Source organism: Bartonella japonica (genome assembly GCF_040545385.1).
GTDB classification, from domain to species: Bacteria; Pseudomonadota; Alphaproteobacteria; order Rhizobiales; family Rhizobiaceae; genus Bartonella; species Bartonella japonica.
In genome coordinates this window covers 57,672-173,014 of record NZ_JBEPLT010000001.1, presented here as the reverse complement: position 1 = coordinate 173,014, position 115,343 = coordinate 57,672, and the positions used below count along the sequence as shown (strand labels likewise).

Here is a 115,343-nt window from a genome sequence, read left to right as displayed (position 1 = left end):
GGCAAGGCAAGACGAAATAAATAGTCTTTTTGCACAAACGTCGTTTCTGTATGGTGGAAATGCGGATTATATAGATCAGCTTTATGCCGAATATGAAAAAGATCCTACCAGTGTAGATTCACAATGGCGCACTTTTTTTGAAAATCTTCATGATAAAAAAGAAGATATTCTCAAGAACGCTAAAGGGGCAACATGGCAACGCGATCATTGGCCATTAAAAGCAAATAGTGAGTTAGTTTCTGCTCTTGATGGAGATTGGTCTGGTCTTGAAAAGCGTATTGGTGATAAATTAAAAGAAAAGGCAGTAACCGAAGCTTCGCAAAAAGAAACAACTTCTCTTCGGGAACAGGATATTATTCAAGCTACGCGCGATTCTGTTCATGCTCTCATGATGATTCGTGCTTTTCGCGCACGTGGGCATCTTCATGCTCGTCTTGATCCTCTTGAGCTGGCAGAAAAACTTGAAGATTATAAGGAACTTTCCCCAGAAGCTTATGGTTTTACTCCTGCTGATTATGAGCGCCCCATTTTTATTGATAATGTTTTAGGGTTGGAATATGCGACTATTCCGCAAATGCTTGAAATCCTCAATCGTACCTATTGTTCAACAATTGGTATGGAATATATGCATATTTCTGATCCTGTTCAAAAAGTGTGGCTTCAAGAGCGTATCGAAGGACCAGATAAGCATATTGCATTTTCTCAGAAAGATAAGAAAGCTATCCTTAATAAGCTTATTGAGGCGGAAGGGTTTGAACAGTTTTTAGATGTAAAATATAAAGGAACAAAGCGTTTTGGTCTTGATGGTGGTGAAGCACTGATCCCTGCACTTGAACAGATTATCAAATGCAGTAGTGCTTTGGGAGTGCAGGAAATTGTTTTAGGAATGGCACACCGTGGTCGTTTAAATGTTCTTTCACAAGTTTTTGCAAAGCCACATCGGGCTATCTTTCATGAATTCAAAGGAGGATCTTATAAGCCTGATGATGTAGAGGGATCAGGTGATGTTAAATATCATTTGGGAACTACGACGGATCTTGAATTTGATGGTAAAAAAGTTCATTTATCACTTTTAGCCAATCCATCTCATCTTGAGATTGTTGATCCAGTTGTGATCGGAAAGGCACGTGCTAAACAAGATCAGCTTGTGGAAGTTATGCATAGTGATGAAATTCCATTAGCGGAGCGTTCAAAAGTTTTGCCATTGCTGATTCATGGTGATGCTGCTTTTGCAGGGCAGGGAGTTATTCAGGAAACTTTTGGACTTTCGGGACTGAAAGGTTACAGTGTTGCTGGCTCTGTTCATGTCATTATTAATAATCAGATTGGTTTTACGACAGATCCACGCTTTTCTCGTTCTTCACCTTATCCATCAGATGTGGCAAAAATGATAGATGCTCCCATTTTTCATGTGAATGGTGATGATCCTGAAGCTGTTGTTTTTGTTGCAAAAATAGCGACAGAATTTCGACAAATTTTTCATAAGCCAGTGGTTATTGATATGTTCTGTTATCGTCGTTATGGACATAATGAAGGCGATGAGCCTTCCTTTACACAACCACTTATGTATAAGGCTATCCGTAGTCACAAAACGACGCTTCAGCTTTATGGTGATCAGTTGGTAGCAGAAGGGGTGATTGCTGCAGAAGAAATTGAACAGAAAAAAAAGCTCTGGCGCGATAAACTTGAAGGTGAGTTCGAAGCAAGTGTTTCTTATAAACCTAGCAAGGCTGATTGGCTTGATGGAAACTGGACGGGGTTTAGATCTTCAAGCAATACTGGTGAGCAACATAGTAGAAAGACAGGAGTTGAGTTAAAAACTTTAAAGGAAATTGGTCGAAAACTTGTTGCAATTCCAGAAAACTTTCATGTTCATAAAACCATTCAACGTTTTTTGAACAATCGTGCTAAGATTTTTGAAACTGGTGAAGGTGTTGATTGGGCAACAGCTGAAGCGCTCGCTTTTGGTTCGCTTTGCTTAGAAGGATCTCCGGTTCGTCTTTCCGGTGAAGATGTTGAACGTGGAACTTTTTCTCAACGCCATTCTGTTCTTTACGATCAAGAAAATGAAGCACGCTATATCGCTTTAAATAATTTGCAAAAAGGACAGGCATTTTATGAAGTTGTTAATTCGATGCTTTCTGAAGAAGCCGTTCTTGGCTTCGAATATGGGTATTCCCTTGCTGAACCACGAGGATTAACGCTTTGGGAAGCGCAATTTGGTGATTTTTCTAATGGTGCGCAGGTTATTTTTGACCAATTTATTTCATCTGCAGAGCGTAAGTGGCTTCGCATGTCTGGTCTTGTATGTTTGTTGCCTCATGGTTTAGAAGGGCAAGGACCAGAACATTCTTCAGCGCGTTTGGAACGTTTCCTACAACTTTGTGCGGAAGATAATATGCAGGTTGCTAATTGTACGACCCCTGCAAATTATTTTCACATTTTACGTCGGCAAATTAAACGTGATTTCCGTAAACCATTGATTTTAATGACACCAAAATCACTTTTACGCCATAAGAAAGCAGTTTCTTTTCTCAATGAAATGGGACCAGAAACAAGTTTTCGTCGTTTGCTGCTTGATGATGCCGAATGTCTCAAAGATTCTGTTACTAAATTGCAGAGAGACAATAAAATTCGTCGTATTGTTCTTTGTACGGGTAAAGTTTATTACGACCTTTATGAAGAGCGTGAAAAAAGGGGTATTTATGATGTTTATTTGCTTCGTGTTGAACAGCTTTATCCTTTTCCTGCAAAAGCTTTGGTGGAGGTGTTGTCACGCTTTTTGCAGGCAGAAGTTGTTTGGTGTCAGGAGGAACCGAAAAATATGGGGGCTTGGTCATTTATTGAGCCTTATTTAGAATGGGTTTTGACGCATATTAATGCGCAACATTCACGTGCACGTTATGCAGGGCGTCCTGCAAGTGCATCACCAGCTTCTGGGTTGATGGTGCAACATCTTGAACAGCTTGCTGCGTTTCTTGAGGACGCGTTAGGCTCTTAATTTATGACTACTCTGATGTATGGAAAAATATTATGACTACTGAAATTCGTGTTCCTACTTTGGGCGAATCGGTTACCGAAGCGACTGTTGGAAAATGGTTTAAAAATCTTGGTGATGTTGTTGCTGTAGATGAGCCCCTGATTGAATTAGAAACCGATAAGGTAACAGTTGAGGTTCCTTCACCTGTTGCAGGAAAATTATCTGAAATCATTGCAAAAGAAGGCGATACGGTTAAAGTTAATGCGCTCTTAGGGATGGTTGAGGCTGGAGCATCAGGTGTTTCCAAATCGGTGCCGTCTTCTAATACGCTTGTGTTTGCTGCTCCATCTGAATTGAGGCAGTCTTCTTCAAGTGATACAATGCCTTCTTCACCTTCGGCTGCAAAAATGATGGCGGAAAATAATATTGAAAAAAGCGATATTTCAGGTTCTGGAAAACGTGGACAAATTCTTAAAGAAGATGTTTTAAATGTGTTGACACAGGGAACAAAAGAATCTGCTCCTGCTAGATCTATAACGCGCTCTACTTCTGTATCCAGTTCTTCTACTGTTCCTGTTCAGGAAATACATGAGGAGCGAGTTCGTATGACAAAATTGCGTCAAACAATTGCTCGTCGTCTTAAAGATGCACAAAATACAGCGGCAATGTTAACCACATTTAATGAAGTTGATATGTCTGCTGTGATGGATTTGCGCAAGCGTTATAAAGATGTTTTTGAAAAAAAACATGGTGTTAAACTTGGATTTATGGGATTTTTTACCAAAGCTGTTTGTCATGCATTAAAGGAGCTTCCTGCTGTTAATGCAGAAATTGATGGAACAGATATTATTTACAAAAACTATGTTAATGCTGGGATTGCTGTTGGAACAGATAAAGGGCTTGTTGTTCCAGTGATACGTAATGCAGATCAGATGTCTCTTGCAGAAATTGAAAAAGAGATTGGTCGTTTGGGGCGTCTTGCTCGTGATGGAAAATTAGCTGTTTCTGATATGCAAGGTGGAACTTTCACCATAACCAATGGGGGAGTTTATGGATCACTAATGTCTACGCCAATTTTGAATGCGCCACAATCTGGTATTTTGGGAATGCATGCGATTAAAGAGCGGGCAGTGGTTGTGGGGGGGCAAATTGTAATCCGTCCCATGATGTATTTGGCACTTTCTTATGATCATCGTATTGTAGATGGGCAAGAAGCTGTGACTTTCCTTGTACGCGTTAAGGAAAGTTTAGAAGATCCGGAACGCCTTGTTCTTGACTTGTAAAAGTACAATTTTCAGGATGAAAGGAAAAACGGATGTCTTATGATGTGGTGGTGATTGGTGCTGGTCCAGGTGGTTATGTTGCAGCAATAAAGGCGGCACAATTGGGGCTTAAAACAGCAATTATTGAAAAAGGAATGACACTAGGTGGGACATGTCTTAATGTTGGCTGTATTCCTTCTAAAGCATTGTTGCATGCTTCGGAAATCTTTGCTGAAACACAGCATGGTTTTGAAACACTTGGTATTTTGATTGGCAAATCTAAGCTTAATCTTGAACAGATGATGGCTCATAAGAAAGCTGTTGTAACTGCTAATACGAGTGGTATTTCTTTTTTAATGAAGAAGAATAAAATTGACACTTTTTTGGGTAAAGCCAAGATTTTAGGCGCAGGTCAAATTGAAGTTGTAGCTAGGGATGGTAATTCACAAACCGTGGAAACAAAGAATATTATTATTGCTACAGGTTCAGAAAGTGCTGGAATCCCAAGAGTGAATGTTGAAATTGATGAAAAGGTAATTGTATCTTCTACGGGAGCACTTGCTCTTGAAAAAGTACCAACGCGTATGATTGTCGTTGGTGCTGGAGTTATTGGTTCAGAACTTGGCTCTGTTTGGAGCCGTTTAGGTGCTAAAGTCACTATTATTGAATATCTAGATAAAATTTTAGGATCGATGGATGGTGAAATTTCACGGCAATTTCAAAAGTTAATGGAAAAACAGGGCATTGAATATAAGATTGGTACAAAAGTAACAGCTATTACGCGATCTGGTTCAAAAGCTCAGGTAGCTTTTGAAGCTGTTAAAGATGGTGTATCTGAAACTTTAGAGGCTGATGTTGTACTTATTGCTACTGGACGTTCTCCCTATACGGAGGGTCTTGGTTTGGAAGAGGTTGGTGTTATGTTGGATGAGCGTGGCTTTATTGCCATTGATGCGCATTGGCAGACTAATATTCCAGGAATTTATGCGATTGGTGATGTTGTTAAAGGGCCGATGTTGGCGCATAAGGCGGAAGAAGAAGGTGTCGCTGTAGCTGAAATTTTGGCTGGTCAAAAGGGGCATGTTAATTTTGATGTCATTCCCAGTGTTGTTTATACACAGCCGGAAATTGCTAGTGTAGGAAAAACAGAAGAAGAACTTAAAGCTGCCGGTATTGATTATAATGTTGGAAAATTTCCTTTCATGGCTAATGGTCGTGCAAGGGCAATGCAAAAAAGTGAGGGATTTGTTAAAATCCTTGCTGATAGAAAGACAGATCGGATTTTAGGAGGGCATATTCTTGGGTTTGGTGCTGGTGAAATGATCCATGAAATTGCCGTTTTAATGGAATTTGGTGGTTCATCAGAAGATCTAGGACGTTGTTGTCATGCGCATCCTACTTTATCAGAAGCAGTGCGCGAAGCAGCTTTAGCAACATTCGCTAAGCCACTTCATATTTAAGGTTCTGAGTCTGATGTCAAGAGGGGTGCTAGTTTGGCACTCCATGGCACTTCTTGAAGAAATATAAGCTATCTTTTTCTGCTTTATTTTTGGTATTTAAATAAAGTATTTTTGCTTTTTTTAAGTTACTGATTGTTTATTGTTATATATATAAAAATATAAAACCGCCCTTCTAGGGACGGCTTATATATATTGCTAGCTATATAGAGAATAAGTTAAAATTGTAATTTTTTCTCTTCTTGTTGTTCTCTTATATAGGTAGGTAGCCCCATATGATCGAGATATTTTAGGAAAGGATGTGGTGGTAGTTCTTCTACATTAACCATGGTTTTAACATCCCATTCGCCGCTAGCAATAAGGAGGGCTGCTGCTGCTGCTGGGACACCGGCAGTATAAGAAATTCCTTGTGCTCCAGTTTCATTAAAAGCCTGTTTGTGATCGGCTATATTGTAGATAAACACTTCTCTTGGTTTTCCATCTTTTTCGCCTTTAATAAGGTCTCCAATACAAGTTTTTCCTGTGTAATCTGGTGCTAAAGAAGCTGGATCGGGTAAGACAGCTTTTACAACTTTTAAAGGAACAACTTCTTGTCCTTCTGCTGTTTTAATGGGTTGTTCTGATAAGAGTCCAAGATTTTTTAAAACGGTAAAAACAGTGATATAACGTTCACCAAAACCCATCCAGAAGCGGATATTTTGAACATCAAGATTTTTGGATAATGAATGAATTTCATCATGTCCTGTCATGTAGGCTTTCTGTTTTCCGACAACAGGGAGATCCCATTCATGGCTGACTTCAAACATTTTATTGGAAACCCATTGTTTATTTTGCCAAGACCATACTTGCCCTGTAAATTCACGAAAGTTAATTTCTGGATCAAAATTTGTGGCAAACCAACGTCCATGGCTTCCGGCATTAATATCAATAATATCAATATCGGTAATCGTGTCAAAATAGCATTTGTGTGCTAATGCTGCATAAGCATTAACAACACCTGGATCAAAGCCAGCACCTAAAATAGCAGTTATACCAGCTTTTTCGCATTCTTGACGTCGAGGCCATTCATAATTGCCATACCAAGGAGGAGTTTCACAAATTTTTAAAGGGTCCTCATGAATTGCAGTATCAATATAAGCGCATTTGGTTTCTATGCAAGCTGAAAGAACAGACATATTAAGAAAAGCCGATCCAACATTGATGACGATTTCACATTTTGTTTTTTGGATAAGTTTCACAGTTTCTTCTACATTCATTGCATTAAGTGCATGTCCTTTAAAAACGCCCTGTTTTTTCATTGTGTTTTTTTCCTTAATGGAAGCAATGATGGCCTCACATTTTTTGAGCGTTCGTGAAGCAATATGGATTTCACCGAGAATATCGTTGTTTTGAGCACATTTATGTGCAACAACTTGTGCAACACCTCCAGCACCAATAATGAGGATGTTTTTCTTCATTGTGCGTTGATCTCCTTTTAAAGACTGTTCTAGATTATTTTTTTAATGTTTTTTATGAAAGACTACTTTTGTAGTCATTATAGCTAAATTGTCGTTGGACTGTTAGGGTGCCATCAAGCTCTTTGATAACAATGGCAGGCATTGTAACGCCGTTAAACCAGTTCTTCTTAACCATTGTATAGCCTGCAGCATCTTGAAAAGATAGTCTGTCACCAATTTTAAGAGGTTTGGAGAACTGAAATGTTCCAAAAACATCACCAGCAAGGCAAGATTTTCCACAAACCATAATTTCATGCGGCCCTTGATTTGTTTCTAATTTGGCATTTTCATGATAAATTAAAAGGTCAAGCATATGCGCTTCAATTGAACTATCAACGATAGCAAGGTTTTTTTCATTATACAATGTATCAAGAACACTGACTTCCAGTGTGGTACTTTTGGTAATTGCCGCTTCTCCTGGCTCCAGAAAAACGGTGACATCATATTTTTTTGAAAAACACTTTAAGCGTTCCGCAAAAACTTCTAAGGGATAATTTTCAGCTGTAAAATGAATTCCGCCACCGAGGCTTATCCAGTTAACTGCAGCGAAAAGTTCTGCAAATTTTTCTTCCATATCATTAAGCATTTGGTTGAAGAGATTAAAATTAGTGTTTTCGCAATTGTTATGAATCATCAAGCCATTTATGAGAGGCAAAATTTGCTTTATAGCGCTTTGATTGATTTCTCCTAAGCGGCTAAAAGGGCGAGAGGGGTTAGCAAGATCAAAATGAGATGCACTGATTCCTGGATTTAACCTTAGACCTCGTTGAATGGTTTTTGTTACATCAGCAAAACGTTGAAGTTGTTGAATGGAATTAAAGATTATTTTATCCGCATAACCACAAGCTTCATCAATTTCATGATCTGCCCAAGCGACCGAATAGGCATGGGTTTCTTTACCAAATTTTTCTCTCCCTAAACGCAATTCATAGAGAGAGGATGAGGTGGTGCCATCCATAAATTCAGACATAAAATCAAAAACACTCCATGTGGCAAAGCATTTCAAAGCAAGCAACACTTTTGCTCCGGATATTTCGCGTAAGCGAGCGATAATTTCCATATTTTTTAGGAGTTTAGATTTATCTATAAGATAGTAGGGAGTTTTTATCATCGTTTATCCATCTCTTTTGAAGGATCTTATTCTTAAGATTTACGTTTAGTATAAAGAGTAACAGAATGGTTCAAAAAAAAGAATTCGTTTTTGTCTCATGGCAGATAAGATTTTTTATAGCTGCATTTTGTTTTTGAGATTTTTGGTTTGCGTTATGTGTATTAAAAAAAATTTATATTATGTTTTAGCTCTCGTATGTGTTGGCAGTTTCTTCCTTATAACAACAAATATTATTGATTTAGGACAAAATAGCAGTGATGCTAAAGCAAAAATAGTTCCTCAAGTTTCTGTTCAAGAGGATACCGCACCTTTGATTGTTACAGGGCGTAGAGAACTGAATGGTTTTAAGGGGTATCATAATTATCGGCCTGGTTATCGTAAGTATAGAGATAATTGGTGGTATCCTGAAGCAGCTTTCGTCGCATTACCACATTTAAACACAAAGCGTGCGCCATTGAAAGTTATATCAGGTGAGAAAAAGGTGCTTTTAACCTCTTCTTTAGACGAAGAGAAGCCATGGATGATCAAGCAACATATTGAATCTTGTCGTATGCGTTACCGTTCTTACAATAAAAATGATAATAGTTATCAGCCTTTTCATGGTCCTCGTAAGCAATGTCTTTCACGCTTTTTTTAGGAATAGATACTATTAAATGTAAAAAAGATTTATTAAGCCTTGTCGAAAGCGGTATCGTTTTTAAAATAAAGAGGAAACTTCTGTGCTGTGTCATTTTTTACGCAGCATTTGTTTTTTTAAATTAAATGCTTTTAAGTTTTATTAAATCTTATTATCGTTAAGTACGAGATAAGGGGGAGACAATGTAAATTTTTATTTTGTCTCTCTGACAAAATATTTAAGGACGGTATGGAGCTTGAAAAATGACAACACGGGAGGCAATATTGATGTTGCTCGTTTTGCTTCCCTTTGGTGGAAGTGCTGTTATTGGTTTTTTTCGTTCGACAGCAAAAAATAGTGAAGCTTGGTTCGCTGGAGTTATTGCACTTTTCGCTCTTCTTTTTACAATAATGCTTTATCCAACCGTTCGCAAAAACCATGTCGTGCGTATAGATATTTCGTGGCTTACAGAGTGGGGCGTTGATTTGGTCCTGCGTATGGATGGTTTGTCGTGGCTTTTTTGTTTACTCATTACAGGAATTGGCCTGCTTGTTGTTGTCTATGCGCGTTATTATATGGATCCGTCAGATTCTGTACCGCGGTTCTTTTCTTTTTTTCTTGCCTTTATGGGATCGATGACAGGGATCGTTTTATCTGGAAATCTCGTCTTTTTGGTTGTTTTTTGGGAACTCACCAGCATTTTTTCTTTTTTATTGATTGGTTATTGGTATCGTAATGCAGGTGCGCGTGATGGTGCGCGAATGGCTTTAACAATCACAGGTTTTGGTGGTTTTATCCTTTTTATTGGGGTTTTATTGATTGGATACACTGTTGGCAGTTTTGATTTGGATAAGGTTTTACAATCTGGGAATGTAATCCGGTCAAGCCCTCTTTATCATCCTATCCTTATTTGCATTTTACTAGGAGGGTTGACGAAAAGTGCGCAGTTTCCTTTCCACTTTTGGTTGCCTGGTGCGATGGCTGCGCCAACGCCTGTATCGTCTTATTTGCATTCGGCAACAATGGTGAAAGCAGGATTATTTTTGCTGATTCGTTTATGGCCCGTTCTCTCTGGAACAGAATCTTGGTTTTGGTTGGTTGGTTTTTCAGGACTCTCAACTTTGTTGCTTGGTGCCTATTTTTCTATGTTTCAGCAAGATTTAAAAGGGCTACTTGCTTATTCAACAATTAGTCATCTTGGATTGATTACCACGCTTTTAAGTCTTGGTAGTCCACGTGCATGTGTCGCAGCGATTTTTCATATGGCCAATCATGCTACTTTTAAAGCTTCTTTATTTATGGCTGCCGGTATTATTGATCATGAGACAGGAACGCGTGATATGCGTAAGTTGACAGGACTTTATCGTTCTATGCCCATTACAGCAACGCTTGCTTTAGTAGCGAGTGCAGCGATGGCTGGTGTTCCTTTGTTGAATGGTTTTTTATCGAAAGAGATGTTTTTTGCTGAAGCAGTTGAAAAACATATGGAATCATGGCTCGATTGGATTGCACCTTATGTGGCGACGCTGGCGAGTCTCTTTAGTGTAACTTATTCTATACGGTTTATTCATGGAGTCTTTTTAGGACCAAAACCCACTAATTTATCCAAAACACCACATGAACCGCCGCATTTTATGCGTTTGCCAATGGAGTTTTTGGTGTTTATTTGCTTGGCAGTTGGTATTTTTCCTAATTTAACAATAGGACCTATTTTAGATAATGCAGTTGTCTCTGTTTTCGGTCCGATGACAATTTCTTATAGCTTGGTTGTTTGGCATGGCTTTACAACTCCATTAATGATGAGTTTGGTGGCTTTATTAGGAGGTGGATTGCTTTATACTGTCGGACATCGTTATTTTTTATCCTGCGAAGATGGCCCTCCTTTTTTTCGTCATTTGAGAGGAGCACGTATTTTTGAACGTGTTCTCGTGATTATTTCTTGGAAATGGGCACGTGCTGTGGAGTCTATCCTATCAACACGTCGTTTACAAATACAATTACATTGGATTTTTTTGCTGTGTTTTGCATTTGTTGGTCTTTTGCTTTGGTGTGATGGTTTTATTTCAGCGGGTTCTTTACCGCTTTTTCCGCTTGATATTCCTTTTCTTGCTCTTTGGGTAGTTGGCGGAGTATGCGCGCTTTTGGTTGCTTGGCAAGCAAAGTTTCATCGCTTGGCATCTCTTATGCTCTTAGGAGGAGCTGGTTTGATGACTAGCGCAACCTTTTTATGGCTTTCTGCACCCGATTTGGCAATAACACAGTTGGTTGTTGAAGTGGTAACAATCGTTTTATTATTACTTGGTTTGCGGTGGTTGCCTAAGCGTTTGTATAATCCTGCTCCAACGACGGTTCATTTTTTTGTGCGTTTGCGTCGCATTCGTGATTTCTTAATCGCTCTTATAGGAGGTGTTGGTGTAGCGTGGCTCTCCTTTGCGATGATGACACGCCCTCAAGGTGCAACGGTTTCCGATTTTTTTCTGAAAAATGCTTATAGTGGTGCTGGTGGACGCAATGTTGTGAATGTCTTATTAGTTGATTTCCGTGGTTTTGATACAATGGGAGAAATTGTTGTTTTGGGGGGTGTTTCTCTTACCGTTTTTGCTCTGTTGCGACGGTTTCGTCCTGCTCCTGAAAGTATTGAAGCACCTTTTCAGCAACGTTTTCAGAAAGCTTTTGATATGGAACAGCCTGATCGGGATGTGGGGGATACTATATTAAACTATCTCACTGTTCCTTCTGTGATTATGGGTTGGCTTTTTGCAGTTATTATCGCTTTTTCGGTTTATTTATTTATGCGCGGACATGATCTTCCAGGAGGTGGATTTGTCGGTGGTGTGACTTTAGCAATAGGCTTTATTTTGCAATATCTTGCACGTGATATTCGTTGGGTGGAAAGCCATTTAAAGGTTTTGCCTTTACGTTGGATGGGGTTTGGCTTGTTATTATCAGTTGCAACGGGAGCAGGTGCTTGGTTTGTTGGCTATCCTTTTTTAACGTCCTTTTTTCAATATATTCATTTTCCATTTGTTGGAAAGATTCCCATGGCATCTGCCTTTTTATTTGATTTGGGCGTGTTTTCTCTTGTGTTGGGAGCTACCGTTCTTATTTTAATTGCTCTTGCACATCAGTCAATTCGTAGTTACCGAATTGGCAAGAAACCTATTTTGGAAGAGAAGGAAAATTAATGGAAATTATTCTTTCTTTGGGTATCGGTATTTTTGTTGGTTCAGGAATTTGGCTTATTTTACGCCCAAGGACTTTTCAAATCATTCTTGGTTTGTCTTTGATATCCTATGGTGTCAATCTTTTTATGTTTTCAATGAGCAGACCGCGTAGCAATGCTGCACCAATCGTTGATTCTTCCAAGATAATCAGCCCTGAGAATTACGTTGATCCTCTTCCACAAGCTTTAGTTTTGACAGCAATTGTCATTGGTTTTGCAACAACAGCTTTATTTTTGGTTATTCTTTTGGTTTCACGCGGATTAACAGGTTCAGATCATGTTGATGGACGTGAGGTGCAATGATGAAAAATTATCTGCATCATCTTCTTATTTTGCCTATTCTTTTACCGTTAAGTACTGGGGCACTCCTTCTTTTTTATGATGAACGTCGCGCAAAGCTTAAATCATTTATAAGTCTTGTTTCTGCAGGACTGTTGGTTGTGGTTGCTGTTTTATTGATTATGCGTGCTCTTGAAGTTACTCCAGTTTCGGAGGTTTACCATCTTGGTAATTGGCCTTCTCCCTTTGCAATCGTTTTAGTTCTTGATCGTCTCAGTGCTATGATGCTTTTACTTTCCAGTTTGTTGATTATTGCTGCGTTGGTTTTTGCACGAGCTCATTGGTATAAGGTGGGGCCTCATTTTCAATCACTGATGCAATTTTTTATGGTTGGAGTAAACGGAGCTTTTTTAACGGGTGATTTATTCAATTTATTTGTGTTTTTTGAAGTGATGTTAACAGCTTCTTATGGGCTTGCGTTGCATGGATCTGGGCAAATACGAGTGCGTGCAGGGTTGCATTATGTTGTCGTCAATCTTGTTGCTTCGTTGTTTTTTTTAGTAGGTGCTGCGCTCGTTTATGGAGTTGTTGGCACTCTTAATATGGCTGATTTAGCTGTGAAAATAAAACATATAGCTTCGACGGATATTGTTTTATTCGAAATAGGTGCTGCTCTTTTGGGCATCACATTTTTACTCAAAGCGGGTATGTGGCCGCTTAATTTTTGGTTGATACCAACTTATAGTGCAGCAGCAGCACCCGTTGGGGCTGTTTTTGCGCTTTTAAGCAAGGTTGGTATTTATATTATTTTACGTTTGACATTGTTATGGTTTGGTCCTGAAAGTGAATATTTTAACCATTTTGGTCATACAGTTTTATTTTATGGTGGGCTTATCACCATGGCTTTTGGTTTTATTGGGATTTTGGCAAGCCAAGTTTTGGTACGTTTGGCAGTTTATAGTGTTCTTGTTTCTTCTGGTACATTATTGGCAGCAATTGGTATCGGCAATACAGCTCTGACAGCAGGTGCACTGTTTTATATTGTTTCTTCAACTTTAGCTCTTGGCGCTTTTTTTCTTTTAGTGGAGCTGGTTGAGCGTTGCCAAGATGTAGCTGCGAATGTTTTAACTGTCACAATGGAGGTATATGGTGATGATGAAGAGGAAGAAGAAGATGAAGCTGCCACTTATTTACCAGTAACTTTGGCAATTCTTGGAACTTGTTTTGCTATTTGTGCTATTTTGATTATTGGTTTACCACCATTTTCGGGTTTCGTTGCTAAATTTATGATGTTTATGGCAATCTTAAACTACCCTAATGAGGATTCGTCTGCTTTTCTACCGGTTTACCAAGATTGGCTTTTTCTCATTTTTGTTACCCTCTCTGGTTTTGCTGCTTTGATCGCTTTGACACGAACGGGAATTAGAACTTTTTGGGTCTCTCTTGAAGGAAGAGTTCCGCGTGTGCAGGTAATTGAATTTGCACCTATTGCTGTCCTCCTTGCTTTGTGCTTCCTTATAACAATTGTCGCTGGTCCTGTTAGCCATTATATGTCTGAAACAGCTAAGGTTTTGTCTAATCCTCAAAATTATATTTGGAGCGTTTTAGGTGATTTTTCTCTTGAAAAGAGGGAGCTTCATAAATGAATTATTTTTGTCCTTTTCCTATTTTCAGTGTGGCCATTGTTCTAATGTGGTTAACCTTAAACGGCTTGACTTTAGGCCAATTGCTTTTAGGGATTATAATTGCTTTGTTTAGTGGATGGATGATGCGGTTTCTTGAGCCGGAAAAGATCACTATTAAAAACTGGCGTGCAGTTTTTCATCTCATTTTTCGGGTGTTTATCGATTCGATAATTTCAAATGTTTCGGTAGCTTGCTTTATTTTAACAAAAAGGTCTCAAAAACAGCAGTCTGATTTCATTGTCGTTCCTCTTTTACTTGAGAGTCCTACTGCTTTGGCTGTTTTAGCATGCATTCTTATGGTAACTCCAGGAACTGTTTGGATTGCTTATAACAGAAAAAATAGTGAGCTTTTACTTCATGTTTTAAATTTTAAAAATGGATATAATTACCAACAGCTGATCAAACAACGCTATGAGCAACCGCTTTTGGAGATTTTCTCATGAGTATGATCATTCTTTATTGGGGGATTTTTATTTCGCAGCTTTTTTTAAGTTTAGCAATGATTCTTGCACTGTTTCGGTTGATTCGAGGTCCAAGGGCGCAGGATCGGATTGTGGGCTTGGATGCTCTTTATATAACCACTATTCTTTTGTTTCTTACATTCGATATTCGTTCAGGAACAACTATTTATTTTATTGCAGCTCTCATTATTGGGCTCTTAGGTCCTGTATCAAGTATTGCTTTGGCAAAATTTTTAATGCGGGGAGAAATTATTGAATGAAAAATGATGTATCGCTTGTGGCTGCTATGACAATCACGGTTTTTTTAATATTGGGATCTGGTCTCACATTGATTGGAATGATAGGATTGGTGCGCTTTTCCAATTTTTATAAGCGTTTGCATATGCTCTCACTTAGTACAAGCTGGGGAGCAGGCAGTATTCTCATTGCCTCGTTTCTTTATTCTACATTTGTGGACCACCATTTGGTATTTCATGAGATTTTGTTGATGATCTTTTTATTTGTAACAATACCAGTGGCTTCTATGCTAGTATCACAGGCTGCAGCCTATCGACACCATTCAGAAAATATATCAGAAAAACCGCTGACTCTTCTATCACATAAGGAGGATTAAAAACCATCCTTACCGAAATCACGCGATAAGAGCCAGCGTGGTTCTTAATATACAAAGAGTCTTTTTTATTTTGTGCTTTTTTCTTCTACACACAAGATAGGTTCTTTTCTCTCTGGGTCATTCAAAAGATCATAAAATATGGCTTCGTCTCCTTTAATCCACCAGATATATGGACCTCCTACATATTTTGCTCCAGAAGCGGCGATGACATTGGAACCAATAACACGCTTCCCTTTCCATTTGAAATCAACTAACGAAATTCCATCAGCATTGTAATAGGTTACTTCAACACGATCTTTATTTGTTCCCATATCACATTGATAGGTGACGGTTTCTGTCGTTGGTTCTGGGGTATCTGGTACCTCAATAAGTAAAGAGCCTGCAAAGGTGTTAGCTGAGCCCAAAAATAACAAACTTAAAGTCGTGAAAAATCGTACAGTAAAAGAAGTTTTTTTCATAATATTTCCTCCGTTATTTAGAATAATAACGTTGATTCATCTTTACAGATTATAGGTTTTTGACTTTCTGGATCATTAGCAAGGTCATAAAGTGTAATCTCTTTGTTGTTTTCCCACCAGATGTACTGAGCACCCGCATATTTTTTTCCCATGGTAGCGATTACATTGGCAGCAATGACACGATCACCTCTCCATCTAAAATCAACCAACGAAACATTGTCAGTATTAAGGTAAGTTGCTTCAACACGTTCTTTACCTGTTTTTGTTTCACACTGATAGGCAATAGTTTCTGTTGTTGGCTCTGGATTGTCTGGTACTTCAAGGATTAAAGAACCAGCAAGAGCATTGGTTAAATTGAAAAGTGATAATAGATTTAAAGCGGCGAAAAATCCTAAAATGTGTAGAGTTTTTTTCATAATGCTTCCCTATATTTACGCATTTGACTGATGCGATGGTGTCTACGGCAGGATTCGAACCTGCGGCCCCAGGATTCATACCACTTCGATTTTCACCGCCAGCTTTACAGACTGTTTGTGGTCTGGACTGTCTCTTCACCATAGAGCTGATGCTCTTTAGGTGCTGCCCGTTCAGTCTCTACACCTTCCTCCCATTTGAGAGAGGCTTGGCTCGGGATTGGCATATAATTACTTATAAAGCTTTCCCCGAATTTGAGCAGATCCACTTTGAGGATTTCTCCATAAAGCGCCCAATTTCTTTAGGAATCCTGTGCTCTATCCTACTGAGCTACGCAGACATCATCATTCTATTCTTTTAATAGAAGTATAAAAACGAATCAATTATATTCAATATAAATTAACGGATTTCCGCTAATTTTTGTTCCAAAAAGATAAAAACTTCATTTGGTGAAACATTTTTTGCAATAAATGATTGTCCAAGTCCGTGTGTTAAGATGAATGTTAAGCTGTTTTGAGAAACTTTTTTGTCTTGGGCAATGAGAGCCATTAGCATTTCAGTATTGGGTAATTCACCAGGGATATCTTTTAGGTGTGTGGGCAATCCCACTGTTTTAAAGTGCGTTTCAATACGGTGTATAATTGTGGGGTCGGTTAATTTCAGTTGAGCGGAAAATTGGTAGGCTAAGATCATTCCAATTGCTATAGCTTCACCGTGGATTAAGCGGTCTGAGTCATAAGCGGTTGCCGTTTCAAGCATGTGTCCGAATGTATGACCAAGATTTAATAATGCACGTTCCCCTTTTTCATGTTCATCGCGTGTTACAATTTCAGCTTTGAATTGGCATGAGCGAACAATAGCTTCTGTTCGTATAGGACCATTAGAAAAGACTTCTTGCCCGTTTTTTTCAAGCCATTCGAAAAAGTCAGGCTGATTAATGAGACCATATTTGACCATTTCTGCGTAGCCAGCGCGAAATTCGCGTAGGGGCAGTGTATCAAGAATACAAGTGTCAGCAATAACGCATCGTGGTTGATAAAAAGTACCAATAAGATTTTTACCATACTGGCTATTGATTCCAGTTTTTCCACCAACAGAAGAGTCAATTTGAGCAAGTAACGTTGTGGGCATCTGAATAAAGTTCATACCACGGCGTATGATGCTTGCAGCAAATCCTCCTAAGTCGCCAATGACACCACCACCAAAAGCAATGACGCAATCACCTCTTTCTAAGCGTGCAGCAAGAATTTTATTGATGACAGTTTGTAGAGTTGAAAATGACTTTGATTGTTCCCCTGCTTCTACAATAATTGGAACAGTTTGGATATTATTTTGTGTTAATTCTGTTTGAAATTTCTCTAAATGGAGAGATGCGACATTTTTATCTGTTATAAGTGCAACACGCGTTTGATGGGGGTCTTTTAGGTGAAGAGCGTGCTTAATCTGTGAAGCTGCCTGCGTAATTAGATCTGGACCAATGATGACATCGTAATAATGCTTGTCTAGTTCAACAGTGACCGTTTGGGTTTGCATGCTTGTTTTTCCTATCATTATTTTCTGTATACAGATAGTGTTGTACAGACCGTATGACATTTTGTGCTACGGTTTGGCAGCTTTCTTTATGATTGTTAATTGTTAAGTTTGCTTTTGCATAGATAGGATAGCGCTGTTCGATGAGTTTTTGCATGGTTTTTTTCGGGTTTGGTGTTTGAAGGAGTGGTCGTGTTGGGCGCTTTGAGACATGTTGCATGAGAATATCAAGGTTTACTTTGAGCCAGATGGATATTCCATTTTTGTGAATGGCTTTTTGTATTTCTTCGTTTATATAAGCGCCACCACCCGTGGCTAAAACAAGAGGACTTTTTTTCATGAGGTTTAGAATAACACGCTGTTCAAGAGCGCGAAATTCTGGTTCTCCATAAATTTTAAAGAGTTCAGTGATGGTCATTTGTGAAGCTTTTTCAATTTCATCGTCGGAATCATAAAAAGGTAAACGGAGCATGTTGGCGACACGTTTTCCAATCACTGTTTTTCCTGCCCCCATAAGACCAACAAGTACAAGTGCTCGCTTGTCAAGAAATGATAAAAACTGATTCTTTGTCTGTGTTATCGGAATATGTTTGGGGTGGTTATTTTTCATGGCTTATTTCGGCATTTATTTGTTTTAAAGTCAACTCCTGTTAATCTTTGTAAGGCATAATTTAACAAGGTGAAGTATTTTTAGATAGTTTTTGTTTTATGCCAACATTGACCAGATTTTTAATAATTCTTTTTGTTTTTCTTGTTGTTCTTTTCAGTATGATGATCGCTCTTGTGCTCTTTGTTGAACCAACAACTGTGGATATGTTTATTGAGGTTCCTTTGGATTCATTCAATCTTTTTCTAAAAGAGAATCAATAAAATGAAAAGTGATGCTGCGATAGAGCTTTTTCTTGAAATGATGAGTGCGGAGCGAGGCGCTTCCGACCATACGCTTGCAGCTTATCAACATGATTTGCAGTGGGCGCAAGATGAACTACTTTCGCATTCTGTTTCAATTTTCTCAGCACAAAAAGAAGATTTGATTGGTCTTTTGTCGCTCATGCATACTCTTGGTTTTGCAGCATCTTCGCAAGCGCGTCGTTTATCGACTTTGCGTCAGTTCTATCAATTCCTTTATGCAGAGGGATTAAGAACAGATGATCCTTCTGATAATATTGATTCACCTCGTTCGGGACGTCCTTTGCCTAAAATTATCAATGAGGATGTCGTGACGAAATTACTTGATTTGGCGCAATTAGAAGTGAATGAAACAGATTATGGATCAAAGGGCTATTTGCGTGCATTGCGTCTTCAGCTGTTGGTGGAAATGCTTTATGCAACAGGGTTACGTATTAGTGAATTGATAAGTCTTCCAGTGCAGGCTGTTCGGAGAAAGGAATACAGTATTTTGGTTCGCGGTAAGGGCAAAAAAGAGCGCGTGGTGCTTTTGTCAAAAAAAGCATACCAAGTTCTTTCACAGTGGTTAAGTCTACGAGATCAAGGAAAAGATGCAGCTAGTCCTTATCTTTTTCCTGCTCATTCAGAGACAGGGTATATTGCTCGACAAGTTGTTGCACGGGAGTTGAAAAGTCTTGCCGGAAGAGCGGGAATAAAAAGTAACAATTTTTCTCCGCATGTGTTACGCCATGCTTTTGCTAGTCATCTTTTGCAAAATGGTGCCGATTTGCGTGCCGTTCAACATTTGTTAGGTCACTGCGATATTTCTACTACACAGATTTATACACATGTGTTGGAAGCAGGACTTTATCGTTTAGTTAACGAGCATCATCCACTTTCTGATGAGCAGGAGACTGGCTAAGAATAAGGGGATGTTTTTGAAAAATACTTTATAAACCGAATTATAAGTGTATAAGTGACACCAAATAAGTTGGGTACAATGTATAATTATCTTGATTTTGAAAAACCAGTTGCTGATCTCGATGGAAAAATTCTTGAATTAAAACAGATTTCTCAAGAAGAAGGCAGCCTTGATATGAGTGATGAGATTGCACGTCTTGAAATGCGTTCTCAAACGGCATTGAGTGATATTTATAAAAAATTGTCGCCATGGCAAAAAACACAAGTGGCTCGCCATCCGGATCGTCCTCATTTTATGGATTATGCAGCACGTTTGCTCACTGATGTTACACCTTTAGCAGGAGATCGGAAATTTGCTGAAGATGAGGCTATTCAAGCAGGATTTGCACGCTTTAAAGGTGAAGCAGTTGCTTACATAGGTCAGGAGAAAGGCCACGATACGCAAACACGTTTGCGCTATAATTTTGGTTCTGCACGTCCAGAAGGTTATCGTAAAGCTGTACGTATTATGAAAATGGCAGATCGTTTTGGTTTGCCGTTAATTACTTTTGTTGATACAGCGGGTGCTTATCCTGGTGTGAGTGCTGAAGAACGTGGTCAAGCCGAAGCGATTGCTCAATCAACTGCGACAACTTTGCGCTTAAAAGTCCCCGTTGTTTCGGTGGTTATTGGAGAGGGCGGTTCAGGTGGAGCTATAGCGATTGCTGCAGCTAACAAAGTTTATATGTTAGAGCACGCGATTTACTCTGTTATTTCTCCAGAAGGAGCCGCTTCTATTTTATGGCGTGATCCAGCACGTGCAAAAGATGCTGCAATGAATATGCGTATTACTGCTCAAGATTTGCATCGGTTAAAGATTATTGATGGTATTATTCCCGAGCCTTTAGGAGGAGCACATCGCGGCAAAGAGATTGTCATCGATGAAACGGGTGAGGTTATCTTTGCTGCTTTAAAAGATATGGCTGGTAAAGAGGGTGAAGTTCTTAAACAAGAACGTTGGGAAAAATATCTTCAGATCGGTAGATCTTTAGCATAAATCATTTTTTGTGAGGGGATAGATTGGAGTTTTATTCGATGATATTCAATAGATTCCTAGCAATATGTGTCTTGTTTGCCATGGGAATATTAACAGCATGTGGGGGGAAATTGCCAGCCTCTATTCGCGCTAAAGTTGAGCAACCACTTCCTAAAGAGATCCACAATAGAATGGCTCTTTATGATATCGATCCATATGCGCCAATTATGATGAGGTTTTTTAAGAAAGAAAATATTGCTGAAATTTGGAAACAGTCTCGTTCAGGACGTTTTATATTAGTGGCACGCTATGATATTTGTAAATGGTCTGGTCAGCTTGGACCAAAATATAAGGAAGGGGATTTTCAGACACCGGAGGGCTTTTATACCGTTGGCGCAAACCAAATGAATCCTTATTCGAAATATTATCTTTCTTTTAATATAGGATTTCCTAACCTTTATGATCAGGAAAATGGTCGTACGGGGAGCAATCTTATGGTGCACGGTTCTTGTATTTCTGCTGGTTGTTATTCTATGAGTGATAAAAATATGGCACGAATTTACGCTTTTGCACGCGATGCTTTTAAAGGTGGACAGAGAAAATTTCAGTTGCAGTCTTTTCCTTTCCGCATGACAGAAGCGAATATGGCGCATCATAGTTCTGATCCTCATTATAAATTCTGGGTGATGCTTAAAAAAGGTTATGATCTGTTTGAGGAGGATCGTAAACCTCCAATAGTTGAAGTTTATGGGAAACGTTATGTTTTCAATCGCAATAATAATTGAGCTTCAGATTTTTTAACACCGTAAATATCGTTTTATTGTAAAATGAGCTCAATTTATTTCTTTTAGAGTGCTGTATTCTTCACGAATGCTGTGACAGTCTTTGGAGTGTAGTAAATGTGTTGTTCTTCACACAAGTTTTTTTATGATGCGTTACTTTGAAGTTGCATTTTGGTTTTCGCGATGATTTTCATGAGACCAAGTTGAAGCCAAAAGTTTTTTCATTGCAGGTTTGAAAAAAATTAAAATTTTATTCCTGGAATAACGAGGGGATTGTACAATATAGCGGCTTTGTCTGCAGTATCTATCGCTGGTTTGTTTAGAAAAGCATTGAAGAGTTTTTGTATTACTTCTTTTTCAACACCATCAGCAATGATGACAAAACGCGTTTGTGTGATTCCTTTTGGCCATGCTGCTAGTCTTTTTGGGGGATGAAAAAATGTTTGCACACTATGCAAGACAAGTGGACGACTGGGATCATCATGCAATGCGATAATTGCTTTAATACGTAGCAATTGAGAACCATAAAGGTTTTTTAAGAGATCTAAAAAAGCTTCGATAGTGGTATAATCCATAGTCTCTTCACAGTCTAACGAAAAGGCACGAATAGTCCTATGGTGAGAATGATCATGGGGAGAAGGAGGATGCCATTGTTTAAGGTGTGTATTTTCTTCTTTTTCATTCCATAATGTTTTATTTATTAAGGAACTTAAACAGTAATGATCAGAGTTGATATCGATAATTTGTGCCGTAGGATTAATTGTTTTGAGTGTGTTGAGGAATGTATTTGAAAGCATTTTTGAAGCAATCAGATCTGTTTTTGTGAGGATAATTTTGTCAGCAAATACTAATTGCTTATATATTTCAGGATAACGTTCGAGTATGGAAGTCGTATTTAACGTATCAAATGTTGCAAGAACAGAATCGATAGACAATGTTTGAATGAAGAGTGGGAGGCTTAGAAGAGCCTGTAAAATAGGAGCTGGATCAGCTATTCCTGTTGTTTCAATGATAATGCGATTGAGTTGTTTGAGATTTCCTGTTTGAACGCGATTTATTAAATCGGTCAATGTATCGATAAGATCACTACGCAAATCACAGCATAAACAGCCATTTGCAAGTTCGATAATTCCTTCAGTTGTCTTTTCAACAAGAAGGTGGTCAATGCTTATTTCACCAAATTCATTGATGATAACAGCACACTCAGCCAAAAGAGGATCACGTAGCATGCGGTTGAGCAAGGTTGTTTTGCCAGAGCCTAAAAAGCCGGTAATAAGTGTGATCGGAATACATTTTGTTTTCATATGCATCATCTATTATGGTTTACAGGCTTTGTTATAATACGATTTTCTGATTTTTGATGCGGAATGTGGAATTTTTTAAGCGGTTTTCTTTTGATTTTATGTTCCTTTGGTGCACTAATGAGCCGTACTGATAAAGGAAGTGAAAAAACCGGTGAATCAGTGATCAAAGGTGAAGAAAAAATAATATTTCCTTGATTATCGTAAGAATCTGCATGCATTTTTATGCTTTTAGGAGTGCACATTTGTTGACTCATGTCTGTTGCTTGTGCTATTTTTATACCATAGGGTTTTAGTGTTGCTAGTGTTGATTGTCGCGATCCTTGATGTGAAAATCCTGTTTCAAGTAATTGTGCAGCTTTTTCCTCTCTTTCACTTATATTATTAGCCCCTAAAATAACAGCAATAATTGTGCGTTTATTACGGGTTGCTGAAGCAACAAGATTAAAACCCGAAGCACAAATAAAGCCTGTTTTCATGCCATCTATTCCGTAAAAACGACCAATGAGCTTGTTTGAATTGGGATAGATTTTCCGCTTATCTCCAAAATCAATGGCAGGAATAGAAAAATAATGGGCATATTGAGGGAATTCACGGCGAATTTGTACTGCTAAAAGGGCAATGTCGCGTGCAGTAGAGTAATTTTGCGTGTTTGGTAATCCACTTGCATTGGCAAAATGTGTTCCAAACATGCCTAGGCGTTGAGCATTTGCATTCATTTGTTGTACAAAAGCCTTTTGTGAACCAGAGACTGCTTCACTCATGGCAATGGCCAGATCATTGGTGGATTTAACCAGAGTAATACTTAAAGCTGTATCAAGTGTAAGAACGGAACCAGCTTTATAACCTGAATTGTAAGAAGGAGCTTTTGCTGCATCTTCGCTGATGGTGATATGTTTGTTTGGTGAAATTTCTCCTCGGCTTATGGCACGAAAAATGACATACGCAGTCATTAATTTTGTTAAGGAGGCTGGGTACCAACGCTCAAAAGCTTGATTATGTTCCAAGATACGTCCGCTTTCAACATCAACAGATATAAAGGGTTGTGCAAAAGCAAAGGTGCTTGTTAAAATCAAAATGAAAGATAAAAATAAATTATAAGAGAGTCGTTGCATTAAATTTAAGTCCAATACCTTCTTATCAATGATTTAGAGTAGTTTTAATGTAGCACACTGTGCTTCTAAGTCCATGAGATAGAGGGCAGGTAGTTAGTATCTTATCAGTTTTTTCGAGGATGACATCAGTATCTCTTTTTACTTTCCCTTTTGAATTCAGCTTTGTAAAGTGTAAAAATTTCACAATATATATTATTGAAAATGATATATATTGTGAAATTCTATGTTTTTATTTGTCATGTTCTTTAGTGGAACGACGCTTATTCTCGAATAAGGACACATTGTTGTGTTGTTTATTTATATACTTTTTTTAAAAAGAAAATTTATTTTGTTTCAATCTTATTTTTAACGCAACCCGTGAATAGTATGATAGCATCAAGAAGAATTTTTGTACTTATGAAGGTGCAAATTGGCATTACATTATATTGCTATTTTATCATGTTGTAGCTGTTCTTGCATTTAAATGATTGTAAGAGAGATTTTTACTTCTTTCTCAAATATTTTTATCTACATACTATTTGTTTTTTTTAATTCTTGCAGTTTTTTAACAGCGCAGGGTGGCATAGGTGGGGGGGTAGGGTCTTGAGAGGCTAATAAAAGCAGTTCATCACAAGCTTTTTCTGTTTTTTGGATGAGTTGATCTAAGAAATCACGTTTGTTTAAACCTGCTTCTATAGGGGGAAGAATGCGAACGCGAATTGTTCCTGGATAACGACGAAAATTGTTGCGTGGCCAATATAAACCGGCATTGTGTGCGATGGGGACAACTTGAAGCTCTAATTCATTATAGAGCGCAACAATTCCTGATTTATAATCTGGTTCTTGACCTGGCTGTCGGCGTGTTCCTTCGGGAAAGATCAAAATTTGGCGTCCTTGTTTTACTTTTTCTTTTGCTTTTTGTATGATGGTTTTTAAAGCTTTAATGGGTGTTGTTCGGTTAATGGGAATAATTTGTGTTTTTGCCATGTACCAGCCAAAAAATGGAATCCATGTTAATTCACGCTTTAGGATGAGAGCGGGATCATCAAAATAGGGGACAAGGCTAAAGGTTTCCCATGCAGACTGATGTTTAGGAGCGATAATGTAGGCTCCTTTAGGAAGATTTTCTAGCCCTTCAATTTCATAATTTGTGCCTACGATGTATTTTTGTAAAAAGAGTGTGACGCGCGCCCATGTTTTAGGTACAATCCAAGCTTTTTTACGTGGCATTAAAAAATAGATAGGAGCATAAAGGATCATCTGTATGAGAGTCACTGTATAGAAAGTAAATGTAAAAAGAAGAGAACGAAGAATAAGCACTATATTTTCCATTTTATATCTGCAAAAACACTATGTATATAACGTAGTTTGACATGAGAAAACATCTCTCTTTAGAATTTTTCAGAAACCTATTTTCTGATACTCAGAAACATAAGGAAAGGGGCTGATGAAATTACAGGTTGGCCAAGACGCAATTTTTATTCCACGTATTTTATCTATTGCTGGGACTGATCCTTCCGGTGGTGCAGGGATGCAAGCCGATTTGAAGGTATTTTCAGCAATGAAAACCTATGGAATGAGTGTTATTACAGCTGTTGTTGCACAAAATACACAGGGAGTACGTGCTTTTCAGGCGCTGGATGCGTCTTTTGTTGCTGATCAAATTGATTCTGTTTTTGAGGATGTTGATGTTGATGCTGTGAAAATTGGTATGGTTGCAAATGTTCAGATTGCACAGGTTATTGCAGAGCGTTTAGCTTATCATAAACCCCGTTTTATTGTCTTTGATCCAGTTATGGTGGCAAAAAGTGGTGATGTTCTTTTAAAGCCTAATACGATCGAAATTATGCGTGACGTTCTTGTTCCACTATCAACTTTGATCACTCCAAATTTGCCTGAGGCAGCTATGCTGTTGGGATGTGAAGTGGAATGGTCGTTAGATACTATGTACCAATATGCCCCACAGCTTTTGACACTTGGAAGTAAGGCGGTTTTATTAAAAGGTGGGCATCTTAGTACTCTTTCTCACGCGAATGAAACTCATTATGATCATTCTAGTCCTGATCTTTATTGTGATTGTGAAGGTATTGTGACGCTTGAAGCTTTACGTTTTGTAACGACTAATGATCATGGTGCAGGTTGTACCATTTCAGCTGCAATTGCAGCTTTGTTACCTACACAGCCTTTGGTTTGTGCGGTTAAACAAGCAAAAGATTATTTGAGTGGTGCTTTATCTGCTTCAAGTGCTTTGCATGTGGGAAAAGGCCGAGGACCACTTCACCATTTTTATGCGCTATGGAAAAATATATGAAACGATTTATGTGAAAAATCTTCATTCTGTAATCTGTTGAATCACATTATCTTATTTTACAGTTAAACGAAAAATTCGTATTCGTAAATGTTGGGTGTTGTTTGATAGTTTTATTCTTAGTAAGAATAGGTGATAATATGTTGTTTTAGTTATATTTTTTATCATTAAATGCGTTGTTTTCCAAATTGCATTTTGATACCTAAAATTGCCAAAATTACCGAAAATCAGAAAAAAAGTGCCAAAAATATTCCTACCATTGTAGTGAAAAATAAAAAAAACGACTACAAGGTAGATCTCATCATTTATAAAATTTTCATCATGTAACTGAATTACTTAAAAGCACAGAACTTAAAATCATATCTATTTCAATGAAGAATTGGATAAGTTCGATTACTGCTGAGTGGTAAATCTCGAAAACAATCTAGATCTGGATCTAACGAAAATTAATGAAGATATTCGTTAACTTGAAAGCAAATTCAAATAATGAGTGAGCTTACAGGAAAAGCGAGAGCTCCAAAAGCAAAGATCTGTTTTGGAGAAGCACTGCAGCAAGAAACTGTGCGAGCCTTAGAATTCAAAGAATAAGATCGATAAAAACATGATATGTTTACCCAAAAATTGAGAAACAAATGCAAGATATGCGATTTGAGATCAAGGATATGTTTTGTGTGTAATAGAGATTAGAAAAATAAAAATATTAAAGACTATTGTTATAGTTTTGCAAAAAGTGATTAACGGTGACATTGAGTATTTGTCTTACCGAAAAGGCTTCTTATTTCGTGCAGACTATTTTATATCATATCAACCGTTAAATCATTACGCAAAATTAGCAATGAATGTTGCTTTCATTTTCTGCGCGTTTTTATTTGATCATTATGAGTACTGGTTGAGTCTTAAAATACAAAAGAAGCAAATTGTCGTATAAGTAGGAAAAAACAAAGATTAGAGCTAACTTGGATTGGCAAAGAAAAGCGATCAAAGTTAGAGCCGCGTATTCTTCTGGAGGATGCAGAAAAATCTTACCATGCGATCCATAAATTCAGCAAACATGATATTTTTGATAATATACTGATTCATGGTGACAATTTGCTCGCACTTAAAGCATTAGAACAGGAATATACAGGTAAAGTAAAATGTATTTATCTTGATCCGCCTTATAATACCGGCAACGCTTTTGAGCATTATGACGATGATTTAGAGCACTCTATTTGGCTTAGATTCATGCGCGATAGATTAGAGCTGTTGCATCGTTTGCTTGTCGATGATGGAAGTATTTGGATATCGATTGATGATAATGAACAAGCCTATCTAAAGGTTATGATGGATGAGATTTTTGGGCGTCACAATTTTTTGGCTGATGTCATCTGGCATTCCACAAAATCAGTAACAAATACAGCGTTAATTTCTACTTCTCATACACATAATCTTGTATATTTTAAAGATAAATCTTATTGGATAAAAAATAGAACTCAATTTCGGATACCAGAAGAAGGCAAAGGCTTTAGCAATCCAGATAATGATCCAAGAGGCCCTTGGAAAGCGGATCCTTTTCAAGTAGGTGGTTGGAGACCTAATCAACAATATGAAATTATAAATCCAAAAACAGGTAAGTTTTATATCCCAAACAAAGGATGTAGTTGGAAAAACGAATACAATAAATTTTGTGAGTTGTTGGTAGATAACCGCATCGTATTTGGAAAAAACAATGAAGCTAGGCCGCAACGGAAACGTTTTTTATCAGAAGCTCTTTCTCGTGGTAGAGTTGCTACAACACTTTGGACTGACGTAGAAACGACAACCAACGCGACTCAACATTCTAAGGCGCTTTTTGGCGATCATCCATTTACTAATCCCAAACCAGAAAGTTTTATCAGTAAAATATTAAATTTAACGACCAAGCCGAGTGATCTTGTATTGGATTCCTTTTTGGGCTCAGGAACTACGGCAGCGGTAGCGCATAAGATGGGGCGGCGTTGGATTGGTATTGAACTTGGTAATCACTGTGAAACCCATTGTATACCCCGCTTGAAACAAGTTATTGATGGTTCGGATCAAGGAGGAATTTCTAAGGTTGTAAACTGGCAAGGTGGTGGTGGTTTCCGCTATTATCGATTAGCTCCCTCTATGTTGGAAAAGGATAAATGGGGCAATTGGGTTATCAGTAAGGAATATAACGCTGTTATGCTTGTTGAAGCTCTGTGCAAGATAATGGGTTTTACCTACGCACCAAGCGAGGTGCATTATTGGGAGCATGGAAAATCGAATGAAAATGATTTTATCTATGTTACTACGCAGATGCTTGATCAGGTACAGTTGAAAGCTCTGTGCGAAGAAGTGGGGGCAACGCGTACCTTGGTCGTATGCTGCACTGATTTCCGTGCCAATATAGCAGATTATCCAAATCTCACAGTGAAAAAGATTCCACACACCATTTTAAAAAATGCGAATGGGGAAAGGATAATTATTCTCTCAATGTGCAGAAACTTCCTACAGTAACAGAAGAAAAACAAACGGACATGTGTGAAGAGAAAATATAATCATGGACAGACATATTAATAATATTGCAAACCGTCTTTCTCTTCGTATTCCACAACGTCACTCTCTCGAGATTTTAGCGCATTTAACCGAAATTATTCCGCTTAAGAAAGAGCGTGATTTGGCAAAAGATCTTTGAAGCCCCTTAGAGACTCTCTTGAGTCTTTTAAAAAAAACGTGAAAAAAATAAATTGATACAAAATTTTGTGCCAAAAAACATAAGATTTGGTGATAAACTACACAAACCACCCATAACAGCGACAGATTGCTATTGTATATAATGGAGCGGGCGATGGGATTCGAACCCACGACCCCAACCTTGGCAAGGTTGTGCTCTACCCCTGAGCTACACCCGCTCACCGATTCGAAACATAATTTTGCTTCAGATGTTGCTTGTATGGCGTAGCATTTTACGAATTGCAACAAAAAAATAACATTTCAATTAGATTTATTTTGTAAATATTTCAAAAATAAAAATAAAGATTGATTTTGGAAGTGCTCTTCAATAGATCTTTTCCTCTTTAGTTTGAATAAGAGAGTGGTGGAATAAAGTGTTGAAAAGAATAAATCTATTATGGATTGCGATTGCTGCTGTTTTTATCATGAACAGTTTTGCAAAGGCAGGTGATCGCGTTAAAGTTGCAATTACACAGATTATGATACATCCTGCTACTGATGCTGTCCGTAAAGGGGTTGTGGATACACTTGCAGAAAATGGTTATAAACAAGGTGAAAATTTCGAACTCACTTTTTTACCGGCACAGGGCAATATTTCTACAGCAACGCAAATTGCACGTAAATTTGTCGGTGATAAACCTGATGTCATCGTTGCGATCAGTACACCTTCAGCACAAACAGTGCTTGCAGCAACGAAAAATATTCCTATCGTTTTTGCTGCGATTTCTGACCCTATTGGAGCGAAAATAGTGTCTTCGCTTACCAAACCCAGTGGTAATGTGACGGGGATTTCCGATTATTTAGAGGTTGCAGAAAGTCTTAAAATTTTGCTGGAAGTAAAACCAGATCTAAAAAAAATTGGTTATCTTTATAATCCGTCGGAAGCCAATTCTGTTTCAACACTTAAGATGTTAAAAAATGTGGCAGGTAAGTCTGGAATTGAAATTGTTCCTTCAGCGGCGCTTAAACCTTCTGATGTTCAGGCAGCAACACGGGCTTTAGTTGGAAAAGTCGATATCATTTTTATTCCCGCTGATAATACGGTTTCTTCTGTTTTAGAGGGCGCAGTAAAGGTCTCACAGGAAGCAAATATGCCTGTATTTACTGTTGATTCTAATTCTATTGGACGCGGTCCTTTTATGACACAGGGCGTGAATTTCTACCATGTAGGAGTCGAAGCTGGGAAACTGGTTGTGCGTATTCTAAAGGGTGAAAAGCCTGGTGATATCGATGTGATACAGGCTGCGAATAATGACATTAGAATCGATATGAAAGCAGCTAAAAAAGCTGGTATTGTTATTCCACAGGCAGTTATCGAACGTGCGACAGAGATTATTCAATAATCTTTTGTTGATGTGAGGTTGATATAATAAAAGTACGTTAAGTTTTCATAGGGTGGTCTTAGGATGAGTATATTTGCGTTTTCTGGGGCTGTGGAGTTAGGTCTTATTTATGCATTTGTTGCTATAGGGGTTTATCTTTCATTTCGTGTCTTGGATTTTCCTGATTTAACTGTTGATGGTTCGTTTCTTCTTGGGTCATGTGTTTGTGGCGTTTTGATTCTCTTAGGTTTTAATGCATGGATCGCTATGGCATGCGCTTTTTTTGCAGGTATGGTGGCTGGTTTATTAACAGCTTTGCTCAATTTGCGTTTTGGCATTTTGAACCTTTTGGCTTCCATTTTGATAATGTCAGCACTTTATACAATTAATCTTCGTGTTATGGGCATTATGGGAGGGTCTAATATTAATTTGGCACTTTCTGATACTGCTTTAACACCCTTTTATAATTTGTTTGGCTTGTCTGATATCTTTGTGCGTCCTCTTTTCGTTGGTGCTGTATTGCTGGTTGTAGCATTTTTTATTTGGTGCTTTTTGGAAAGTGAAATAGGTCTTGCTATGAGAGCAATGGGCACTAATCCACGTATGGCTACGGCGCAAGGGATTCATAGATCAGCGTTAATTTATTTTGGTATGGGGATTTCAAATGCGTGCGTCGCACTTGGTGGTTCTCTTTATATTCAAACCGCAATTGCTACTGATATTACTGGTGGAACTGGTACGATCGTTTTTGGTTTAGCAGCGGTTATTATTGGTGAGACTCTTTTTCGTACGCGCAATATTTTGTGGATTATTGTAAGCTGTATTGTGGGTTCTGTCCTTTATCGTGTCGCTGTGCAACTTGCTTTTGAGGCAAACGGAATTGGTATCGATACGTCAACAGACCTTCAGTTGATTACTGCACTGTTAGTTGTTTCAGCTCTAGTTATACCACGCTATTGGAGGAGGCGTAAACATGATTGAATTTTCTCATGTCGGGGTTACATTTAAACCGCAAACGCCTTTAGAAAAACAAGCATTAATTGATATTAACCTCAAGATTGATCGGGGCAGTTTTGTTACGATTATTGGTTCAAATGGCGCTGGTAAATCAACGTTGCTTGGTGTTTTGGCAGGCACAATTCTTCCTACAAAAGGAAAAGTGGTGATCAATAGACAAAATGTTTCTAGGCAATCAGTAAGTGAGCGTGCAGCGAAGGTTGCTTGTGTTTTTCAAGATTCGTTAATAGGAAGCTGCGGTTCTTTAACAATTGAAGAAAATTTGGCTCTTGCTGCTCTTCGGGGAAGTCGCCGTGGTTTGCGTGCAGCTTTAAACCATAAAAAACGGCAATTTTTTCGTGATGAAATCGCACAATTAGGTATTGGTCTTGAGGCGTTTATTCATAATCCTATGGACAGTTTGTCAGGCGGACAACGTCAAGCAGTTTGTCTTGTGATGGCAACTTTAGCCCATGCGGATGTTTTATTGCTTGATGAACATACTTCAGCATTAGATCCAGGAATGGCTGATTTTGTTATGAAGTTAACCGAAAAAATCGTTGAAGAGAAGAAATTAACCACTATTATGGTAACACACTCTATGCGTCAGGCTCTTGATCATGGAGATCGTACATTGATGTTGCATGGTGGAAAAGTGATTTTGGATATGTGTCAAGAAGAACGCAAGAATTTGAATGTAGATGATTTAATAGGCATGTTTCAGAAAGTTCGTGGGGAAGCTCTTGATGATGATGAACTTTTAATGGATTAATATTTTGGCTCAGAAAAAAGCGCATGAAGTTGATCAGTTCCTAACGCGTTTTTCACGTTCTTTTCCTATTGTTCTTATTTACGGACCAGATCGTGGTCTTGTTTGTGAGCGTGCGCAGTGTTTTGCAAAGCTTACACGGGTAGCAATAGAAGATCCATTTTCAACAATTCGTTTGGATGCAGCTGAAATTGATAAAGATCCTGCTCGTTTGGGAAATGAAGCACGTACCTTATCTCTCTTTGGAGGGGATCGTTTGATATGGATCTCTAACGGTGCTAACCAGAAAGGTTTTCTTACAGCTTTGAAGCTTTTAATTGAGGAACCACCAGAAATGTGCTTTGTTCTGATTGAGGCTGGAGATTTGAAAAAAGGAACAGGGTTGCGCAATGTTGTTGAAACGGCATCAAAAGCAATGGCTTTGCCTTGTTTTGCAGATGATGCTCGTTCTCTTGATACTTTGATGGATGAGACTTTAGGTCATTTTAAGAAAACCCTTTCTTTAGATGCACGAAAATGGTTGCACGAAAATTTGGGGGCGGATCGTCTTGTGTCGCGAGGTGAGTTAGAAAAGCTTTGTCTTTACGCTTCAGATAGTCATATTACCTTTGAAGATGTAAAAGCTGTTGTGAGTCATGTGAGTGCTCTTTCTCTAGATGAAGTGGTTGATGCCCTTTTATTAGGTGATGTTTCTGGGTTTGAGGTTCACTTTAGCCGATATACAACGATGTATGGTACAGCTTTCCTTATTTTAAGTACGGCACAAAGGCATTTTCAGCAGTTACAGCTTTTGCGTTATCAAGTGGAGATTGAAGGGAAAACGCCTTTTTCAGTGATTTCTCAAGCGCGACCACCGATTTTTTTTCAACGGAAAAAAACAGTTGAACAAGCTTTAAACTATTGGAAATTGGAACATATTTCTCATGCAATGGAAAAAATTCAAACTGCTGTTTTAAATAGTCGTAAAAATCCACTTTTAGGAGAAGCTATCATTCGTCAAGTTTTACTGGGGCTTACAATTATTGCACGACGCCAAATGGCTGCTTAAAATATTAAGCTGTATCCATGAAAATTTATTTGTTTTTTCGCAACATAAAGAGGGCAGTCTTTAAAAGAAAGATTTTACAGATTTTTCATCTGATATTCGGGTAATTTGTTAGGGTAAAATTGAGAGATTTATGGTAAAAGTGTTTTGTGTTTTTATATGTTTTATAAAAGAGTTAACATATTAATTTATAACGATAATAAATCATTTTTTTGTTGAAAGATAAGGTTTCGTAGAAATTTTTTCATGATGAATGAAAAAAATTATTTGTTTGTATCTCATGAAAGAGATCGGTGTATGGATAAAATTATTTGCCAAAAAACTAAAAATGACTCTTATAAACCACTTAGATAAAGGCGTGAGTTAGCAACATTGGAAGTTAGAAATACAGAAGTGGTTCTGGATATAATGGTGGTACCGATCTGCTTCTTTATCAACATAAAGATTGTAGCATGTCATGTCTACAACCTATTTGCAGGAAAAGACTGGAAAATGATAGTACGCAATGGATTGTGTATTATACCTTTATGCTGCCGTTGTGCAAAAGGGGTGTTTTTTTGTTTATAGTTATCTTTAAAGATGAGGTTATTTTATTCTGAATTTGTTTCATCACAAGGATGTTAATTTCGTTTCTGAGCTTTCTTAGTTTGTAAAGTAAGTTTGGTTTATAGGAGGGTAATTTATGGCACAGCTTTGTGGCATAGGGAGAAAAAAATGCTTTTAGAATTGCAGTATTTTTTTGCATAAGTTGTTTGGTAGCGTTTTCAACATTCAAAAAATTTATGTTGATTGTTGCAGTGAGAGAGGGAAGGATCGTAAGATGATCCAAGTATTGTGTAAAGGAGCGATTTTCGTTTATATTTTTGAGAAATTTTATGAAATAACTTGTGAAGTTTTATGCAGAGCGGAGGTTATTGTTACCAAGAGCTTGTGAGAACACATAAGTATCTTTTGCTATGATGCGTGCTCGTAGAACAATAAATTGACATATTTTAGGGCTCTGTATTGCTTCTGTTATTCATTTTTTGAATGCACTTTCCAAGTAAAAATGATCTGTTTTTGGTTTGCAAAGGTGATTAGTGGATCACCGTGTGGCTTTATTCTTTCTTGTCTTATCGGTTTTGATTTTTTAAATGTTTGATACATAAATCTTGAAGAAAAATTGTTGTTTTGTTGCCCTTTTCAAAGGGTCTTTAAAGGTGAAAAATGCTCCATATTCGGTTTGAAAAAATAGCACTCATAGGGATTGGTCTTATTGGCTCTTCTTTAGCGCGGGTAATTAAAAAGAAGGATCTTGCTGCTCACATTTCTATTGCAACGCGTCGTCAAGAAACATTGAAAAGAGCGCGTGAATTAGAACTTGGAGATTTTTATACAACCAATAATGCTAAAGCTGTTGAAGAAGCAGATTTGGTTATTGTTTCTATTCCTGTTGGAGCAAGTGCGGAAGTTGCAAAAACCATTCGTGATCACTTAAAACCTGGAGCGATTGTGAGTGATGTTGGTTCTACAAAAGCGTTGGTTATTGCAGAAATGGCACCTTTATTGCCCAAATCAGTTCATTTTATTCCTGGTCATCCAATTGCTGGAACAGAATATTCAGGACCGGATGCTGGTTTTGCTGACTTGTTTATGAATCGCTGATGTATTTTAACGCCGTTTGCTGAAAGTGATGCTGAAGCTGTCGCACGGTTAACAGCGTTTTGGGAAACTTGTGGAGCGCGTGTTGAGAAAATGGATCCTAAACGTCACGATCTTGTTTTGGCTATTGTTTCACATTTACCGCATTTGATTGCTTATAATACCGTTGGAACGGCGAGCGATTTAGAAAAGGTGACAAATTCAGAAGTGATTGCTTATTCCGCTTCAGGTTTTCGTGATTTTACGCGTTTGGCGTCTTCTGATCCGGTTATGTGGAGAGATATTTGTTTGCATAATAAGGATGCCATTTTAGAAATGTTAAGCCGTTTTAGTGAAGGGCTCTCTTCTTTAGAGAAGGCAATTCGTTTGGGAGATGGTGAGACACTCTTTGATTTTTTTACGTATACGCGTGCTGTGCGTCGTAACATTATTGCTGCTGGACAGGAGATTGATGCTCCTGATTTTGGTCGTCATAGTGTTTTTCAAAAAGGTAAGTAAAAGTTTACATTGAGCTTTCTTTGTTTTTTCTATAAATCTCTATTTCTTTAAACCGTGGATTGTTTTTAAATGAGATAAGCAATTGCTCGCATGCAGATGGGAGTAAAAAGATTATTTTCTGTGTACCTAAATTTGTAACAAAGGTTACATGGTGCTTTGTGTAAGTTTAATACATTTGTTTGATCAATAATATTGGATGATTAATCTCATTGTTTTTGGTTTTTAATGTACAAAATTTGTTCTTTTTAGTTTTACTGCAAAGCTAGGCTTGACCATATGGATCATTGCCATTTATACTAAATAAGATTTATTGTCGAATTCTGATGATTTTTATGAAGCTTGAATGAACTAGAAAAGAATATTACCAGAAAGTATTGAGATTTGTTAAGAAATATCTTTTGGTATAGCTATCGTATTCTTGTTGATGCAGTAAGCCATTATTGGCGTGATAATGGGAGCGCTTTTGCAAGTCATGTTGCGTTATCAGGGCTTTTAGCGTTTTTCCCTTTTTTTATTTTTGGGACATCTCTTGCGAGTTTTCTTGGTGCTTTTACATACACACCGCAAAAAATTAAGGCGCTGGTACAGTTATTGCCAGATGTCATTGCTGAACCTTTATCTCAGGAAGTTATCAATGTTTTAACTGTTCAGCGAGGAGGTGTGTTAACGCTTTCTGTCATTGGAGCAGCTTATTTTGCCTCTAATGGGATAGAAGCTTTACGTGCAGCTTTGAATAAAGCTTATCGCGTTGTTGATCAGCGGAGCTTGTTGTTTTGTCGTTTTCAAAGTTTGTTTTTTGTGATCCTTGGAGCTATTGGTCTTGTGGTGATTAGCTTTTTATTAATTTTAGCACCTTTGATGATCAAAATTATGCAAAAATATTCTTTTTTCATTACCGAATATATTGGTATCATTCGTTTATGGCGTTATACTATTGCAGCAGTTGTTTTATTTATAAGTCTTTTAATTGTCCATAAGTGGCTACCAGCAGAGCGACGGAAATTTGTCGATATTTTACCAGGAATTATCGTGACAATGTCAGTGTGGTTTATGGCTTCCATTGCTTTTGCGCAGTATTTGACAATGTTTAATTATATTTCTACTTATGCAGGCTTAGCATCTATTATGGTTGCCATTATTTTTCTTTACATTTTAAGTGCGATTTTTATTTTTGGAGGTGAAATAAACGCGGCAATAATGTTTTATCGTAATCATTTGCAAGATTCAGGTAAATGAAAGAGCCAGTCATTGTTTGAAAGTCTAAAAACGAATCCCCCAATAAAGCCAGCTATTACTTTATTTATTGATGCGGATGCTTGCCCTGTTAAAGATGAAATTTATCGCGTTATGAATCGTTATCAACTCAAAACATTTGCTGTGGCAAATCGTTTTTTGGTTTTGCCAGATGAAACGCTTCTTGAAAGGGTGATAGTGGATGATGAGCCTGATTGTGCAGATAATTGGATTGTAGAAAATGTGCATGAGGCGAGTATCGTTATTACCAGTGATATCCCTTTGGCTGCGCGCGTTGTGCGGGCTAGAGGTGTCGGTCTTTCACCAACAGGGCGTATTTTTGATGCAAGCTTAATTGGTCAAGCTTTGGCAATGCGCAATTTGATGGAAGATTTGCGAGGACAAGGCAATATGATAATAGGCGGTCCGCGTCCTTTTTGTCGTAAGGATCGTTCTGCTTTTTTATCAGCATTAGATTTGGTTGTTCAACGTTTAAAAAGACGCGGTTATTAGGGTTCTTGTGCCTCTTTAATGACAGCTTTTATAAGCGCTTTGGCATCATCATCGGCCCATGGAGCTGCACCATTATATGAGGCAATGAGATAACCGTTTTTATCAATCAGAAGTGTGATGGGGAGTCCTAGAGCCAACCCTTGTTTCCGAATGTTGTTAAAAATATCCATTGTTTCATCGCGATAGTAAAGCAGGTTATCAGCATGAACTTCTTGTAAAAATTGCTGAATTTTTTCAGGAGAAGCTGTTTTATCGGTATTAATAGCGATTACATCAAAATTTTCACCACCCAATTCGCGTTTTAATTGCGCAAGCTCAGGCATTTCCGCACGGCAGGGTGCACACCAAATAGCCCATAGATTGATAAGCAGCGGTTTGCCGGTAAATGCAGCGAGTTTGTGGTCTTTTCCTTGAATATCCTTGAAAGAAAGTTGGTTCATATCATAGGGACTATCAGAAAATCGTATGTGAGAAAAAAAACCTTTTGCTGCTTCTTTGATCGCCATCATTTTTTCTGCTCGTGTTTTTACTGTATTTGTTTCTTTTGCTATTGCTGTTGAAATGAAATTGGAAAAGAAAGACTCTCTCTTGTTGTTGTGGTTCATTATTGTGTATAAGCTTAAAGCAATGATAAAGAATGCGATGAAAAGCTGTGTTTTTCTGTTGGTAAAAGTTTGAGGAATCATCATTTTTAACCTTTTTATGGGTGTTTTCAGAATATGATAGATGAGAAATTAAAGAACCAAATGTGGGGTGGTCGATTTATAACAACACCTTCTGTAATCATGGAAGAAATTAATGCTTCAATTGATTTTGATCACAAACTTTATCCGCAAGATATTGAAGGTTCTTTTGCTCATGCTGCAATGTTAGCGCAAACGGGGATCATTTCACAATCAGATTATGAAAAAATTGTTCATGGTTTAAAACTTATTCATAAAGAAATTGAGGACGGCACATTTATTTTCTCACGAAAACTTGAAGATATTCATATGAATATTGAATCAAGGCTGGGTGAATTAATTGGTCCTGTAGCAGGGCGTTTGCATACGGCCCGTTCACGCAATGATCAGGTTGCTGTTGATTTTCGTTTATGGGTACGTGAGGCTGCAAAGAGAATAGCGCAAGCTTTAAAAAAATTGATAGAGCAATTGCTTATTCGAGCAGAACAACATGTTGATAGTTTTATGCCAGGCTTTACGCATTTACAACCAGCACAGCCTGTAACATTTGGTCATTATATGATGGCTTATGTTGAAATGTTTGGTCGAGATTTATCAAGAATGCGTGATGCAGTTGAGCGAATGAATGAATCGCCTTTAGGGGCTGGTGCTTTGGCAGGAACAAGCTTCCCAATTGATCGCTTTATGACAGCAGAAGCGCTCGGCTTTCGAGAGCCAACACGCAATTCAATCGATAGTGTTTCGGATCGTGATTTTGCATTGGAATTTTTAAGTGTTGGTGCTCTTTGTGCAATGCATCTTTCGCGTTTGGCAGAAGAAATTATTCTTTGGTCAAGCGAACAATTTCATTTTATTCGTTTATCGGATGCTTTTTCAACTGGTTCATCCATGATGCCACAAAAGAGAAACCCTGATGCTGCAGAACTTGTGCGTGCCAAAAGCGGACGACTAAATGGTGCATTGATTGGGCTGTTAACGGTGATGAAAGGGCTCCCTCTTGCGTATTCAAAAGATATGCAAGAAGATAAAGAATATGTGTTCGATGGAGCTTTGAATCTAGAATTATCGCTGGTAGCAATGACAGGAATTATGGGTGATCTTGAAGTTAATAAAGATGCTATGAAACAAGCAGCTGCTTCTGGTTATGCAATTGCAACGGATTTTGCTGATTGGTTGGTGCGTGAATTAGGGCTTCCTTTTCGTGAAGCACATTATATTACTGGACGTGCTGTGGCATTAGCAGAAAAAAAGCAGTGTCATCTCAATGAATTGTCATTGGGGGAGCTTCAGGCAATATGTCCAGAGATTCACGCGGCACTTTTTGATGTTTTAACGGTTGAAAAATCGGTTAAAAGCCGTAAAAGTTTCGGTGGTACGGCGCCTTCAGAAATACGTTATCAAATTGCCTATTGGAAAAAACGTCTTGTTACAGCCTGAATGGTTGAATTTACAATCCAACAAAACAAAAATAAAGATCGATAGGAGAAAAAGGACAGATGAAAATTATTGTAAAGAATTTAACAATTGTCCTTTTGGGGGGTATTGTTCTTGTGGGGTGTGGGCGTAAAGGACCACTGGAGATGCCTTCTCCAATTGTGGAGAAGCCTAGAGCATCTATTACTAAAGGTAAAGAAGATAAACCTTTTATCCTTGATGGTTTGATAAAGTAGGAGGAAAGTGTGCATTTTTTTTCTTATCATCAAGGTATCCTTCATGCTGAAGGTCTTTCGCTTTCTTCTCTTGCACAGGCTGTGGAAACACCTTTTTATTGTTATTCGGCTAACGCATTGCTTACAAGTTTTAAGGATTATCAAAATGCATTTCAAGAAATGCATAATAGTTTGATTGCTTATGCGGTTAAAGCGAATTCTAATCAAGCCGTCTTACGGCTTTTAGCAGCAAATGGATCGGGCGCGGATGTTGTTTCAGAAGGTGAATTGCGGCGTGCTCTTGCTGCTGGTATCCCTGCGCACCGAATTGTTTACTCTGGTGTTGGAAAAACAGTAAAAGAGATAGATTTTGCCCTTGCTCAGGATATCTATTGTTTTAACGTTGAATCAGAGCCAGAGCTCGAACAATTGTCGCAACGTGCTGTTGCACTTTCAAAAACAGCACCTGTTTCGCTGCGCATTAATCCAGATATTGATGCAAAGACTCATAAGAAAATTACGACAGGAAAGTCTGAGAATAAATTTGGTATTCCACTGTTGTTTGCGAGAGATGCCTATAAAAAAGCTGCTTCTTTACCAGGGGTGCATGTGTGCGGTATCGATATGCATATTGGTAGTCAGATCTGTGATTTAAAACCTTTTGAGAAAGCATTTTTTATTATCGCAGATTTTACGCGTCAATTATTGAGCGATGGTTATGCGATCACGCATATAGATATTGGTGGCGGGCTTGGTATACCATACGGTAATGAACGACATGGTGTTCCTTCTGTTGTTGATTATGCAGCGCTTGTAAAAAAACATATTGCCCCTTTGGGGATCAATATTATCGTCGAACCAGGGCGTAGCATTGTTGGTCAAGCTGGTGTGTTGGTGACATCTGTTCTCTATTTGAAAAAGGGAGAAGGGCGGAATTTCGTTATCGTGGATGCGGCGATGAATGATCTAATACGCCCAACGCTTTATGATGCTTGGCAGAATGTGATACTTGTGAAACAAGCATCAGAAGATGCAGCGCTTATTCGTGCAGATATTGTGGGTTCAGTTTGTGAAACTGGCGATTATTTAGCATTAGATCGCTGTGTGCCAATTTTAGCACAAGGTGATCTTTTGGCGATTACGGGAGCTGGTGCTTACGGTGCAGTGATGGCAAGCACCTATAATAGCCGACTTTTAGTACCAGAAGTTCTTGTTCAGGATACACGCTATGCAGTCATTCGTCCACGTCTTGATTATGCGCAATTGATAGGATGTGATCATATTCCAGATTGGATCGAACATTGTTAAGTGTTTTTGGTCTTATTTTTACTAAACTTTGATGAAACAATTTATTTTCTAGAAATTGTCTTGAGTGTGTTTTATTCCTTATACTCTCAAACATTTTCTTTCACTATGGTGATATAAGGTGTATTTATGTATATTAAAATACAATGTCGTTTCTGTTTGATTTCAGTTTTCTTTTATTGCAACCAAGTGTAAAAGTATAAAGCTGGAAAAATATTTAGAGTGGCATTTGCTTGGCAAACCTGTGAAATAAATATCATAAATGGTCAGCAAGCGAAATAAACTGAGAAAAATTCACCTGGTTTTAGATTGGTGGGGGGTGAGGTTCTTCACTTTAATGGGTGAAGAAGAGGCCAAGATCTCAATTCACCGCTGTAAAAGGGGGACAAATACTTGTCTATGAAAAATGAAAACATCGGAAGTTTTTCAATGATAAAGCTTTTGTGTGTGCGAATTTTGACGTGGTTTATCCTCTCATTTGAGCGGATATGGATACGGTTGTTGCCGTTTTTACTGGTTCTCAGTATTTTTTGTTCTCTTAGTTGGTTCGGTGTTTTTGGTCTTCTGGGCTATTGGACACATTTACTTTTACTTGTGTTTTTTCTTTTTACTTCTGTAGGGAGTTTATTTTTTCTTATTCGTTTTCGTTTTCCCACAATGAGGGAGGTTAATCAGCGTCTTGAACGTGCAAACGGCCTTAAAAATCAGCCTTTAAGCGTCCAAACAGATTGTTTATACGTTGAAGATAATGAAGATTTTCGTGCAATTGTTTGGCGTGAACATAAACGCCGCATGGCCAAACAATTATATCATTTAAAAACTGGATTTTTCTCTCTTAATAGTGCAGATTATGATCCTTTTGCTCTGAGGGCTGTTTGTGTTCTCTTTTGTGTATGTGCTTTTAGTTTTTCTTTTGGATCATCGGGAGGGCGTTTGGCAGATGCATTTGATTTACGTCCTATGGTCGATGAAGCAACGATGCGGATTGATGCTTGGGTAACGCCGCCTGCTTATACCGGTGTTGCACCTCTTTATTTAACAAAAGATGAGAAAACATGGCTGACAGTTCCTGAAGGCAGCAATTTGGTGGTCCGTGTTGTCAATGGTGCTGGCGTTAAAGTCAAGGCAATCTCTAAAGAGAATGCGCATGAAGTTTTATTTTCAAAGAAAAATGAAAAAACGGCTTTAAATGATCCAGTGGTTCAATTTGAAACACATTTAAAAGATTCAATAGGTTTGTTTGTCTCATCACGTCGTAAGAAACAGCAGTGGAATTTGAAGGTGATAAAAGATCAGCCTCCAACAATTCATTGGGTAGAAAAGCCAGGGCGTGTTTTGACTGGGTCATTAGAAATTCAATATGAATTGAATGATGATTATGGAGTGACAAAGGCTTTTGTTGAAATAGAACCTTTTTTAAGTCAGCATACAAATGCTTCTTCTCTTTATAAAGCACCTGAAATAAAGCTTCTTCTCCCACGTGGTGGAAAAGGTAAAATGCGGACCGTGCAAGACGTATCAGTTCATCCATGGGCTGGTTCGGAAGTCAAAATCACTTTGGTGGCAGAAGATGGTGCAGGGCAGCAAGGACGGAGTAAAACTTTTGTTATGACGTTACCGCAGCGTATTTTTTCGAATCCTGTTGCGCGGGCAGTGATTGAATTGCGTCGTTTACTGGCTCTTGATGCTTCTGCGCAACAACGTGTGCTCGATATGCTTTCTGCATTGCTTGTGCGTCCAAAAGATGGGCTTCAAAATTTCACGCATTTTCTTGTTTTGCAGAGCGCATGGACAAGGCTTTCTATGGTAGAGACAGAAGATGATTTGCGTGGTATCGTCGACTATTTATGGCAGATTGCTTTAGGTATTGAAGACAATCAGCTCGAATCTGTGCAGAAAAATTTAAAACAAGCACAAACTGCTTTGCGTGATGCTCTTCGTTATGGTGCTCCAGCCGCAGAAATTGAACGGCTGACAGCAGATTTACGCCAAGCTATGGATGCATATATTAATGCTTTGGCTGAAAGCACACAAGACACTGGAAAAGTACAAAGCAAAAACACTGGAAAAGCACAAAGCGATAGTCATTCTGATCTTTCAAATGATTCATTAGAAAAAAAACTGGATTTGATTGAAGAAATGGCCAAGATGGGGTCCTCTGTAGCAGCTGAACAGTTGTTGGCTGAAATTGAACAGACTCTTGATCATTTACAATTTAAAAAAAGTAATCAAAATGGAGAGAAGGGGGAAAGCCAATCTGAAAAAATGAAAGAACAAATGGATCAGCTTGGAGATTTTCTGCGTCGTCAGCAAGAAATTCTTAATGAAACACACCAACTCGAAACAAAACAGCGACATGGTGAGGATATACCGGAAGAGCAACGCCAAACTTTAAAAAAGCGTCAGGCTGAGTTGCAGTCTGAATTGTCGGCGTTAGAAAAAGAATTATTAACACAAGGGGTTGGACCGAATGATGCATTTGAAAAAGCAAAAGAGAAAATGAGTTCTGCAGAAGATGCTCTTAATCAGGGAAACAATCAAATGTCTATACAAAATCAGTCAGATGCTTTAGAATCTTTGCGGAAAGGCGCACAAAATATTTTAGAAAAAATGCGTGAAATGTTGAAAGAAACTGGCGACAATCAAAATGCTGCTTCTGGTGCTAAAGATCCATTAGGACGTCCGCTTTCTTCACAAACAGATCAAAAAGAACAAGACAGTAAAATTATACCGCAAGAAAGTGATCAGATGCGTGCGCGACAAATTTTGGAAGAAATTCGCAAACGTCTTGGTAAAGAGCGTATCCCAGAGGTAGAAAAAAACTATCTTGAAAGGCTGCTTAATTTTAATTAATCATTCCATTTTTCTTTTCATCAATGTCAAAAAAGTGCATTGGAAATCTTAGAGGGTATAAGATTCAAAGATCAAAGAGTATGACTAAAGCGTTTGGAATGAAATGATCATAAAAATATTCGTACAGCGTTTTTTGTTATTTGCGTTTACAATATGAACAATTAAAGTTTTTTCTATTGTGGAGAAAAGGCAGGAGTTCATATAAATGGGGTACATGAAATCTGTGATGTTAAAAATTTGTTGCTACACGGTATGTTGAGTTGGATATAGTCACACTGAAAGATTTTTATGCTTCTACACTTGGACGGCGTGTGCAAGAGACGCTGTATGATCAATTGAACTTATGGTGGCCGGATCTTACTGATAAACGAGTGATGGGTTTTGGTTATGCGCTTCCTTATCTTTCTGCCTTGCGTACACGTGCACAGCAATGTTTTGCTTTTATGCCAGCTGCACAAGGTGCGTCCCCTTGGCCTTGCGCTGATAAGGTTGCAACAGTTCTTGTTTTTGAAGAGGATTTACCGCTTCCTGATGCTTCAGTTGATTGTATTTTATTGGTACATGCTCTTGAATATACAGAAAATTCCTTTGAAACACTTAATGAAATATGGCGGGTTTTAAAACCCAATGGGCAGTTGATTGTCATTGTTCCTAATCGCTCCGGTTTTTGGGCGCGTAATGGTTGCACACCTTTTGGCTATGGTGAACCTTATAGTCGACAACAAATCGCTCGTTTGTTTGAAAAAACAAATTTTATTTCAGGACCAGTACAAGAAATGGTGTATTATACACCTTCTTCGGGGTATGTTTCGCGGTTATTCTCATTTTTTTATGAGCCGTTTGCGCGTCATCTCTTGCCTTATTTTGGTGGGCTTTTAATGTGTCAAGCGCAGAAACGTGTTTATCAAGGATTGCTCGTACAGCGCCGTCAGTCGCGACGTGTTTTTATTCCTGCATTATCGCCACAAGCTTGTGAGTGTTCTTCTCATCTTGTTCTCAATTCTATCTCACAACGGCATCTGTAAAGGGTATAATGCAAAACCCGTTAGATAGCATTATTGATACCATGCATATGCTATGGAAGATACAAGGGACACTGTCATTTCATTTGTTAGCTTAAAATACGGATGTTTTTATATTGAGATAGTTCATGAAAGCTATATCGCCTTCGATCTCAAACGATTTTTATTCACATGCGAGTTCTAATTTTGATGTGCCAGCAAACAGTTCATTATAATGTGGGTTTGCAATGAGATAATTTTACTTTATTCGGAACTTTCATTCAGCTTATAAGACAATTAATTACTTTTATAAATCAATATGTTATATCTCATTTCATTTTTTATTTTTAGAGAAAAATTGATATTATCAAAGTTATTTTTGAAGCACTCGATGTTGGAGAAGCTTCAAAGGTTTAAGCGATAGCCGTTTTGATCGGTAATGAGAATTTGCGCATTGGAGGGGTCTTTTTCAATTTTTTGTCGTAAACGATAAATATGCGTTTCTAAGGTATGGGTAATAATGTTTTCATTGTAACCCCAAATTTGTTCTAACAATGTTTCGCGGCTTACGATTTGGTTATTGGTGAGATAGAGATATTTAAGAATTGCTGCTTCTTTTTCTGTGAGACGCGTTTTATTGTTATGTTGATCAATGAGAAGTTTTTGTCCAGGTTTAAAACTATAGGAACTGATGTAAAAAATTGCATCATCATTTTGTTCATATTGGCGTAATTGAGCGCGAATCCGTGCCAATAATACTGCAAAGCGAAAGGGTTTTATTACGTAATCATTGGCGCCTGATTCAAGATCTAAAAGGGTATCGCAGTCTGTATCATGATTTGTAATCATGATAATGGGAGCACGAAATTCTTGAGAGCGTAATTTTTTGACCGCTTTACGTCCATCAAGGTCAGATAGTTCAATATCCAAAATAGCGAGATCAATATTCTTTTCTTGGGTTATTGCTATTCCTGCTTCAGCTGTTCTTGCTTGAAGGACTTCAAATTCCTTATGCATTTGCAGTTGTTCTACCAAAATAGGGCGCAGATCATTGTCTTCTGCAACGATTAAAAGAGTGTAGAGGTTCATTTTTTTCCCTTACAAGATATGTTGATGCACCAATAAGTGGAGAGTAGTTTCATGAAAAATGTGATTGCATGCAAGGAAAATTAAAAAAATCTTCTCAAAAACGCCTTTTTGTTGTTTCTATGATTGTTTGTCAACAAGAAGAAAATAGTGCGTTGGTCAAAATCACTCTTTTGTGCTCTCGAGCATTTTGCTATTTCTGTTTTCAAGCTGAAGGAGATGGTTTCACATCTTTAGAACATATGTACTATTTAGAGGATTTGACAATTATTTTTTATCGTTTCTTTCTATATTCGGTTTCATTTTTTCTCTGTTATTCGAATGCAAGATGATTGGTGTGAAGCGAGTGGTGATGCTGATTATGATCGTTTAATGTGTCTTCCTTATGAAGTAACAATCCGATACTATCATTGTATTTTTTAGCTTATTGTTGTTGTGACAGCTCTTGTATTAAAACAGTTCATAAGAAGCATCTTAAACAGCTTTTCTTTATACGATAACTGGGTTTATGACGTGCAAGAGAATAGTTTTGAATGATTCAACATAACCCAATTTGAAATGATATCTTAAAATATTCAGGATTCTTGTTCAAGAAGCAACAAAAATGCGTTTTTGATATGCAAAAGGATAATTATTATAAATCAATGCATTTCTACTTGCGATAACAGTATTGAGAATATGCATCGTGAAGATAAAATTTATACAATTATTTTAGCTTGGATTGGAATGTGATGGAATCAAAAATAGCAAGAGGAAGTACTGTCTTTATGCATTTGGCATGAGAAAATTACATGCAAACAAAAAGAGGTATTGCACCCTTCTGCCGTGATATGGAATATTTTTACCGAACATAAGTCGACGAACAAAGATTATTGTTTTAAGAGAGCTCTTCAACTTTAAGGTTGCCCATCAAACAAATTTCTTTCCATTCATTTTCTGTCACGGGTTGTACTGATAAACGACTCATATTGACGAGCACCATATTTTCTAATTTTGGATTCTCTTTAATCTGCTTTAATGAAACAGGTGTCGGCATATCACAAAGTGCACGGATATCTACGCACTCCCAGCGTGGATCAGAGCTCGTAGAATCAGGATGTGCTTCAGCACAGACTTCTACAATGCCTACAATTTCTAATCCTTTGTTAGAATGATAAAAAAAACCTTTATCACCATATTTCATGGCACGCATATTGTTACGGGCTTGATAATTGCGTACACCATCCCATTGTTCGCCATCCGTGCCTTTTTTCTTTTGCATGTCCCATGACCATTTTTGAGGTTCAGATTTAAAAAGCCAATAAGCCATGCGCTCTCCTTTTATAGATCGTTTATCTTTCATAAAACATAAGTGTTTATATAAGATTATTGAGTGCAGCCAAGCATGATTTTTGATTTAAAATGAGGTGAAAGTTTATGATCGATTGGTTTATTTTTTAGAAATAATCAAATTGTAGGAGAATAACACTCTATGCTTTCTCGCTGTTTTATGGATTGTGTGGTGTCATTTCACTTTTAGAAGGAAAATATGTGTGTGTATTGGAGAAATGAGCTATGGGTTGCTACTATGGCGTGGCAAGTTTAGTTGCTTTGTGACTTTGATCTAGAAAGAACACTCTGTGATTGTGCTGAGTTGAAAAAACGGTGCAGGAAAATTACTCCTCCAAAGGGTCAAAGATTAAAATTGTAAGGGTAACAGGTAAAATCTCTTATTACAACCTCACGTTATGGTGAATGAATTGAAACTGTTTCTTTGTAGCGTAAGTGGGATCGGTGTGGGGATAACAATCGCTTTAGAAAAATGCTTCTTATGCGATGTGCTATACTTCGACTTGGCATATAAAAGCTGAAATTGTTTGCAAACTATTTTCCTACCTTTATCTTTGTTGTAAACATATTACTGTCATAAGCTGGCACCATCATTATATTTTTTAGATTTTACGACAGCTCTTGCATTTGACGGTTCATAAGAGGCATTTTTAGTCTTTTTTGAAGTGATTTTTACTTACATATCAACTCATATTGTGATGTGAAAGAGAATGGTTTTGATGGATTCAAGATAAACGAGTCTCAATGAAAAAACCTCTATTCGGGATTTTCATTCAACATGAAAATAGCAAATTATTATTATAAATCAATATATTGAATGTTAAGCGCTAAGTTATTTTCTTATGCTTTTGTGCCACGGCGTCCCATACCTATCAAGGGGGTTGCTTTCTCATCTAATGGCCAACGTGAGCGAGGGGCAATATCAAGAGGGCTTGTTTCTCCTCGTGCAAGTTTTTGTGCTCCAGCAAAAGCAATCATCGCAGCATTGTCAGTACACAAGGAAAGAGGGGGAGCTATAAATTCAAAACCATGCTGATGTGCAAGCTCTCGCAATGTAGATTGAATGGCTTGGTTAGCAGCAACTCCCCCAGCGACGACTAAAGCAGGAGGATGCTGTCCTTGATGAAGGGGATACTGTTGAGTAAAGTGTTGCAAAGCCAGCTGAACGCGATCACGTACTGTATCGGTAACTGCTGCTTGAAAACTTGCTGCAATGTCAGCAATATCAGTTTCTGTAAGAGGAGCCATGGCTGTTGCTGCTTGCCGAACAGCGGTTTTGAGTCCTGAAAAGGAAAAATCTAATCGTTTTTCACCTTTTAAAGGTCGGGGAAGAAAAATGCGATTTTTATCTCCCAATAAAGCAGCTTTTTCAAGTGCTGGACCTCCAGGATAAGGCAGACCTAAGAGTTTTGCTGTTTTATCAAAAGCCTCTCCCAAGGCATCGTCAATGGTGGTCCCTAAACGTTGGTAGTTTCCTACTTCGTGCACAAGGATTGTTTGTGTATGACCACCTGAGACTAATAGCAGTAAATAAGGAAAAGAGACATTATGCGTTAGCACGGCTGTTAAAGCATGTCCTTCTAAATGATTGACAGCAATAAAAGGTTTTCCAGTGGCAAGAGAGAGTGCCTTTGCACTCATAACGCCTACCAAAAGTCCTCCTATCAATCCAGGACCACTTGTGACTGCAATGGCATCAATATCTTTTAATTTTGTGTTCGCTTCTGTCAAAGCTTTCAGAATTAAACTATCGAGAATTTCAACATGAGCACGGGCTGCAATTTCAGGAACAACACCACCGTAAGGTGCGTGATGATCAATTTGACTCCAAACAATATTGGAAAGAATTTGACTATTGCCTTCATTGTTGTATTCAACAACAGCAGCAGCAGTTTCATCACAACTTGTTTCTATTCCCAACAGGCGCATTTCAAACAAAACCTTATGTTAAAAATTCTTTCTCTGAGTGGGTATCACGAACAGGTAAAGATGCAAAGAACTTCTCTTGAAGCTGATTCTTCCATAAAAAAATGCATCTTAACATATCCTCTTAATATAATGGCTGTGTTGGTAAGAAATTAAGTTGTATTTTTTAGTATAGAATAGTCAGTATATTTAAAAAATCTTATTGAATAAAATATATAATTTTATTGTTCCCAATGAAAATGCGGTGTTGAAAATTTTAGTGAAGCTATATTCTTTACAAACAGAGTTTGAAATAATTTGTGCTCTTTGCGAAATTCTTAATTTTTTAAAGATTTTTTCATTTTGTTATTTTATCGTGAAGAGAAGTTGTGCACAAAAAGTGACTAAGATGGTAGATTCTTTAAAAGAAAAAGTTAAACCTCATTATGCTGGTAATCGTCGCAAGAAGTCTGTAATTGCACATGAAGCTGTGAATCATGATTCAGAAAAAATTGCGCCAAGTTCAGTAGAATTGGATGCAATAGAAAAACAGAGCGAGAAAAATACGCAGAAGCAATGCATATTTCATATGACTTGGCTTTGTTTTCTTATTTCAGGAATTTGTGGTGGTCTTATTGCTTTGAGTCTTTTTATAGGACTTCAATGGATGGATTTGGTTCCTTCTTCTTTTGTAGAAAATCGTGATGAAGGCGAAAAAGCTTTGCAAATTGCTGAAACAGCAAAAGGTCAAAGTGAAGAAACAATGAAGCAATTGAGAAGTGTTCTGCAAGAAATTGATGCATTAAAAACAAAGTTGACTTCTTTTTCATCACAACAGATTGAAACGTTGCAAAATGATGAAGAATTGCAAAAAGAAAGCAGAAGAGATTTTACTATTTTAGAGGAAAAAGTGAAAGCTCTTGAAGAGTCCACACAAACTTTTGTGGAAATTTCAAAAAAGATAGAAACAGCTTTATCCGTTGGGCAAAATAATGCCAGTGCTCTTGCTGTCTTAGAGCAACGGTTAGAGACACTGCAGGAAGATACTGCGGCTAAAAAGGATGAGAAAAAAGCAATAAATACTGAATTGTTTATTGCAATTAGTGCGCTGAAAAATGCTATAGAACGTGGTGGGTCTTATAGTGATGAATTAAAGCTGTTACAACAATTATCACCTGCAATTGATGGTTTGGATTTGTTGCAAAAGACAGCCACTATAGGTCTTCCAAGTGCAACACAACTTGCAGCTGATTTTGCGCATGTTGCGGATACAATTGTTGCAACGCAAAATAGTGCTCTTTCAGATACGGGATTTTTTAAACGGATTTTAATATGGATGAAAGGTCTTATTATTTCGCGGCCGATTGGAAATGTTGAAGGTATGACGCTGGAAGCGATTGCGGCGCGGATGGAAGTTGCCATTCAAGCAGGTAATTACGAAAAAGCTTTGAACGAATGGCAAACATTACCCCAAAATGCGAAAGATATTTCATGGGATTTTGTTCATCAGCTTGAAACACACATGGCTATTCATCAGTTTCTTCAGAAGTTGTTGGTGTCTGTGCAACAAGAATCTTTTAAGGAAACAAAAATGTAAATAGGCTGAAGATGATACGTGTTTTTATTTATAGTTTTGTTATATGCATGCTAGGGCTAGCGTTTGGGTGGGTGGCTCATCACAATGGTGTTTTGGTCTTAACATTTTTGCATTTTCGAATTTCAGCTTCACTGCTTACTGTCTTAAGTCTGCTTATTTTGTTTTTAGGAACTTTAGCGTTTTTAGGATGGCTTTTGTATGTCCTTTTTTCTCTACCCAGTACTCTTTCCAATTACTTTTATAAACGGCATAAAAAACACGGTTATGAAGCTCTTTCAAAAGGGATTCTTGCAGTTTTTGCGGGTGATAGCGTTGCAGCCCAACAAATGGGAGCACGTGTTGGTAAATATCTTTCAGACACACATGAGCCGTTGGTGAAACTTTTACAAGCCCAGACCTTATCTTTGCAAAATAATTCTTCTTCTGCCATCAGCATTTATGAGGAAATGAGAAAGGAAACACCAACAAAATTAGCTGGGCTTTACGGTTTGTTTCGCGAAGCTATCAAGAATAAAGCTTACGAAGCAGCTCAACAATATGCAGAAGAAGCCTTGGCTTTATCACCAGCACTTTCATGGGCTCATAAAGCCACGCTTGAGCATTTTAGTATGAGCGGGCAGTGGGATAAAGCACTTGCTGTTTTTGAACGTGCACAAAAAGCTTTACCACGCTCGATCCGTTCAACTGTAGAATCTCAACATACACAGGTTTTGCTGTTAAGTGGGCAAGCCCTTCATTTATTTGAAAGATATCCTGCACAAGCACGTGCAGCTATTTTGAAAGCACATAAATTAGAGCCGGATTTTGTGCCAATAACAGTGATTGCTGCTGATATTCTTTATAAATTAAATGAAACACGTAAAGCTGATAAAATGGTTATTGCAGCTTGGCAGAAAGAACCTCATCCTGATTTAGGGGCACTTTATCTTGAAAGAGAAGCCGGCGCTGTTGGGCGGTTGAAAAGGGCAAAGACACTTGCTTCTTATAATAAAGATACATTTGAGTCGGCTTTTCTTATTGCTAAAGCTGCTCTGGATGCTGGTGAAACGATACTCGCAAGAGAGCAGGCACAAAAAGCACTTCAATATTATCCGCGGGAAAGTGTTTATCTCTTGTTGGCAAATATTGAGGAAGCTCAGGGAAATAATCAGGGTGTTGTGCGTCAATGGCTTTCTCTAGCACTTCGTGCTGAACGTGATCCAGTGTGGATGTGTGATGATGCCATTTTCCCTTCTTGGTTGCCGGTTTCTCCAATAAGTGGACGTTTGGGGTGTTTTGAATGGAAAGTTCCTTCCCATATGCCTCCCTTTACATTAGAGGCTGCCAGTATTACAGAAGTTACCAATATTACGTCAAAAAAACAAAATAAAGAAAATATCGTGAAGAAAAGTGCTTGTGTTGAAGATAAAGTGCTTGAAGAATATCTTCCTGTAGAGGATCCTTTTTTGCGGAATGTGCAGACAGAAAAAGAAGGTGTGAAGACATTAAAACAAACTCACTTAAATGTTGATGATCCAGGTATTAAAACAGAAGAAGAAGAGGAATCTTTATCGAAAAAGAAATTTCGACTGTTTTAGAGAGAAGAAGCATGTTGGTTATTTATGGATAGATGAGATTGGTTTTTAAAACGTGGTCGAAGCCAATATTGTTTGCCGAAATTCTTTTCTTACGCGTGAGATATAAAACTTTGCTTGGTTTTAAAAGTGATTAGTTAAAAAATGTTTTTAGATCAAAGATGTTTTGGTAAAAAGCAAATAAAGAGTAAACCAAGGATTGCGGTGGTTATGCATCGCCGATCTACCTATACTGGTCGATTGGGGAAATTTTTGCAGAAAAGTGGTTTTGTTCTTGATATTTATCAACCTATTTTGGGACAAAAACTTCCTGAGACGTTGAAGCATTATGCTGGTGTTGTTATTTTAGGGGGGCAGATGAGTGTGAATGACAAGGAGGCATATATTGGTGAAGAAATTGACTGGATTTCTTTGTCTTTGAAAGAGAATAAGCCTTTCTTGGGTATTTGTCTTGGAGCGCAGATGTTAGCCCGAAATCTAGGAGGACGTGTTGGTACAAGAAGTGATAGAATTGTTGAAGTTGGTTGGTATCCACTTGAAGCTACTCCACAGGGCAAAGCATTGATGAATTGGCCAAGAATGGTCTATCATTTTCATAATGAAGGTATTTATGATCTCCCTGAGGATGCAGAACTTTTGGCAACAGGTCACATATATCCTACGCAAGCTTTTCGTTATGGGGAAAATGCATGGGGTTTGCAATTCCACGCTGAGTTTACGCGTGCTATGATGAGACGTTTAGTTGTGCGTTCGGCACATAAACTGACCGAAAAAGGTGCTCAGTCCGCTTCCGAACATCTAAAAGGTCGTTTAATCTATGATCAAGCTTTGAGCCAATGGTTCGAAAACGCATTGCAACGGATTTTTGTGTGTCCATCACATCTGTATGAGAACTAAACATCTGCATGAGAACTAAGAACTTTGATCATTGTCATAAAATAAGGAAATTTTTTATTTTGTCTGCGTTATCTCAATTAATCTCAATACGGAAAAGTGTTTCTTTGGGATATTTGATTTATGGGTTATTTTTTTTCTCATACTTATTTATAGCTCACTGTTTTTTTCGCATAAAATAGAAGATCGTATTTCTGATTTATTTGCAAAGGCGTCTGCCCATAATATGATAGTTGTGTGTGAGAAACTACGCAAGAATGGTTATCCGTTACGTGTCGGTGTTGCTTGTGATCAATTTCAGTTTTTTTGGCCTTTACACAGGTTTTCTTTATTAACTGCGCGTTTAACTGTTGGTACACCAATTTATACACCTCATTTTGTCGAGTTTAACATTCATTCTCCTGCATCAATTGTTTTCTCTCAAAAAACGCCTGTGGTATCGCGCTGGCGCAATCTGGTGATTCAAACGGAACCTTATTGGAGAATGGGTAAAACATTTAAATTTATGGTCGAAGGGCTTGAAATTTTTACCATTGCTTCATCTCTCGAGGATCAGAAATTTCAAGGAAAATTGAGATCACAGACGAAAAAACAGGAGATGATACAAGAAGATATCGAAGAGCAAGCATCTTTAAAAGATACTTTAGATGTGATTATGTCTCCGTTAGATAATGTGTTTTCTTTAGACAAGGAGAATACGTCGCAGAAAATAACGGCAGAATTTTTGCGACTTGATCTTAAACAAGAGAAGAATAATTTGTCAGGGCACATGACTTTCGATGATTTTGACGCTTCCGTATTTTTCGCTCCTTATTTTGTTGATTTTCCAAAAATTGATGGCAATTTGAAATGGACTTTTAATGATGTGCCTCATCTGTTTAAAAATGGGACAGGTCCTTGGAAATGGCGTTTGTATGGAAAAAGTGGTTTTTTAAAACATAGCGAATTGACTTTTCATTCAGGCGGAGGGATGCGTGTTAGTGGGCCTTTTTCTTTTGATGATGAAGGATATTTGACTGCAGAATTTAAACTTGTTGTGGTGCAACACATAAAATTTCTTACGATTCTGCAACGCTTGTTTCCTGAGCAAACTAAAAATTTACACGCTTTATTTTTTATTTTAGGTGCTATGCCTAAAAGTGCAGAGGGCTATCCCGTCTTACCCTTGTTGATTAACCATGGACGGGTAAAATTAGGTTTTTTAAAACTTGGTCGTTTTGCACCACTCTAAATCTAAAAGATATTATTTAAAACTTCAAATATTGGACTAAAAGTTGTTCAATCATATCTTCTGCAAAGGTAAAACGAGAAATATAGAGATCATTTTCAATGAGAGAACCTATGCGGTTTGTGATATTGTGAATTTGATCTTCTTTTGTTTTTCTCGCAAGCTACGAATAAATTATCTTTTGCTCTTTTGGCGCTATGCTTAAATTCATTTAGGCAATGAGTGTAAAAGTGTAAACGACACTTCCTTCCACCCTTGTTGGTTACATGGGTGGATAAAATTAGTTTTTTAAATTTGGTCGTTTTGCACCACTCTAAATCTAAAAGATATTATTTAAAACTTCAAATATTGGGCTTAAAGTTGTGCAATCATACCTGCTGCAAAGGTAAAACGAGAAATATTGAGATCATTTTCAATGAGAGAACCTATGCGGTTTGTGATATTGTGAATTTGATCTTCTTTTGCCTTTCTCCAAGCTTCAAATGGATTATCTTTTTTTCCATAATCTTTCAGGATTTTCATAACAATTTTTCGTAAGCTTTCAGCAATATTTTCTTTAGCTTGATTTAAGGCCATACTGTCATAATAATCAAGAACAAGGACTGTTTGACTTGCCTCATTAATACGGTTGATCCGAATGGTTTGAGCAAGTGAAAAATAGATCTCTGCGGTTTTAATAAGGTCGCTGTTACTCCGTTTTGCAATCAAAGAAATGTCACAAATTATTGGAGCAGCTTCCAAGAGAGCCAATTGTTTTGCTAAAGTTTTTTGCGCTCCTTCTTCACTATAATGTGCCGTTTTTTCTTTAATTTTTTGATTGATATCTTTATCGTTGGAATGTGTAAGCAATTCTTTAATAAGTGTACGGGCTTGCTTTATTGTTTTTACAAGTTCTTCTAATGGGGCAGAAAAGTCCATATTGCGTAGCCCCCAATTTGTTGTCTCAAAGAGCATTGAAGTAATGGCTGCGTAGAATTTGTTTTGGACAAGTCCAGGTATTTTATTATCAAGCTTATCAATATGATCAGACAATTGAGGTATTTCAAAACCATCGCACAGTGCAATGAAAACACGAATAATATTTTCAACTTTTTGTTCTGTTGCATCTTGTAGCCGACTAACAAAAGTAGGTCCTCCACGATTTACAATATCATTAGCAAGCTGCGTTGCAATAATATTACGACGCAACTGGTGATTAATAATCTCTTTCTTAAATTTTTCCTGAATTTGAGTTGGAAAATAATGCAATAAAAGTGCATTAAAATACTGATCATCAATAATGGGGCTATGGACGATCTGTTCTTTTAGAGTTAATTTAGCATATGCCAAAATAACAGCAAGCTCTGGACGTAGCAGTCCTTGACCTTGTGTTATTCTGTGTCGCAAAATTTGTTCATTAGGGAGAATTTCAACTCTACGATCCAGAAGTTTTTTCTGTTCTAAATCATGCATAAATTGTATTTGATAAGGTAAATCAGTAATGCTTTGGTTTTCAGCTAGAGAAAGAGCAAGAGGTTGCAAATAGTTGTTACGCAAAACCAATTGTTCAACTTGTGAAGTCATTTCTTTCAAGAGTTGATTCCGTGCCTCACGGGTAAGCGTTTTTGCACGTAGTGCTGATGCTAAAACAATTTTGATATTGACCTCAACGTCTGAACAATTAACACCTGCGGAATTATCAATAGCGTCTGTATTGCATCGTCCTCCGTTTAAGACATATTCAATCCGACCACGTTGTGTAACGCCAAGATTAGCACCTTCACCAATAATTTTTGCACGAACTTGTTCACCAGTAATGCGTAATGCATCATTTGCACGGTCTCCTACTTGAGCATCAGTTTCTGTTGTTGCACGAATATAAGTACCAATGCCTCCAAACCATAAAAGATCAACAGGTGCTTTGAGAATTGCAGAGATAATTTCAAAGGGAGTTCCTGTCTGTTTTTCGAAACCAATGGCTTGTGCTGCTTCGGGTGAAAGAGTAATCGTTTTCATTGTGCGTGAAAAAATACCACCACCCTTTGATAATTTTGTTTGGTCGTAATCCTGCCAACTTGAACGGGGGAGCTTAAAAAGGCGCATACGTTCTGCATAGCTTTCAGCGATATTTGGATCTGGGTCGATAAAAATATCACGGTGATCAAAGGCAGCGATAAGTTTTGTCTGTTTGGAAAGAAGCATTCCATTGCCAAAAACATCTCCAGACATGTCACCAACACCAACACAGGTGAAGGGGGTTGTTTGGATATCGTGATTAAAAGATTCTCTAAAATGTCTTTTAACTGCTTCCCACGCACCTTTTGCTGTAATACCGACGGCTTTGTGGTCGTATCCTGCTGAACCTCCAGAGGCAAAAGCATCATCAAGCCAAAAGTGGTTCGCTTGGCTGATGGTATTGGCTGTATCAGAAAATGTCGCCGTGCCTTTATCAGCAGCGACAACGAAATAAGGGTCATGTTCATCATGGCAGACGATGTTGTCAGGAGGACTTATTTTATCGTTCACCAAATTATCTGTGAGGGAGAGCAAAGCTGTGATAAAATCAATATAAGCTTGTCGTGCAGCTTCTATGATGATCGCACGATCATTGGTTTGTGGAAGGCGATGAGGATAAAATCCACCTTTTGCACCGACAGGAACGATAACGGCATTTTTGACCTGTTGCGCTTTGACTAAGCTTAGCACTTCAGTGCGATAATCCAGTGCACGATCAGACCAGCGAATTCCACCGCGAGCGATAGGGCCAAAACGTAAATGAACACCTTCAACTTCTGGTCCATAAACAAAAATTTCCCGATAGGGGCGTGGTTCAGGTAAGCCTTCGATTTGGCGGGGATCTAACTTGGTTGCTAAAATACGCCGTGGACTACCATTTGAAAGAGGGGTAAAGGCATTGGTGCGTAAACTTGCTTCGATAAGATTGCGATAACGGCGTAAGATGAGATCATCATCTAAACCAGATACTCTTTGTAATTTTTCTTCAATGCGTTGTTGAATAATGTGCTGATTTTTTGCTCGCTCTTTCTCTGTATGGCTTTGATGAAATTTCAAGTGAAACAAAGCATAAAGATCTTGAGTAATATCAGGATAGGAATTTAAAGTTTGGGCAACGCGGTCTTGTGAATAAGGAATTCCAGCTTGTTGGAGATAGCGTCCATAATGGCGTAAAATGACAATTTCATGCCAATTCAGTTCAGCTGTTTGGGTTAAAGAATTAAAGGCATCATTATCAGCATTTTGAGCCCAAGTTGCTTCAAATGTTTCAGCATATTTTTGACCGTTTTTATCGAAATCAATGGATAGTTGGAAAGTGCTTTCCAGTTGCATATCATGAAGATACACAGAGTTTCCATTGCCATCCGGCAATTCAAGTGTTTGTTCAGCAATGACTCGAAAACCCATATTTTCCAAGAGTGGTACACGCTTAGAAAGGGCAAGTGCTTCATTCCGGTGAAAAAGCCGCAGAGAAATATTTTGTTTTTCTTTATTATGTGCGTTATAAAAGGTAACAAAAAGCGGTTTTTCATCATGAAGACTTAAAATATGTCCGGCATCTTCAATGGCGTTTTCAGCTGAAAATAAATCACGATAGCTGTTTGGAAATTGGCTAGCCAAACGTGTTTGTTGTTCCGTTGTTTTGCGCGTAATGGCTATGGCTTGAACAGATTCTTCCCAACTTCGTGCGATAGAACGTATATGTTGCTCAAGTGTAGCGCGTTCAATAAGAGGAGCACTCCCTTTCCCTTTGCGATGGATAATATAATGGACCCGTGTAAGGGTACTTTCCAGAAACAATGGGTAAGACTCAAAAAAATCACCATTGTAAAGCTCAACAAAATATTTACCGATTTTTTCGCGAATATTGCTGCTATATTGATCACGTGGAATGTAAACAAGAATAGAAACAAAGCGCCCAAAAGAATCCGTATGGGCAAGAACTCGCAAACGTGGACGCTCATCGAGTTGCATAATCAGTTTGGCATTTTCCGTCAATGTATCAATGTCAGAGCGGAACATTTCATCTCTTGGATAGGTCTCTAAAACACTGAGAAGCGCCTTTCCAGAATAGTCAGTGCGATTGTGTCCAAGGCGTTGAATGATGGTTTGGGCTTTCTCTTTTAAAAAAGGGATTTGCAAAATAGAGCGCGTATAAGCTGAAGAAGTAAACAATCCTACAATGCGCAATTCTCCACATAGTTTGTCTTCTTTTTTATCAAAGATTTTAAAACCAACATGATCGAGCCAAACAGAACGGTGAATTTTTGAGCGGTTATTGGCTTTTGTTACAATAAAGAGGTTATCACTTTCCATGAAAGAGAGGATTTCCTCAGGAGGTTCTTCCACACGCGTATCACCAATGATACGAATAGAGGCATTGGTGAGAATTCCCAGTGCAATAGTGCTTGTTGTAAAGGATTTTGAAGATTCTTTGTCTTTGCTGTAGTTATAAGTACGCATACCAAGGAAGATGAAATTATCGTCCATCAGCCAATTAAGAAATTCAATGGCTTTTTTTCCCTCTTTTTTGTAGTGTGTTGGAAGACTTGTTTGATAAGCATGGATATGCTTTTTAACTTCTTCAAGCATTGGTTGCCAATCTTGTACAGCGGCATTGACCTGTTTAAGGACTAAATTAAGTTCGTCTTTGAGTTTTTGTATTTGTTGTTCGTTTAGGAACTCAATGTGGATCTGCATCAAGCTGATGCGTTGTCCGGAAGCACATTCAAGAACAGGGTGTGCAATCAAATAAATGTGGTTTTTGTTCTGATTAAAGACGTTTAAAATAGAATCAAGGAGAAAGGGCTTATTATCGTTGACAAGTGTAATAACTGTTATTGGTTGGTTTCCGCGTGTTAAATTTTGTTCAAAGTAGATGGTACTTTCCCCTGCTTTATGAAGATTAAAAGCATTAATGGCGACAGTAGCAGCTTTTTGGAGTTCTTTGTTTTCATAATAGACAATATCTTCTTTATCGGTATGAGCAAAAAGAATTTGTTCTATTTCATTTTGATTGCTTTTTATCTCTGATGCTTGTTGTTTTAACACAGTGATTGTCCCTTTTTCTCTTTGTGCTCTTTAAAATCTTTTTATAAGAACAAGTCTTTATAAGATTTTCTCCAGTGTAGCATCTTATTTTTATAGGGAATAGAGATTTATTTGGAGAGAATAACTTTGTTTCTTCCAGTTTATAGTAATAATCTGCTACTATGAGGAAATGTTTTACGTCTGTGATAAGGATATTTTTAGTATCTTGGTATGTTGATAATTTGTTCTTAAAGATACACAAAAATGAAAGTAAATAGAGAATGATGCGTTTGCCTGAAAGACTTTTAAGCGGTTATCAAGCCTTTCTAAAGAATAATTTTGCATATAAAACAGCACGTTATCAACAACTAGCAATTGAAGGGCAGAAGCCTGAAATTTTGGTCATTGCTTGTTGTGATTCGCGGGCAATACCAGAAACAATTTTTGATGCTAAGCCAGGCGAAATTTTTACTTTGCGCAACGTAGCAAATTTGGTTCCTCCTTTTTCTCCTGATAATCAATATCACGCAACTTCATCAGCTATTGAATATGCCGTGCAATTGCTTGAAGTTAAGCATATTGTTGTTTTTGGTCATGCCCATTGTGGGGGGATAAGTGCTGCTCTTAAGGAGACGTGTCGATCTTTATCATCAAATGATTTTATTGGTCAGTGGATTAGCCTTTTATCTCCAGCAGTGCAAACAATTGTTAGCAATAAATCGCTGACAGTATCAGAGCAGCAGATCGCATTAGAACAGCTTTCTATATATCATTCTTTGAGGAATTTAGAAACATTTCCTTGGATAAAGGCACGCAGAGGGCAAGGTATTTTGACATTACACGGAGTTTGGTTTGATCTTTCAAGTGGTGAATTATGGAGTTTAGAGCAGGAAACAGGTCGATTTATACGCGTTGAGGAGGGGAAATGAAAAGTGTAATGTTTATTGTCTTTTTGAAGTATTGTATGATAAACCTTGACAAAGAGGGGCTTTTATTGTTTGAAAGAGCGAGCTTTCAGTAACAAAATTGACTTGGAGCCACCGACTGAGACCCCAATTTTAAGGGTATGAAGAGATCTCAGAGGTCAACGTCCGACAACGCGATGCGTCCTCGGATGCCAATTTGGTTTGTTTGTTATGCAGCAATGAGGTAAATAATGTTTGAGTCCTTACAAGAACGGCTTGGTTCCATACTGTCTCATTTGACAGGACGTGGTGCTTTGTCAGATCAGGATGTGGCAACAGCGCTGCGTGAAATTCGTCGTGCTTTATTGGAAGCTGATGTTGCACTTGATGTTGCACGTTCTTTTATGGATAGGGTTCGTGAAAAAGCCGTTGGAGCCGAAATTGTTAAATCAATTAAACCTGGACAGATGGTTGTTAAAATTGTCCATGACGAGTTGGTTCATATTCTTGGCAATGAAGGCGTTCTGAGTGATTTAAACGCACCGGCACCTGTTGTTATGATGATGATTGGTTTGCAAGGTTCCGGAAAAACAACGACAACTGCAAAGTTGGCTAAACGTTTAACAGACAAAAATAATAAAAAAGTTCTCATGGCATCGTTGGATACGCGTCGTCCTGCGGCACAGGAACAACTACGCCAGTTAGGAGAACAGGCAAAACTTGCTACTTTGCCTATTATTGCTGGGCAGTCTCCCGTCGATATTACAACACGTGCGGTACAAGCTGCCAAATTGGGTGGCTATGATGTGCTGATTCTTGATACAGCAGGGCGCAACCATATTGATGAAGCTTTGATGCTTGAATTGGCTGAAATTAAAGCTTGCTCATCTCCCCATGAAATTATGTTGGTTGCTGATAGTCTTACGGGTCAAGATGCTGTTCACCTTGCACGTTCTTTTGATGAACGAGTAGGAATTACAGGAATTATCTTAACACGTATGGATAGTGATGGTCGCGGTGGTGCGGCTCTTTCAATGCGTGCTGTTACAGGAAAGCCGATTAAAGCAATTGGAATCGGTGAAAAAATAGATGCTCTGGAAGAATTTCATCCAAGTCGTATTGCCGATCGTATTCTGGGAATGGGTGATATTGTTTCTTTGGTTGAGAAAGCTGCTGAAACAATGGATCATGAGAAAGCTGCTGCTTTTGCAAAAAAGATGCAGGCTGGAAAATTCGACCTCAATGATCTTGCAGAACAATTGCAAAAAATGAAAAAACTTGGAGGAATGGGCGGAATCATGGGGATGCTGCCAGGGTTGGGTAAGGTAAAAGATCAAATTGCTGCTGCGGGACTTGATGATCATTTGTTTAATCGTCAATTGGCTATTATTTCATCAATGACACCTTTCGAGCGGGCCAATCCAGAACTCTTGAAACATAGTCGTAAACAAAGGATTGCCAAGGGATCTGGTACAACTGCTGCTGATATTAATAAGCTCTTAAAAATGTATCGTCAAATGGCTGATATGGTTAAAGCTATGGGAGGCAAAGGAAAAGGCGGTTTGATGGGAAAAATGCTAGGAGGGCTTGGTTCTAAGATAGGTTTTGGAGGTTTGGGAGAGGCTGGCAAAGATGCTCAGATTATGCCTGATTTGTCGGGGTTGGATCCAAAAAAAATGTTAACATTGCAAAAGCAAATTGAAGGTACCCATGGAGGGGGAGTATTACCCGGTCTTCCTGGACGTACTCCTATGTTTCCTGGTCTTTCTAGTGGTCTTGCCAATAGAGAAAAATTTCCTCACAATCCCAAGAAAAAATAAGATGTAAGGAGGGAAGGGAGCATGATGCAGGAAAAGATATTGAATGAATTGGCGCAGTTACGAGAATCCATTGATAATTTTGATGCAACGCTGATTCATATTTTGGCAGAGCGTTTTCGATGTACAAAAGAAATTGGGCATTTAAAAGCGCGTTATAATTTGCCTACAGTTGATCCTCTACGTGAGCACAGACAATTCGTGCGGTTGCGGCAGTTGGCTATAGATAGTCATCTCGATCCCGATTTTGCTGAAAGACTTTTTAAGTTTATCATTAAAGAGGTTGTACATCATCATGAGATGATTGCCGAAGGGCAAAAAAACTAAATCAATTTAAACGAAAGCCAGGACTGATATAGGAGATAAAATATGGCATTAAAAATTCGTTTGTCCCGTGGAGGTTCAAAAAAGCGTCCTTACTATCACATTGTTATTGCGGATGCTCGTAGTCCGCGCGATGGACGCTTTCTTGAACGTGTTGGTGCATGGGACCCAATGTTGCCTAAAGATGGACCGCGTGTAAAACTTGATGAAGAACGTATTCAATATTGGCTTGGTCAAGGGGCGCAGCCAACAGATCGCGTGTTACGGTTTTTAGATGCGGTTGGCTTGAAAAAACGTCCAACCCGCAATAATCCACATAAAGGTGAACCTGGCAAAAAGGCTCAAGAACGTATTGCTGCTGCACAACAAGCTGCTGAAGAAGCAGCTGCTGCTCCAGCAGAAGAAGCATGATTATGTTTAAAATGTCTTTAAAGTGTTTGCAGAAAAGAATAGTTATTATGCGTTTTGGGTAAATAAAATTGAATTTCTTCTGAAAGGATATTTTATTTTTTAAGTTAATATTTGTCTGTTAAAAGTTAATGGCACGGACTTTAATTTCCTAGTCTCCATAGCGTGAAGTGTCTTTACTGCCGTGCCTCTTTTTTAGGAGCTGTTTTTATTTTATTGTATGCACGTTTTTATAGAGCAGAATGATTGTTATGCATTTTTAATAGATAAAAACAGATTTCCTCAAAAGGATGTTTGATTTTTTAAGCCAATATTTGTTTTTTATGAAGCCAATGACTAGAAATCAATAGCCCGTCCTTTGATTTCCCAGTCTCCATAGCGTGAGGGATCTTTGCCACCGCGTCCACCATTTTCTAAGGGTTTTTCTTCGTTTTTTTCATTTTTACGCCTTTCCTCAGCTTCATTTAGAGCACGTTGTGCTGCAGGGGAAAGCGATTGCTGTTGATGAGTGGGTTCGTTTTGTCTGTTTATTTTCTCGTCTTTTTTGTTCATTTTACACCTGTTCCATTGAAGAAGCGGAAAGAAAACACCATCATATAATATTGATTATGTTTTATCATGGAGTTTTTTGAGTAATGAATATAATGCGTACAGCAATGCTTTTAGCTTTTATGACCGCTCTTTTTATGGGAGTTGGTTACCTTGTTGGAGGGGGTAGTGGCATGATCATTGCACTTTTGATGGCAAGTGGTTTAAATTTTTTTTCTTATTGGAATTCGGATAAAATCGTTTTACGCATGTATGGCGCGCGTGAAGTTGATCAGCATTCATCGCCCGTTTATTATAAGATTGTAAGCGATTTAGCGAAGAAAGCCTCTCTTCCTCAACCAAAAGTTTACGTTCTTGATAGTGCACAGCCAAATGCTTTTGCTACGGGACGCAATCCACAAAATGCAGCCGTTGCTGCAAGTACAGGATTGTTAGAACGGTTAAGTGTAGAGGAAATTGCTGGTGTTATGGCGCATGAGTTGGCACATATTGAACATCGTGATACGTTGACAATGACACTGACTGCAACAATTGCAGGAGCAATTTCGATGCTTGGAAATTTCGCTTTTTTTATGGGGGGACCGCGTGATTCTTCGGAACATTCTCATGGTACAGGTGGAATTGGGGGCATTATAGCGATGCTTGTAGCACCTTTTGCGGCTATGCTTGTGCAAATGGCTATTAGTCGCACGCGTGAATATGCTGCTGATCGACGGGGTGCTGAAATATGTGGTAATCCGTTATGGTTGGCTTCGGCATTGCGTAAAATTGCTGATGTTGGACGTAAAGAATACAATGAAGAGGCAGAGCATAATCCAGCAACAGCACATATGTTTATTATCAATCCCTTGAGCGGTGAAGGTGCTGATAGCCTTTTTTCTACGCATCCAGCGACGGCAAATCGTATTGCTGCTCTTTATCGACAGGCGGAAGAGATGAAGGGAGAAATGCTTAAAACTATGGAATGGGGTAAAGAAGGCGGTTTGCAGGAAGAAAAGAGAAATTTAGATTATAGAGATCTGGATTATGATGCACAAAACAATGGATCAGATAATCAGGAAAAAGGAGCTTTTCAGCGTGCTACAAAACGTCCTTCTTGGCTTCGTTATGAAAATTCAGAAAGATCTCGGTCATAATATTTTCAGGAAATGAAGGCATAAAGGTGGTGTTTTGAAACATGAAAAAGCGGGTCGTGTGTCCGAGAAAAATGTTCCAGGATTAGGTGTTCGGCGGGTCTGTACTCGTCTTTTAGGGGCGGTGCTTGATAAGCATGCGTCTCTTTCGGGGTTAACGGATAATGAACACGGACATCCACAATATTTAGAGCTTTCACAAAGAGATCGTTCGTTGTGTAGAGCTATTTTGTCTACAGTTTTGCGTCATCGGGGGCAGATTATAGCTGCTTTATCATGTTTTTTGAGGCGCCCTTTACCTTCACAAGCACTTTCACTTCAGCATCTTTTGCATATCAGTGTGGCTCAAATCCTTTATCTCGATATTCCCGATCATGCTGCGATTGATTTAGCCGTGCGTGTAGCAAAACTTGATCCTCGTATGCATCGGTTTTCTGGAGTCGTTAATGCTCTTTTACGTAATGTTGCACGTGAAGCAGAGGTGTTACGTCAGAAAACTCTTAGCATTGAAGGAATTCCGATATGGTTTGGGCAGCTTTTGGTGTCAGCTTATGGAAAAGAAAAGGCTGAACAGATTTTAGAAATTCAAGCTATTGAACCACTTCTCGATTTAACTGTGAAATCTGATAGTATTGGATGGGCGCAACAGCTTGGAGGTGTTGTATTGCCGAATGGCTCCGTTCGGTTGAGTCGTTTGGAATGTTCGGTTTCTGATTTACCAGGCTATAGGGAAGGAGCTTGGTGGATTCAGGATTTTGCAGCAGCATTGCCTGCTTGTTTGCTCGGCAATATTCAGGGAAAACAGGTTGCTGATCTTTGTGCAAGTCCTGGGGGGAAAACAGCGCAATTGGTTTTGCAAGGGGCTGAAGTGACAGCTGTTGATATATCTGCCAATCGGATAAAGCGTTTAAAGGAAAATATGGAGCGTCTTCATTTGTCAGTTCGTACTTGGCAGGGAGATGTGAGAAATTTTCATCCTGAACAACTTTTTGATGCCGTTCTTCTTGATGCTCCTTGTTCTTCAACAGGAACGATACGCCGTCATCCTGATATTTTATGGACAAAATCGGTAAACGATATCGCTAAGTTGGCAGCGTTGCAATATGATTTGCTTGTTGCAGCAATTGCTTTGGTGAGAAAAGGTGGGCACATCGTTTTTTCTAATTGTTCATTGGCAAGAGAAGAAGGTGAAGATCTTATCGAAAAGATTTTATCTGCACGCAGTGACATTGTTTTAGAGCCTATTTCCTCTAAAGAAATGGGCGCTATGGCGCATTTGCTCTCTTTTAAAGGGACTTTGCGAACGACACCTGCGGATTTTTGTCATCAAAATATTGACACTGAAAAAAATGTGTTTTTAGGAATGGATGGTTTTTTTGCAGCGCGTTTGCGGAAAGTGGCTTAATTAACGGTTCATTTACTCAAATGAACGAAATTGTGCATGATTTAGCAGGTACGGAGATGAAGTTGTGGCGATTGCGATAAAAGGTCCTCAAGTAAAGGTCTCGGACTTTATGTATATAGCGCACAAATTGATACGGCGCTTATGGGTTGGACCATTGTTTCGTTGGCGATTTTCAGGCTTTCGTCCCCATAAAATTTTAGCACATCCCATTGATTTGCAGTTGGCTGATCCAGTCGTGGCGCATGAATTTTATCACGGTCGGTTTGCTTTTGCTGGCCATATTGTTCATGCTGGTGCTGTTTCACCTTTTTCGTTGGTTCCTCCAGCGCCGGAATGGGAAATAGCCCTTTATGATTTCCACTGGTTGCGCCATATGACAGCAGCCGAGAGTAATTTGGCTACAGCGCATGCACGTTCTCTCTTAACAGATTGGCTTGATCATGGTGGCAAAAGAATAAAGGGATCTGCTTGGAGTGCGCCGGTTGTGGCACGGCGTTTAATTTCATGGATCTGTCATTCAAAAATGTTGTTGCAAGGGGCAAGTGAACAGTTTGAAAAACGCTTTTTGTGTGCACTTGGTTTTCAGTTTCGTTATTTGCATACAATGATTTACAGTATGGAAAACAATGATCAGCGTTTACAAGCTGCAGTAGCTTTGACATTTGCATCACTTGCTTTGCCTGTTTCTGCAGCAATGAAAAAAAAGGTGCAAATCTTTCTCATAGAGGAGCTTTCACGTCAAATCTTGGTGGATGGCGGACATATTTCGCGTAGTCCTGTCATTTTGCTCAATTTATTATCGGATTTATTGTCGTTACGTCATTTCTTTGCGCACAGCAATGAAATAGCACCACGTGCTCTTATTGATTCTGTTGAGCGTATGTTTCCGGCTTTACGGTTTTTTATCCATGAAGATCAAACATTGGCGCGTTTTAATGGTGTTGGTCCTCTTGTTCCAGAGCGCTTATCGGAACTTTTAAAGCTTGATGAAACAGTGGGACATCCTTTTAGTTATGCACGTTATTCAGGGTTTCAGCGTTTACAAGCCAATCAGACGACAGTGCTTGCGGATACAGGAAAATTTCCACCACGCTCTGCTGCAGAACATGCTGGGTCGGGATGTTTATCTTTTGAAATGTCCTCACAGGGAAGTCGCTTTATTATCAATACGGGTGTTAATCCCTATGGGCGTGAAGAATATCGCCATTTAGGGCGTGTCACTGCAGCACATTCAACGGCAACAGTTAATGATTATTCTGTTGGTGTTTTTCATAAAAAAAAGAAAAATGGTGCTTCACTTTTGCTTGATGGACCAACGGATGTTAAAGTGTGTCGTATAGAAGATGCAGAAAAAACTGGTTTTATTGCAAGTCATAATGGTTATGTGCGACCTTTTAATCTTATTCACGAACGCGGTCTTATTTTAACGACAAATGGGGAAATGATTGAGGGGTTTGATCGTTTTTTTCCGGCAAAGGAAAGGTTCTCAAAGAGACATAAAGCCATTCAAAGTGAACAAAACAGTGTTGCTGTTCGGTTTCACCTTCATCCGCAAGTTGCAGTTCATTATGATGGTAAGCGCGTATGTTTATCTGTAGAGAATGGGCAAATATGGTATTTTATATCGCCTGATGTTGATATTTGTCTTGAGGATTCAATTGATTTTGCTGAATTAACAGGTCCACGATGTACACAACAGATTGTTTTGTATTTTTGTCCTGCACTTCAGGAAAAGATTCATTGGCGTTTTATGCGTGATTCATGAGGGCAATATTTGATCCTTTATAGATAAGAATAAGAATGAGACATTCTTTGTGTGTTAAACGCAAGAGATTTTATCCTTTTGGTGTATTTTAATAATGGCGTGTGCTATAAACACAGAAGCTTGTTTCATTTGATTTTGATCATTTTGTTTTTAGGATTTTTCTTATGGGTGTTGTTGCAAAAAAATTTCCCATACCTGATCTTCATCGGGTTCGTCGTGTTCTTCTTTCTGTATCAGATAAAACAGGCGTTGTTGCATTTGCGCAAGCGCTTCATGCTTACGGTGTTGAGTTGATTTCGACAGGGGGAACAGCAAAATCCTTAATGGCTGCTGGTTTGTCTGTGAAAGATGTTGCCGAAATTACAGGATTTCCGGAAATCATGGATGGACGTGTCAAAACACTGCATCCTTTGGTCCATGGTGCTTTATTGGGAGTAAGAGAGGATCCCAACCATAAAGATGCTATGGAAAAGCATGATATTCATGGAATCGATCTTCTGGTAGTCAATCTTTATCCCTTTGAGGAGACTTCTCAATCTGGGGCGGATGATCAGACAATTCTTGAAAATATTGATATCGGTGGACCAGCAATGATCCGTGCAGCAGCAAAGAATCATGCTTATACCGGTGTTATAACAGCAGTCAGTGATTATGATCTGGTTTTAGCTGAATTAAAAAGGCATGATGGGTGTTTAAGCTTGTCTATGCGGCGTCAGTTAGCAATGCGTGCTTATGCACATACAGCTGCTTATGATACGGCGATAGCAGCGTGGTTTGCGCAGAATTTAAAAGTTGAAACGCCATCGTGGCAGAGTTTTTCTGGTCATCTTAAAGAGGTTATGCGTTATGGAGAAAATCCACATCAAAAGGCAGCATTTTATCGCAATAGCGATAAACGCTTTGGTGTTGCAACAGCAAAACTCTTGCAAGGTAAAGAACTTTCTTACAACAATATAAATGATACAGATGCTGCATTTGAACTTATAGCTGAATTTGAACCCCAAAGGACTGCAGCTGTTGCTCTTATTAAACATGCGAATCCTTGTGGTGTTGCAGAAGGACAGAGTTTGAAAGAAGCTTATTTGAAAGCACTTATGTGTGATAATGTGTCCGCATTTGGTGGAATTATTGCGTTAAACCGGTCTCTTGATGAAGAATGTGCGGAAGAGATTATTAAAATTTTCACGGAAGTGATTATTGCTCCAGATGCGACAGTGGCTGCTCGTGAAGTTATTGCGAGAAAAAAGAATCTTCGTTTACTTGTAACAGGTGGAGTCCCTGATCCACGTTGTGAAGGGCTTGTTGCTAAAACGCTTGCTGGAGGAGTTTTAGTGCAGTCGCGTGATAATATGGTGGTTGATGATCTTAAAATGCAAGTGGTAACAAAACGTGCGCCAAGCCAAGATGAAATGCGTGATCTTCAGTTTGCTTTTCGTGTCGTAAAACATGTTAAATCAAATGCTATTGTTTATGCAAAAAATAGTGCAACAGTTGGAATTGGCGCGGGACAGATGAGTCGTATTGACGCAGCAAAAATTGCTGCATCTAAAGCTGAAGAAAGTGCACAAAGGGCAGGGTTAATAGAGTCACCAGCGAAAGGATCAGTGGTTGCATCGGATGCATTTTTTCCTTTTGCAGATGGATTGTTAGCAGCTGTTGAAGCCGGTGCAACAGCAGTGATTCAACCGGGCGGATCAATGCGTGATGAAGAAGTTATTGCCGCAGCGGATGATCATGGTTTAGCGATGGTTTTTACTGGTGTGCGGCATTTTCGCCATTAGCGCTTATGGCTGGTCTATTAGTGACCGTATGGCGTTGTTTTCCTAAGAGAGATTTTACTTTTTCTACAACTTGTAAATCAACATCTATACCTAATGCAGCCGCATGTCTGAGACAAAGATTAAGACGTATCAATGCTATTCTAGCAATTACAGCCTTTGTATGACAAATAGGAGCAAGCGTATTGCGTATCTCTGTTTGCGTAATTTCAGAAACGGGGAGACAGCCTAATTTGGGGAGAATATGAAGGCGTAAAGTGTAAACCATTGACCATTTTTACTATCTCCTTTGAGGTCAGCTTTATGACTTTCAAAAGTCTCTAAAGCAATGTCTTTTAAATAATGGAGATTGCCTCACGCTTTTATTTATTGCGTTCTTTAATAGGGTCACGACCTTCACGTAAAATAGAACGCCACCCAGTTGCTAATTCACAGGCTTGTTTTAAAGACACATGTCTTAAGGCACCTAATCCCATTTCACGGCGCCGCCCATGAAGGGTATACCGTAAAATCCATTGAGCACCTCCATCTTTACGCTTATGGAGTAACAAGCCGGCACCATCATTATATTTGCCAGCCCCCAATGTTGCAACAGATCTTGCACTAAGACGGTTCATAAGGACCATTTTTACTCCTTTCTTATACAAATTTGATCCACACACTCACCCCGTTTGTTATGGGTAAATGAGTGGTTTTGTTTGATTCAAAATAAACAGCTTTGGAATGAGAGAATCTTACGATATTCAGGACTCTCACTCAATATGAATAATGCTATATTATCATTATAAATCAAAGCCTTGCACGCTTTTTAACAGATATCTCTTTTGAACAAAAGTCAGTGGTTCAAAATAAGCTCATGATTTCTAAAATAAATATTGGAAATTATAAAAACAAACATTGGCTTAAAAAATCAAATACTCTTATGAATAATATCATTTTTTATGACGTAAGTGTATGTCTGTTATGAAATTATAGCACATCTTTTTTTCAAATTTGTTTTATCCTAGAGAGGAGAATATAAAGTTTGAGTATCGAGTGAAATATATGAATATTCTGTGTTTTTATAGCAATTGGCGTCATTATCGTCGGACAGTTAAAGCGTTGAGTTGTCTTTCAGCAAATGAACTCAATGATCTTGGTATTTGTCGTGGTGATATTGAATTGATTGCGCGGCATTGTTCCCGTAAATCTTGAAATTTGTTTGAGAGAGCATTTTGTTGTGAGAAGAGAGCAGGTGCTTTTTTCTTTAATTTTGGTCAGAGTAACAGAATTCATGGTGGGGGAAGTTTTGTGTGTTTACAAAGCTTGTTATGCACCGTTCTTTGAAAAAGTATTTTGGTACGCATCTTCTTCATAGAAGATATATTTTTTATAGATATGTGCTCCTTAAAACTAGGATAGATCCTACTTTGTAGAAGATCCACTGTTTTTCGTCTTTTTCAGTTTTTTTGCCGCAGCAGAAAAAGAGAAGCTCCTAGAGAACCAGCAGCTAAAATAAACCACGTGATAGCGTAGACAAGATGATTGTTTCGAAAGTGCACGATCGTGAGACCAGAAATGGGGAGGTGTCCTTGTGTGGTTGTTTTTTTTCCCTGATCAATGAAATAAGGAGCAACAGAAGAGAGGCCAAGTTTTTGTGCCATGGCAGGAAGATCGCGTGTATACCATAAATTGTTATCAGGATTATTTTTGCGTGGAAAAAAACCATTTTTTTCACTTATGCGTAACAAGCCTATGATTGTTGTCTGTTTTGTATCTATGGCAGAATGTTGAGGATCTCCGTGTGATTGTTCGGTATTTTGAAAATCATGACGTGCGTCCATGGGAATAAAACCACGATTCACAAAAGTCAGTGTGTTGTCATCCGTTTGTAAAGGGGTCAAAACCCAGTATCCAGTGGTGTTTTGAGAAACAGCAGTGACAAAAATATTTTTATCTCTTAGAAATTTTCCTGTGATCATGACGGGTCGATATTCATCTTTTTCAAAAGTAATATGCGTCCATTGATTTTGGGCCGGTGCTTTTATAGGAGGCAAATGAACACGTTGATTGGCATATGTGATGAGATTTGTTTTCCAGTTTAGTCGGTGTATTTGCCATACACCGAGTGCGCTAAAGAGGAGAAAAAAACATAGACATAAAATGCTGAACAAAAGTGAAGAAAAACGGATATGTTTGGGTTGAAGCTTTGTCATGGAATGATTGATTTTGCTCATGATGAATGCTTCCTTCTAAAAGGTCAGACACTCTTTGTAGCACGGTAAACATTAAAAAAAAATATTTTGTGCGTTTTTTATAGAAAAAATGAAAGAATTCATCAATTAAAGGATGCAAAAGGCTTTATACGTGTTCTTCTCTTTTTAAAGGACAGGACATTATATAAAGAGTCTACAAAACTTTACAAAACTTTACAAAAGACTTGACCTTTTTTTATCGACACCCTATTAAAAGCACAACTTCCCAATGATGCCTTTTCAAGGTAGTGGTGTGTATTTTTGCATTTATTCCGTTTTGTGGGTGTTGGGGTTAAAGAGTTTTTTAGAGTTTAAAGGTGGAGTTTATGTCCCGTGCTTGCGAATTGACAGGAAAGACAGTTCTATATGGCAATAATGTTAGCCATGCGAATAATAAGACCCGTCGTCGTTTTTTACCAAACCTTTGCAATGTGACATTGATTTCGGAAGTGTTACAACAAAGTTACCGTTTGCGTATTTCAGCAAATGCTTTGCGTTCTGTTGAGCATCGCGGTGGTTTGGATAGTTTTTTGGTCAAAGCCGATGATAAAGAATTGTCACAACGTGCGCGTTTGTTAAAACGCCAGATTGTGAAGAAAAAAGCTGAACAAAAAGTTGAAGAAATGGCATAATTCTCTTTATTAATTAAAGAGTTGAATGGTTGCCTCCTTATTTTACGGGTAAAAGTTTTAAAAGCTTTTTACTTTTTGATCGCTGTATCTTATTGATTCCATTGCTTAGGTTAAAAAAATGTTCTCAATACGCGATCCTTTATTAGAACGGCAAAAAAAAAGGTATATTGTTTTTTCTATTCTTGCAATGTGCCTCGCTGTAACTGCTTCTAATATCTTGGTGCAGTATCCTGTATATTGGTTCGGTTTGAATGAGCTGTTAACTTATGGTGCTTTTACCTATCCATTTGCTTTTCTGATCAACGATTTGACGAATCGTTTTTATGGTCCAGCTGCAGCGCGGCGTGTGGTTTATGCTGGTTTTTTTGCTGGTGTTCTTGTTTCTTGGATATTGGCTACACCACGGCTTGCAATTGCTTCTAGTTTAGCATTCCTGTTTGGGCAGCTGCTTGATATTGTTGTTTTTACTCCTTTGCGGCGTAAAGCATGGTGGAAAGCACCTTTAGCAGCTGCATTGGCGGGATCAGCTTTAGATACTGTGTTATTTTTTGCTCTTGCTTTTTCTAGCTTTTTTGCTTTTATCGATCAAATAACAGGTTATGCTGATAGTTCACTCATGGAGAGTGCTGTTTTCTTTGGACTTGGTATACCAGTTTGGCTTTCTCTTGCTTTGGGTGATTTTTCAGTAAAAATTATGATGAGTTTGTTTATGCTCATTCCCTATGGAACGATCCTTAGCGCCGTGAGAATCCCTCTTTATCAAGGTTGCTCAAAAGATATTTCATCTTTTGTTGGTGAACAATAATAATCTTTCTCTTTTCCGCTTTAAAAAGAGAAGACTGCATATTGCTCTCATTAAGTTCTTTTATTCTCACGTTTATAAAACCAAAGTCGAGCTAGTCTTTTTTATATTTATTGAGCGCTTAGCGCTTAACGTTATTTTTGCACTTAATTTATAATCTGTATACCGTATATCGACTTATTTTTAATCTACAGATTTTCTTTTCCAAGCTATATTTAGCAATTGCAATTGAATAAGTTTCGCTGATTGTTCGTGATCATGAACAAGCAGGAACATGTTACGGTTTCAAAGTATTTTACACAACAAAAATTGATAATTTGTACTTGCAAATTAATAAGGTATCTCTTGTAAAAAAAGAATATTTTAGTCGTGTGTATAGTATAGATATTTATAATAATATATTGATTTATAATGATAATTTATTACTTTGAAATTTGGATGAAAACTCTGAATATAGCTAGATTTATTTGTTTGAAATTCTTTTTATGATGAATCAATAAAGATTATTTGTTTTCTTGTTATAAGTGATATCTGTGCATGGATGAAAATCGCTTAAGAAAGGGCGTAGAAATATTTTTCATGAATTTTCTCAATATTAAGAGGCAATAGTGTGGGTTGGTAGATATAATAATGCCGCTAGCATGTGACAATATTGTCAGTAGGGAATGGAAAAGATGGTACCGATTTGTATTCAAATATCTAAACAGAGTATTGTGTATCTAAACAGAATATTATACTGTATCCAAATTCGGTATTATGCTGTTGATTTAAAAAGAATTTTTAAGTCTTTTATGAGGATAAGATTTTTTACTACTAAAGAGTGCTTCTAATTGTTTTGTTATAGCGTTGGCGAGTTCTTCAGCATTCATAATTGTTACAGCACGTTGATAATAGCGTGTGACATCATGACCAATGCCAATAGCAATAAGTTCTATGGGAGAATGCATTTGAATTTCTTGAATCACTGCGCGTAAATGCTTTTCAAGATAATTGCTGGAATTCACAGAAAGTGTTGAATCATCAACTGGTGCACCATCAGAAATGACCATAAGAATGCGACGCTGCTCACGTCGTGATAGAAGACGTTGATGTGCCCAAATCAATGCTTCACCATCGATATTCTCTTTTAGCAATCCTTCCTGCATCATTAAACCTAAATTGCGTCGTGCTCGACGCCATGGAGTATCAGCGCTTTTATAAATAATGTGACATAAGTCATTAAGGCGTCCAGGATGATGAGGTTGGTTTTGTTTGAGCCACTGCTCACGTGATTTTCCTCCTTTCCAAGTTTTGGTGGTAAAGCCTAAAATTTCAACTTTAACACCACACCGTTCAAGAGTTTGTGCTAAAATATCTGCACAACTTGCTGCAACAGTAATTGGCCGTCCTCGCATTGATCCTGAGTTATCAATGAGTAAGGAAACAACAGTATCCCGAAATTGAGTATTGCTTTCCATTTTAAAAGAGAGTGGTTGCATGGGATCAATAATCAGGCGTGGCAGCCTAGCTGTATCAAGATATCCTTCTTCAAGGTCAAAATACCAATTGCGATTTTGTTGTGCCATAAGACGTCGTTGTAGGCGGTTTGCTAGCCGTCCAACAATGTTTTGGAGATGATTAATTTGCTTATCAAGATAACGACGCAAGTGATCCAGTTCACCTTCTGAACAAAAATCTGTTGCTTCTAAAATTTCATCAAATTGGCGGGTGAAAACTTGATAATCAGCAAGTTTTTCCATTTGTTCTGAAGTAATAAAAAGGCGTTTGGATTGACTGGATTTTTCTTTCCAAGAGCTTCTTTTTTGCTCTTCTTCAGAGTGATCGTCACCGCTTAATTGGGTAGCTTCTGTTTTTCCTTTGCTTTGCACATCACTTTCTTGTTTTGTGGTTGTTTGTTCTTCACTTTGAGCATTTTTTTCGTTTTTTTCTTCTTCTGCTTGGTTTTGTGGGGCATCTCCGTTTTTTGATTTTTTATTGTTTTTACTGTCAGAAACTTCTTTAAGTTGAACTGTCATTTTTAATGCAACAAGCATTTGACGAGCAATTTGCGCAAAAGCATGTTGATCGTGAATGTGATGCGTTAGCTCGTTCAGTTCTGTGGCAGCTTTTTCTTCGATTATATGACGCCATAATTCTAAGACAGGTCCCGCTTCTTTGGGGGGAGGGCGTTTTGTTATTTTTTCGCGCAATAAAAGCGCAATTGCTTCTTGGATGGGAGCTTCACTTTGGGTGCTAATTTTTTGATAATGGGCTCTTTGATATTTATCAGCGAGCATAACATCGAGATTTTGTGCAATTCCTTCCATGGCTAAAGCTCCAATTGCCTCAACGCGTGTTTGCTCAAGAGCATCAAAGACGGCACGTGCTTCTGATTCTAAAGGAGAAAATTGTGTGTGAATGTCTTTATCATGCCATGCCGTACGTAGAGCCATGGAATCACCTAATCCGCGAGTGATCATTATATCTTTGTTTGTTGCCTGTTGTGGCAGTTCGGGTAAATACGCATGATTCTCATTCAAGGATGGTCTGTTATGACTGAAGACAACTTCAAGATTGGGTGTGCCAGCAATTGCACGGATACAAGTGGAAAGAGCTTTTTTAAAAGTTTCACTATCAAGAGTGTTTTTAGGAAAGTCATTTGTCAGAGTGTTGCTGTTATTGCCAACTTCTGCAGTCATGATTGATGTGTTCCTTAAGGCAAAACACTGTGAATAAGTGATTCGGGAAGCTCTTGTCCAAAGGCGCGTTGATAAAATTCTGCAACAGTGGTACGTTCAAGTTCATCACATTTATTGAGAAAAGTAAGTTGAAAAGCAAAGCCAATATCTTGAAAAATTGTCGTGTTTTCTGCCCAAGTGATAACTGTGCGCGGACTCATGACTGTAGAGAGATCTCCATTGATAAAGGATTTGCGGACCATATCAGCAACATGGATCATTCGTGAGATTGTCTCTTTTCCTTCAGTTGTTTGAAAAGATTTAACCTTTGAACAAACGATGTCAACTTCTTTATCGTGTGGTAGATAATTGAGTATCGTTACAAGAGACCAGCGGTCCATTTGGGCTTGATTGATTTGTTGTGTCCCGTGATAAAGCCCTGTTGTATCACCAAGACCAATGGTGTTGGCTGTTGCAAAAAGACGAAATGCTGGATGGGGAGCGATGACACGGCTTTGATCAAGCAAGCTTAGTTGTCCAGAAGATTCAAGGACGCGTTGGATAACAAACATAACATCAGGGCGTCCAGCGTCATATTCATCAAAGACGAGAGCAATATTGTTTTGATAAGCCCATGGCAAAATGCCTTCTTTAAATTCAGTAATTTGTAAGCCATCTTTTAAAACAATGGCATCTTTTCCTATGAGATCAATACGGCTGACATGACTGTCAAGATTAATCCGGATACAAGGCCAATTGAGGCGTGCTGCGACTTGTTCGATATGTGTTGATTTCCCTGTACCGTGATAGCCAGAAATCATGACACGCCGGTTAAATGCAAAACCTGCTAGAATCGCTAAAGTTGTTTGCCGATCAAAAAGATAATCGGAATCGATGGCAGGAACGTGAGGACTTTTTGTTTTAAAAGCAGGGACTTTCATATCTGTATCAATATGAAACAGATCGCGGGCACAAAGGGTAATATCAGGCACATTTTCAACTGTAGGCTTTATTTGTGTCATTACTTTTTGGAAGAGTTTGTTTGTGTCATTACTTTTTAGAAGAGAAAGAACGCTATTTATCTTTGTTTATTACAGAACGATACAAGAGTTAGAACATTTATGCAATGCCCTATAATGTATAATAAGAGTCTTGAATATCAAAGAGATTCCTTGTCAGACATCTTGTAATGTCTGGAAAAATGATAATGGTCAAAATGAAAATGCGCTTGTATGAGCAGAGGTTTTCTTAACAAAAACCAGATTTTTTTAGTAAATTATAGGCGTTTAAAACATCACGAAAACGTTCTTCTGAAGAGCGACAGCCGCCATTGGAATCAGGGTGGTGTTTTTTTACCAGCTCTTTATATTTTGTTTTGATCATTTCAGATGAAGCATTTGCAGGTATCCCCAATGTTTCAAAGGCTTTAGCTTCTAAGGGTTTTAATTTTCGTGAGAAATTGTTGGTTGAATGACGTTGGGTAAACAGCGTGAATGGGTCGCGCATACGGTTTTGATAGGCCGCTGTACCAGAGCGAATCTTTGCATAACAAGTGGCTGTTTTTTTTGAGGTGCCATTGCTCAGATCTGTCGTCCATGTTGGGCGATGTCCTGTGAGGGCATCTTTTTGGAATTTTGCGATATCTTTATCACTCAGGCCAGAAAAATAATTAAAATCTTTATTATAAGCACGCACATGATCAATGCAAAAATGCAGATATTGCCCTTCATGATTGCGACCTGCCGGTGCTTTATGCGAAGCGGCTTTTTCACAGCCTTGCCATTGGCATTGCTGTGCTTCTGGATCAGCCTTTTGTTTCCTATTAGAGCTGATGCGAATTGAGTCGAATAATTTAGATGTTGTTGTCATGATTATAGATTTATGAAAAATCAATCGATTTGACAAGAATTGACTTTTGAAAAATTTGTTTTCACATTTATTTGGTAATGAGAAAGGCACATAATACCATTTATTTTGTGAAGGAATAGAAAATGTCTACCGCAATTCAAACAATAATCCAGATGAAACTTCAGGAAGCTTTTCATCCGCAGAAACTTGAAGTGATTAATGAAAGCCACCTTCATGAAGGGCATCCTCATAACGAGCATGCTTTTGATGGTAAAGGAGAAACGCATTTTCGGGTCAAAATTCTTTCTTCTTCTTTTTCAGGTATGTCGCGTGTGGAGATCCATCGAGCAATTTATCGCGTTTTACAGAAAGAGTTAGCAACCTGTGTTCATGCTTTAGCGATCGAAGTTGAATCTGTTTAATTTTCGTCCCTATCTTTTAAAGATCGGGGGTGTGTTTTTTGATAAATTTCCAATAAGTGATTTATATCAACATGCGTGTAGACTTGAGTAGTGGAAAGACAGGCATGGCCGAGAAGTTCTTGAATCGTACGTAAATCTCCTCCACGTGATAAAAGATGAGTGGCAAAAGAATGGCGAAGGGTATGTGGGGTCGCAGTTTCTGGTAAACCAAGATGCACACGTAAGTTTCGCACAGCGCGTTGAATAATGGCTGCCTGCAAAGGTCCACCTCGAGCACCGCGGAACATTGGTTGGTTGTCTACTAACGGATATGGACAACATTTAAGGTAATTTTGTACAGCTTCGTGGACAGCTTTTATAAGAGGAATAAGACGTGTTTTCCCCCCTTTTCCCGTCATGAATAAGCTTGTTTTTTCAGGATCAGAAAATTGTTCTGGTGTAAGCGATAAAGCCTCTGATATTCGCATTCCACAGCCATAAAGAAGCATTAAAACAGCCGCGTTACGAGCGATGATCCATGGTTCATCTTCCTGTTGATTTTCTTGTTTGACTAAATTTAAAGCTGATTTTATTTCTAAAGGTCTTGGCAACGATTTGGGGAGTTTGGGGGTTCGAACAAGCTTAGCAGCAGGAATATTGACGATCCCTTGGCGAGTAAGGTAGTTGAAAAAAGAGCGTAGTCCCGCCATACCTCTGCTTAAAGAGCGAGCACTTATATGACGTGTACGGCGATAAGCTAAGTAAGCACGTAAATCGCTAACGCGCAAATTGGAAAGATCATCAAAGGTTGGTTCGTTCCCTAAATGTTGACAAAGAAAAGACAAAAATTGCCGTGTATCACGTTCGTAGGCTTGTACCGTTTGTATAGCCATGCGACGTGTTTGTACAAGAGTGTCTAACCAATTTTTCCGCGCAGTTAAAACAGCAGGATCTACTGGAATGAGAGGGACATTTTCGTCTTTTCTTGTGTCATCTTTTATAGGCATTTCTTAATTGAGGGTTTTTTGTTCTTGAGACATTTCATTATGAGCAGAGCCATTCTTTTTTGCTGGTTGCTCTTCGTGATTGGTCATCTGCTTTTCACCTTTTAGGGAGAGTATTTTAAAAAGATTATTTGTTGACATCAAATGCGCAAAAATCAATCCTAAAAAACCATTCTTATGAAGTTTAGCAAGTTGGGATGCGGATAATTTATTCAGTTTTTCTTCATCAACAATCCAAAAATGTTCTAATTGTGCTGAAAGACCTTTATCATTTTTCACATTAATAGATTTTTGGCTTAAAAGATCCATATCCACAAGGGTATCAATAAACTCGGCGGTTTTTTCCATAGCGATTTTAAAGCTTTCAAGAAAACGAATACGCTCTTCCATAAAAGGAGAAACAGATCCATCGGAATTGAAAAGTTCTGTGCCTGCAACCTCATTAAACATACCTGATTGTTGATCAAAACAAACAGAAAGTTCTTTTTCATTTTGAAGTTGTGCAAGAACAAAAGGATAACGACGGACAAAAGCGGGAACATAAGTGTTTTTTTGCCAACTTTTATCAGAGGTGATATAGTCATTTTCATCGTTAGAAAGTCCTACAAGAGCAGCAGATGTATAGTGCCGTTTCTTTTGTTCATCTTCTGCGCACATAAACAAAATCGGATAGTCTAAAGCAGCTTGAAAATATTCACTGCTTGCTAAAGGAACCCAATGAGTATCTTTGGCAAAAGACATATCACTTGGAGGAGCATATTTTAGGTTTTTATGAGAAATTTTGTTGATTGGGGTAATATCTTTGTAAAACAACATAACATTTGCCATAAGACTTCTCCTTTTATTAATTTGTTTTGTTACCAAAAAAGCCTTTTGGAAAGATTTATGATATGGCAACAAGATTAAATAGAAAATTACAAGAAATTATAAGATTAAAGGATTCGTTTTTAAGAGATGATATTTTTGCATGACATATAATAAAGAAAAGCTGAAAAATAAAGTCTATCTTGCCATTATTGGTCCCGCCCATGGTATAAAGGGAGATGTTTTGGTTAAGGTTTTGGGTGCCGATCCACAGAGTCTTGGAACTTATGGCATCCTTTATGATGATATAGAACGTCCTTATGAAATTGTAACTCTTCGCGTACAAAAAAATAACGTGATAGTGCATTTTAAAGGGATTGAAGATCGCAATGCTGCTGAAGACTTAAAAGGTGTTCGTCTTTATGTTACACGTGATCAGTTGGTAGATGATTTGGATGAGGATGAATTTTATCAGGTCGATCTCATTGGACTCCGTGTTCAGGATTGTGCTGGTCAAACCTTGGGTGAGGTCAGTGGTTTTTTTAATTTTGGGGCTGGTGATTTGCTTGAAATGCGTCTGAATACGCGTAAAACGGTGTTTATTCCTTTCAGCAAAGCTGCAGTGCCAGAAATTTGCATTGGTTCTGGTTTTCTTGTTGTCGATCCTATGGCTGCTGGTTTGCACAGCAGTAAAGAGAAAAATAAGGTGAAAAATGATTTGGGTTAAAAGAATATACGGATAAGATGTGGAGGTTTAAACGCGTATTTTAATCCTGAATTTTTTAGTCTTGTAAGTTCTTCTTTAGCAGTGTTCAGCTTTGGCGCGAGGGGTATGGTTGCTGCAGACAATGCCAATTAGGGATTTTGTTTTAAAGAAATGCCATAGTGTGGATAATAGATCGGTGAATGCTGGACTGTACAGTTTGGCTAAGAGGATGAAAGAATGAAAATATGGGGTTTCAAGCGCGCATTTTAACACTTTATCCTGAAATGTTTCCTGGGCTTTTAAATTATTCTTTAGCGGGGCAAGCTTTGGCGCGAGGGGTATGGTCACTAGAGACAGTACAGATTAGGGATTTTGCTTTGGATAAACACCATAGTGTCGATGATACACCGGCTGGTGGTGGTGCTGGTATGGTCATGCGAGCAGATGTCTTAGCTGCTGCACTTGATAGTTGTCCACATGATTCGCCAAGGCTATTGATGAGCCCACGTGGAAAGGTTTTTAACCAAACGCATGCCCGTTCTTTGGCATGTGAATCAGGAATAACACTGGTTTGTGGACGTTTTGAAGGCGTGGATGAGCGGATAATAGAAGCGCGAGAATTGGAAGAAGTGTCCATTGGTGATTATATTCTTTCAGGTGGAGAAACAGCTGCGTTAGTTCTTTTGGATGCTATTGTTCGCCTTCTCCCTGGAGTGATGGGCAATCAGGATTCTGCAAAGTGTGAAAGTTTTGAAAATGGTCTCCTTGAGTATCCTCAATATACGCGTCCTTCTCTTTTCGAAGGACGGGGCATCCCATCGGTGTTAACATCAGGTCATCACAAAGCTATAGCGCATTGGCGTCAACAGCAAGCTGAACTGTTAACACGTCAACGTCGTCCTGATCTTTATGCGCGTTATCATAAAAATCGTCAGGAAACTTGATTCATGCTATAAGGTAGTGTATTGCAAGGCTCTCTCTGTAGAGAGTTTTTCTGTGAAGGGTTTTCTGTAGTTCCGAAACTTAAAAAAAACGGTGTATTCGCTCCTGTATAAAGCATAGCCTAAAGAACTTCTTTTTCGTATAAGAATTTTTTTGGGTAAAAGTTGAGCGCTCTGACTGTTCGATAAAGAATATGAAGGATAAAAGAAATGAATATTATCGCACAGCTTGAAGCTGAACAATGTGCAAAAATCGAGGCAAAACGTCAACTGCCAGCTTTTCAGCCAGGGGATACAGTCCGTGTTATGGTCCGCGTGACGGAAGGTACACGTACGCGTGTTCAAGCGTATGAAGGGATTTGTATTGCACGTTCGGGTGGTGGGGTGAATGAGACCTTTACAGTGCGCAAAATTTCTTATGGTGAAGGTGTTGAACGTGTTTTTCCAGTTTATTCTCCCTTGATTGAAGCTGTTGAGCTTGTGCGCCGTGGTAAAGTGCGTCGTGCAAAACTTTATTATCTTCGTGGTTTAAGAGGTAAAGCTGCACGTATTGCTGAAAAGAGAGATTATCGGAAAAAAGGCGAAAAACTTGTTGAGAAAGTAGAAGAAAAAGCTGTTTCAGCAGACGTTGAAACGCAAGCAACACAGTCAATCGAGTAAATATTGTATCTGCGACGAGTAATACTGGTATCTGCGAGGGTTTGTGTAAAAGCGGCTTCCATGCCGCTTTTTTGTCGTCGATGATTCGTTTTTATCAATAAAGAAATGGTTTTAAGTACATAGCAAAGCTGTTGCATCTGTTAATTCCGTATCTTGTTTTCCTTAATATGCTATCTAAATTTAGAGCTTCAGGAAATCTATCGTTGATATTTAGAAATAGACATGCGTACGACTTGAAAAAATGCATGGCTATATTTGAGAAATGGTGTTAGACCTTTGACGTGAAGGTAAAATTATATTAGATTGAAGTCAGTTTTATGGCTCTTAGCTGTAAATAATTCGGTTTTTTTTATGCGCGACCTTTAATCCGTTATTTAAGACAACCGACCTGTAATGTGAGCATCTTGAGATGCAGAACAAGTGAAAATGATAATGCACTTGGTTGTTTTGTGCGATCTTGTCGTTCATGATGCCGTTGCAGTACAAAGTCAGGTCAGGATATTTTATGACAGAGACAGTTAGGATGAAAGAGCGCCCACATTCTCCCCACATAAGTATTTATCGCTGGGCCATCACTATGGCAATGTCAATTGCACATCGTATTACAGGAGTGGCCCTTTATTTTGGAATGACTTTACTCGCTATTTGGTTAATTTCAGTCAGTTGTGGGGCTGAGGCGTTTAGAATAGTTCATGGGATTTATACTTCTTTGCCAGGGCTTTGTGTTCTGTTTTTTTATAACCTTGCTGGTGTTCATCATATGGTTGGCGGTATCCGCCATGTTGTTTGGGATATGAAACCGTGTCTTTTGGCTAAAGAAAAAGCAACAGTAGCTGCTTGGGCAACAGTGTTTATTTCTCTTATTGTTACTGTTGCAATTTGGATTATCGGATATAGTCTTGTCTAATTGGGGGTGAAGAAAGGGATGAAGAAAGATTTTCGAACAGAACTTGGAAAAGTGCGTGGGCTTGGAAGTGCACACGAGGGAACAAAGCATTTTTTGATGCAACGTCTTACAGGTGTGATAAATCTACCTCTTTTGATTTTTTTCATTGTTCTGATTCTTTCGCTCGTTGGGAAGGATTATAGTGTTGTGCGTGCACGGTTTGCTCATCCTGTTGTTGCTATTTTAATGGGGATGCTTACTTTTTCAGTCCTCTATCATATGAAGCTTGGAATGCAGGTTATTATTGAAGATTATATTCCACAAGGAGGTCTAAGGATATTATTCTTGGCATTAAATATTTTATTTTGTTTTATTTTGGGCAGTATCATCATTTTTGCTCTTTTGAAAATTGCATTAGGGGGATAACGATATGGTCAACACAGTATCACCTCTAGGAACTCAATCAGGTAACCCTCCTTATCATTATGTCGATCACAAATTTGATGTTGTCGTTGTTGGTGCTGGTGGTGCAGGTTTGCGTGCAACACTCGGTATGGCGGAGCAAGGGTTTAAAACAGCCTGTATCACAAAGGTTTTTCCAACACGTTCGCACACCGTTGCAGCGCAGGGAGGGATTGCAGCATCACTTTCAAATATGGGGCCTGACAATTGGCAATGGCATTTATACGATACTGTAAAAGGATCTGATTGGTTGGGTGATACCGATGCAATGGAATATTTGGTGCGCAATGCTCCGGCTGCTGTATATGAATTAGAACATTATGGGGTGCCTTTTTCGCGTACACAAGAAGGTAAAATTTATCAACGTCCCTTTGGAGGACATACAACAGAATTTGGTGAAGGTCCGCCTGTTCAACGCACTTGTGCTGCAGCAGATCGGACTGGACATGCGATTTTGCATACGCTTTATGGGCAGAGTTTAAAACATAATGCACAGTTCTTTATTGAATATTTTGCGCTTGATCTCATTATGACAGATGGTGTCTGTACCGGTGTGGTGGCTTGGAATCTTGATGATGGCACAATCCACCGTTTTTCCGCAAAAATGGTTGTTTTAGCAACAGGAGGTTACGGACGTGCTTATTTTTCAGCAACATCAGCGCATACTTGTACGGGTGATGGCGGTGGCATGATCGCACGTGCTGGGTTGCCTCTTCAGGATATGGAATTTGTTCAATTTCATCCCACAGGTATTTATGGTTCTGGCTGTCTCATTACAGAAGGAGCCCGTGGTGAAGGGGGATACTTAATCAATTCTGAAGGAGAGCGCTTTATGGAGCGTTACGCTCCATCCTTTAAAGATTTGGCTTCACGTGATTTGGTGTCACGTTGTATAACGCTCGAAATTCGTGAAGGGCGCGGTGTGGGACCAAGAAAGGATCATATCCATTTGGTTCTCAATCATATCGATCCTGCTATATTGCATGAGCGTTTGCCAGGAATTTCCGAGTCAGCACGAATCTTTGCTGGTGTTGATGTCACAAAAGAGCCTATCCCTATTCTTCCAACGGTGCATTACAATATGGGGGGGATTCCCACAAATTACTTTGGTGAAGTTCTTAATCCAACTTCCGATTCGCCAGATCGTGTTCAGCCAGGTTTGATGGCTGTAGGTGAAGCCGGATGCGCTTCTGTTCATGGTGCGAACCGCTTGGGATCAAATTCATTGATTGATTTGGTTGTTTTTGGGCGCGCTGCAGCAATTCGTGCTGGTGAAGTGATTGATCGAGATGCGGAGATTCCACCTTTGAATGAGACCGCTGTCGACGAAATTATGACACGTTTTGATCGCTTACGTTTTGCTCAAGGCGGAACTCCAACTGCTGTATTGCGTGAAAAAATGCAACGGACAATGCAGGAAGATGCTGCTGTTTTTCGTACGGAAGATTCTCTGAAACAAGGGTGTCAGAGGATAAGTCAAATTTGGGGTGAACTTTCTGATCTTAGAGTAACAGATCGCTCACTAATATGGAATTCTGATTTGGTCGAGACATTAGAACTTCAGAATCTCATGGCAAATGCAATAACAACGGTTTATTCAGCAGAAGCGCGTTTAGAAAGCCGTGGGGCTCATGCACGTGAAGATTATCCAGAGCGAGACGATAAAAATTGGCGTAAACATACACTGTCCCATTTATCAAAGGATGGTAAGGTGACTTTATCATATCGACCTGTTCATGTTGATCCATTAACATCTGAAGCAGATGGTGGTATCGATTTAAAGCGTATTGCACCGAAAAAACGTGTTTACTAAGGGGAGAACAAATTATGGTACAAATTAAACTTCCCCAAAATTCTCAAGTAAAAGCTGGAAAGGTTTGGCCTAAGCCTGAAGGTGCTACTCAACTGACCGAATTTCACGTTTATCGTTGGTCGCCTGATAGTGAGGAAAATCCTCATCTGGATACTTATTATGTAGATCGTTCTGCTTGTGGTCCTATGATTCTTGATGGATTATTGTTCATTAAAAATTACATTGATCCAACTTTGACACTTCGCCGTTCGTGTCGTGAAGGTATTTGTGGTTCATGTGCAATGAATATTGATGGAACAAATACGCTGGCTTGTACTAAAGGGATGGATGATGTAAAGCATCCTATTAAGGTATATCCTTTACCCTCCATGCCTGTTGTTAAAGATTTGGTTCCTGATTTAAAGCGCTTTTATGCCCAACATCGTGTGATTGAACCTTGGTTGCAAACTGTTTCGCCTGAGCCCGCAAAAGAATGGTTACAAAGTTACACCGATCGTCAAAAAATCGATGGTCTTTATGAGTGTATTTTGTGCGCATGTTGTCAGACATCATGTCCGAGTTATTGGTGGAATGGCGATCGTTATTTGGGACCAGCTATTTTGCTTCAGGCTTATCGTTGGATTGTTGATTCACGCGATGAGATGTGCGGTGAACGTCTTGATAATTTAGAAGATCCTTTCCGTCTTTATCGGTGTCACACGATTATGAATTGTGCGCAAACCTGTCCAAAGGGGTTAAATCCCGCTAAAGCAATTGCTGAGATTAAAAAACTTATGGTTGAACGTCATCTTTAAGCATTTATTAATTATTGAGAATAAAATTATACATCGTGAAGAGTTGCTTTTATTCTTTTAGGTGCTGCACGAGAATTCATCTATAAAATTTATTGATTTCTTAAGAGTATTAAAAAGCATTTACTGCCATATTAAAAAAAGCCGTGATAACGTATCACAGCTATTATTCAATTTGCAGTAATGCTGAAAAAAATATTTCACTTAAATTATTTTTGATTTAGAAAAAATTGGATCGTAAAAGACTTCAGAAAGCTTTCGATCTTTAAAGAACAACACAACATCCACTGTCATGTAAAGCACCATTTTTATCATTTCTAGATCAAGCTGACGACCAATTTCTGATCTTTTGATTAATGTGGCACAACGCTCAAAAGTTTGTAAAGCATTATTAGCGTGTGTTGTGGTAATGGATCCTGGATGCCCAGTGTTTAATGAGTTAAGATATTCCCACGCCTCATTACCCCGCAGTTCTGCGAGAAAAATACGATCAGGAGATTGACGCATACATGCATCTAAACACTCATCAGCTGAAACACGACCTGCACCATTTCCATAAATCATATGTACATGATTAGGATGATTGGGAAGAAAAATTTCATGAACATCTTCAATTGTGATAATGCGCTCTTCTACCGGCACCTTTTCAATCAAGGAGCGAGCAAATGTTGTTTTACCCGACCCCGTTTTACCTGCAATGATAATATTCCGTTTATGAAGCACACATTCTTCTAAAAATTTAAGAATTTTTCTATCACGTTTGAGATGTAAAAGCTGTACTTCAAATGGTTCTAATCTGGTAAAATCTTGCCTTAATAACAAGTCAGTTGCTTCTTTTTCCGAAGGTTTATTAAAGCTTACATCAGAAAAATCACTCAATACCCCTTCTTCGTTGAGTTCCTCTAACGTTTTAACTGTAAGGGAATGTTTACGAATAACAAAGGATAGTGAACCATCTATAACAGCGGGTGTTTGTATAATTGTACCGCGTTGCCCACCAGGTAAGTTCACATAATGAATGCTTTTAGGAGCCATACCGTTATAAACGATAACAGCTGTAATCAATGTTTGTAAAAAAGTGTGTGTTAACTCTGGTAAGTTATGCACCTGCCAACCTTCAGTACTTTTTGTCCATAGTTCACAAGGGCGGCAGATTGATAATTCAGTAATTTTTGGATCTTCCAAAAAACGATCAAGCGGTTGCAGAAGCTGTGCAACTGCTTGATCTTTCTGTATTTGATTAACGTGTAACGAGGCTGTAGACATCACTGAAATCCAGATCACGAGCAATAAGAATATTTATTCTTTCACCTTGGTTTTTGTAAAGTGTTGGCGGAATATTAATTGAATTTTGGAGAACTTCGGCTACGACTGTTTCTGCATTATGTACTTCCTGAGATTGTGCCTTTCCTCTACCTTCTTCATTTTTTTGCCAAACTTTACCTTTTATCCATTCTCCTAAATCACTGATTATACTAATCATGATTGCCCCACCAAACCGTTGCCAAAAATGTGTATCAATCCAACCACCGACACCAGCTTCACCAAGAGGACCAGTGCCAGGCGAATCAAGGTTAATGACAACACCGGAAGGCGTTTCAACGCGCGACCATTGTACGAAAACACGTGCTTGTCCTTGTTGTACACCGCCTTGATAGAAACCGGTAACTTTAGAACCACGATCTAGCAAAACAACACGACCGCTTGTAGAATAAACGTCACGCGTTAAATGACACGTTGTCATTCCCGGTTGTGAGGTGACAATTTTGGTTTCTAGTACGCAATCTATTTGTGTTCCTTGTGTAATTAAGAGATCGCGATTACGAAGTTGAACTGCGCGCGATTGAGACAATCGTACCGGTTGGAGTTGATCAAATAACACACCATTATTTTTATCATTTTCAGATGCATTATTTTTTGAACTTACTGTGGAGCTATCACCACCACCGTTATTAAGACCTGAACTTAACATACGCTTACGTGCCAAATCTTCAGAATCTTTAAGCAGGTGTGGTGGAAGTGTTGTTTGAAGAAGCTTCGTCAAAGCTGGTGAAAACTCTGATACTACATCTTCTTTCTGTGTTGTTTTCTCTTCTTCTATAATTTTGGGCTCTTCTATAACGCGAGGAGTATAGCTTGGTATAATTTGCTGCACTGTTTGCTGAGGCTTTTCTTCCTCAACATCTACAGCATTACGCATTTTTAAAGCTTTCCAAGTTAAAGCAATCGGTACCCCTATTATAACAACAAGCCCTACCATTAACAATGCACGTGCTCCAGGAATCGTCGAACGTCGTTCAGAACTTAGTTCAGAACTACCATAGGCACCTTCAATGCGTCTTGACTCAGGGTGGACCAGTTCTTCACCTTTTTCAATCCCATCTCCTTTCTGTCTGTCAAACATCATTTTCCTCCTTTATTGACGCGATGCACTACCGGTGATATCGTTCCAGTCGTGTTGGGTATACCATTGGGATCGTAGGATTCATTGAAAACAGCTAAAGCACGTTTGCCAAGCCGTATAAGCCATTTAGGATTAACCTTGTGAACAGCGATAATGTCATTAGAATCTCCTACTACAGTACGTGGTATGAGGCTTTCGTTGCCTTCAGCATCTACGACATAAATTGATGGCATATCCATGTTGGCGGGAAATTTGAAATAGGTAATACGCCCATTGTCCCAAGCGTTTATTGGAGCAATATCTTGGTTGCCACTCATCGTATAGCTAAGGTTATAACCTTTCACGCTTAGATGAAAACCACGTTCAATGGCAGAACGCTGGTTATTTTCCTCCGACTTTTGGGTATTGGTGTCAGGATAATGAAAGGCGAGTTCGTAGGTAGCTCCAGCTCGGTCATTTCGAAACTGTAACCGGAATTTATAGCTACGTTTGTCGGTTACAACAATGAGATTCGTATTAGCAAGTTCTGCTTTAGGTTTAATAAAAATATGCCGCCCTTTATGTGCAAAAGCATAAGCATCTGAATCACCAAAGGCATGGGTGATATACTGCTCACCTTCTTCAAGAATGATGTGCGTCGCTACACCAAGAACTGTTTCAATTTGAACCACATCAGCCACATTATACGTTACATAACGAATACGATGGTCATATTGTGAATTGGATGGGGTCTTGAGCGCTTGTACGGGTACTGTATGAAGAAAGAAAAATGAGGAGAATAGAGTAATAAACGTAAGTTTTTTCATAATAATCAATTCCTCAATTGTTCAAAAGGACTTCTGGGTCAGCACGGTAACTTGTGACCTGAAAACCTAGAGGGTTAAGCAACCGATCAGATGATTTCATTGGTGCGCCAACATAGGTGTAGCCAATCGTTGCAATCTGGTGTTGTTGGGAGCCTACCGTACCGTTGTTGTCATGTTGTTGCGTCGTAAAACGCACGGTTGCTTGACCAAGCCCATTTGGCTGGATCGACCGTACTTTAACTGTGATACGTGTTTTGTTGGAAAGCACTTTATCACGTGCAGTTTCACCCTCATAAATCTTGTAAAATTCTTGTTGAACAGCCGGTGCGCTTAAAAGTGCGGCAGTATCATAGTTCAACTGAATGGTATCATAGTCATAAGTTTCACGGTTTAGCACATATTGATTGAGCCAATATCTGTCTACAACTTCACCATAACTGGTTTCATGCTCACGCATTACTGAGATGACATCGACTGCACCAGTTGTGTTATCAACACGTAACACTAAAGGTGTTGGAGCTGGTTGAGAAAATCCGATAACTCCGCATATCATACCGAACAATCCAAAAATGCCAACAGCACCTGCTACACGCCATGCCGTCTTGCGCGACTTCACAAATTCATTGATGAGTTCCCGTTCTAATCCTCTGCTTTCCTCATAGTAACTGTTAAGTTGTTCGGCTTTTACAGGTTTAGCTTGTTTTTTTCTCATATGGCTCCTCGCTGAATTTCGGCAGGGATTGTTTTATTAATAGGGACACGATTCCAATTACTTGGTTGCTTTGGCTTTGGAGCGAATATGCAAGCCGATAAAAGACTCGTGATCAAAATCATAAAAAAGATTTGTTTCATTTTAATACTTCTCTTTTTCAATCAGTAAATTCTTTCTATCACTTTTTTATTGATATTTCAATTTTGATTAGAAAATATATTGCCTATAATTGTATTTATTTTTAGTTTTTTTCATTTACGAAAATATTTATCGGTTGTGTTTGTATTTTTTTTGCGTTGCTGAAATTTTGGTTATTTTGTTGTGCGGTTATTACGGGAAGGATGATCTAGTCTCCATAAATGACCAAAGGTGAAGCCTTTTGCTAAAGAGCTTGCAACGCTTGATAGTTTGAGCAACAGCATAATGGAGATAATAGCTAGGATGAGAGCACCACCAAGTGCGAAACCCACATTTTGTTTTCCATCAAATTTTAGATCTGACATGTAATTTGCAAAGATATTCATCATAAGACTAAATACGGTAGCTAGGAGCACAGTGAGAATTGTATAGCTTAGAATTTGCACGATCCACTGTTCAAAAAAGCGGTAAGTTGGTTGCCAAAGCAAAGCAATGATGAAGATTGGTCCGAGTCCTGCGAGAAGCACAAGAGCGATTTTTGTTAGCAAAATGAATGCTCCACCGATTGCAGCTAGGAAGCTTGTTGCAAGCAAAATGAGGATTCCGAAGAAACCGTACAAGATGCCATCACCATCTAGAAAAGCAGCTTCTTCAAAAGCTTTGCTTGCGCATTCGAAACCTCTTTCAGCGACTGTGTCAATTAATCTGTTTAGATGGGGACCTTTTATCGGTTTATCGAGTAATGACGTGAGCAAGTCATTGGGTATTTCTGTTATAAATTGCGTGATCTCTGGTTGATAAAGTCCTGTAGTGAGTGCTATTGAAGTAATAATACTTGCTCGCAGGCAACGGTTTAGAAACGAAGCAACTGGCATATCGACTACGCCACGAATAATGAGCCATCCATATATGATGAAAGCGATGGTTAGACCAATTGAGACGAAAGGCGTAATTGTCGCAATTGCTTTTGAGGAAATGTCCGTAACATATGTTTTTGTTACTTTATCAATTTCATTGAAAAGTTGCGTGAACATTATGAAGTCCATGACATTCCTCTTTAGCGTTTTTTAGTTTTCATTGTTTTGAAATATAAACATATGTTGTATGTTTTATTTGTCTTTATATAATTCACCCAAGCGCTGTTCAGTGAGATTGTTTTATCTGGTCAAATTTTTCTATGTGTTTCTTTAGAGAGTTGAACCACACTGGACATGATGTTTTAATTTTGCATTTTCATCGGCAAAAAATCGGTATTAGCGTAAAACTATTTACAGATTTTATCCTGAACATATAAGTGGTGAACATGCAGAGCGTATAGTAGGCATACCTTTATTTGGACTTCCAAGAATTTGCACATTGCGTCGACGTTGTAATCGTTTGATAAATGTTTGTTCAACGTTGTGTGAATGTGCAATTACTTGCAGTTTTGTTGCTTCATTCTGGATCATAGCTAACATGCCTTTCATGCGTACTTGCAATTCAGCAACGCCTTTTAAATCTTTCATTTGGTCAAGATCAATCAATGTCTTTGCAATTTGCCCAAAACGTCCTTCTATTTCTTGAAAAACTTGTGTTAATACAGCTTTATCAATAACAGCCGCATATTGTCTTCGATTATCGATCTCTTCGCGTGCATCCTCTATAGATATTTTATTAAGATAATTTTCATTTGTTCTTATATTTTTATAATTTTCGCGAATCTGATTGCTCATATTTGATATTTTATCTGTATCATAGATGAACTGTGGATTTAGAAAATACAGACTCCCATCGTTTTCTTTTGGTTTTCCGCTTTTTGTTCGAGTACCAGTTATAGAATCATGTATCTTTTCTGTAGAAAAAATCTGTTCTTTTATAAGATCTTCCTGACCATAATTTGGATTATAAGTGATACTTAGTCCTTGTCTGGGCGTTATGTCATAAGTAACTGACATAGAACTTTGTCCGTGGCTTGGCGTTCCCAGAATCATGCCTATTGACACCATAATAATTAGCTTTTTCACACTTCACTCCTTTCAATTCTCATTATTGTAGGAAGATTGTGTTAACTTCACAAATTCATTGATGAGTTCCCGTTCTAATCCTCTGCTTTCCTCATAGTAACTGTTAAGTTGTTCGGCTTTTACAGGTTTAGCTTGTTTTTTTCTCATATGGCTCCTCGCTGAATTTCGGCAGGGATTGTTTTATTAATAGGGACACGATTCCAATTACTTGGTTGCTTTGGCTTTGGAGCGAATATGCAAGCCGATAAAAGACTCGTGATCAAAATCATAAAAAAGATTTGTTTCATTTTAATACTTCTCTTTTTCAATCAGTAAATTCTTTCTATCACTTTTTTATTGATATTTCAATTTTGATTAGAAAATATATTGCCTATAATTGTATTTATTTTTAGTTTTTTTCATTTACGAAAATATTTATCGGTTGTGTTTGTATTTTTTTTGCGTTGCTGAAATTTTGGTTATTTTGTTGTGCGGTTATTACGGGAAGGATGATCTAGTCTCCATAAATGACCAAAGGTGAAGCCTTTTGCTAAAGAGCTTGCAACGCTTGATAGTTTGAGCAACAGCATAATGGAGATAATAGCTAGGATGAGAGCACCACCAAGTGCGAAACCCACATTTTGTTTTCCATCAAATTTTAGATCTGACATGTAATTTGCAAAGATATTCATCATAAGACTAAATACGGTAGCTAGGAGCACAGTGAGAATTGTATAGCTTAGAATTTGCACGATCCACTGTTCAAAAAAGCGGTAAGTTGGTTGCCAAAGCAAAGCAATGATGAAGATTGGTCCGAGTCCTGCGAGAAGCACAAGAGCGATTTTTGTTAGCAAAATGAATGCTCCACCGATTGCAGCTAGGAAGCTTGTTGCAAGCAAAATGAGGATTCCGAAGAAACCGTACAAGATGCCATCACCATCTAGAAAAGCAGCTTCTTCAAAAGCTTTGCTTGCGCATTCGAAACCTCTTTCAGCGACTGTGTCAATTAATCTGTTTAGATGGGGACCTTTTATCGGTTTATCGAGTAATGACGTGAGCAAGTCATTGGGTATTTCTGTTATAAATTGCGTGATCTCTGGTTGATAAAGTCCTGTAGTGAGTGCTATTGAAGTAATAATACTTGCTCGCAGGCAACGGTTTAGAAACGAAGCAACTGGCATATCGACTACGCCACGAATAATGAGCCATCCATATATGATGAAAGCGATGGTTAGACCAATTGAGACGAAAGGCGTAATTGTCGCAATTGCTTTTGAGGAAATGTCCGTAACATATGTTTTTGTTACTTTATCAATTTCATTGAAAAGTTGCGTGAACATTATGAAGTCCATGACATTCCTCTTTAGCGTTTTTTAGTTTTCATTGTTTTGAAATATAAACATATGTTGTATGTTTTATTTGTCTTTATATAATTCACCCAAGCGCTGTTCAGTGAGATTGTTTTATCTGGTCAAATTTTTCTATGTGTTTCTTTAGAGAGTTGAACCACACTGGACATGATGTTTTAATTTTGCATTTTCATCGGCAAAAAACTGATGTTAATAAAAAACTATTTATAAAAAACTTTATTTTATAGATCTTATAAGAGGCATTTTTATATTTTTGCTGTTAAGAATTCTCACGTTACGTTTTTGTTTTTGCAGATTGATGAGTGTTTGTTCTGTATTGCGAAAATGTGTAATCATTTGCAATTTTGCTGTTTCATTCTGGATCATAGTGAGCATGCCCTTCAGATGTGCCTGCAATTCGGCATTACTTTTCAGATCGTTTGTCGTATTTATTTTTTCTACCAGTTCTGAAATTTTCTGAAAACGACTTTCTGCTTCTTTAAAAGTTTGTAAACTTACAGCTTTATCAACGGCAGCTGCATATTTGCTACGTCTTTCTATAGCTTCACGTGCTTGAAGAACAGAAGCGGAAGTTCTTGCTTGTTGTAATATATATATAGCTGACTTAAATATATCAGAATTTACATCTTTTTTATAAATTAATTCTGGATTTTTAAGAAAAAAACTACTGTAATTATCTGGAGATTTAGTTCTATTCCCCGTTATCGATAGATGGATTTTTTTTATTTCTTCAAGCTGTTTTTTGAGGGCTTCAAGCAATTTTTTTTGTTGTTCTATTTTTTCCCGTTGCGCTTCTTCTTCTCGTCTTTTAAATGCATCTAATGTGCGATAATTCATCCATGCATCTCTTATCATATAATTCAATGCACTTCCCATGGAATTAGAAGCATTAAATCCCAGAGATGTAGGACTAAATCCTAGAGCTGTGTTCTGTGTTCCAAAAATTGCCACTATTGCTACTGAAATAATAATTCTTTTCATGCTGTTTCTTCTTTTACGACGGTTTATTACGCTCCAATATATCTTTATCATAACTCAAACTTTGATTATAAACTATATGATTTTAAATTATTTAAATTATTGTTTATGGAGTTATTTATTTACTGCGCTGATCTTACCTTTACACATTGTTAGATTTTGGTTATCTGATTATTATGGGAGGGAGGGTTTTCTACTACATTTAGTTTTAAAGACGCTTAAATATAATATTTCTTGATAAAATGTTCGCAATATAGTTGAAAAATAACTGGTAAAGTGACGAAAAAGGTGAGAAGCTTTTCTCGATCATGTCATTTGCATTTTTTTGCAAATACCCGTTATCAAACCAATACTGCTATTAAAAATACAATAAAGTATCAATAGAAAGAGCTGATGGAGAGACAAATTGTCATAAATTTCTCAGCGTATGAAACGTATTGTCGGCATTGTTCTATTTTTGCTGTTAAAAGTCCTCATATTGCGTTTTTGTTTTTGTTGACTGATGAGTGCTTGTTCTGCATTACGCAAATGCGCAACCATATGTAATTTTGCAGTTTCATTCTGGATCATAGTGAGCATGCCTTTCATGCGGGTTTGTAGTTCGACGATGCTCTTCAAATCAGCTGTTGTATTTATTTTTTCTATTAATTCTGAGATTTTTTGAAAACGATTTTCTGCTTCTTCAAAAGTTTGTAAACTCACAGCTTGATCAACAGCAGCTGCATATTGGGTCCGTGCTTCAAGAAAATTGCGAGATTCATCAACAGAATTAGAAATTTTCTCTTCTTCTTCTAAAATATTCGCAAGTAGAGAAATGATATCAAGATTCTTTTGATCATTATAGATAGATTGTGGACTCTTGAGGAAAAAACTGTTGTAGTCTATTGAAATTTTAGCTTTTCCTGATCCTGTTATAGATTTATATATCATCCCTATTTGGTTGAGTTGCTGTTCATTTAACTTAACGTGTTGTTTCATAAATCTAAGAAGCTCTAAAAGCTCCTGCAACGCAGAAGGTGATAGAGAAGGCGTTGGGGCAGGTGGTGGAAAAGGTGATGAAATAGGCCATGAAGAAGATGGTGGAGAAGATTTTGAAGAAGGTGGAGTAGGCTTTTTTTGTTTTTTAGAGGAAGAAGATGAAAACAGTGAGCTCGAATTCGAAACTCCTCCAAATATAAAAGCCATTGCCGGGTTTGAAGCTCCTAGAATTACTGTCATTGCTACTAAAATGATAATTCTTTTCATATTTCCCTCCTTTCAGCTTTTACGCGTTGTAAAAACACTGGTAACCACACTGCTGGATCATCTCCCACTTCAGCGATAATAGTTTCAGCTAATTCTGCGTTATCAGGTGTGCCTGATAACACAAGGAGCTCGTCACTAAAGTCGCATTCAACGGTCTTTCCGTCGACTGTTACATGAAATTTGCCGAGATTGAGCTCTGCAAGCGCAGATTGATCCCCTTGCTTGATGAGAAATTGACGGTTAAATTCTCCAAGTCCTTTGACGAGTTCAAATTCAGCATCTGTTAGCTTAAAACCTTTTGTATAGTCTTCATAATTTGCTTTGGGATTGGCTAGAAAAATATAGGTCGCACATTGTTGAATGAGAGTTTTGGCAATATTGCTTTCCAAAGCATCACTTGGTTCTTGTGTAGCGTAAACAAAAATACCATTCTGTTTACGGATCGTTTTTTGTTTGTTTTTCGCTAAATCCTCAAAATATGGGTCTTGTAAAGGCTTCCAAAACTCGTCAAAAATATACATAAAGCGTTGTCCGCTAATCATCCCTTCCGTGCGATAAAGCAAATACATCATCACTGAAGTACGAGTCTCTGGGTTATCTAAGAATTCAGTAATATCAAAACCGTAAATTTGATGGGTTGAGAGATCAAGGGCATCATTGGGATTGTCAAATAACCATCCATAATCACCACCTTCACACCATTTGATTAAGCGCGCATGAACAGATGGGTGTGTGTTATAATCATCTAAATGCGGATTTGGTAGGAATTGCACCAAGAAGGATAAACGACGCAGCGATCTGTCAATGTTATTACTCATAACAGACGTGACAGCTTTGTTAATTTCTTCCTCATCGTGGTGAGTAACTTCCCCACTGGATTCTGCTAATTTTTTAACAAATTGCTTCAGAAAAATCAGATTATCTTGTGTGGGAGGAAGCTGGAACGGATTAAAACCACTTGGCCTACCAGGTTTGAATGTTAGATATTTCCCTCCCATCGCTCGAATAGCAACCTCCATACCACGGTCTTTATCAAAAACAACGGTTGTTGGTTTAAATTTTTGCGCTTGCGCTAACAAAAATCCAAGCAATACTGTTTTACCAGAACCAGACTGCCCAATAAGTGCAGTATTACCGAGTAATCGCTTATCTGTTGAATCTTCTTCAAGTTTCGAAGCATGAAAATTGAAATAAAGTGGTGTTTTACTGCTAGTTTTAAGAATTGTAACGGCTGGTCCCCATGGATTTCCAGTCGGTTTGCCTGACATAAAATTATGAAAGGACGAAAATGACAAAAAATTCAATGACGTAATGGGTGAAGGACGTGGACGCCATTTCCAATTTGCAGGAAGTTGTGCCCAATAACCAGCTTCTATAGCCAAATCGACAGGTTTTGGTAAGACTGCAACATCGAGCAATGATGCATTTGCTTTTGCCATATAGTCACGAACTTGCTGAACCGTATCACCATAAACGGTGAGGGTGAAATGATGTTCACCCATGACAAAATACCCACTTATAAGTTGATTGAGAGCCTCATCAATTTGCTCAATTTGACTCGTTGCTACATCACGAGCATCAATCAGATTACGCTGATGCCGTTGTAAATAATCTTTGGCAGCATGTCTCGAGAGTATGGAAAAGCTCTGTGTTAACACAAATTCAAAATCACTTTCCAAGAGAACATTAAGTTGACCTGGTTTCGTTGTCGTGTCGTATTCCTTAATTTCTAGCATTCCAAATCGACGCATTCCACTGATTGTACGCAATTCGCCAAAAGCACCCCATTTTGAGAAAAAAGGTCGATTGATAGACATATAATCGGCAAAACGGTCACGGCAGATCGGCATAGGGCGGTATTCACCGTTGATAAGCATCCCAAGAAACTCGAGCGCAGAAGAATAAGCATGCCCATCTTTTTCATAAGTACCAAGAAGTTCTGCGCCGTAACGTTTTAATGATTGACCTAAGGTCCTGTTAATGTCATTGAGGGATTTAATACACGACTCTTGCCGCATCCTTTTTTCATCAAGCGTTTCGCGTTCATGCTGAGAGAAGAATGACATAACTTTATCAGCTATAGGCTGGAAAATGACAGTTAGATACAGGTCATTGACCATAAGATTATAACCAGTGAAACTTTGGCGATATTTTTCGTCAAGTTGGTAGCAAAACATTTTATCAAATGCTGAATCAGGATACTCGTAAACTCGACGACGTACAATATGTGTCCACAGTGATAGATTGGCTGATGAAATCCCACGTAGAGTGTTGTTTAGTTCTTTAGTCCACTGAAAAATATCTTCTTCTGAAGCACTTTGATGCGAGCACCCATCAATCTTCCAAACCGAAAGATACTCTGCATTTTTGGTAGAGATAATCGTATCGGTAATGTGGTGCGAATAAGGTATGAACAAGCTTACTGGGGTCTCTGATGCGAGGCGGTTGACATTTTCAATAGCTGTCATGCTTGTCTCCTTTTGCGGTAGTTAGAGGGACTGTAACTTGATGCACCCCAAAAGCTTTTATTACGGTTGCGGAATTTGGTATCGATCCACAGCCACCAAATACGGAATGCTTTATCATCATTCTTAGTAATTTGCGCCATAATAAACCATAAAGGCACTGCAATAAGCCACAAAAGGATGTTTATTGTCATGGCAACAATAGCTACACTCGTAATCATCACTATAAGTGGCATCATTGGTACGCCCCAAATCGTTGGAACACGAGTTGCTCCTTTGAATAAGGGAAATGCTTCTTGCTTTCGTGGCTTCATAAGTGGCTCCGATTATGTGATATGAAACAATATACTGCTAATATAAAATGCTGCACTAGCGATGAGAACGCTGAATGCCCATCGCAGAAATATAGCTTTCGTGATGATGCGAAACGCATAAATAAGTAATAGAAATAAAAGAATAATAGCACCAGCAATCGGAATGAATACACTAAGCCCGTATTGTACACCTATGAGAAGGTTTATGCTATTTACTTTCTCTTGAGCATATGCAAATTGAGTTTCCAAAAACACAATCAAAGTTGTAAGGACAATACTAATTTTGTTGTCAACTTTTGTTTGAAGAGTATTTGATCGTTTCATCTTCTCGCTCTTATTACAGTTGAAGTTGTTATAAACACATCCATTCATTTGCAGTACAAATAAAATTACTGTTATGATATCCACAACAAGAAGTGGACAGAGGAACCATTTAAAAAGAAATATCTCATACTATTTTAATTACATAACCAATATAAATTAAGCTTTGACGATATATTCATTATTTTTACGTATATTAGGCAATGCTAATAATAATTGTTGAGCATAATAGTATAACTGTAGCAGCAACAGAAATATGAAATAATTCTAATCCATTTATTCTTACATACCTCCAAAATTCAAGTTTAGGTACATATAAGATAAGTCATAAAACGTAATCATAGCTGTAAAAACTATAATGCTCTGGCTATTTTTATTAAAAGTTATTCAATTTCCTATCTTGATATATTCAGAATATGTTATAATAACATAGTTACAACTGTAGCCATCGCAGTAATTTTTATTGTAGACTATTACATGAAGGATATTTAATCTTTATCATAGTATTCATCCTAAATGATATTAAGACTGCTACAGATAGAGCCACTTTAGATGTGTTACAAAAAGCGACTCTATAGCGTCATTTCTATTTAAGAGCTTCCTTTAGATAAAAGAAACATTCTACATCACGCGATTTCATGATCTATATTTCATGCTAGTTGGCAGAAAATACAAATGCAACAAGTTCACTTGCTGAGCCTGCAATAATAACGCCAGCACCCCAGCGTACGAATGTATCTTTTCCAATGTAGCGTCCAGCGTAACCAATTGCTAAAAATAGAAGTATGACGGCAGCTGCAATAGGGATAATTTTATTCAAATCTTTTTGAATTGCTGTTAAAATACTTTCTGCTTTTTTCAATTTGTCAACTTGTGCATACACAGGATGAGTCATAAAAAACGCAGTTACAGCTATAGTTGCTGCGGTGAATTTATTATGAATTGTACGAAAAATACTTGATTTTTTCATGTTCTTTTTACCTTAATAAAAATTAAAACCACCCAATGCTTTCTTAGTTTATGTCACAAAAAATAAAATTATATAATATTGCTATTATCCAAGAAGCCCCTTTAAGCAAAAAAACATTCCGCACCGTGTGATCTTATGATCCATGTTTCATGCTAGTTAGGAGAAAATACAAATGTAACAAGTTCACTTGCTGAACCTGCAATAATAACGCCAGCACCCCAGCGTACGAATGTATCTTTTCCAATGTAGCGTCCAGCATAACCAATTGCTAAAAATAGAAGTATGACAGCAGCTGCAATAGGGATAATGGTATTTAAATCTTTTTGAACTGCTTTTAAAATAGTTTCTGCTTTTTTTAATTTTTCAACTTGTGCATACACAGGATGAGTCATAAAAAACGCAGTTACAGCTATAATTGCTGCGGTGAATCTATTATGAGTTGTACGAAAAATATTCGATTTTTTCATGTTTTTTTATCCTAATCAAATTTAAAGCTACCATGAATAACTCCTCTTTCACGAAGAAATTTAAAGAGATATTTCGGATCAGCCCACACTCTTAGTTTTCCTCTTTGTGTAAGCAACGTATACAAACTTGGCTCACCAGTTACTGGGTCATCCGCAACAAACGTAAAATACCATTCTCTTTCTGAACGCATCACGATTGTAACTTCACGCGCTGCTTTCTGACTAAATGCTTTATCAACGCTGCTTTGCTCGATCATCTTCATTATTTTGCCCTCAATTAGAAAAGATTTCATCTAATCTTACTAATTAGAGCTTTAATATTTCTTTATCTAGTTTTCATTATTGCACCTTATCAAAATTATAGTTTCCATTAATAAATGGTAAGTTGCCATTATTCTTGGCTCCTTCTTAAGGAAAGAAAATCTTCTGCTGTGAAAGCATCATGGACACCACTTGCTTGATGTTTGAATGCATCTGCTTGTTCTTCCAAGATAACAGGAAGAGGATCTGTTTGAACCGTTTGCTTTTGTTCATCCATATAAAGCTCCGAAGATTCCTGCATTTTCTCAGGATCAGGTGTTTTTGCTCCAACGTATGCAGCAACTTCTTGCACATAGGTATTGGTAAAACCATCTTCGAAGTTACTAGATCTGTAAAAATCTAGTGCAACTCGTACAATTTGTTTAGAGTTATATTGCAATGCTTTTTGTTTAGAGCAATGAGCAGAAACAGTTTGTACACTTCTAAAATTTTTGTATAAATAAAACACATTAGAACGAAAGAAATCAAATAATTCCAAATCTCTGACACTTATTTGCTTTAAATTTGCGTCAAAATTATGTTTATTTCGCCTAAATTGTTTAACTGATGTAATTGTGTTCTCGAACGTAAAGGGATGAGATGATAATTTGTAATTCTTATTTATATCGCATGTATAAACGCTCTCCCACGACTCTTGCATGGTGATTGCTTGAAACGCCATGAGATGCGTAGTAGGCATGCATACAGAAGCAAGTGCTATGAAATTAGAAGCAATCATAAATAATACACCTGATAGAGAAAATCTTATTAATATAAACACCAATTCTGTGTGCTTTTTCCAAGCGTTGGTACACTACATTTCTATAGTACGAAGTGAATCTATAGCGCGAAGTGAAATTGTTCAATTTACAACACACTCTGTGGCTGTAAGTTTGACATTTTCCAAGAATGTTTTTAACATGTGACGATGTCTGATTAATCACGTGAACGCATGGGAAAAAGTCTAACATATGACGCCGACCAATAGTATGGCTACTGTATTTACGGAACAAGAGGATATCTTTAAATGACAACCGCTTTTTGAAGGAGAGAGAGGCTAATTGTTTTGCGTAATTCTTGCACTGCTTCAACCTTTCTGAAGGATATAGATATGAAGCTAAAACCTGTCGTATATGAGGGTATCCTTTATCATCAAAATAAACTATACCGCTATTATACGTAGAGGGCTTGTCCTTTATCACATACTGCCATAGTTTATAAAGTGGCGGTTTGTACTTACTTTTGACTGCTGATTTATAAAAATCAGAGGAGTGCAGGAGAGCTTTCACACCCCAATTACCAATTTCAGTGATCGAACTGAAAAAGGGTACGGCTGTGATAGCTGAGACACAAATAAAAAACTCTTCATGGTCCAAAGTACATCTCCGTCAATAATATTCATCGTAATTATAATTACGACAACAAATTCGACAAAAATCGTATATAATTGTGTTAAAAATATGGCAAAATATAATTCTTTTTTTGCAAGGGGAGTAAGAAGGTGAATGATCTCAAAAATATGAATTTTGATGAGCTGCAAGAAATGCGGATTCAGATCGATGCAGAATTAAGAAAACGGCAAGAAAAAGAGAAGCAAAATGCGCGGCGAAAAATTCTTGAAATTGCCAATGCTTATGGAATTGATATTGCTGACCTTGTGAACAAAGAGCGCCATTATAGAAATCCTAATAACCAATGGGAATTATGGAATGGGCGTGGGCGTAGACCTAAGTGGGTTAAAGAATGGTTGGAAAATGGTTATAAGCTTGAAGAGCTAGAAGTGACATAACACTATTATGGTGTTTTCAAGATATTAAGAATGTAAAGAAATAGGCAATTGACAGTGTGTTTTTTGCTCATTCGATACATACAAACCTGAGCGGACATGTTAAATGTTCTAGGGTAGTTGAATAAAGCTATAAAAAATATAAAGGTAGTTATTCAAATAAAAAACTACACTATTTAAGCATATTTTTGGCATACTGATTCGTAAAATAGTCGTCTGATGAAACAATCTTTTATGATTGAAAATGCATCTCGGTGTATGTGGTTTGTTCATCATATATGATTTTTGTTCCTCCTTTATAAGACTGTATACATCAGATATCAGCTTTATCTTTTGACTATCCTTGTGGTTGAAGTGAGAAAGTGTTTTATGAAATTTTTTTGTGTTTGATGTTGGTTATTTTGATTCTATAGATCTTGTGACATATGTTAAAATGTTTGCACTCAAAATTCATTGTTGTGCACTAATGAATAGAGAGTGAATTGCAAGTCAAAAGTTGAGCAATTCTCTTATTCCTATCTGTTTTATTTAACTGAGTAGAAGAGAAGAGGTTGCGATATAAAAGCGATATATTGATTTATAATGATCATTCATTGTTTTGAATGTTAAATAAGATTTTCCTATTTTAATCTCTTTATTATAATGAAACAATTTTGCACATTGTGGGATAGAGTTTGCACATTGTGGGATAGGGATAAAATAAATTTTCTGAGCTTAACGAGTAAGAATGCTTCTTGTAATCATTTCAATGTGAAAGTTATCATAACATTGAAAGCTAAAAAATAGAAGAATGGCATTGGCTATCATGATGGTGTTGGTTTGTATTTGGCATAAAGTCAAGATGGTGATGCACAATGGATTTCGTGTTTACCTTTTGCGGGTGCTTTTGAACAGTGGATTTTAAAGCAATACGAGAAGTTCTCTAAAGGGGGCGTGAATATTAATAAAGTAGGCGTAAATGCATGATACGATAGTGTTTTGTATTTCGTGTGAAGAGCTGTTTTAAATTCATGCGTAAGATGATTGTGGCAGTAGGTTTTTGATAGTTTTCTGTATAGCATCATGGTTTCTTCTAAAACCATGTATTTTTAAATATAAACGAAAAGTTTATCTTGAAAGAATAGAGCTTTAACTCATAGATTGCGAAAAGGAAAACAATGTGTGTTTGTCATAAAGCAAAATACTATGATTTTTGTATATTTTGCTTAAAGTGGGAGACCATGTAGGAGACGTGGGGCATTGGGGGTGAGACCGGAAGCTTCCTGAATAAAGTATTTTTTCATTTTTGGTGTTTGATTAACAATTCCAAGGCCGGTGTCGCGAAGCATTCGCAAGAGAGGATTATCATTAGAAAAAAGTTGATTAAGCCAGTCATTGCTCAAAGCCATACGCACAATTTCAAAACGTCTCCAACTTTGGTAGCGTTCTAAAGTTGTGAGGGAGCCAATATCAAGCCCCAATCGTGCTGTTTCAATAATAACTTCAGCAAGAGCAGCACTGTCGCGTAATCCTAAATTGAGTCCTTGTCCTGCAATGGGATGGATTGTGTGAGCGGCATCGCCAACGAGAGCAAAACGAGATTTAATGCATTGACGTGTTAAAGAAAGTCTCAAAGGAAAAGCTTGACGTTCACCATTCCAAGAGAGTTTCCCAAGTCGATGACCAATGCGTTTTTCAAGCTCTGTTTCGAAAATGAGAGCATCCGCTTTGAGATAATATTGCGCAGTTTTATGGTGCTCATTCCATACAATGGCAGATCGATGACCTTTAAGAGGAAGAAGAGCAAAAGGTCCAGCAGGTAAGAAATGTTGAATTGCTTGCCCATGATGGGGTTTTTCATGTTCAACTGTGCATATAATCGCTGTTTGTTTATAAGGGTGAGAAAAGTTTTTAAGTCCTGATTTCTCGCGTAATTTCGAATGTATTCCATCAGCTGCGATCAGCAATTTTGTTTGCCAAATTTTTTCATTGCTTAAAGTGACAGCTGTGCATTGGTCTTCTTGGTGAAAATCAATGACACGCGTGTTTGTGATGACAGTGATATTCAGATCTTCTGCACGCTTTTTTAAAACGTGGATGAGTGTTCTCTGTTCCACCATAGCAGCGAAGGGCTCATTGGGGGCAACATCTCCTTCAAAGGTTAAAAGAGTTGGTCTGACAGGATCATTTGTGCGTGTATCTGTGATAATCATTGAATGAATGGGTTGGGCATGAGAATGCATATATTCCCAACATTGCAATTGTTTGAACATACGAATAGAAGCTGCAGAAAGGGCGATGGTTCGTATATTAGAAGTGGGAATATCTTCTTGGGGAGCGTCATCAACGATCTTAATTTTTAAATCAGGAGCTGCTTGTTTGAGCGCTATTGCCAACGTTAAACCAACAGCCGCTCCTCCTGCAATAAGGATATCGCATTGTCTTATGCTTTTATGAGATTTTGTATTTTTATTGGATTTTATACGTTTATCGGGATCACAATACACAATGCTTTGTTCCATTGTTGGCAGTTTCTTTATTTTTAAATGAGATATCTTTCTTTAACAATACCTTAAATATTTTTATTTCTTTCTTTAAAGGGTGAGTTTCCTCTCTTCATTTTTGTTTATCAAAGTCTAGCTTCCCTTTGATTATCATTTATGCTTATCACTTATTGTTGTCCACCTCATAACCTTGCTGAGAAAATTTTGCTCTGATGTTCCATTCTATACTTGATTTGTACAAAATAAACCATTTGTGCAAAATAAACCTGAAATCAGACAGGGATGATATGGTGCTTTATAATACGCTGAATATATCTTATGATTATCACCTTGAAGGAAAATTTCTTACCGTATTACGGGTAGAGAAGTTGTTATGTTTATGATGGTTAAAACCGTATTAATATTTTGCGGTCATAATTTTCTAACTCTTTGTAATGCGAATAATGCGTAATGTGTAATGCAAATAATGCGTAATGCGAAAGTTTTGTATTTGGAATTAATGAATGCACCAAAGTTCTTCTTCTTATGATTCATTAGAGGCACAAAAATCTTATGGTTTGCAGCTCGGTGAAATGTTTTTACGCCAGATTGGTGTTTTTATTGGGCTTGGGCTTTTAAGCTTCATTGTTTTTTGTGTGCTCGCTTTAGCGACTTGGAATGTTGCAGATCCATCATTAACCTATGCAAGTGCAAATAAGATTACAAATTTTATGGGATGGCCTGGGGCAATTTTTTCAGATTTTGTCATGCAGTTTTTTGGTTTGGCAAGTCTTGGTATTTTGCTGCCACCATTATTTTGGTCTTTTCTTTTGTTGGCACAAAAGAATATCCACAATGTGATTTTTCGTCTTTTTTTGTGGATGATATCAACGATTTGTTTTTTAGTTTCTTTTGCTCTTATGACGCCTCTTGCTCCTTTCACCTATTGGCCATTGCCGATGGGGTTGGGAGGAGTTTTGGGAGATAAAGTTTTAAATGTTGCTTATGTAATCTTGCCTGTCCTTCTTTCTCCTTTTCAGAATGTGCTTTTGGGTATTGTCCTTAATCTGTTAGGTTTTTTAATAGCTGCTTTTTCAGGTAATGTGATATGGCGGCGTCAGACACATAAAAGAAAAATAAAAAAGAGGCAGAAAAGAGAGACTGTAGATCCAGTTTTTGAGGTGTCAGAAGATACTGAAGAGGAAGAGAAGCACGGTTTCTTTGCTACAACTTTTGGGGCTATTTTGCATCTTTTTTATTTTTTACAAGCGCGTTTTTTTCGTTTTTTCTCTTTAAAAAATCGTTCTCAAAGACAAAAGAAATCATTGGATCGGATTGAACCAATGTTCGGCGATGAAAAAACACAAAGTCAGAAACATCAAGATAAAGAATCTGCTTCTCCGGCGAAAAAGCGTATTTTAAAGTCTTTAAAGGTTTCTTCAAACAGTGGTTTTCTTCTTCCACTTTTAGATTATCTTGCTGTTTCACCGCCAGCAGTACGAGATACAAAACTTTCTCCTGTCGCTTTAAAAGCTAATTCTCAGGAACTTGAGGGAATTTTGTTAGATTTTGGCGTTAAGGGAAAGATTATTGATGCGCGTCCTGGTCCGGTGGTCACTTTGTATGAATTTGAACCGGCTGCTGGTATTAAATCTTCTCGTATCATTGGTTTAGCAGATGATATTGCACGTTCGATGCGTGCGGTTTCGGCGCGTGTTGCTGTGGTTCCAGGACGTAATGTGATTGGAATAGAATTGCCCAATGCAAAGCGTGAAATGGTTTATTTACGGGAAATTTTGCAAGCGAAAGAATTTATTGAGAGCAAAGCAAAATTAGGACTTGCTTTGGGCAAGACAATAGGTGGGGAATCGGTTATCGCAGATTTAGCAAAAATGCCACATCTTTTGGTGGCAGGGACAACAGGATCGGGAAAATCTGTTGCCATTAATACGATGATTTTGTCGCTTCTTTATCGGATGACACCTGAACAATGCCGTCTCATTATGGTGGATCCGAAAATGCTTGAACTTTCTGTTTATGATGGCATCCCCCATTTATTAACACCCGTGGTGACAGATCCTAAAAAAGCGGTGGTTGCACTTAAATGGGCTGTTCGTGAAATGGAAGAGCGCTACGGTAGAATGTCAAAACTGAGTGTTCGCAATATTGATGGATTTAATGCACGTGTCAAAGAGGCAGAAAGTCAGGGGGAAAAAATGGTGCGTTCCATTCAGGTTGGATTTGATCATAAGACTGGAGAGCCCCTTTATGAGACAGAAACACTTGATTTTAGTCCTATGCCTTATATCGTTGTCATTATTGATGAAATGGCTGACTTGATGATGGTGGCTGGTAAGGACATTGAAGGAGCGGTTCAACGCTTAGCACAAATGGCGCGTGCTGCCGGTATTCACGTGATTATGGCAACTCAGCGCCCTTCTGTGGATGTGATTACCGGAACAATAAAAGCCAATTTTCCTACACGCATTTCTTTTTCTGTGAGTTCAAAAATTGACAGCCGAACTATTCTTGGAGAACAGGGGGCTGAGCAATTGTTGGGACAAGGAGATATGCTCTTCATGATGGGAGGAGGCCGCATCCAGCGCGTTCATGGACCTTTTGTGGCAGATGATGAAGTTGAGCAGGTTGTCGCGCATCTCAAAGCGCAAGCTCTACCTGATTATTTGGAAACTATTACACAGGAAATTGAAGAAAATGATACAAATATTTCTTTGACTACTCCTGCAGCAGATGACCCCTATAGCCAAGCTGTTGCCGTTGTCCTTCGTGACCGTAAAGCTTCAACTTCTTACATTCAACGCCGCTTGGGTATCGGCTATAATCGTGCTGCTTCATTGATTGAGCGGATGGAAGAAGAAGGTATTATTAGTGCTGCAAACCATGCGGGTAAAAGAGAAATTTTGGTGCCTGCAGAAGAAGAAACTTTTTGAACTCAAAATCTCTTTTAAAAATCTTTTTATTGTTGTTTCAGACAATAGATATTTAAAGAAATATAGAGTTTTATAATTTGTTACTTGCATAGGGTAAATAAGATGCTTCTTGTGGGTGTTTAAAAGGTTTTTATCACTAAAAAGAACCTTTAACTTTGTTGGATCATTGTTTTGAAACTCTCTATTCTTCGTTTGATTATAAGCTGCGCTGCTTTATTTTGTGAGTAGATGAAGGAAAAGTCTATGAGTTTAGAAAATTATGTGGGTGAAAAGGGAGTTTTTGCGCTTGTGGAAGTCTACATACGGATTGACTCTTTGGGGAAAGTATTCCGTAAGAAATCGTAGAAAATGGTATGAATATTTTTGTAACATCTTCTTCAACCGATAATCTTTATAATTAAGTTATTGCTCTTTGTGATTATAAAGTTTTTTCTTACATTTAATGTTGTTTAGGTTATGGCTTATAAGCTGCACTGCTCTATTGTTTTGGTGTATGGAGGGGTATCATTCGCGCTGCAAATCATATAGGTAAACGGGAAATTTTGGTGTTGCGGGAGAATAATCTTTAGAATAATCTTTTTGAAATAAGGGTCTTTGAATAGTTGTTTCAAATAATATCTTTTAGAGAAAGGCACTCATCGTTTGCTTAAATTATAAGATACATAGGTATTACTTGGGAGAATTTTTATGAGAACGTTTTTTTTACCACAAAGAAAAATCTTTGGGTTTTTGGGAGTTGCGACTTTTTTATGCTTAACTTTTCCTGCTTTTTCACAATCATCTCATAAAGTATCACGGGTGCAGAATAGTGCACGGGCACAGAATATTGCCAATCACTTTGCAGCAATTAAAACAATGACAGGTGATTTTATTCAGTTTAGTCCAAAGGGAAAAATGTCTCAAGGGACATTTTATTTAGAACGTCCAGGAAAAATTCGTTTTATTTATAAAAAAATACCTTTACAGATTATTTCAGATGGTCAATTCGTTGGCATTAATAATCGTGCTCTCAATACTTGGAATTTTTCACAGCTTTTTCAAACACCAATGAAGTTTCTGTTAGATAATAAAATTGATTTATCATCAGGACGTTTATTGGCATTTCGTGAAGATCCAGGGGCCGTGACGATCGTTCTAAGGGATAAAAGCATTGGAGCAGGACAAATAAAAATGGTATTTGATTCTAAAAGTTATGCGTTACGGCAATGGACAATAGTAGATCAACAGAATTTAGAAACGACTGTTCAAATCATGAATGTGCGGACAGGGGTGAGGTTTGTTGATGGTATGTTCACCCTTCCTTCTAAGAAATAGTGTGATGTTATGCCATCAGAATTGAAACAGAGATTTTTTCGTGTTGCGACTTGGAATATTAACTCCATTCGTTTACGTCTTTCGCAGGTTTTGCAGTATTTGGATATGTTTTCTACAGATGTTCTGTGTTTACAGGAAACAAAATGTCCAGATGCATTGTTTCCAATTGAGGCTTTTGAGGCAGCTGGCTATAAACATATCGCATTGAATGGACAAAAATCCTACAATGGTGTGGCAATTGTTTCACGTTTACCTTTTAAAAAGGTTGAAAAACGTTTCTTTTGTCAAAAGCAAGATTGCCGGTATATTTCGGTCATTGTTGAGGTTAATGGCAGGGACATACTTATTCATAATTTTTATGTTCCCGCTGGGGGAGAGGTGCCTGACGCTGATGCGAATGAAAAATTTCGTCATAAACTCGATTTTCTAGAAGAAATGTCTTCCATTCGTGCTGATCATGGAAAAGGTCTTTCTTCTCTTTTGCTGGGTGACTTAAATATTGCTCCTTTTGAAGATGATGTTTGGTCTCATAAGCAATTGTTGACAGTTGTAAGTCATACACCCATTGAAACTGAGCGTTTACAAGCTTTGTGTTGCCAAGGCGGGTGGATCGATCTTATGCGTTTGCATATTCCTGTTCCCACGAAGCTTTACACATGGTGGAGTTATCGTGCATGCGATTGGGCGCTTGCGGATCGGGGTCGGAGACTTGATCATATCTGGTCTTCTCCTGATTTAGCACCTTTTGTAGCTGATATTTCAGTTTTTCGTGATGCACGGGGGTGGGAACAGCCTTCAGATCATGTTCCAGTAGAAACCATATTTAACTTTTCATGCTGATCTTGCCATAAGAAGAGCTGATCTTGCTATAAGAAGAATAGAGGTAATGAAATATTAATAGTTTTTTTGAAAATAAGCGGAGGGATAAATAAGAGCAGAGCAAAAATTCGAATGAGATTCTTTGAAAAGATTTGCTTTATAATGCTTTTTTGCATTTTTTATCTTATCTAGTTGATCATCATTTTCGGAAGATATTTTTTCAATCTTATCAATTTTTTGGTAACGATCGGCTCGATGAAGAGGTCTTTGATTGTAGTTGCTTTTATATATTTTACACAAAATGTATTTAATTTTTACAGTGAGTTTGTAATAAAAATACAGAAAATAAAATATTAATAAATTAATTCTAGAAATAATCAGAAAAATGAATACAGGACAAAAGTTTTGTATGTGTTTGTATAAAGTGTTGGTTTTATAGTAATTTTTTGTATTTTATGCTGTATAAATGTATGGGTTTCTTCATTTTTAAAAGATATTTTTTAAGTTCTATCTGTTTTGTATAAGAAGGTATTCAAATAAATAAGCGTTTAAATTGTGTTTATTTTTGTGCAGTTTGTTCAATTTGTACAAACTGTATTTGATTTTTTGTGCTGAGTTTGAAATAAGAACTATAGTAAATAAAGTAATAATAAACTGATTCTGAAACTAAGCGGAATAATGGATGCAGAGAAAAAATCTCAAATGGGGAGCTTTAAAAAGTTTACTTTATATTGCTTTTTTATGTTTTTTTATGCTGTCAGGATGTATGGTTGGTCCTAACTACAAGAAGACATTTTTTAAAGTCCCGTCAGTTTGGGGGCAAAAAACTGCTCAGATGAATGGGCAACAGGTTGCTCTTGCGGGATGGTGGCGGCGTTTAGATGATCCTGTTTTAAATTTGTTAATGGATGATGCAATTTCGGGGAATAATAATGTTGCCGTTGCTAAAGCGCGAATTCGCGAAGCGCGTGCAAATTTAGGGCAAGCTGTAGGGTATCTTTTACCCAATGTGTCAAATGCTGTTTCAGGAACCCGCAGTTCTGGACAATCTGGAGCATCTTTTTTAGGTCAATATCATAGTAATTTTGATGCGAGTTGGGAGATTGATCTTTTTGGCGGACATAAACGAGGTGTTGAAGCAGCGCGTTATGGTTTGGAAGCTTCTGTGGAAGATATGCGTGCGACAATGGTAACCTTGTTGGGAGATGTCGCAACAAATTATGTGCAAATGCGTGGTTGGCAACAAAAATTATTTATTGTGCGCCAAATTGCTTTATCACAGCGTAAAACATATCAATTGATGCACGAGAGATTCAAAGCTGGTGATATTTCTGAGCTTGATGTTTCAAATGCGCGCGCGCAAATGGCAAATACAGAAGCAGATATATCACAGATGGAAGCGAATGTGGCAATGAGCATTCATCGCCTTTCTGTCTTGACAGGTCGCGTGCCGACAGCTTTGAAGGATATTTTGCAAAAAAATGCGCAACAGGCTAAAATTCCACAGCCAAAATGGCCGATTCCAGCAGGAATTCCAGCTGAGATTTTGTTAACACGGCCAGATTTACGACGCGCAGAGCGCCAATATGCGCAGGCTACGGCTCGGATTGGTCAACATCAAGCAGAGCTTTATCCATCACTTACTTTAACAGGTAATATTTCAACAGTCGCAACGGCAATTGGTCAAATCTGGAGAGACTCAACGATTGCATGGTCTTTTGGTCCAGGTTTTCGTGTTCCCTTTTTTAATGGAGGGAAGGTTATGGCTTCTGTTGCTGTAGCACGTGCGCAGCGCGATCAAGCTTTTATTGCTTATAGAGCTGCTGTGTTGGAAGCTCTAGAAGATGTAGAAAATGCACTTGTGAAATTAACTAAGGAACGACAGCGCTTAGAAAAACTCGTTGTAGCTAATGCAGCTTCTTTGCATTCCTTAAAACTCTCACGAAGCCTCTTTGACAATGGGAATACGAGTTTTCTTGAATTGTTAAATGCTGATCGTTCTTATTATTCTTCTCAAATGGCACTGAAAGACAGCCAGATTTCTTTGGTTACTCATTATATTGGCCTGATGAAAGCATTAGGCGGTGGTTGGGATGGCGTTGTTGATGTGTCCCGTTCAGAGGTGGTTGATGGTGTTATCTCTTCACGGACGAAGGTAGGAAAATGAAAAAAGGCTGGATTAAAAATTTCATTATAAAACGCAAAAAACTTTCCTTCTTTTTAGCAAGTCTTTTTCTCATTATTTTTCTGTTATGGTTGCGGGCTCTTTTTGTGGGAACCACACCGTCAACTTATATAACAGCAGTGGTAAAGCGTGGTGATATCGAAGAAAGTGTTTTGGCTTCTGGTATTGTACGTCCCTATCGGTTGGTTGCTGTTGGTGCACGCACGACAGGACGTGTGGTGTCTATGCCTGTTTTCCCTGGCAGTATTGTGAAAGAGGGAGATCTTTTGGCAGAAATTGATCCTATAGATCAGGAGAATGATCTGAAAAGAAGAAAATCAGTCTTATCACACTATCATGCTAGCTTGGTGGAGCAAGAAGCTTATCTTTCTCTGGCTCGAAAAAATTTAGAGCGTCAGAAAAAAATGATTGAGTCACGAGCAATTTCACGGGCTAATCTCGATGATGCGGAAACACAAGTTAAAATACGTGAGGCGCAAATCGCTCAACTTAAAGAACAGATTGTACAAGCACAAATTGATGTGAATAGCGCAGAGGTCAATTTGGGCTATACACGTGTGACTGCACCTTCAGCGGGAACAGTTTTAGCAACAGTTGTTGAAGAAGGGCAGAATGTTAATGCCGTTCAATCTGCTCCAACAATCGTTATTTTAGGTGATTTATCAAAGATGACTGTTAAAGCGCAAATCTCAGAAGCTGATATTCTTAAAGTTCAGGCTGGACAGCCTATCTATTTTACAGTTTTAGGCAATTCACAGCGACGTTATGAGGGAATTTTAGAAAGAATAGAGCCAGCTCCTGAATCCATTCGTGCAGATGTGAGTATTAATCCTGGTATGGGAGGAAATTCTAGTTTAGGCTTATCGGCTATCTATTATAATGGAATTGTGCATGTTGATAACAAAGACAATTTTTTGCGTACTTATATGACTGCTCAAGTCCATATTATCCTAGGTCGTGCTCAGAATGTCCTCTTGGTTCCAAGTGAAGCTTTACGAGATGAGACAAAAGAAAATAAAGAGAATAAAGCATGGGTTTTCGTCTTGGAGGGACGAAACAAAGTGGTTCCTAAACAAGTGACAATTGGGCTGAATAATAAAGTTGTGGCTGAAGTTGTTTCAGGGCTTGAGGAGGGCGATGTGGTTATTACAGGCTCACACAGTGGAATGAAATCAGAAACTTCTGGTGTATATAACGAAGATGAGATGTAAGCCATGAAAACAGAGGAAAAAGATGCTGTTTTCGTTTTAGAAAATATTGTGCGAAAATTTCCTGCTGGGGAGAAATTTGTTACTGTTTTGAAAAACGTTAACCTCACCATTAAGCGTGGTGAAATGGTAGCAATTGTAGGTTCTTCTGGTTCAGGAAAATCTACATTGATGAATATTTTAGGCTGCCTCGATCGACCAAGTTCTGGGCGCTATTGGGTTTCAGGGAAGGAAACAGCGCACCTTTCTAGTGATGAATTGTCAGCTTTGCGGCGAAATCATTTTGGATTTATTTTTCAGCGTTATCATTTATTGGGTGAATTAACAGCGCTTGGAAATGTCGAAATTCCAGCTATTTATGCAGGTTGTACACCGGAAATAAGAAAAAAGCGTGCAAAAGATCTTTTAACGCGCTTAGGTATGGGGGATCGGATAAATCATCGTCCAGCACAGCTTTCAGGTGGTCAACAACAGCGTGTCTCTATTGCTCGGGCGCTGATGAATAATGCCGAAGTTATTCTTGCTGATGAACCAACCGGTGCATTAGACAAAAAAAGTGGACAAGAAGTGTTGCGTATTTTAGATGAGCTTCACCAAGAAGGGCACACAATTATCATGGTGACACATGATATGCAGGTAGCTGAAAGAGCAGATCGTATCATCGAAATCAGTGATGGAGAAATTATCTCTGATAATGTTTCAAAGGCTGCAAAAAAAAGAACAAGCAATCAACTTCTTCATGAAAAACAAAAACTGCAAGACCAAAAATTGCTCGGTTCTTTTCGTTCTTTTGTGGAGCGTTTTCGTGAGGCATTTGTCATGGCTTTGTTGGCAATGAATGCTCATCGGATGCGGACGTTTCTAACAATGCTTGGGGTGATTATCGGTATTGGAGCCATTATTGCAATGGTGGCTCTGGGGAATGGAACACGCGAAAAAATATTGGAAAATTTTAAGAGCTTGGGGTCCAATACATTAACAATTTTTCCAGGAAAAAGCTTTTCCGATCCACAAGCAGATAAAATAACTAGTTTGGTCGAAGCTGATGCAGAAGCTCTTTCTGGGTTACCTTATGTTTCTGGTGTAACGCCTCAGCTTTCAGTGAATGCGACTGTGCGTTCTGGTGCAGTTGAAGTTAATGCTGTGGTTTCTGGGGTGGGAGAACAGTTTTTTCAGACACAGGGGCTGGATGCTGTGGAAGGACAGTTGTTTGATCAAAAAAGTGTGCATGATCGGTCGGTTGATCTTGTCATCGAAAAAGAAGCAATACCTGTTCTTTTCCCTCATAGCCGTGAAAGCCCACTTGGAAAAATTGTCTATGTGGGGAAGGTGCCAGCACGTATTGTGGGTGTTGTGGATCCACAAAATAGTGGAGGTGCCTCGAGTACGTTGCAGATTTATTTGCCCTATACAACAGTGCAAACCCGTTTTCTTGGAACAACGCAGGTTCGTGCAATTATGGTTAAAATTGCTGATCATATCGATTCACATTTGGCAGAAACTATGGTGAAGCGTTTTCTTATTATGCGGCATGGTGAAAAAGATTTTTTCATTAGAAATTCGGAATTTTTTCGTAATCGTATCATGGAAAGTACGCATATCTTAACACTTCTGGTATCTTCAATCGCAGCAATTTCATTGATTGTGGGTGGAATTGGGGTGATGAATATTATGCTCGTCACTGTTTCTGAACGCGTCAATGAAATTGGTGTACGTATGGCAGTTGGAGCGCGTCAGGGCGATATTTTATTGCAATTTCTTATTGAAGCGATTTTAGTTTGTGTCATTGGTGGTGGATTAGGAATTCTACTTGGACTCTCTATCGGAGGCTTGTTTTCTTTGTTGAAGGCACCTATCCATCTGATTTATACGATTGATTCAATCATACTATCCCTTGCTTTTTCAACAATCATTGGAATATGTTTTGGTTTTTCACCAGCTCGGCAAGCTTCACGGCTTGATCCTGTTGTCGCTCTTTCGCGTGATTAAGCCTCAATAGTTGTAAAAATATGATTAGTTGTAAAAGATATGGTTATTGTGTTCGTACGGGGTGCAAGATTTTAGCTAATGACTGTTCAATAAGGTGGTTTGGAGTGTCTTTATTTAACACAAAAGCCTTTAGGATATAGCAGAAAATAAGGATATTTTTTGTTACTCCTTGATTGTGGTGATAGGAAATATGGAAGTAACCTTCATAAGGTGATTTATTAAGTGTGTTTGCTTCTTTTTTAAATTTTCAGCGGTGATAGTTTATAGATCATTATCGATTTGATCTTTATGAGTATGACGCAAAGGATTTGTACAAACAATTGTAAAAAAGGAAGCAAACTCAAAATACAGTCATTATATAGACTTGAATCGTTTTGATATATTGAAATAGAAGAATGCGCATTTGATTGACCTGTTGAATAATGCTTTCAGTTTTGCTCTTTTTCACAGGATAAGCAATAAAATTGATGTCAGGCATTAAATATTTAAGTTCACGCAAAGAACGCCATATGTGGTAATCATGGGTGACGATATAAAGTGTGGTATAGTGATGTTTTTTGATCCAATCGGCGCTTTCTTTTGCATTTCCTTTTGTATTAATGGCTTTATGTTCAAGATCAACGCAACAATTTAAGAGTTGTGGAGCGATATGTGCGTTGTGCGTAAGATTCTTGAGA

The 115,343-nt window shown here is 38.1% G+C and carries 98 protein-coding genes, 1 tRNA gene and 3 pseudogenes (2 of these 102 cut by a window edge); 58 read left to right on the top strand and 44 right to left on the bottom strand.

What is annotated here, in order from left to right:
- The 3 genes in view from ABID39_RS00775 to lpdA are tightly spaced (at most 32 nt apart) and all read left to right on the top strand, a layout consistent with a single transcriptional unit that may run on beyond the window.
- Positions 1 to 3,001 carry the 3' portion of a 2-oxoglutarate dehydrogenase E1 component gene (locus ABID39_RS00775; protein ID WP_354185055.1) on the top strand. The gene continues 2 nt to the left of window position 1, outside the view, so the window shows 3,001 of its 3,003 coding nt (coding positions 3-3,003); its start codon straddles the left edge of the window (only 1 of its three bases is visible, at position 1); the stop codon is at positions 2,999 to 3,001.
- A gap of 32 nt (positions 3,002 to 3,033) precedes the next feature.
- The gene (odhB, locus tag ABID39_RS00770; protein ID WP_354185053.1) at positions 3,034 to 4,263 is read left to right on the top strand and encodes a 2-oxoglutarate dehydrogenase complex dihydrolipoyllysine-residue succinyltransferase; all 1,230 of its coding nucleotides are present in this window, start codon (positions 3,034 to 3,036) and stop codon (positions 4,261 to 4,263) included.
- Positions 4,264 to 4,295: 32 nt separating this feature from the next.
- Complete coding sequence (lpdA, locus tag ABID39_RS00765) at positions 4,296 to 5,702, top strand: dihydrolipoyl dehydrogenase (RefSeq protein WP_354185051.1); 1,407 nt, start codon at positions 4,296 to 4,298, stop codon at positions 5,700 to 5,702.
- A 215-nt stretch (positions 5,703 to 5,917) separates the two neighbouring features.
- On the opposite strand, the gene ABID39_RS00760 is transcribed toward lpdA, so the two are convergent.
- Positions 5,918 to 7,156: a saccharopine dehydrogenase family protein gene (locus ABID39_RS00760; RefSeq protein ID WP_354185049.1), complete on the bottom strand. Its 1,239-nt coding sequence runs from the start codon at positions 7,154 to 7,156 to the stop codon at positions 5,918 to 5,920.
- A gap of 52 nt (positions 7,157 to 7,208) precedes the next feature.
- Positions 7,209 to 8,306, bottom strand: a complete 1,098-nt coding sequence (locus ABID39_RS00755) for a carboxynorspermidine decarboxylase (protein ID WP_354185047.1) — start codon at positions 8,304 to 8,306, stop codon at positions 7,209 to 7,211.
- Positions 8,307 to 8,460: 154 nt separating this feature from the next.
- Here ABID39_RS00755 and ABID39_RS00750 point away from each other — a divergent pair, with 154 nt between their 5' ends.
- The 7 genes from ABID39_RS00750 to mnhG all read left to right on the top strand — a co-directional run bounded on the left by ABID39_RS00750 (position 8,461) and on the right by mnhG (position 15,183).
- On the top strand, positions 8,461 to 8,943 hold the full coding sequence (locus tag ABID39_RS00750) for a BA14K family protein (protein WP_354185045.1): 483 nt from the start codon (positions 8,461 to 8,463) through the stop codon (positions 8,941 to 8,943).
- 242 nt (positions 8,944 to 9,185) lie between these two features.
- Positions 9,186 to 12,107: a monovalent cation/H+ antiporter subunit A gene (locus ABID39_RS00745; protein WP_354185043.1), complete on the top strand. Its 2,922-nt coding sequence runs from the start codon at positions 9,186 to 9,188 to the stop codon at positions 12,105 to 12,107.
- Entirely contained in the window at positions 12,107 to 12,448 is a 342-nt protein-coding gene (locus ABID39_RS00740) for a Na+/H+ antiporter subunit C (RefSeq protein ID WP_354185041.1), read from the top strand. The genes ABID39_RS00745 and ABID39_RS00740 overlap by 1 nt, the downstream gene beginning before the upstream one ends.
- The gene (locus tag ABID39_RS00735) at positions 12,448 to 14,070 is read left to right on the top strand and encodes a monovalent cation/H+ antiporter subunit D (protein ID WP_354185039.1); all 1,623 of its coding nucleotides are present in this window, start codon (positions 12,448 to 12,450) and stop codon (positions 14,068 to 14,070) included. The genes ABID39_RS00740 and ABID39_RS00735 overlap by 1 nt, the downstream gene beginning before the upstream one ends.
- Positions 14,067 to 14,552 carry a Na+/H+ antiporter subunit E gene (locus tag ABID39_RS00730; RefSeq protein WP_354185037.1) on the top strand — a complete coding sequence of 162 codons (486 nt, stop codon included), beginning with the start codon at positions 14,067 to 14,069 and terminating at the stop codon, positions 14,550 to 14,552. Before ABID39_RS00735 ends, ABID39_RS00730 begins: the two co-directional genes overlap by 4 nt.
- The gene (locus tag ABID39_RS00725) at positions 14,549 to 14,830 is read left to right on the top strand and encodes a K+/H+ antiporter subunit F (protein WP_354185035.1); all 282 of its coding nucleotides are present in this window, start codon (positions 14,549 to 14,551) and stop codon (positions 14,828 to 14,830) included. Before ABID39_RS00730 ends, ABID39_RS00725 begins: the two co-directional genes overlap by 4 nt.
- On the top strand, positions 14,827 to 15,183 hold the full coding sequence (gene mnhG, locus ABID39_RS00720; protein WP_354185033.1) for a monovalent cation/H(+) antiporter subunit G: 357 nt from the start codon (positions 14,827 to 14,829) through the stop codon (positions 15,181 to 15,183). Before ABID39_RS00725 ends, mnhG begins: the two co-directional genes overlap by 4 nt.
- A gap of 65 nt (positions 15,184 to 15,248) precedes the next feature.
- Here the strand turns inward: mnhG and ABID39_RS00715 are convergent, their stop codons facing one another.
- The 4 genes from ABID39_RS00715 to ABID39_RS00700 form a co-directional block, all read right to left on the bottom strand.
- Positions 15,249 to 15,641, bottom strand: coding sequence for an MliC family protein (locus ABID39_RS00715; RefSeq protein WP_354185031.1), 393 nt, complete (start codon positions 15,639 to 15,641; stop codon positions 15,249 to 15,251).
- Between the two features lie 17 nt (positions 15,642 to 15,658).
- A complete protein-coding gene (locus tag ABID39_RS00710) occupies positions 15,659 to 16,057 on the bottom strand; it encodes an MliC family protein (protein WP_354185029.1) in 399 nt (132 codons plus the stop codon).
- A 397-nt stretch (positions 16,058 to 16,454) separates the two neighbouring features.
- Entirely contained in the window at positions 16,455 to 17,588 is a 1,134-nt protein-coding gene (gene aroB / locus ABID39_RS00705) for a 3-dehydroquinate synthase (RefSeq protein WP_354185027.1), read from the bottom strand.
- On the bottom strand, positions 17,563 to 18,195 hold the full coding sequence (locus ABID39_RS00700; RefSeq protein WP_354185025.1) for a shikimate kinase: 633 nt from the start codon (positions 18,193 to 18,195) through the stop codon (positions 17,563 to 17,565). The genes aroB and ABID39_RS00700 overlap by 26 nt, the downstream gene beginning before the upstream one ends.
- 261 nt (positions 18,196 to 18,456) lie before the next feature.
- On the opposite strand from ABID39_RS00700, the gene ABID39_RS00695 reads away from it, so the two are divergent.
- From ABID39_RS00695 to ABID39_RS00685, 3 genes are all read left to right on the top strand, one after another.
- Complete coding sequence (locus tag ABID39_RS00695) at positions 18,457 to 19,395, top strand: site-specific tyrosine recombinase XerD (RefSeq protein WP_354185023.1); 939 nt, start codon at positions 18,457 to 18,459, stop codon at positions 19,393 to 19,395.
- 78 nt (positions 19,396 to 19,473) lie between these two features.
- Positions 19,474 to 20,430: an acetyl-CoA carboxylase carboxyltransferase subunit alpha gene (locus ABID39_RS00690; RefSeq protein ID WP_354185371.1), complete on the top strand. Its 957-nt coding sequence runs from the start codon at positions 19,474 to 19,476 to the stop codon at positions 20,428 to 20,430.
- 38 nt (positions 20,431 to 20,468) lie between these two features.
- Positions 20,469 to 21,194 (top strand): L,D-transpeptidase family protein, encoded by a 726-nt coding sequence (locus tag ABID39_RS00685; protein WP_354185021.1) that lies wholly within the window; start codon positions 20,469 to 20,471, stop codon positions 21,192 to 21,194.
- Between the two features lie 239 nt (positions 21,195 to 21,433).
- Here the strand turns inward: ABID39_RS00685 and ABID39_RS00680 are convergent, their stop codons facing one another.
- From ABID39_RS00680 to ABID39_RS00670, 3 genes are all read right to left on the bottom strand, one after another.
- A complete protein-coding gene (locus tag ABID39_RS00680) occupies positions 21,434 to 22,495 on the bottom strand; it encodes a CobW family GTP-binding protein (RefSeq protein ID WP_354185019.1) in 1,062 nt (353 codons plus the stop codon).
- 5 nt (positions 22,496 to 22,500) lie between these two features.
- Positions 22,501 to 23,607: a D-alanyl-D-alanine carboxypeptidase family protein gene (locus tag ABID39_RS00675; protein WP_354185017.1), complete on the bottom strand. Its 1,107-nt coding sequence runs from the start codon at positions 23,605 to 23,607 to the stop codon at positions 22,501 to 22,503.
- Between the two features lie 507 nt (positions 23,608 to 24,114).
- Complete coding sequence (locus ABID39_RS00670; RefSeq protein WP_354185015.1) at positions 24,115 to 24,918, bottom strand: lysophospholipid acyltransferase family protein; 804 nt, start codon at positions 24,916 to 24,918, stop codon at positions 24,115 to 24,117.
- 115 nt (positions 24,919 to 25,033) lie between these two features.
- Between ABID39_RS00670 and thiD the strand changes: the two genes are divergently transcribed.
- The 3 genes from thiD to ABID39_RS00655 all read left to right on the top strand — a co-directional run bounded on the left by thiD (position 25,034) and on the right by ABID39_RS00655 (position 28,571).
- Positions 25,034 to 25,897, top strand: a complete 864-nt coding sequence (thiD, locus tag ABID39_RS00665; protein ID WP_354185013.1) for a bifunctional hydroxymethylpyrimidine kinase/phosphomethylpyrimidine kinase — start codon at positions 25,034 to 25,036, stop codon at positions 25,895 to 25,897.
- Between the two features lie 1,086 nt (positions 25,898 to 26,983).
- The gene (locus tag ABID39_RS00660) at positions 26,984 to 28,393 is read left to right on the top strand and encodes a site-specific DNA-methyltransferase (RefSeq protein WP_354185011.1); all 1,410 of its coding nucleotides are present in this window, start codon (positions 26,984 to 26,986) and stop codon (positions 28,391 to 28,393) included.
- Positions 28,394 to 28,436: 43 nt separating this feature from the next.
- The gene (locus tag ABID39_RS00655) at positions 28,437 to 28,571 is read left to right on the top strand and encodes a hypothetical protein (protein WP_354185009.1); all 135 of its coding nucleotides are present in this window, start codon (positions 28,437 to 28,439) and stop codon (positions 28,569 to 28,571) included.
- Between the two features lie 142 nt (positions 28,572 to 28,713).
- Here the strand turns inward: ABID39_RS00655 and ABID39_RS00650 are convergent.
- Positions 28,714 to 28,788 (bottom strand) — tRNA-Gly (locus ABID39_RS00650).
- Between the two features lie 195 nt (positions 28,789 to 28,983).
- On the opposite strand from ABID39_RS00650, the gene ABID39_RS00645 reads away from it, so the two are divergent.
- The 7 genes and pseudogenes from ABID39_RS00645 to ABID39_RS00615 all read left to right on the top strand — a co-directional run bounded on the left by ABID39_RS00645 (position 28,984) and on the right by ABID39_RS00615 (position 36,626).
- A complete protein-coding gene (locus ABID39_RS00645; protein WP_354185007.1) occupies positions 28,984 to 29,952 on the top strand; it encodes an ABC transporter substrate-binding protein in 969 nt (322 codons plus the stop codon).
- A gap of 63 nt (positions 29,953 to 30,015) precedes the next feature.
- A complete protein-coding gene (locus tag ABID39_RS00640; RefSeq protein ID WP_354185005.1) occupies positions 30,016 to 30,912 on the top strand; it encodes an ABC transporter permease in 897 nt (298 codons plus the stop codon).
- Positions 30,905 to 31,699: an ABC transporter ATP-binding protein gene (locus tag ABID39_RS00635; protein WP_354185003.1), complete on the top strand. Its 795-nt coding sequence runs from the start codon at positions 30,905 to 30,907 to the stop codon at positions 31,697 to 31,699. The genes ABID39_RS00640 and ABID39_RS00635 overlap by 8 nt, the downstream gene beginning before the upstream one ends.
- A gap of 4 nt (positions 31,700 to 31,703) precedes the next feature.
- Entirely contained in the window at positions 31,704 to 32,744 is a 1,041-nt protein-coding gene (holA, locus tag ABID39_RS00630) for a DNA polymerase III subunit delta (RefSeq protein ID WP_354185001.1), read from the top strand.
- Between the two features lie 1,203 nt (positions 32,745 to 33,947).
- Positions 33,948 to 34,880, top strand: a pseudogene (locus tag ABID39_RS00625) (prephenate/arogenate dehydrogenase family protein).
- A 381-nt stretch (positions 34,881 to 35,261) separates the two neighbouring features.
- The gene (locus tag ABID39_RS00620) at positions 35,262 to 36,116 is read left to right on the top strand and encodes a YihY/virulence factor BrkB family protein (protein WP_354184999.1); all 855 of its coding nucleotides are present in this window, start codon (positions 35,262 to 35,264) and stop codon (positions 36,114 to 36,116) included.
- A gap of 12 nt (positions 36,117 to 36,128) precedes the next feature.
- Complete coding sequence (locus tag ABID39_RS00615) at positions 36,129 to 36,626, top strand: YaiI/YqxD family protein (protein WP_354184997.1); 498 nt, start codon at positions 36,129 to 36,131, stop codon at positions 36,624 to 36,626.
- Here ABID39_RS00615 and ABID39_RS00610 read toward each other — a convergent pair.
- Entirely contained in the window at positions 36,623 to 37,312 is a 690-nt protein-coding gene (locus ABID39_RS00610) for a TlpA disulfide reductase family protein (protein WP_354185369.1), read from the bottom strand. The genes ABID39_RS00615 and ABID39_RS00610 overlap by 4 nt on opposite strands.
- A 33-nt stretch (positions 37,313 to 37,345) precedes the next feature.
- Here ABID39_RS00610 and argH point away from each other — a divergent pair, with 33 nt between their 5' ends.
- The 5 genes from argH (at position 37,346) to ABID39_RS00585 (ending at position 44,141) form a co-directional block, all read left to right on the top strand.
- Positions 37,346 to 38,746 (top strand): argininosuccinate lyase, encoded by a 1,401-nt coding sequence (gene argH / locus ABID39_RS00605; protein WP_354184995.1) that lies wholly within the window; start codon positions 37,346 to 37,348, stop codon positions 38,744 to 38,746.
- Between the two features lie 59 nt (positions 38,747 to 38,805).
- Complete coding sequence (gene lptM / locus ABID39_RS00600) at positions 38,806 to 38,979, top strand: LPS translocon maturation chaperone LptM (protein WP_354184993.1); 174 nt, start codon at positions 38,806 to 38,808, stop codon at positions 38,977 to 38,979.
- A gap of 9 nt (positions 38,980 to 38,988) precedes the next feature.
- A complete protein-coding gene (gene lysA, locus ABID39_RS00595; protein ID WP_354184991.1) occupies positions 38,989 to 40,266 on the top strand; it encodes a diaminopimelate decarboxylase in 1,278 nt (425 codons plus the stop codon).
- 396 nt (positions 40,267 to 40,662) lie between these two features.
- Complete coding sequence (locus ABID39_RS00590) at positions 40,663 to 43,116, top strand: TIGR02302 family protein (RefSeq protein ID WP_354184989.1); 2,454 nt, start codon at positions 40,663 to 40,665, stop codon at positions 43,114 to 43,116.
- 260 nt (positions 43,117 to 43,376) lie between these two features.
- Positions 43,377 to 44,141 (top strand): class I SAM-dependent methyltransferase, encoded by a 765-nt coding sequence (locus ABID39_RS00585; RefSeq protein WP_354184987.1) that lies wholly within the window; start codon positions 43,377 to 43,379, stop codon positions 44,139 to 44,141.
- Between the two features lie 381 nt (positions 44,142 to 44,522).
- On the opposite strand, the gene ABID39_RS00580 is transcribed toward ABID39_RS00585, so the two are convergent.
- The 3 genes from ABID39_RS00580 to tsaD all read right to left on the bottom strand — a co-directional run bounded on the left by ABID39_RS00580 (position 44,523) and on the right by tsaD (position 48,461).
- Positions 44,523 to 45,206, bottom strand: a complete 684-nt coding sequence (locus tag ABID39_RS00580; protein ID WP_354184985.1) for a response regulator transcription factor — start codon at positions 45,204 to 45,206, stop codon at positions 44,523 to 44,525.
- A gap of 874 nt (positions 45,207 to 46,080) precedes the next feature.
- Positions 46,081 to 46,512 carry an EVE domain-containing protein gene (locus tag ABID39_RS00575; RefSeq protein WP_354184983.1) on the bottom strand — a complete coding sequence of 144 codons (432 nt, stop codon included), beginning with the start codon at positions 46,510 to 46,512 and terminating at the stop codon, positions 46,081 to 46,083.
- A gap of 860 nt (positions 46,513 to 47,372) precedes the next feature.
- On the bottom strand, positions 47,373 to 48,461 hold the full coding sequence (tsaD, locus tag ABID39_RS00570) for a tRNA (adenosine(37)-N6)-threonylcarbamoyltransferase complex transferase subunit TsaD (RefSeq protein ID WP_354184981.1): 1,089 nt from the start codon (positions 48,459 to 48,461) through the stop codon (positions 47,373 to 47,375).
- A gap of 385 nt (positions 48,462 to 48,846) precedes the next feature.
- On the opposite strand from tsaD, the gene ABID39_RS00565 reads away from it, so the two are divergent.
- The 4 genes from ABID39_RS00565 to ABID39_RS00550 all read left to right on the top strand — a co-directional run bounded on the left by ABID39_RS00565 (position 48,847) and on the right by ABID39_RS00550 (position 53,733).
- Positions 48,847 to 50,034 carry a COG4223 family protein gene (locus ABID39_RS00565; RefSeq protein ID WP_354184979.1) on the top strand — a complete coding sequence of 396 codons (1,188 nt, stop codon included), beginning with the start codon at positions 48,847 to 48,849 and terminating at the stop codon, positions 50,032 to 50,034.
- An 11-nt stretch (positions 50,035 to 50,045) separates the two neighbouring features.
- Positions 50,046 to 51,611, top strand: coding sequence for a heme biosynthesis protein HemY (locus ABID39_RS00560; protein ID WP_354184977.1), 1,566 nt, complete (start codon positions 50,046 to 50,048; stop codon positions 51,609 to 51,611).
- A gap of 141 nt (positions 51,612 to 51,752) precedes the next feature.
- A complete protein-coding gene (locus ABID39_RS00555) occupies positions 51,753 to 52,505 on the top strand; it encodes a glutamine amidotransferase (protein ID WP_354184975.1) in 753 nt (250 codons plus the stop codon).
- A gap of 223 nt (positions 52,506 to 52,728) precedes the next feature.
- On the top strand, positions 52,729 to 53,733 hold the full coding sequence (locus tag ABID39_RS00550) for a DUF2125 domain-containing protein (RefSeq protein ID WP_354184973.1): 1,005 nt from the start codon (positions 52,729 to 52,731) through the stop codon (positions 53,731 to 53,733).
- 351 nt (positions 53,734 to 54,084) lie between these two features.
- Here ABID39_RS00550 and ABID39_RS00545 read toward each other — a convergent pair whose 3' ends face one another.
- Positions 54,085 to 58,776, bottom strand: coding sequence for an NAD-glutamate dehydrogenase (locus ABID39_RS00545; protein WP_354184971.1), 4,692 nt, complete (start codon positions 58,774 to 58,776; stop codon positions 54,085 to 54,087).
- 260 nt (positions 58,777 to 59,036) lie between these two features.
- Here ABID39_RS00545 and ABID39_RS00540 point away from each other — a divergent pair, with 260 nt between their 5' ends.
- The 4 genes from ABID39_RS00540 (at position 59,037) to rpsP (ending at position 62,212) form a co-directional block, all read left to right on the top strand.
- Complete coding sequence (locus ABID39_RS00540; RefSeq protein WP_354184969.1) at positions 59,037 to 59,684, top strand: carbonic anhydrase; 648 nt, start codon at positions 59,037 to 59,039, stop codon at positions 59,682 to 59,684.
- 227 nt (positions 59,685 to 59,911) lie between these two features.
- Positions 59,912 to 61,480 (top strand): signal recognition particle protein, encoded by a 1,569-nt coding sequence (gene ffh / locus ABID39_RS00535; RefSeq protein ID WP_354184967.1) that lies wholly within the window; start codon positions 59,912 to 59,914, stop codon positions 61,478 to 61,480.
- Positions 61,481 to 61,504: 24 nt separating this feature from the next.
- The gene (locus ABID39_RS00530; RefSeq protein WP_354185367.1) at positions 61,505 to 61,804 is read left to right on the top strand and encodes a chorismate mutase; all 300 of its coding nucleotides are present in this window, start codon (positions 61,505 to 61,507) and stop codon (positions 61,802 to 61,804) included.
- Positions 61,805 to 61,846: 42 nt separating this feature from the next.
- Entirely contained in the window at positions 61,847 to 62,212 is a 366-nt protein-coding gene (gene rpsP, locus ABID39_RS00525) for a 30S ribosomal protein S16 (RefSeq protein ID WP_354184965.1), read from the top strand.
- Positions 62,213 to 62,545: 333 nt separating this feature from the next.
- On the opposite strand, the gene ABID39_RS00520 is transcribed toward rpsP, so the two are convergent.
- The gene (locus ABID39_RS00520) at positions 62,546 to 62,761 is read right to left on the bottom strand and encodes a DUF1674 domain-containing protein (RefSeq protein WP_354184963.1); all 216 of its coding nucleotides are present in this window, start codon (positions 62,759 to 62,761) and stop codon (positions 62,546 to 62,548) included.
- 83 nt (positions 62,762 to 62,844) lie between these two features.
- On the opposite strand from ABID39_RS00520, the gene htpX reads away from it, so the two are divergent.
- From htpX to purH, 4 genes are all read left to right on the top strand, one after another.
- The gene (htpX, locus tag ABID39_RS00515) at positions 62,845 to 63,894 is read left to right on the top strand and encodes a zinc metalloprotease HtpX (protein WP_354184961.1); all 1,050 of its coding nucleotides are present in this window, start codon (positions 62,845 to 62,847) and stop codon (positions 63,892 to 63,894) included.
- Between the two features lie 34 nt (positions 63,895 to 63,928).
- On the top strand, positions 63,929 to 65,296 hold the full coding sequence (locus ABID39_RS00510) for an RsmB/NOP family class I SAM-dependent RNA methyltransferase (RefSeq protein WP_354184959.1): 1,368 nt from the start codon (positions 63,929 to 63,931) through the stop codon (positions 65,294 to 65,296).
- 64 nt (positions 65,297 to 65,360) lie between these two features.
- Complete coding sequence (locus tag ABID39_RS00505) at positions 65,361 to 67,061, top strand: heparinase II/III family protein (protein ID WP_354184957.1); 1,701 nt, start codon at positions 65,361 to 65,363, stop codon at positions 67,059 to 67,061.
- A gap of 164 nt (positions 67,062 to 67,225) precedes the next feature.
- Positions 67,226 to 68,842: a bifunctional phosphoribosylaminoimidazolecarboxamide formyltransferase/IMP cyclohydrolase gene (gene purH, locus ABID39_RS00500; RefSeq protein WP_354184955.1), complete on the top strand. Its 1,617-nt coding sequence runs from the start codon at positions 67,226 to 67,228 to the stop codon at positions 68,840 to 68,842.
- 4 nt (positions 68,843 to 68,846) lie between these two features.
- On the opposite strand, the pseudogene ABID39_RS00495 reads toward purH, so the two are convergent.
- A pseudogene (locus tag ABID39_RS00495) lies at positions 68,847 to 69,465 on the bottom strand (integrase arm-type DNA-binding domain-containing protein); the annotation flags it as partial.
- 418 nt (positions 69,466 to 69,883) lie between these two features.
- On the opposite strand from ABID39_RS00495, the gene ABID39_RS00490 reads away from it, so the two are divergent.
- Entirely contained in the window at positions 69,884 to 70,033 is a 150-nt protein-coding gene (locus tag ABID39_RS00490; protein ID WP_354184953.1) for a DUF1127 domain-containing protein, read from the top strand.
- Positions 70,034 to 70,278: 245 nt separating this feature from the next.
- On the opposite strand, the gene ABID39_RS00485 is transcribed toward ABID39_RS00490, so the two are convergent.
- Positions 70,279 to 71,055 (bottom strand): SURF1 family protein, encoded by a 777-nt coding sequence (locus ABID39_RS00485; protein ID WP_354184951.1) that lies wholly within the window; start codon positions 71,053 to 71,055, stop codon positions 70,279 to 70,281.
- 344 nt (positions 71,056 to 71,399) lie between these two features.
- Here ABID39_RS00485 and rpmB point away from each other — a divergent pair, with 344 nt between their 5' ends.
- Both rpmB and ABID39_RS00475 read left to right on the top strand, forming a co-directional pair.
- Entirely contained in the window at positions 71,400 to 71,705 is a 306-nt protein-coding gene (gene rpmB / locus ABID39_RS00480) for a 50S ribosomal protein L28 (RefSeq protein ID WP_354184949.1), read from the top strand.
- Between the two features lie 118 nt (positions 71,706 to 71,823).
- The gene (locus ABID39_RS00475; RefSeq protein ID WP_354184947.1) at positions 71,824 to 72,510 is read left to right on the top strand and encodes a queuosine precursor transporter; all 687 of its coding nucleotides are present in this window, start codon (positions 71,824 to 71,826) and stop codon (positions 72,508 to 72,510) included.
- Between the two features lie 764 nt (positions 72,511 to 73,274).
- On the opposite strand, the gene cobT is transcribed toward ABID39_RS00475, so the two are convergent.
- The 3 genes from cobT to ABID39_RS00460 form a co-directional block, all read right to left on the bottom strand.
- On the bottom strand, positions 73,275 to 75,185 hold the full coding sequence (cobT, locus tag ABID39_RS00470; RefSeq protein ID WP_354184946.1) for a cobaltochelatase subunit CobT: 1,911 nt from the start codon (positions 75,183 to 75,185) through the stop codon (positions 73,275 to 73,277).
- 14 nt (positions 75,186 to 75,199) lie between these two features.
- Positions 75,200 to 76,186 carry a cobaltochelatase subunit CobS gene (gene cobS / locus ABID39_RS00465; RefSeq protein WP_354184945.1) on the bottom strand — a complete coding sequence of 329 codons (987 nt, stop codon included), beginning with the start codon at positions 76,184 to 76,186 and terminating at the stop codon, positions 75,200 to 75,202.
- 226 nt (positions 76,187 to 76,412) lie between these two features.
- On the bottom strand, positions 76,413 to 77,033 hold the full coding sequence (locus tag ABID39_RS00460) for a J domain-containing protein (protein ID WP_354184944.1): 621 nt from the start codon (positions 77,031 to 77,033) through the stop codon (positions 76,413 to 76,415).
- A 122-nt stretch (positions 77,034 to 77,155) separates the two neighbouring features.
- Here ABID39_RS00460 and ABID39_RS00455 point away from each other — a divergent pair, with 122 nt between their 5' ends.
- Positions 77,156 to 77,434, top strand: a complete 279-nt coding sequence (locus ABID39_RS00455) for a BolA family protein (protein ID WP_354184943.1) — start codon at positions 77,156 to 77,158, stop codon at positions 77,432 to 77,434.
- Here the strand turns inward: ABID39_RS00455 and ABID39_RS00450 are convergent.
- Together ABID39_RS00450 and ABID39_RS00445 are read right to left on the bottom strand one after the other, a co-directional pair.
- The gene (locus ABID39_RS00450; RefSeq protein WP_354184942.1) at positions 77,431 to 78,420 is read right to left on the bottom strand and encodes a tyrosine recombinase XerC; all 990 of its coding nucleotides are present in this window, start codon (positions 78,418 to 78,420) and stop codon (positions 77,431 to 77,433) included. The two genes, ABID39_RS00455 and ABID39_RS00450, sit on opposite strands and share 4 nt — an antisense overlap.
- A 3-nt stretch (positions 78,421 to 78,423) precedes the next feature.
- Positions 78,424 to 79,245: a SapC family protein gene (locus ABID39_RS00445; RefSeq protein WP_354184941.1), complete on the bottom strand. Its 822-nt coding sequence runs from the start codon at positions 79,243 to 79,245 to the stop codon at positions 78,424 to 78,426.
- Positions 79,246 to 79,384: 139 nt separating this feature from the next.
- On the opposite strand from ABID39_RS00445, the gene rimM reads away from it, so the two are divergent.
- From rimM to ABID39_RS00410, 7 genes are all read left to right on the top strand, one after another.
- Entirely contained in the window at positions 79,385 to 79,948 is a 564-nt protein-coding gene (gene rimM, locus ABID39_RS00440; protein ID WP_354184940.1) for a ribosome maturation factor RimM, read from the top strand.
- Positions 79,949 to 80,172: 224 nt separating this feature from the next.
- Positions 80,173 to 80,871, top strand: coding sequence for a tRNA (guanosine(37)-N1)-methyltransferase TrmD (gene trmD, locus ABID39_RS00435; protein WP_354184939.1), 699 nt, complete (start codon positions 80,173 to 80,175; stop codon positions 80,869 to 80,871).
- Positions 80,872 to 81,078: 207 nt separating this feature from the next.
- Positions 81,079 to 81,528, top strand: coding sequence for a 50S ribosomal protein L19 (gene rplS / locus ABID39_RS00430; protein ID WP_354184938.1), 450 nt, complete (start codon positions 81,079 to 81,081; stop codon positions 81,526 to 81,528).
- Between the two features lie 505 nt (positions 81,529 to 82,033).
- Entirely contained in the window at positions 82,034 to 82,435 is a 402-nt protein-coding gene (sdhC, locus tag ABID39_RS00425; protein WP_354184937.1) for a succinate dehydrogenase, cytochrome b556 subunit, read from the top strand.
- A gap of 18 nt (positions 82,436 to 82,453) precedes the next feature.
- Positions 82,454 to 82,840, top strand: coding sequence for a succinate dehydrogenase, hydrophobic membrane anchor protein (gene sdhD / locus ABID39_RS00420; protein WP_354184935.1), 387 nt, complete (start codon positions 82,454 to 82,456; stop codon positions 82,838 to 82,840).
- Between the two features lie 4 nt (positions 82,841 to 82,844).
- A complete protein-coding gene (sdhA, locus tag ABID39_RS00415) occupies positions 82,845 to 84,689 on the top strand; it encodes a succinate dehydrogenase flavoprotein subunit (protein WP_354184933.1) in 1,845 nt (614 codons plus the stop codon).
- A 14-nt stretch (positions 84,690 to 84,703) separates the two neighbouring features.
- Positions 84,704 to 85,483, top strand: coding sequence for a succinate dehydrogenase iron-sulfur subunit (locus ABID39_RS00410; RefSeq protein ID WP_354184930.1), 780 nt, complete (start codon positions 84,704 to 84,706; stop codon positions 85,481 to 85,483).
- 201 nt (positions 85,484 to 85,684) lie between these two features.
- Here the strand turns inward: ABID39_RS00410 and virB11 are convergent, their stop codons facing one another.
- The 19 genes and pseudogenes from virB11 to ABID39_RS00315 form a co-directional block, all read right to left on the bottom strand.
- A complete protein-coding gene (virB11, locus tag ABID39_RS00405) occupies positions 85,685 to 86,749 on the bottom strand; it encodes a P-type DNA transfer ATPase VirB11 (RefSeq protein WP_354184928.1) in 1,065 nt (354 codons plus the stop codon).
- The gene (virB10, locus tag ABID39_RS00400) at positions 86,721 to 87,884 is read right to left on the bottom strand and encodes a type IV secretion system protein VirB10 (protein WP_354184926.1); all 1,164 of its coding nucleotides are present in this window, start codon (positions 87,882 to 87,884) and stop codon (positions 86,721 to 86,723) included. The genes virB11 and virB10 overlap by 29 nt, the downstream gene beginning before the upstream one ends.
- Positions 87,884 to 88,690, bottom strand: a complete 807-nt coding sequence (gene virB9, locus ABID39_RS00395) for a P-type conjugative transfer protein VirB9 (RefSeq protein WP_354184924.1) — start codon at positions 88,688 to 88,690, stop codon at positions 87,884 to 87,886. Before virB9 ends, virB10 begins: the two co-directional genes overlap by 1 nt.
- A 13-nt stretch (positions 88,691 to 88,703) precedes the next feature.
- Positions 88,704 to 89,402: a VirB8 family type IV secretion system protein gene (locus ABID39_RS00390; RefSeq protein WP_354184922.1), complete on the bottom strand. Its 699-nt coding sequence runs from the start codon at positions 89,400 to 89,402 to the stop codon at positions 88,704 to 88,706.
- Complete coding sequence (locus ABID39_RS00385; protein WP_354184918.1) at positions 89,399 to 89,542, bottom strand: TrwH protein; 144 nt, start codon at positions 89,540 to 89,542, stop codon at positions 89,399 to 89,401. Before ABID39_RS00385 ends, ABID39_RS00390 begins: the two co-directional genes overlap by 4 nt.
- Positions 89,543 to 89,713: 171 nt before the next feature.
- Positions 89,714 to 90,586 (bottom strand): TrbL/VirB6 family protein, encoded by an 873-nt coding sequence (locus ABID39_RS00380; protein WP_354184916.1) that lies wholly within the window; start codon positions 90,584 to 90,586, stop codon positions 89,714 to 89,716.
- 231 nt (positions 90,587 to 90,817) lie between these two features.
- The gene (locus ABID39_RS00375) at positions 90,818 to 91,510 is read right to left on the bottom strand and encodes a TrbJ/VirB5 family protein (RefSeq protein ID WP_354184920.1); all 693 of its coding nucleotides are present in this window, start codon (positions 91,508 to 91,510) and stop codon (positions 90,818 to 90,820) included.
- A gap of 60 nt (positions 91,511 to 91,570) precedes the next feature.
- A pseudogene (locus ABID39_RS00370) lies at positions 91,571 to 91,690 on the bottom strand (TrwG protein); the annotation flags it as partial.
- Positions 91,687 to 91,830 carry a TrwH protein gene (locus tag ABID39_RS00365; RefSeq protein ID WP_354184918.1) on the bottom strand — a complete coding sequence of 48 codons (144 nt, stop codon included), beginning with the start codon at positions 91,828 to 91,830 and terminating at the stop codon, positions 91,687 to 91,689. The gene ABID39_RS00365 and the pseudogene ABID39_RS00370, both read right to left, overlap by 4 nt.
- Before the next feature lie 171 nt (positions 91,831 to 92,001).
- Positions 92,002 to 92,874 carry a TrbL/VirB6 family protein gene (locus ABID39_RS00360; protein ID WP_354184916.1) on the bottom strand — a complete coding sequence of 291 codons (873 nt, stop codon included), beginning with the start codon at positions 92,872 to 92,874 and terminating at the stop codon, positions 92,002 to 92,004.
- A 234-nt stretch (positions 92,875 to 93,108) separates the two neighbouring features.
- Complete coding sequence (locus tag ABID39_RS00355; RefSeq protein WP_354184914.1) at positions 93,109 to 93,873, bottom strand: TrbJ/VirB5 family protein; 765 nt, start codon at positions 93,871 to 93,873, stop codon at positions 93,109 to 93,111.
- A 417-nt stretch (positions 93,874 to 94,290) separates the two neighbouring features.
- Complete coding sequence (locus ABID39_RS00350) at positions 94,291 to 95,115, bottom strand: TrbJ/VirB5 family protein (protein ID WP_354184912.1); 825 nt, start codon at positions 95,113 to 95,115, stop codon at positions 94,291 to 94,293.
- Positions 95,112 to 97,583, bottom strand: a complete 2,472-nt coding sequence (locus ABID39_RS00345) for a VirB4 family type IV secretion/conjugal transfer ATPase (RefSeq protein ID WP_354184910.1) — start codon at positions 97,581 to 97,583, stop codon at positions 95,112 to 95,114. The genes ABID39_RS00350 and ABID39_RS00345 overlap by 4 nt, the downstream gene beginning before the upstream one ends.
- Complete coding sequence (locus ABID39_RS00340; RefSeq protein WP_354184908.1) at positions 97,580 to 97,894, bottom strand: VirB3 family type IV secretion system protein; 315 nt, start codon at positions 97,892 to 97,894, stop codon at positions 97,580 to 97,582. Before ABID39_RS00340 ends, ABID39_RS00345 begins: the two co-directional genes overlap by 4 nt.
- A gap of 12 nt (positions 97,895 to 97,906) precedes the next feature.
- Complete coding sequence (locus tag ABID39_RS00335) at positions 97,907 to 98,218, bottom strand: conjugal transfer protein (protein WP_354184906.1); 312 nt, start codon at positions 98,216 to 98,218, stop codon at positions 97,907 to 97,909.
- A 652-nt stretch (positions 98,219 to 98,870) separates the two neighbouring features.
- Positions 98,871 to 99,185, bottom strand: a complete 315-nt coding sequence (trwL, locus tag ABID39_RS00330; protein ID WP_354184904.1) for a VirB2 family type IV secretion system major pilin TrwL — start codon at positions 99,183 to 99,185, stop codon at positions 98,871 to 98,873.
- Between the two features lie 152 nt (positions 99,186 to 99,337).
- Positions 99,338 to 99,652: a VirB2 family type IV secretion system major pilin TrwL gene (gene trwL, locus ABID39_RS00325; protein WP_354184902.1), complete on the bottom strand. Its 315-nt coding sequence runs from the start codon at positions 99,650 to 99,652 to the stop codon at positions 99,338 to 99,340.
- An 11-nt stretch (positions 99,653 to 99,663) separates the two neighbouring features.
- The gene (korA, locus tag ABID39_RS00320; RefSeq protein WP_354184900.1) at positions 99,664 to 99,915 is read right to left on the bottom strand and encodes a KorA family transcriptional regulator; all 252 of its coding nucleotides are present in this window, start codon (positions 99,913 to 99,915) and stop codon (positions 99,664 to 99,666) included.
- Between the two features lie 128 nt (positions 99,916 to 100,043).
- Positions 100,044 to 100,733 (bottom strand): lysozyme family protein, encoded by a 690-nt coding sequence (locus ABID39_RS00315; protein WP_354184898.1) that lies wholly within the window; start codon positions 100,731 to 100,733, stop codon positions 100,044 to 100,046.
- A 720-nt stretch (positions 100,734 to 101,453) separates the two neighbouring features.
- Here ABID39_RS00315 and ABID39_RS00310 point away from each other — a divergent pair.
- Complete coding sequence (locus tag ABID39_RS00310; protein ID WP_354184896.1) at positions 101,454 to 101,741, top strand: H-NS histone family protein; 288 nt, start codon at positions 101,454 to 101,456, stop codon at positions 101,739 to 101,741.
- 1,202 nt (positions 101,742 to 102,943) lie between these two features.
- Here the strand turns inward: ABID39_RS00310 and ABID39_RS00305 are convergent.
- Complete coding sequence (locus tag ABID39_RS00305; RefSeq protein ID WP_435521290.1) at positions 102,944 to 104,239, bottom strand: ubiquinone biosynthesis hydroxylase; 1,296 nt, start codon at positions 104,237 to 104,239, stop codon at positions 102,944 to 102,946.
- Positions 104,240 to 104,724: 485 nt separating this feature from the next.
- On the opposite strand from ABID39_RS00305, the gene ABID39_RS00300 reads away from it, so the two are divergent.
- The 6 genes from ABID39_RS00300 (at position 104,725) to ABID39_RS00275 (ending at position 114,666) form a co-directional block, all read left to right on the top strand.
- A complete protein-coding gene (locus ABID39_RS00300) occupies positions 104,725 to 107,151 on the top strand; it encodes an FtsK/SpoIIIE family DNA translocase (protein WP_354184894.1) in 2,427 nt (808 codons plus the stop codon).
- Positions 107,152 to 107,838: 687 nt separating this feature from the next.
- Positions 107,839 to 108,465 carry a LolA family protein gene (locus ABID39_RS00295; RefSeq protein ID WP_354184892.1) on the top strand — a complete coding sequence of 209 codons (627 nt, stop codon included), beginning with the start codon at positions 107,839 to 107,841 and terminating at the stop codon, positions 108,463 to 108,465.
- Positions 108,466 to 108,474: 9 nt separating this feature from the next.
- On the top strand, positions 108,475 to 109,305 hold the full coding sequence (locus ABID39_RS00290; RefSeq protein ID WP_354184890.1) for an exodeoxyribonuclease III: 831 nt from the start codon (positions 108,475 to 108,477) through the stop codon (positions 109,303 to 109,305).
- A gap of 661 nt (positions 109,306 to 109,966) precedes the next feature.
- Positions 109,967 to 111,451, top strand: a complete 1,485-nt coding sequence (locus ABID39_RS00285) for an efflux transporter outer membrane subunit (protein ID WP_354184888.1) — start codon at positions 109,967 to 109,969, stop codon at positions 111,449 to 111,451.
- Positions 111,448 to 112,680, top strand: coding sequence for an efflux RND transporter periplasmic adaptor subunit (locus ABID39_RS00280; RefSeq protein WP_354184886.1), 1,233 nt, complete (start codon positions 111,448 to 111,450; stop codon positions 112,678 to 112,680). The genes ABID39_RS00285 and ABID39_RS00280 overlap by 4 nt, the downstream gene beginning before the upstream one ends.
- Before the next feature lie 3 nt (positions 112,681 to 112,683).
- A complete protein-coding gene (locus ABID39_RS00275; RefSeq protein ID WP_354184884.1) occupies positions 112,684 to 114,666 on the top strand; it encodes a MacB family efflux pump subunit in 1,983 nt (660 codons plus the stop codon).
- A 340-nt stretch (positions 114,667 to 115,006) separates the two neighbouring features.
- Here ABID39_RS00275 and ABID39_RS00270 read toward each other — a convergent pair whose 3' ends face one another.
- A protein-coding gene (locus ABID39_RS00270) for a YdcF family protein (protein WP_354184882.1) crosses the window boundary here: on the bottom strand, positions 115,007 to 115,343 show its 3' portion. 335 nt of this gene lie beyond the right edge of the window; only the last 337 of its 672 coding nucleotides appear in the window; its start codon lies beyond the right edge, outside the window; its stop codon occupies positions 115,007 to 115,009.

What these genes read in the sequence shown, in the direction of transcription:
- odhB (WP_354185053.1), top strand. Translation starts at nt 3,034, where the DNA reads ATGACTACTGAAATTCGTGTTCCTACTTTGGGCGAATCGGTTACCGAA.
- lpdA (WP_354185051.1), top strand. Translation starts at nt 4,296, where the DNA reads ATGTCTTATGATGTGGTGGTGATTGGTGCTGGTCCAGGTGGTTATGTT.
- ABID39_RS00760 (WP_354185049.1), bottom strand. Translation starts at nt 7,156, where the DNA reads ATGAAGAAAAACATCCTCATTATTGGTGCTGGAGGTGTTGCACAAGTT.
- ABID39_RS00755 (WP_354185047.1), bottom strand. Translation starts at nt 8,306, where the DNA reads ATGATAAAAACTCCCTACTATCTTATAGATAAATCTAAACTCCTAAAA.
- ABID39_RS00750 (WP_354185045.1), top strand. Translation starts at nt 8,461, where the DNA reads ATGTGTATTAAAAAAAATTTATATTATGTTTTAGCTCTCGTATGTGTT.
- ABID39_RS00745 (WP_354185043.1), top strand. Translation starts at nt 9,186, where the DNA reads ATGACAACACGGGAGGCAATATTGATGTTGCTCGTTTTGCTTCCCTTT.
- ABID39_RS00740 (WP_354185041.1), top strand. Translation starts at nt 12,107, where the DNA reads ATGGAAATTATTCTTTCTTTGGGTATCGGTATTTTTGTTGGTTCAGGA.
- ABID39_RS00735 (WP_354185039.1), top strand. Translation starts at nt 12,448, where the DNA reads ATGAAAAATTATCTGCATCATCTTCTTATTTTGCCTATTCTTTTACCG.
- ABID39_RS00730 (WP_354185037.1), top strand. Translation starts at nt 14,067, where the DNA reads ATGAATTATTTTTGTCCTTTTCCTATTTTCAGTGTGGCCATTGTTCTA.
- ABID39_RS00725 (WP_354185035.1), top strand. Translation starts at nt 14,549, where the DNA reads ATGAGTATGATCATTCTTTATTGGGGGATTTTTATTTCGCAGCTTTTT.
- mnhG (WP_354185033.1), top strand. Translation starts at nt 14,827, where the DNA reads ATGAAAAATGATGTATCGCTTGTGGCTGCTATGACAATCACGGTTTTT.
- ABID39_RS00715 (WP_354185031.1), bottom strand. Translation starts at nt 15,641, where the DNA reads ATGAAAAAAACTTCTTTTACTGTACGATTTTTCACGACTTTAAGTTTG.
- ABID39_RS00710 (WP_354185029.1), bottom strand. Translation starts at nt 16,057, where the DNA reads ATGAAAAAAACTCTACACATTTTAGGATTTTTCGCCGCTTTAAATCTA.
- aroB (WP_354185027.1), bottom strand. Translation starts at nt 17,588, where the DNA reads ATGCAAACCCAAACGGTCACTGTTGAACTAGACAAGCATTATTACGAT.
- ABID39_RS00700 (WP_354185025.1), bottom strand. Translation starts at nt 18,195, where the DNA reads ATGAAAAATAACCACCCCAAACATATTCCGATAACACAGACAAAGAAT.
- ABID39_RS00695 (WP_354185023.1), top strand. Translation starts at nt 18,457, where the DNA reads ATGAAAAGTGATGCTGCGATAGAGCTTTTTCTTGAAATGATGAGTGCG.
- ABID39_RS00690 (WP_354185371.1), top strand. Translation starts at nt 19,474, where the DNA reads ATGTATAATTATCTTGATTTTGAAAAACCAGTTGCTGATCTCGATGGA.
- ABID39_RS00685 (WP_354185021.1), top strand. Translation starts at nt 20,469, where the DNA reads ATGATATTCAATAGATTCCTAGCAATATGTGTCTTGTTTGCCATGGGA.
- ABID39_RS00680 (WP_354185019.1), bottom strand. Translation starts at nt 22,495, where the DNA reads ATGAAAACAAAATGTATTCCGATCACACTTATTACCGGCTTTTTAGGC.
- ABID39_RS00675 (WP_354185017.1), bottom strand. Translation starts at nt 23,607, where the DNA reads ATGCAACGACTCTCTTATAATTTATTTTTATCTTTCATTTTGATTTTA.
- ABID39_RS00670 (WP_354185015.1), bottom strand. Translation starts at nt 24,918, where the DNA reads ATGGAAAATATAGTGCTTATTCTTCGTTCTCTTCTTTTTACATTTACT.
- thiD (WP_354185013.1), top strand. Translation starts at nt 25,034, where the DNA reads ATGAAATTACAGGTTGGCCAAGACGCAATTTTTATTCCACGTATTTTA.
- ABID39_RS00655 (WP_354185009.1), top strand. Translation starts at nt 28,437, where the DNA reads ATGGACAGACATATTAATAATATTGCAAACCGTCTTTCTCTTCGTATT.
- ABID39_RS00640 (WP_354185005.1), top strand. Translation starts at nt 30,016, where the DNA reads ATGAGTATATTTGCGTTTTCTGGGGCTGTGGAGTTAGGTCTTATTTAT.
- ABID39_RS00635 (WP_354185003.1), top strand. Translation starts at nt 30,905, where the DNA reads ATGATTGAATTTTCTCATGTCGGGGTTACATTTAAACCGCAAACGCCT.
- ABID39_RS00610 (WP_354185369.1), bottom strand. Translation starts at nt 37,312, where the DNA reads ATGATTCCTCAAACTTTTACCAACAGAAAAACACAGCTTTTCATCGCA.
- argH (WP_354184995.1), top strand. Translation starts at nt 37,346, where the DNA reads ATGATAGATGAGAAATTAAAGAACCAAATGTGGGGTGGTCGATTTATA.
- lptM (WP_354184993.1), top strand. Translation starts at nt 38,806, where the DNA reads ATGAAAATTATTGTAAAGAATTTAACAATTGTCCTTTTGGGGGGTATT.
- ABID39_RS00590 (WP_354184989.1), top strand. Translation starts at nt 40,663, where the DNA reads ATGAAAAATGAAAACATCGGAAGTTTTTCAATGATAAAGCTTTTGTGT.
- ABID39_RS00580 (WP_354184985.1), bottom strand. Translation starts at nt 45,206, where the DNA reads ATGAACCTCTACACTCTTTTAATCGTTGCAGAAGACAATGATCTGCGC.
- ABID39_RS00575 (WP_354184983.1), bottom strand. Translation starts at nt 46,512, where the DNA reads ATGGCTTATTGGCTTTTTAAATCTGAACCTCAAAAATGGTCATGGGAC.
- tsaD (WP_354184981.1), bottom strand. Translation starts at nt 48,461, where the DNA reads ATGCGCCTGTTGGGAATAGAAACAAGTTGTGATGAAACTGCTGCTGCT.
- ABID39_RS00565 (WP_354184979.1), top strand. Translation starts at nt 48,847, where the DNA reads ATGGTAGATTCTTTAAAAGAAAAAGTTAAACCTCATTATGCTGGTAAT.
- ABID39_RS00560 (WP_354184977.1), top strand. Translation starts at nt 50,046, where the DNA reads ATGATACGTGTTTTTATTTATAGTTTTGTTATATGCATGCTAGGGCTA.
- ABID39_RS00555 (WP_354184975.1), top strand. Translation starts at nt 51,753, where the DNA reads ATGTTTTTAGATCAAAGATGTTTTGGTAAAAAGCAAATAAAGAGTAAA.
- ABID39_RS00550 (WP_354184973.1), top strand. Translation starts at nt 52,729, where the DNA reads ATGATAGTTGTGTGTGAGAAACTACGCAAGAATGGTTATCCGTTACGT.
- ABID39_RS00540 (WP_354184969.1), top strand. Translation starts at nt 59,037, where the DNA reads ATGATGCGTTTGCCTGAAAGACTTTTAAGCGGTTATCAAGCCTTTCTA.
- ffh (WP_354184967.1), top strand. Translation starts at nt 59,912, where the DNA reads ATGTTTGAGTCCTTACAAGAACGGCTTGGTTCCATACTGTCTCATTTG.
- ABID39_RS00530 (WP_354185367.1), top strand. Translation starts at nt 61,505, where the DNA reads ATGCAGGAAAAGATATTGAATGAATTGGCGCAGTTACGAGAATCCATT.
- rpsP (WP_354184965.1), top strand. Translation starts at nt 61,847, where the DNA reads ATGGCATTAAAAATTCGTTTGTCCCGTGGAGGTTCAAAAAAGCGTCCT.
- ABID39_RS00520 (WP_354184963.1), bottom strand. Translation starts at nt 62,761, where the DNA reads ATGAACAAAAAAGACGAGAAAATAAACAGACAAAACGAACCCACTCAT.
- htpX (WP_354184961.1), top strand. Translation starts at nt 62,845, where the DNA reads ATGAATATAATGCGTACAGCAATGCTTTTAGCTTTTATGACCGCTCTT.
- purH (WP_354184955.1), top strand. Translation starts at nt 67,226, where the DNA reads ATGGGTGTTGTTGCAAAAAAATTTCCCATACCTGATCTTCATCGGGTT.
- ABID39_RS00490 (WP_354184953.1), top strand. Translation starts at nt 69,884, where the DNA reads ATGAATATTCTGTGTTTTTATAGCAATTGGCGTCATTATCGTCGGACA.
- ABID39_RS00485 (WP_354184951.1), bottom strand. Translation starts at nt 71,055, where the DNA reads ATGAGCAAAATCAATCATTCCATGACAAAGCTTCAACCCAAACATATC.
- rpmB (WP_354184949.1), top strand. Translation starts at nt 71,400, where the DNA reads ATGTCCCGTGCTTGCGAATTGACAGGAAAGACAGTTCTATATGGCAAT.
- ABID39_RS00475 (WP_354184947.1), top strand. Translation starts at nt 71,824, where the DNA reads ATGTTCTCAATACGCGATCCTTTATTAGAACGGCAAAAAAAAAGGTAT.
- cobT (WP_354184946.1), bottom strand. Translation starts at nt 75,185, where the DNA reads ATGACTGCAGAAGTTGGCAATAACAGCAACACTCTGACAAATGACTTT.
- cobS (WP_354184945.1), bottom strand. Translation starts at nt 76,186, where the DNA reads ATGACACAAATAAAGCCTACAGTTGAAAATGTGCCTGATATTACCCTT.
- ABID39_RS00460 (WP_354184944.1), bottom strand. Translation starts at nt 77,033, where the DNA reads ATGACAACAACATCTAAATTATTCGACTCAATTCGCATCAGCTCTAAT.
- ABID39_RS00455 (WP_354184943.1), top strand. Translation starts at nt 77,156, where the DNA reads ATGTCTACCGCAATTCAAACAATAATCCAGATGAAACTTCAGGAAGCT.
- ABID39_RS00450 (WP_354184942.1), bottom strand. Translation starts at nt 78,420, where the DNA reads ATGCCTATAAAAGATGACACAAGAAAAGACGAAAATGTCCCTCTCATT.
- ABID39_RS00445 (WP_354184941.1), bottom strand. Translation starts at nt 79,245, where the DNA reads ATGGCAAATGTTATGTTGTTTTACAAAGATATTACCCCAATCAACAAA.
- rimM (WP_354184940.1), top strand. Translation starts at nt 79,385, where the DNA reads ATGACATATAATAAAGAAAAGCTGAAAAATAAAGTCTATCTTGCCATT.
- trmD (WP_354184939.1), top strand. Translation starts at nt 80,173, where the DNA reads ATGGGGTTTCAAGCGCGCATTTTAACACTTTATCCTGAAATGTTTCCT.
- rplS (WP_354184938.1), top strand. Translation starts at nt 81,079, where the DNA reads ATGAATATTATCGCACAGCTTGAAGCTGAACAATGTGCAAAAATCGAG.
- sdhC (WP_354184937.1), top strand. Translation starts at nt 82,034, where the DNA reads ATGACAGAGACAGTTAGGATGAAAGAGCGCCCACATTCTCCCCACATA.
- sdhD (WP_354184935.1), top strand. Translation starts at nt 82,454, where the DNA reads ATGAAGAAAGATTTTCGAACAGAACTTGGAAAAGTGCGTGGGCTTGGA.
- sdhA (WP_354184933.1), top strand. Translation starts at nt 82,845, where the DNA reads ATGGTCAACACAGTATCACCTCTAGGAACTCAATCAGGTAACCCTCCT.
- ABID39_RS00410 (WP_354184930.1), top strand. Translation starts at nt 84,704, where the DNA reads ATGGTACAAATTAAACTTCCCCAAAATTCTCAAGTAAAAGCTGGAAAG.
- virB10 (WP_354184926.1), bottom strand. Translation starts at nt 87,884, where the DNA reads ATGTTTGACAGACAGAAAGGAGATGGGATTGAAAAAGGTGAAGAACTG.
- virB9 (WP_354184924.1), bottom strand. Translation starts at nt 88,690, where the DNA reads ATGAAAAAACTTACGTTTATTACTCTATTCTCCTCATTTTTCTTTCTT.
- ABID39_RS00390 (WP_354184922.1), bottom strand. Translation starts at nt 89,402, where the DNA reads ATGAGAAAAAAACAAGCTAAACCTGTAAAAGCCGAACAACTTAACAGT.
- ABID39_RS00385 (WP_354184918.1), bottom strand. Translation starts at nt 89,542, where the DNA reads ATGAAACAAATCTTTTTTATGATTTTGATCACGAGTCTTTTATCGGCT.
- ABID39_RS00380 (WP_354184916.1), bottom strand. Translation starts at nt 90,586, where the DNA reads ATGGACTTCATAATGTTCACGCAACTTTTCAATGAAATTGATAAAGTA.
- ABID39_RS00375 (WP_354184920.1), bottom strand. Translation starts at nt 91,510, where the DNA reads ATGATTCTGGGAACGCCAAGCCACGGACAAAGTTCTATGTCAGTTACT.
- ABID39_RS00365 (WP_354184918.1), bottom strand. Translation starts at nt 91,830, where the DNA reads ATGAAACAAATCTTTTTTATGATTTTGATCACGAGTCTTTTATCGGCT.
- ABID39_RS00360 (WP_354184916.1), bottom strand. Translation starts at nt 92,874, where the DNA reads ATGGACTTCATAATGTTCACGCAACTTTTCAATGAAATTGATAAAGTA.
- ABID39_RS00355 (WP_354184914.1), bottom strand. Translation starts at nt 93,873, where the DNA reads ATGAAAAGAATTATTATTTCAGTAGCAATAGTGGCAATTTTTGGAACA.
- ABID39_RS00350 (WP_354184912.1), bottom strand. Translation starts at nt 95,115, where the DNA reads ATGAAAAGAATTATCATTTTAGTAGCAATGACAGTAATTCTAGGAGCT.
- ABID39_RS00345 (WP_354184910.1), bottom strand. Translation starts at nt 97,583, where the DNA reads ATGACAGCTATTGAAAATGTCAACCGCCTCGCATCAGAGACCCCAGTA.
- ABID39_RS00340 (WP_354184908.1), bottom strand. Translation starts at nt 97,894, where the DNA reads ATGAAGCCACGAAAGCAAGAAGCATTTCCCTTATTCAAAGGAGCAACT.
- ABID39_RS00335 (WP_354184906.1), bottom strand. Translation starts at nt 98,218, where the DNA reads ATGAAACGATCAAATACTCTTCAAACAAAAGTTGACAACAAAATTAGT.
- trwL (WP_354184904.1), bottom strand. Translation starts at nt 99,185, where the DNA reads ATGAAAAAATCAAGTATTTTTCGTACAATTCATAATAAATTCACCGCA.
- trwL (WP_354184902.1), bottom strand. Translation starts at nt 99,652, where the DNA reads ATGAAAAAATCGAATATTTTTCGTACAACTCATAATAGATTCACCGCA.
- korA (WP_354184900.1), bottom strand. Translation starts at nt 99,915, where the DNA reads ATGAAGATGATCGAGCAAAGCAGCGTTGATAAAGCATTTAGTCAGAAA.
- ABID39_RS00305 (WP_435521290.1), bottom strand. Translation starts at nt 104,239, where the DNA reads ATGGAACAAAGCATTGTGTATTGTGATCCCGATAAACGTATAAAATCC.
- ABID39_RS00300 (WP_354184894.1), top strand. Translation starts at nt 104,725, where the DNA reads ATGCACCAAAGTTCTTCTTCTTATGATTCATTAGAGGCACAAAAATCT.
- ABID39_RS00295 (WP_354184892.1), top strand. Translation starts at nt 107,839, where the DNA reads ATGAGAACGTTTTTTTTACCACAAAGAAAAATCTTTGGGTTTTTGGGA.
- ABID39_RS00290 (WP_354184890.1), top strand. Translation starts at nt 108,475, where the DNA reads ATGCCATCAGAATTGAAACAGAGATTTTTTCGTGTTGCGACTTGGAAT.
- ABID39_RS00285 (WP_354184888.1), top strand. Translation starts at nt 109,967, where the DNA reads ATGCAGAGAAAAAATCTCAAATGGGGAGCTTTAAAAAGTTTACTTTAT.
- ABID39_RS00280 (WP_354184886.1), top strand. Translation starts at nt 111,448, where the DNA reads ATGAAAAAAGGCTGGATTAAAAATTTCATTATAAAACGCAAAAAACTT.
- ABID39_RS00275 (WP_354184884.1), top strand. Translation starts at nt 112,684, where the DNA reads ATGAAAACAGAGGAAAAAGATGCTGTTTTCGTTTTAGAAAATATTGTG.